This window comes from Variovorax terrae, from assembly GCF_022809125.1.
Classification (GTDB): Bacteria; Pseudomonadota; Gammaproteobacteria; order Burkholderiales; family Burkholderiaceae_C; genus Variovorax_A; species Variovorax_A terrae.
Genome location: NZ_JALGBI010000001.1, coordinates 1962034 through 2075930, shown reverse-complemented (window position 1 = coordinate 2075930; position 113897 = coordinate 1962034). Strand labels below are relative to the sequence as shown.

Here is a 113897-nt window from a genome sequence, read left to right as displayed (position 1 = left end):
AAGCCGCAACCGCTGCAAGGACGGACGCGTGGTCGATGTCGAGGTGACCGTCTTCCTGGCCCGCGACGACAAGCGCGCGCTGAATATCGCCTCGCTCAAGGACATCACCGAGCAGAAGCGGGCCGCCGAGGCCATGGGCCGCCAGCGCGCGACCATGCGCTCGCTCATCAACTCGATCTCCGACCCGATCTTCTACAAGGACCCGCACGGCCGCTACCTGGGCTGCAACGAGGCCTTCGCCACGGCCGTGGGCAAGCCGGTGGGGGAGATCGTCGGCCGCACCGACGCCGAGCTGCTGCCGCCCAGGCTGGCCGAGGCGCTGCGCGAGCGCGACCGGGGCATCCTGAGCTCCCTGCAGACGCGCCGCCAGGAGGAGTGGCTGACCGACCACCACGGCCGGCGCAAGCTGTTCGAAACCGTCAACGGGCCGTTCTGGGACGAGGACGGCCAGCTGCTCGGCATCATGGGCATGGGCCGCGACGTCACCGAGCGCAAGCAGGCGGAAGAAGCCGTGCGCCGCGCCAAGGAGATCGCCGAGGAGGCCACCCGCATGAAGTCGGACTTCCTGGCCAACATGAGCCACGAGATCCGCACGCCGATGAACGCCATCATCGGCATGTCGCACCTGGCGCTGAAGACCGAGCTCACGCAGCGCCAGCGCGACTACATCAGCAAGGTGCAGAGCTCGGGCCAGCACCTGATGGGCATCATCGACGACATCCTCGATTTCTCGAAAGTCGAGGCCGGCAAGCTCGACATCGAGCAGGCCGATTTCGAGCTGGAGAAGCTGCTGGACAACGTGGCCAACCTGCTGACGGAGAAGAGCAATGCCAAGGGCCTGGAGCTGGTGTTCGACATCGCGCCCGATGTCCCGCCGATGCTGGTCGGCGACTCGCTACGGCTGGGCCAGATCCTGATCAATTTCGCCAACAACGCGGTCAAGTTCACCGAGCAGGGCGAGATCGTCGTGTCCGCGCGCGTGAAGGAGCGCAGCGCCGACGGCATCCTGCTGCATTTCGCGGTGCGCGACAGCGGCATCGGCCTGACCGAGGAGCAGGTCGGGCGCCTGTTCCAGAGCTTCCAGCAGGCCGACAGCTCCACCACGCGCCGGTTTGGCGGCACCGGGCTCGGGCTGGCCATCTCCAAGAAGCTGGCCGAGCTGATGGGCGGCGAGGTCGGCGTGAACAGCAGCTTCGGCAAGGGCAGCACCTTCTGGTTCACGGCGCGGCTGGGCGTCAGCCAGCTGCGCAGGCGGGAGCTGTCGCTGAACCCGGACCTGCGCGGCTGCCGCGTGCTGGTGGTCGATGACAACGACAATGCCCGCGCCGTGCTGCACGAGATGCTGGAGACCATGCGGTTTTCCGTGTCCGAGGCCTCGTCGGGCCGGGCCGCCGTCGAACGGGTGCGCAACGCCGCGGCCGGCGGCCACCCGTTCTCCCTGGTCTACCTGGACTGGCGCATGCCCGGCATGGACGGTATCGAGACGGTCCGGCAGATCAAGGCCCTGGGCCTGGAGCGCGAGCCGCGCTTCATCATGGTGACGGCCTACGGGCGCGAGGAAATGCTCAAGGAGACCGAGGCCGTGGGCATCGGCAGCGTGCTGGTCAAGCCCATCAGCGCCTCCATGCTGTTCGACACCACGATGGCGGCGCTCGGCGTCGAGCACTTCGAGCAGCGCGAGGCCGCGCCGCCGGCCGCCGCCGAGGCCACCGGCCGGCTGGCGGCGATCAGCCAGGCGCGCCTGCTGCTGGTGGAGGACAACGACATCAACCAGATGGTGGCCTCCGAAATCCTCAGGGACGCCGGCTTCGTGGTCGACATCGCCGACAACGGCCAGATCGCCCTGGACATGGTGGCGCGCTCGCGCTACGACCTGGTGCTGATGGACATGCAGATGCCGGTGATGGACGGCATCGCTGCGACGCGCGAGATCCGGCGCGATGCCCGGCTGCACGGCCTGCCGATCGTGGCCATGACGGCCAACGCCATGCAGCAGGACCGCGACCGCTGCCGCGAGGCCGGGATGAATGACTTCCTCATGAAGCCGATCAATCCCGAGCAGCTGTGGGACATGCTGCTCAAGTGGATCAAGCCGCGCTCGGATGCAGGTGCCGGGGCTGGTTCCGCCGAGGCCCCGGCCGGCGACCCGCTGGACGGCATTCCCGGCCTCGACACGGCCACCGGGCTGAGCCGCATGATGGGCAAGAAGCCGCTGTATCTGTCGATGCTGCGCCGCTATGTGGCAGGCCAGCCCGGCGTGCCCGACGACATCCGTCAGGCCCTGGCGGCGGACGACTGGGGCACGGCGGAGCGGCTGGCGCATACGGCCAAGGGGGTGTCCGGCACGATTGCGGCCCTGCAGGTCGAGGACCAGGCCGCGCTGCTGGAGGGCCTGCTGCGCCAGCGCGCGCCGCGGCCGCAGATCGACGAGGCGCTGGCGGGCTACGAGCGCGGCCTGCGCAGCCTGATCCTGCACCTGGAAGCCAGGCTGCCCGCGCCCTGAGCGCGGCCCGGCGGCCCCGCCTGGCCGGGCGCCGCCGCGCCGCGAATTCAGCAGTTCCGGTTCTGTAGGACTACCTAGCACCCCTCCTGGGGCGCGGCGCACACTGCCCCTGGAAGCTGTCACAGCGATCAAGGGTCAGGGTTGCAGGGTGTCCGCCTCGCGGGTGCGCTCAGACGGGTGAAGGGCAGCGCTCGCGGGCGGTCGGCGCCACCGTGCTCCATGGCAGGGAAGACAGTGCCGCAGGGGGTGACGATGTTGCGATGGTGCGCGCATGTGGGGCGCCGGGCGATCCGGGGCCTGTCGCGTTGGGTGGCGTTCGCTCCCACCGCGCCGTTGGGCGACCTGCCTGCGGCGGCGGCGGCGGTGCGGGAGCCCCCGCCGTCCGGCGGCGGGCTGGCCTATCGCCTGAAGGCCTGGCCGGAGCTGCCGCCCTCGCTCCAGACCGCCGAGGTCTACCGCGTCCTGTCGTTCATGAGCCTCAGGCCGGTGCGCCTGAGCTGGATGGTCTCAAGCTCCCGCCTGTCGGCCGAGGCCGCCCGCCAGCTGATGGGGGTGCTCGATGCCACGCATTCCGTGGAGGTCATCGATCTTTCACGATTCACCGAAAGCCGATAGGTCGGGCGGCAGGGATTCGCCGGTGAAGTCGGCCGGGTGCTGGGGCCAGGCGATCACCACGGCGCAGCCGCCGCTGGCGGCGCGCGCAAACGACAGGTGGCCATGGATGGCTTTGGCCCGGGCTGCCATCGATTGCAGGCCGAGCCCGGGGTGGTCGTGCCGGACGTCGCTGCGCTCGAATCCCGTGCCGTTGTCCTCGATGCTCATCAGCAGCGACTCGCCTTCCATGTCGAGCTGTACGTCGATGCGTGTCGCGTGGCCGTGCCGCACGGCATTGCTGATGGCTTCCTGCGCGATGCGGTAGAGGTGGACCCCGGTTTCCGGAGGCACATGCTCGAAATCGCCGTTCGCCTCGAACGTGCCCCAGACGCTTTTGGCCAGCGACAGGTCGCTGGTGAGCTGCTCCATGGCGCGCAGGAAGGCGCCGGGATGGCTGCCCACGGGCATCAGGCCGCGGGCCAGCGCCCGGGTGGTTTCGGCGGCGGACTTGACCTGCTCCTGGGTGTGGTCGAGGTGGCGGGACAGCTCGGGATCGCCTGCCGCCAGCCCCCGGGCGCCTCCCAGCATCAGCGAGATGCCCGCCAGCACGGAGCCCAGCGAATCGTGCAGCTCGCGGGCGATGTCGGCCTGCTGCGCCTCCAGCTCGGAGAGCAGGGTCCGCTCGAAGCGGTTCCTGGCCGCATGGATGCGCACGGCGAGCGCCTCGTGCTCGGAGGCCATCGTCGCGGTGGTGATGAAATGGGGCGCGCCTTTCCACAGGGTGAACGACAGGTTGAGCGCAAGCTGGACCAGGCTTCCATCCTTCTTCTTCATCCTGAGCAGGCCCGCGGGAACAGGCCGGCCCGCCAGGGCCTTGCGGCGGCGCTGCTGGGCCAGGGCCCGGTCGTCCGGCGCGATCATGTCATCGACGGCCATGCCCACCACCGGATCATCGGGCGTGTAGCCGAGCATGAGGCGGAAGCTGGTGTTGATGTAGGTGATGAATTGCTCTCCGGCCACCATCACGCCGGTGTCCACGCCCTCGATCATGGTCTGCAGGAACCGGTGCTGCTCGTGCTCCAGCCGGCGGGCGGCCATCTGCGGCGAGATGTCCATCACCACGCCGGCATAGTGCAGCGGCACGCCGTTCTCGTCGCGGGTGATGGTGCGGCCCCGGCTGCGCACCCAGACCCAGTGCCCCGCGGCATGCCGGAGCCTGAACTCGGACTCGCGGTAGGCGGTTTCGTCGTCCAGGTACTTCTGCAACGCCAGCGGGCGCTGCGCCCGGTCGTCGGGGTGCACCAGCTTCTGCCATTCATCCAGCGTGGCGGGCATGGTCTTGCGGCCCAGCAGGGTTTCCCAGCGGCGCATGTGGATGACTTTGCCGGTCGCCGGCGTGTAGGCCCACAGGGCGACCTCGGCGCCATGCAGCGCGAGGTCGAGTTCTTCCGCCGTCTTGCGCTGCAGCTCCAGCATCTCGCGCTGCTCCTGCTCGGCGAGCTTGCGCAGCGTGATGTCGGTGATCGCGCCCGAGAAGCGCAGCGGCCGGCCCGAGGCGTGCCAGGCGCCCCGTCCGCGGGCGTGGAACCAGCGGTAGCTGCCATCGCGGCAGCGCAGCCGAAGCTCCATGTTGAAGGCCGTGCTCCGGTTGGCGAGATGGTTGCGCAGGTTGCCGAGAACGGGCACCGCGTCATCCGGATGCAGGTGGGAGCTCAGCACGTAGGCTTGCTGGAACTCCGCCTCCGAGCGGTAGCCCAGCAGCTCGCGAAAGCGCGGAGAGCAATACATCTCGCGGGTGACGAGGTTCCAGTCCCATATGCCGTCATTGGCCCCGGAGGTGGCCAGCTCGAAGCGCTGGTTGATGATCCGCAGCTCGTGCTCGGCCCGCTGGGTGCGCACCAGGATGCGGTGCGACAGCGCGACCCCGAAGCCCAGCAACAAGACCGACAGCACGGTCATCGCGGTGTAGAGCACCCGGGACAGTTCGCGCGAGGTTTCGTTGATGGCGTCGGAGAACGCATCCTCGATCGGCCACAGGGCTTCGTTCAGCCGGTAGATGTCCTGCGTCAGGGCCTGCAGGCGGGCTGCCGGCGGCCGCAGTGCGGGCGCGGCCCGGAGGAGGGCATGCAGTTCCCCGGCCACCGACTGCAACTGCTCGATCTGCAGATCAGCCTCTGCCCACTGGCGGATCGCCTTGTCGAACAGGGGGTAGTGGCGGAAGTACCTGAACAGCGCGATCATTCCGGGAATGTCGTCGGGGTGGTTCTGGCCCTGCAGAAACCCGGCGGTCGCCAGCGCCAGGTCGGGTGAGGCCTTCTCAAGCTCCAGCCGCGCGATGCGGTCGCCCAGCGGCACCGCCAGGGCCTTCAGGTAGCCCTGGTAGTCGGCTTCCTGCTGCGAGCCGGCATAGCGCACGAGGTGCATCACCGCCTCCTTCTGGGACTTGGACCAGAGGCCTTCGCCGCCCACATAGGCGCGCGCCGCATTGGTGAGCCGCAGGGTCAGGAAGCCGAGCGCCAGCAGCAGCACGATGGCCACCAGCAGCGGCCACAGGACCGCCAGCAGGGCCTGGGGAGAATAGCCCCGGGGCGGGCTGGCAAGGCGTTCTTTCAACGATGGTCGACTCGATGGCATAGGCGAAACAGCGAAGCTCTTCTGCATCCTTGTGCCCCGGGGACTCGCGCCCGGCGGCGGCCGAGGCTTCAGGAACGGCGCCTGATCCGGGCGCGCGGGACGCGGTGACGTGGGCGCCGAAGCGCTGCCCTGATGCGGCAAGGGGGGATGCCGGCCGGGCTGCTGCCCGGGCGAAGCCAGGGCGCACAAGCGCCGGGCTCGCCAGGGCCGCGAGGGCCGGACGGCGCTTCTGTCATTCGATGGATGGAGCTGGGAATGGAGTGGCCAGACATGGGTTGATGCGCACCGATACTATCTGGAAGCACCCGGCAAAAATAACGAATTGAGAATCCATTGGTAAGTACGGGTACCTAGCATTCGGTGGGTGCCGGGCGGGCGGGCCTGTCACCATGGGCTATCCTCCGCGAACGCAGTTCCTTCACGCAACTTCTCGTCCCTTTCAGTGAACTCAGTCCTCGTCCTCGATGACCATGGCATCGTCCGCTATGGGCTGGAGATGCTGATCTCCAGTTGCGCCGAACTGACGCTGGCGGGCTCGGCCGGCAGCCTGGCGGAAGGCCTGCGCTGCATTGCCGAACTGAAGCCGGCGCTGGTGATCAGCGACATGTCGATGGAGGACTCGCGCGGCATCGACACGGTGCGGGCCGTGGTCCAGGCGCAGGGGCCGCGCTCGACCCTGATCATGTCGATGCACGATGAAATGCTTTACGGCGAGCAGGTGCTCGCGCTGGGCGCGCAGGGCTACCTGATGAAGGAGAACGCGCATGCGCTGGTGGTGCCGGCGGCGCTGGCGGTCCTGAACGGGCAGACCTGGGTGAGCCAGAAGCTCAATGCCAAGCTCCTGAACCGCCTGATGAAGCGCAACAGCCACGAGCCGGCGCGGCCCGACGCCGCGCACTCTCCCACGCTGTCGGCGCGGGAGCTGCAGGTGCTCGAACTGCTGGGGGCCGGCAAGACCACCAAGGAAATCGCCTTTGAGCTGGACCTGAGCAACCGGACGGTCGACATCCACAGGGCCAACATCAAGCGGAAGCTGGGGCTCAAGAGCGGGACCGAGCTGCTGGCCTTTGCGCTGTCGAGGATCTGACCCGCGGCCTTGGCCGGTGCGCCTGCGCGACATTCAGGTTGCTATTGAAAATATAGCAAACTTTGACCGCTGCACCTGGACATCCGGCTGATTTGATTCAAAACTAGCCCGAAAAACCGCCTTCATCCAGAAAGCGCTGCTCTTCGGAGGTGGTGGCGCGGCCCAGCACGGCGTTGCGGTGCGGAAACCGGCCGAAGCGCGCAATGATGTCGCGGTGGTGGCGGGCGAACCGGTGCGTGTCGGCGTCCAGCGCCTCGGTCAGCGCCACGGCGCGGTCCTGGTCAGCCAACTGTTCCGAGTGCGTGAAGGGCAGGTAGAAGAAACGGCGCAGCGCGGCGTCGGCCTGTTGGTCCAGCCCGGCCGCCACGGCCTGCGCGGCGAGCCGGCGGGCCTGCGCATCGGTGGCGAACATGCGCGCCGTGCCGCGAAAGGCGTTGCGCGGAAACTGGTCCAGCAGGATCAGCAGGGCGAGCGCCCCTTGCGCGCGCCGGGCGACGGTGCCAGCGTCTTTGCCGGCCCAGCCGTCGAGTTCGCCCCGCGCGGCGGCTTCATGCGCCGGCAAAAAACGCGCGCGGAAGTCGGCATCGAAGGCGTCGTCCTTGCGGAACCAGCGCGCCGGCCCGGCGTCGCGCCAGTAGGCGACGACGGCAGCGGCGTCGGGCAGGGGCACGGCAGAGGGCGGGGCGGCGGTCATGGGCACACTCTACGCGCCGGGGCCGTGCGACGTCAGTAGACGCCCTGCGCGGTCATCGCGTCGGCCACCTTCACGAAGCCGGCGATGTTGGCGCCGTCCACGTAGTTCACGAAGCCGGCGTCGCGCGAGCCATAGCGCACGCAGTTCTCGTGGATGTCGCGCATGATCATGCGCAGGCGGTTGTCCACCTCGTCGCGCTCCCAGGGCAGGCGCTCGGCGTTCTGCGTCATCTCCAGGCCCGAGGTGGCCACGCCGCCGGCGTTGGAGGCCTTGCCGGGCGCATACAGGATGCCGGCGCTGTTGAAGGCGTCCACGGCCTCCAGCGTGGAGGGCATGTTGGCGCCTTCGGCCACGCACTTCACGCCGTTCTTGAGCAGCAGCAGCGCGTCGTCGCGGCTGAGCTCGTTCTGCGTGGCGCAGGGCAGGGCCACGTCCACCGGGATGCTCCAGGGGCGCTGGCCCGGCTCGAAGCGCAGCTTGAGGCGCTCGGCGTAGTCCGAGGCGCGGCCGTAGTGCACGTTCTTCACGTCCATCAGCACGGCGAGCTTCTCGCGTGTGAAGCCTTCCTCGTCGATCACGGTGCCGCTGGAGTCGGACACGGACACCACCTTGGCACCCAGCTCCATGGCCTTCTCCACGGTGTACTGCGCCACATTGCCCGAGCCCGAGACCGAGACGCGCAGGCCGTCCAGCGACATGTTTCGGCGCGCCAGCATGTCCTGCACGAAGTACACCAGGCCGTAGCCCGTGGCTTCGGGGCGGATCAGGCTGCCGCCGAACGACAGGCCCTTGCCGGTGAACACGCAGGCCGCGTTGTTGGAGAGCTTCTTCATCATGCCGGCCATGAAGCCGACTTCGCGGCCGCCCACGCCCATGTCGCCCGCCGGCACGTCGGTGTCGGGGCCGAGGTGGCGGTACAACTCGATCATCAGCGCCTGGCAGAAGCGCATCACCTCGCCGCGGCTCTTGCCCTTGGGGTCGAAGTCGGAGCCGCCCTTGCCGCCGCCCATGGGCAGGGTGGTCAGCGCGTTCTTGAAGGTCTGCTCGAAGGCCAGGAACTTGAGCACCGAGAGGTTCACCGTCGGGTGAAAGCGCATGCCGCCCTTGAACGGGCCGATGGCCGAGCTGTGCTGCACGCGGAAGGCGCGGTTGGTGTGGGTCTCGCCCTTGTCATCGGTCCACGAGACGCGGAACTGGATCACGCGCTCGGGCTCCACCAGGCGCTCCAGCAGGCCGGCCTCGGCGTAGCGCGGATTGGCGGCGATGAACCCCCACAGGCTGCCCATGACTTCGTGCACGGCCTGCAGGAACTCGGGCTGGTTCGGGTCGCGGGCTTCCACATAGGCGAGGAAGTCGGACAGGTTCTTGTACTTCATTGCTTTCTCCAAACGAATAGGGTGATGGCGGCGTGGCTGCGTGGACCCGCCCCTTTCGCGCAGAACGAGGGCAGATGCACTTTTCCTGGGCGTTCCTGCAGCCATGCACCTGAATTGGGCGCACGGCTGCACCAGGCGTTGTGATCCGGTCACATCAGAGGGCGCAAGCGGGGTGTCGGGTTCGCGGGCCACGTCGGCCAGGCCGGCGATTGGCACCAATTTGGCGCATTTATCGACCGGGCGATTATCCGTCATGTTTTGCATATGGTTATGCGGGAGGCGCATAAAGGCGGGCCGGCGGGGATTACGGTTTGATACCGGCGCGGGCCCGCCGCCTGCGGAAAAGCCCCGCTCCGCCGATACGATGGGCGGCATGACCTTGCTTTTTCGCTTCAGGAGACCTTCATGAGAACCGCGTCCTCTTCCTTCCGCGTTCTGGCGGCCGCCGCGATCCTGGCGGTGTCGGGCTGCAGCATGATGCAGCCGCAGCGCGAAGACGATCACCTGGCCGCGTTCAGCACCCGCATGACCGGCATGAACGAGGTGCCGGCCGTGGCCACCACGGCCACCGGCACCGTGGACGCGGTGCTCGACAAGCAGACCAACCTGCTGCGCTGGAAGATGTCGTTCAACAACCTGTCAGGTCCCGCGACCATGGCCCACTTCCACGGGCCGGCCGCGATCGGCGCGAATGCGGGCGTGGTGCTGCCCTTCAAGGCGCCCGTGGCCAGCCCCTATGAAGGCCGCGCCACCCTGACGGCGCAGCAGGCCGCCGACCTGCTGGCCGGCAAGTGGTATGTGAACGTGCACACGGCCAAGAATCCCGCAGGCGAAATCCGCGGGCAGATGATCGAGCGCAAATAAGCGCGGGCTAGGGCTGCCGGGCCCGCGCTTCCATCTGGCGGATGAGGTCGCGCGCCTCGTCGCCTTCGGGGATGGGGCGGCCGCTGTCGCGCCACTGCACGGCGGCCTTGAAGCCGTTCTCCTGCGCATGGCGGCGGAACCACAGGCCCTCGGGGTTGTGGCGCGTGATGCCGTCGAACACCGTGGCCATCATCTGGCTCTGCTCCAGGCCCATGCTCAGCAGCACCTGGTTGACCACCATCTTGTGCATGGCCAGGTGGCCGCGCGGCACGCCGGCGATGCGCGCCGCCAGCCTCATCGTGGCGGCCTCCAGCCCGGCGGCGGGCACCGCCTCGTTGGCCAGGCCCCAGGCGGCCGCGGTGCGGCCGTCGATGGCATCGCCGGTGAACATGAGCTGCTTGGCGCGCGTGGGGCCGAGCCGGTAGGTCCACATGGCGGTGGTGGGGCAGCCCCAGACGCGCGTGGGCATGTAGCCGATGTGGGCGTCCTCGGCCATCACCAGCAGATCGCAGCACAGCGCGATGTCGCTGCCGCCGGCCGCAGCCCAGCCGTGCACCTTGGCGATGGTGGGCTTGCTGCAGCGCCACAGGCTCATGAAGTCCTCGGTGTTGCGCTTCATGGTGGCGTAGTCGACCATCGGGTCCCAGGGCGACTTTTCCTGCTGGCAGGGGTGCTCGATGTGCTCCTGCGCGCTGTCGGCAAGGTCGTAGCCGCCGCAGAAGCCCTTGCCCGCGCCCTCGACCACGATGACGTGCACCTCGTCATCGGCCTGCGCCCACTCCACCGCGGCGCGGATCTCGCGCGGCGTGGCATCGGTGATGGCGTTGAGCCGCTCGGGCCGGTTGAGCAGCAGGCGCGCGATGCGCGGGTGCGTGCTGTCCTTGTCGATGCGCAGCGTGGAATAGCTCGGCATGGTCTGTCTCCTGGGGATGTTCTGCAAAACATCATAGACAGGCCCTGCGGCCCCGGCCTGTCACGCAGGCGGCGCGGCGGCAGCAGGGCGAAGTTGAGGCTGGCCGGGCCGGGCGCACAAACTGTATGTCCGCTCGCAACAGCAGCAGCCCCATCCGAGTCATCGCTTCCGATGACGAAGCGGCAGGAGAGATTGCCTACGCTCACCACCGGACCACGACGCTTGACGCCAGGAGCTGCATATGACGAAGAAACTCAATGCCCAAGACCACCAGCAGCAACGCCGGCCTGTTGCTTCCATCGCGCTGACGACTGGCGGCCTGATTGCCGTCGGGACTCTCGTTGCACTGTGGGTTGTTTCCCGAGATTCAGGTGCGCCCGGCGTTGACGCCGCCGTGGTTGCTGCCATCCCGGCTCAAGCCAGGGCAGTTGCCGAAAGACATTTCATCTTTGAAGGCTTTGATTCCTCTGCGGCGAATCAGGAGAGCGCTGCGCGCGGTGCCGCCTTGTCCGGCATGTCCATTGCCGCTTACGGGCAGTAGCTGGCGGCATCGCCTGTTGGCCGGATCGAGTCGCCACACATGAAGAAGTGCTACGCCACTCAACCACTCTTGCAAAAATGCCTTGACCGGGTGATCGGCACCCCCGGCTCTTGCCATCCGTCCAGATCCGTCTGGCGCACGAGCTGGACGTCGCCATCGGCAGGGACTGCTAACGCGCCGTCGCCCGATAGGGGATTCAAATTCTGGCTGAGTTGCTTGGCAGTGGTGGCTGTGCTGCTGGGACTCGCCTTGGCGGTGGGCTACCCGAAAGAGCTACCGAAGAATCCGCAGGTTTCGGCGTTGGCCGTGATGGCACCCTCACCGCCCAAGACCATGGCGCAGGATGCGATGCCAGATGCGCCCATGCCGGTCGATCTTTACCGCTTTGCACTGAACGCGCTATTGGTGCCCTTGCTGGATGACTCCGAGCCACCCCGGTGGACCGATGCGGTGATCCACTATGGCTGCGACCCGGGTACAAGTGTCATGGTTGACGGCGAACCCATGGTTGCCGGCAAACTGATGCCGGCAAGCGCATTCACCGTGCGTTGGAACATGGACCGCTGTGCACTCATGGGGCTGGAGTCCGTGGATCTATCCGGCAGTGTGGAACTGCTTGTCTTTCATGAGGATGCCGGTCTGGGCGCCATCGTGATGCCGGACCGCTTGCGGGTCGACAGCCACATGGGCCAGACATGGCTGCACGGCCCGTTTACCGCTGCAACTTCGCTGGCGAAATCAGTCACCAGGCCATAGCAGCCCTCTGGAAAACATCGAAGGAACGATCAAGCGGCCCCCAACCGGCACAGGTCAATGGGGTCTGGATGCCCCCAATCCATGCCATGCCTGGTCACGTGCTGTTGAATTTCCTGTCCGCTCGGCGCAGCGGCAGCAGGGCGAGGTTGAGGCTGGCCGGGCCGGGCGCATCCACGTCCACGATGGCCCGGCACAGCGGCGCAAAGGCGGCACGGAAATGGTTCTTGGCTTTCACGCACAGCAGCCGCGTGGCGGCCAGGTCGATGCCATGCAGCGCGAAGAAGGCCGGGTCATTGCCGGGCGCGACATGCTCGCTCACGATGAGCAGGATCGTGCCGGCCCGCAGCACCACCGTGGGCCCGCAGTCCACGCTGGCGCCGCGCTCCATCGGACCGCTGTTGACGAAGCGGCCCGATGTGAAGCGCTCGACCTGAACGGTGAGCGGCACGGGCTCGCCATAGAGCGCGGTGCGCTTGCCGCCCAAGCTCACCTGCAGTGTGGCGCCGATGCCTGCCGCGTGGGCGGTGCGGACCACCTCCAGGTCGGCGAAGCTGGCGAAGACGCAGGGGAACTCGGGACGGGCCTCGACGAGCGCGCGCAGCAGGGCGGGTGTGTCGCCGATGCCGCCCGAGAGCGGGTTGTCGGCCGGATCGGTCACGGCCACGAGGCCGGGTGTTTCGAGGGCCAGCGCAATACCCTGCGCGGGGCCGATCAACGGGATGTCGAATTCGCCGGCGCGGCGCACGAGTTCGGCGTAGACGGTGTCGGCCGCGCGCTGCGCGGCTTCGGCGTCCGCATCGGCCCAGGCCATGACGGACGCGCCGATGTTCGAGGAGTTGGCATAGGCGAAGCCGCCGAACACCGCCACGTCGAGGATGGGGGGCCGGATCAGCGATTGCGCGAGCCGTTGCAGCTCGGCCATCGGTCCCGCTTCGGTGCGCATGTTGGCGCTGGAGAGGTACAAGCCCTCCTGCCGCAGGGCACCCACGGGGCGGAGCTCGCCTTCGGCCGTGCGCCGCAGCAGCTCCAGCGTGCGGGCGGCGGTGTCGCGCATGTCCACGTGCGGGTAGGTGCGGTAGCCGCAGCCCATGTCCAGCAGGCGCACGAGCTCGGGCGCATGGTTGGCATGCAGGTCGAAGCTGGCGGCCATCGGCACCTGCGGCAGCGCCTGGCGCAGGGCGCGCACCAGGTCCAGCTCGGGCGCATCGCGCCCGGCGGTGATGCCCGCGCCGTGCAGGCTCAGGTAGACGGCATCCCAGGGCCCGTTCCGGAAATCCGCCAGCACTTCGGCCAGGAAGGCTTCGAACACTTCGTCGTCGATCGGCCCGGCCGGCAGGGCGGAGGCGCAGCGCGAAGCCACCACCTCCCAGCCCGGCTGGGCCTGCGCGAAGTCGCAGACGGCGGCCAGCTCGGTGGCGGTGCCGCGGGCGGCTTCCAGCGCATCGCGGCCCCGGCGCCATTCGCGCCGCTCGAAGTCCTGGCGGGTGGCCGGCAGCAGGCAGAAGGCGTTGCCCTCATACCAGAGCCGGGCCACGCCGAGCCGCTTGCGGGGACGGATGGAGCCGGCCATGCTCATTCGACGCGGATGTTGGCGCGCTTGACGATGTCGCGGAACTTGGCCTGCTCGGCCTTGATGAGCGCCGCGAACTTCTCGGGCGAGCCACCGTCGGCCGAGGCCCCCATCTTGGCGATGCGCTCCCGGGTGCTGTCCTGCTTCAGGAAGTCGTCGAGCGCGGCGGCGAGCTTGTGGATCACCGGCGCGGGCGTGCCCGCGGGCGCGACCAGGCCGAACCAGGAGCCGACCTCGTAGCCCGGCAGCAATTCGGCGATGGCGGGGACGCCGGGCAGCGTGGCGGTGCGGTTCTTCACGGTGACGCCCAGCGCCACGGCCTTGCCCGATTCGATCATGGGCATGGCCGTGGGCAGGTTGTCGATCAGCAGGTCGATCTGGCCGGCGACCAGGTCGTTCATGGCCGGCGCGATGCCGCGGTAGGGGATGTGCGTGATGCTGACCTTGCCCTGGCTCTTGAGCAGCTCGCCCGCCAGGTGGCTGGTGCTGCCCATGCCCGCGCTGCCGTAGTTGAGCTTGCCGGGCGCGGCCTGGGCGCGCGCGAGCACGGCCGCCACCGTTTTCAGGCCGCTTTGCGGGCTGGCCAGCAGCACGTTGGGCACCATCGCGATGTTGGAGATGGCCGCGAATTGCTTTTCCGCGTCATAGCTGATGCTGGAATAGGTGTACTGGTTGATGGCCAGGGGCCCGGGGGTCGCCAGCAGGAGGGTGTAGCCATTGGGTGCGGCGCGCGCCACCTCGGCCGCGCCGATGTTGCCGCCGGCACCGGCCTTGTTGTCCACCACCACGGGCTGGCCCAGGCGGGTGCGCAGGCCGTCGGCCACCAGGCGGGCCAGCAGGTCGGTGGTGCCGCCGGGCGCGAAGGGCACCACGATGCGGATCGGCTGGCTCGGGTAATCCTGGGCGTCGGCATGGGCGCAGGCCAGGGCCAGGGCGCCGAGGCAGGCGCCCAGCAGGGCGCGGCGCGCTGCGCTGCAAAGAGGGGACAGGTGTTTCATGGCGTGCTTTCTTGCGGTGGGCAGAGGGTTCGTTGGATCGAAGGCATCGAGGGGGCGGGTTCAGGCGGGCAGGCCGGCCAGCGCGGCCTCCACGGATTCGGCAAGGCGCTCGACGAGGGTGTCGAGGTCGCGCTCCTGCACGGTGAAAGGCGGTGCCAGCAGGACATGGTCGCCGTGCCGGCCGTCGATGGTGCCGCCCATGGCGTAGACCATCAGGCCGCGGGCCAGGGCCTCGTCGCGGATGCGGCCGTTGAGCCGCAGCTTCGGGTCGAAGGGCTGCTTGCTGGCGCGATCGGCCACCAGTTCGAGCGCCAGGAACAGCCCACGCCCCCGGATGTCGCCCACATGGGCATGGCCGCCGAGCGCGGCGTCGAGCTTGCGCCGCAGCGCCAGGCCCTGCACGCGCGAAGCCTCGACCAGCTTTTCGCGCTGCAGCACACGCTGTACTTCCAACGCCGCGGCGCAGGCCACCGGGTGGCCGATGTAGGTGTGGCCGTGCATGAACTGGCCGCTGCCGCTGTCGAAGGCGTCGTACACCCTGCCGTGCGCCAGCACCGCGCCGATGGCCTGGTAGCCGCCGCCCAGCCCCTTGGCCACGGCCATGATGTCGGGCACGATGCCCTCCTGTTCCAGCGCATGCAGGGTGCCGGTGCGGCCCATGCCGCACATCACCTCGTCGGCGATCAGCAGCACGCCATAGCGGTCGCACAGCGCGCGGATGCCCTGGAAGTAGCCGGGCACGGGCGGCGCCGCGCCCAGCGTGGCGCCCACCACGGGTTCGGCACAGATGCCGATCACGGTGTCCGGGCCCAGGCGCAGCAGCTCGGCTTCGAGTTCACGCACGAGGCGCTGGCCGTACTGCTCGGGCGTCTCGGTGGGCAGGCGGTCGCGGTATTCGTAGCAGGGCGCCACGTGCGTGACGTCGATCAGCAGCGGCGCGAACTGCGCGCGCCGCCAGGCGTTGCCGCCCACGGCCAGGGCACCCAGGGTGTTGCCGTGGTAGCTCTGGCGCCGTGCGATGAAGTTCGTGCGCCGGGGCTGGCCGAGCTCGACGAAATATTGGCGCGCCATCTTGAGCGCGGCCTCCATGGCCTCCGAGCCGCTGGAGAGCAGGTAGACGTGCGAGATGCCTTCGGGCGCCTGGGCGATCAGCGTGTCGGCCAGTTCCTCGGCCACGCGCGTGGTGAAGAAGCTGGTGTGCGCGTAGTCGAGCCGGGCCATCTGCGCGGCCATGGCGGCGATGACGTCCGGGTGGTTGTGCCCGAGGCAGGAAACGGCTGCGCCGCCGCAGGCGTCGAGGTAGGTCTTGCCGGCGGTGTCGGTGATGTACAGGCCCTTGGCCGATGCGGCCTCGGGCAGGGTCTGGCGCAATTGCCGGTGAAAGAGGTGGGTCATTTCTTCGATCGGGAGGTGGTGGGCGGGTTCCAGTAGGCCTTGCTGGAGGCCAGCCGCGACTCGACCGTGGAGAGGCGGTCGAGCACGGCCTGGCCGCCGCGCGTGGTGAGCCGGGCCAGCAGCCCTTCGACCAGCGCCAGCGAGCCCAGCATGGAGTGGAAATAGGACGGGGAGTCGGCGCGGAACTGCAGCAGGTGGTCCGAGTACGCGGCCGCCGGCGAAAGCGGGCTGTCCGTGAGCGTGAGCACCTTGACGCCGCGCGCATGGCAGGCCTGGAGGGCCTCGATGGTGGGCCGTCCGTAGGGCTGCTGCGTGATGCACACCAGCAGGTCGCGCTCGTCGAGCACGTCCACCTGGTCCGGAAACGCGCCGCCCAGGCCATGCACCAGCAGCCCGTTGCCGGCGATCAGGCTGTAGGCGTAGTGGAAGTGGTAGCTGATGGCGAAACAGGAGCGCACTCCGAGGAACGCCACCTGTCGCGCGCGCAGCATGGCATCCACGGCCCGGTCCAGCGCCGAGGGCTGGTTCAGCGCGCCGGCCGAGCGCACGTTGTCGATCTGCACGCCTTCGAGGTTCGGCTCCAACCTGTCGGCTGGCCTGGCGCTGCCCGCAGCCTGCATCGAGCGGGCGCGCGCACGGTAGTCGGGCACCGGGGTGGCCAGCGCGTCCTGGAACGGGCGGCGAAACGAGGTGTAGTCGTCGAAGCCCAGCGTGCGCGCCATGCGGATCATGCTGGTGGGGGTGGCGCCGGCCTGCTGTGCCTGCTGCCGCATCGACAGCAGGCCGACTTCGCGCGGGTGGTCGGCCACCCAGCGGGCGCAGCGCTGCAGCTCCGGGCCCATCTGGCTGAAGTGCGACTCGATCAGCGCCAGGCAGTCGCTCAGGGAGATGTTCATGGCGTGCATGGATGGATCGTTGTTGGTGAATGTTCCGTTTGTACCATGATGTTCCAATTGAATCAAGCAAGGCTTTTGAAGCCGGTCGGGAAAGCTGCGATATAGTTGTGGGCGCAACTATTTGGGACGTCTCCAGATGAACAAGACAGGCTCGCAGCTTCCGGACGAGGTGCCGGTGCTGATCGCCGGCGGCGGGCCGGTCGGCCTGACGCTGGCCGCGCTGCTGGCGCGCCAGGGCGCGGCCAGCCTCGTGATCGAGGCCGACGAGGGCTACTGCAGTGGCAGCCGAGCGATCTGCGTGTCGCGCCGCTCGCAGGAAATCCTGGGCTGGGCCGGCGCCGACCGGCCCCTGGTGGAGACCGGCCTGTCTTGGGCTGGCGGGCGCAGCTATTGGCGCGACACCGAAGTCCTGCACTTCCAGATGCCCAGCGAGCCCACGCAGCGCTTTGCGCCCATGGTCAACATCCAGCAGTACCACGTGGAGGCGTTTGCGCACCGCGCGGCCGAGGCCTTTGGCGAACTGGCCCGCGTGCACTGGTCCAGCCGCGTGGGCGCCGTGCGGCCGCAGGCCGATGGCGTGCTGGTCGAGGTGCACGGCCCGCAGGGTGTGGCGGCGGTGCGCGCCGGCTGGCTGGTGGCCTGCGACGGCGGGCGCAGCACGGTGCGCGAGCAACTGGGCCTGCAGCTCGAAGGCACGCAATATGAAGGCCGCTACGTGATCGTGGACATCGTGCAGAAGACGAAACGCCCGGTCGAGCGCCTGGCCTGGTTCGACCCGCCGTCCAACCCCGGCTCCACCATCCTCATGCACCGCCAGCCCGGCGATGTGTGGCGCATCGACTACCAGATCCGCGACGACGAGGACCCGGTGGAGGCCGTCAAGCCCGGTAACGTGCTGCCACGCGTGCAGAGCCACCTGGCGATGATCGGCGAGAACGAGCCCTGGGAGCCGCTGTGGATCTCGATTTACAACGCCAAGTGCCTCACGCTGCCCAGCTACCGCCACGGCCGCGTGCTGTTCGCGGGCGACGCCGCGCACCTGGTGCCGATCTTCGGTGTACGCGGCCTCAACTCGGGCCTGGATGACGCGGGCAACTTGGCCTGGAAGCTGGCGCGCGTGATCGACGGCCGTTCGCCCGGGGGCCTGCTCGACTCCTACTCGGTTGAGCGCGTGCACGCCGCGCGCGAGAACATCGCCTACGGCGCCAAGAGCACCGAGTTCATGGCACCGCCCAACTTCGCCTTCCAGCTCATGCGCGAGGCCGCGCTGCGGCTGGCCGTGCACGACGACAAGGTGCGTTCGCTGATCAACCCGCGCCAGTCGGCGCCGATTGCCTACGACGGCTCGCCGCTCAATGTGCCGCAGGCCGGGGACTGGGCCAGTGAGCTCGCCGCGCCCGGCCGGCCGGCGCCCGAGGCCCTGCTGACAGGGCCTGGCGGGCCGCTGCATCTCACGAGCTGCTTCGGTGCCGGTTTCGTCTGCCTGGTGTTCAACGACGGGGCCTTGCCGCATGGGGTGAAAGAGCTCGCTGCGCAGGGTGTGGCCGTGCTCGAGATCGCTCCCGCAGCCGACAGCCTGGGCCAGGCGCGCGAGCGCTATGGCCTGCCCAGCGCCGCCGCCCAGGCCCTGGTGCTGGTGCGTCCGGACGGCTACGTGATGGGCCGCTGGCCCGGCCTGGACCCGGCGCCGCTGCTGGCGGCCCTTGCCACCCATGGAGTTGCTGCATGACCGACCACGATCTCGACCGCTGCTACACCGCGCTGTGCGAAACGCTGGCCCAGGTGGGGCCGGCGCAGGCGCCGCTGTTCCTGTCCATGGCCTGCCTGTCGCTCATGAGCCGCTTCGAGCGGGCCGAGGAGGTGTTGCCGCTGCTGGCGCACGCGCACCGGCAATGCGCCGCCGAAGGAGCCGCCGATGGCCCGCCAGTCCGGTAAGCCGGCGGCGGCGCCGCCGCTGGACCAGTTCCTGACCTACCGGCTGCACCTCGTCAGCAAGCTCACCGACAAGCACAGCAGCGATGCCTACGCCGCCGAGATGGGCCTGCCGGTGGGCGAGGCGCGCTGCCTGGCTGCCATCGGCAGCTTCGCGCCGCTGTCGGTCAACCTGCTGGCGGCCAAGGCCAACCTGGACAAGGGCCAGGCCAGCCGCGCCGCGCAGGCGCTGGTGGAGCGCGGCCTGCTGCGCAAGCAGGCCAGCGAGGTCGATGGGCGCGGCGTGGTGCTCACGCTCACGCGCAGCGGCCAGGCGCTCTGGAGCCGCGTGATGCAATTGATCGCGCGGCGCAACGAGGACATCTTCGGCTGCCTGTCCGCCGCCGAGCGCCAGCAGCTGGGCCGGATGCTGGACTGCTTGATCGAGCACGCCCGGCGCTAGCGCCAGATTTTGAAGCATGATCGGCGCATGACGGCACCCTCATCTCATCCGGCCCCGCTGCGGGCCGCGCTGGTCGGCTATGGCTCGGCGGGGCGCATCTTCCATGCGCCGCTGCTGTCGGGCGTGCCCGGCCTGGCGCTGGCCTGTATCGCCACCAGCAAGCCGGCCCAAGCGCAGGCCGACTGGCCCGGCGTGCGCACCGTGGCTGCGCCGCAGCAGGCCTTCGACGATCCGGCCATCGACCTCGTGGTCATCGCCACCGACAATGCATCCCACCACCCGCTGGCGCGCGCCGCGCTGCTGGCCGGCAAGCATGTGGTGGTGGACAAGCCCTGCACCGTGACGCTGGCCGAAACCGACGACCTGCTGGCGCTGGCCCAGGCACAGGGCCTGGTGCTCACGGTGTTCCAGAACCGGCGCTACGACGCCGACTTCCTCGCGCTGCGCCAGGTGCTGGACGGCGGGCAGCTCGGGCGCATCGTGCATGTGGCGTCGCACTTCGACCGCTACCGCCCCCAGGTGCTGGACCGCTGGCGCGACCGCGACCTGCCGGGCGCGGGCCTGTGGGTGGACCTGGGCTCGCACCTGGTGGACCAGGCCCTGCAGCTGTTCGGCTGCCCCGACGAACTGCTGCTGGACCTCGCGCGCCAGCGCGACGGCGCGCAGACCAACGACTTCTTTCATGCCCAGCTGCGCTACGAGCGCACCCACCCCGGCCTGCGGGTGACCCTGCACGCCAGCGCGCTGGCCCCCGCGCCCGGCCTGCGCTGGCGCGTGCAGGGCACGCAGGGCGCCTTCGTCAAGGAAGGGCTGGACCCGCAGGAAGACGCCCTGCGCGCCGGCCAGCGCCCATGCCTCGACCTCCAGGGGCGCGCGCCGGCCCGGTGGGGGCACGATCCGCGGCCGGGCCAACTGGTGCTGCCGGCCGGCATCCCGGCCGAGCAGCCCGCGCCGGCACCGCCCGGCAACTACCTGCAGTACTATGCGTCGCTGCGCGACCACCTGCGCGACCACCTGCGCGGGGCCGGGCCGCTGGCCGTGACGCCGGTGCAGGTGCGGCAGGTGATGGGGCTGCTCGCGCGCGGCGAGCAGAGTGCGCGCGAGGGCCGCTTCGTGGACACGAGCGACCTGGCCGCCGCCGCTTGAAGCCTCGGCACGCACCGAGCACCCCCGACAAACCCGATTGGATTTTTGAAGAGCGAGATGAATTCGATGTACGACCTGGACTACGAGCCCGATGCCCTCAGCGTGCAGATTTCCGAGCTGCTGGTGGCCACGGCGGACGACGCCGACAGCCTGATCGACGACTGCGTGCCCGAGGTGCTGCGCCTGCTGCGCGACCGCATGGCCATGGACGTGGTGTTCGTCTCGGAATTCACCGGCGGCCAGCGCATGTTCCGGCATGTGGCCACGATGCCCGGCCGGGAGGTGGTGGCTGCGGGCGGCGGCAGCCCGCTGGAGGAGTCGTGGTGCCAGCGTGTGGTGGACGGCCGGCTGCCGCAGTACATCCACGATGCCGCCCGGCTGCCGGCCTCGGCGGCCTTGCTGGTCCAGGTGCCGCACCCGATCGGCACACACATCAGCACGCCCATCGTGCTCAGGAGCGGCGAGGTCTACGGCACCCTGTGCGCCTTCAGTTTCACCGCGCACGGCGAGCCCAATCCGACCGACCTCAAGCGGCTGCAGTACACGGCCCAGCTCGCGGCCCAGAAGCTCGACAGGCAGCGCGAGGCCGAGCGCAACCGCCCACCGCCGCCCGAGCTGACGCTGATGCCCCTGGAGCACCGGCGTTTCTGAGCCAACAACCCCGGGCTGGTCAGGATATGGGCCCCCGACTTAAAATCGGGGCCTTCCCGCCGCCGTTGGCCGATGCCTCCGGGCCGGCCATGCCCCCCGACCCATGAACGCCCCCGTCGACGTCTCCTTCTTTGCGCGCGCCGCCAAGCCGCTGACCAGTTACCGCAAGTACTGGGCGGCCCGCTTCGGCACGGCCCGCTTCCTGCCGATGAGCCGCAAGGAAATGGAGGCGCTGGGCTGGGACAGCTGCGACATCATCGTGGTGACCGGCGACGCCTATGTGGACCACCCGAGCTTCGGCATGGCCGTGATCGGCCGCATGCTGGAGGCGCAGGGCTTTCGCGTGGGCATCATCGCCCAGCCCGACTGGCAGAGCGCCGACCCGTTCAAGGCGCTCGGCAAGCCGAACCTGTTCTTCGGCGTGACCGCCGGCAACATGGATTCGATGATCAACCGCTACACGGCGGACCGCAAGATCCGCAGCGACGACGCCTACACCCCCGGCGACGTGGGCGGCCGGCGGCCGGACCGCGCGGCGCTGGTCTATTCGCAGCGCTGCAAGGAGGCCTACAGCGACGTGCCGATCGTGATGGGCGGCATCGAGGGCTCGCTGCGCCGCATCGCGCATTACGACTACTGGCAGGACAAGGTGCGCCGCTCCATCGTGATGGACTCCAAGTGCGACCTGCTGCTGTATGGCAACGCCGAGCGCGCCATCGTGGAGATCGCCCACCGCCTGGCCGCGCGCGAGCCGGTGGAGCAGATCACCGACGTGCGCGGCACGGCCTTCATCCGCCGCAGCGGCGACGAGTCGGCCCAAGGCTGGTTCGAGATCGATTCCACCAGCGTGGACGAGCCGGGCCGCGTCGAGGCGCACGTCAACCCCTACCTGATGATTTCCGAGCAGGCCCGGGAGCAGGGCGCGAGCTGCGCCAAGGAAGAGGCGGCGCAGGCGGTGGCCGCCCAGGCCGAAGCCGCCGGCTCGCCGGCCGTCAACCCGGCCATCCAGCCGCTGACCTTCGTGCCCAATCCCGCGCTGCAGGGCCGCGGCAGGCTCAAGGTGCCGCCGCGCGACCGTTCGGTGATCCGCCTGCCGAGCTACGAACAGGTGCGCAGCGACCCGGTGCTCTACGCCCACGCCAACCGCGTGCTGCACCTGGAAACCAACCCCGGCAACGCGCGCGCCCTGGTGCAGGCGCATGGCGAGGGCCACACGGCGCGCGACATCTGGATCAACCCGCCGCCGATCCCGCTCACCACGGCCGAGATGGACCATGTGTTCGACCTGCCGTATGCGCGCAGCCCGCACCCGGCCTACGCCGACGAGCAAGGCGGCCACGACGGCGCGACCAAGATCCCTGCGTGGGAGATGATCCGCTTCTCGGTGAACATCATGCGCGGCTGCTTCGGCGGCTGCACCTTCTGCTCGATCACCGAGCACGAGGGCCGCATCATCCAGAGCCGCTCGGAAGACTCGATCATCAAGGAGGTCGAGGCCATCCGCGACAGCGTGAAAGGCTTCACCGGCACCATCTCCGACCTTGGCGGCCCCACGGCCAACATGTACCGCATCGGCTGCAAGTCGCCCGAGATCGAATCGGCCTGTCGCAAGCCCAGCTGCGTCTATCCCGGCATCTGCCCGAACCTCAACACCAACCACGATCCGCTCATCAAGATCTACCGCCGGGCGCGCGCGCTCAAGGGCATCAAGAAGATCCTGATCGGCTCCGGCCTGCGCTACGACCTCGCGGTGAAGTCGCCCGAGTACGTCAAGGAACTGGTGCAGCACCATGTGGGCGGTTACCTGAAGATCGCGCCCGAGCACACCGAGCAGGGCCCGCTCACCAAGATGATGAAGCCCGGCATCGGCAGCTACGACAAGTTCAAGCAGATGTTCGAGAAGTACTCGGCCGAGGCGGGCAAGAAGCAGTACCTCATTCCGTACTTCATCGCCGCGCATCCGGGCACCAGCGACGAGGACATGATGAACCTCGCGATCTGGCTCAAGAAGAACGGCTTTCGCGCCGACCAGGTGCAGACCTTCTATCCGAGCCCGATGGCCACCGCCACGGCGATGTACCACAGCAACAAGAATCCGCTGCGCAAGATCACGCGCGACAGCGAGGCGGTGGACATCGTGCGCGGCGAGAAGCGCCGCCGCCTGCACAAGGCCTTCCTGCGCTACCACGACGCCAACAACTGGCCGCTGCTGCGCGAGGCGCTCAAGGCCATGGGCCGCGCCGACCTGATCGGCAACGGCAAGCACCACCTGATCCCGACCTTCCAGCCGCTCACCGACGGCAGCTACCAGAGCGCGCGGCGCAAGAACTCCACGGGCGTGGCGGACAAGGTGGCGCTGGGCAAGGTGCAGCCCGGGCGCGGCAAGCTGCTCACGCAGCACACCGGTTTGCCGCCGCGCGCCACGGGCGCGGCCAAACCGGCTCCAAAAATCAGCAAAAAAGCCCGATAGTCCGCGTCGGGTGGTTATCGGCTGCTATTGTATTTATAGCAAACCGAAGGGCTCCCCATGCCTGAAGCCGGGCCGGCTACGATGAGCCTCGCATTCCACGAGAGGAGATCACGATGCAACGGTTCACTTGCTGCCTGCTGGCCGGCCTGCTTGGCGGGCTGCCATGCCTGCCTGCGGGCGCCCAGGCCCAGCCGGCGGGGCCCTGGCCGACGCAGCAGTGGGAGAGCAGCGCACCCGAAGAGCAGGGCATGGACTCGCGCGCGCTGGCCGCGCTGGTGGACTTCGGCGCCGCCAACGAGATGGACAGCCTGGTCGTCACCCGCCACGGCAAGCTGGTGGCCGAGGCCTACTACGCGCCGTTTCGGGCCGGCTTGCGGCACCGCATCAATTCCGCCACCAAGGGCGTGGTGGCCGCGCTCACCGGCATCGCCATCGAGCAGGGGCGCCTGAAGGGCACCGACCAGCCGGTGATGGAGCTTTTTGCCGACCGCGCCATCGCCAACCTGGACGAACGCAAGAAGGCCATGACCGTGCAGCACCTGCTGGACATGACCTCGGGCCTGGACTGGACGGAGCCGCTGAGCGATGCGCCGCCGCGGTCGCTGATCGAGCTCGAGCGCAGCGCCAACTGGGTGCAGTACGTGCTGGACCGCCCCATGGCGCAGGCGCCGGGCACCGGCTTCAACTACAACAGCGGCGGCCCGCATCTGCTGACGGCCATTCTGGCCCGGCAGACCGGCATGGACGTGCAGGATTTCGCCGCACGGCATCTGTTCAAGCCGCTGGGGATTTCAGACATCCGCTGGCGGCACGATCCGCAGGGCATTGCCACGGGGGGCCTCGGCCTGTACCTGCAGACCCGCGACATGGCCAAGCTCGGCTACCTGTACCTGCGCGGCGGCGAGTGGGAGGGTGCGCAGGTCGTTCCGCGCCGCTGGGTGGAGCGCGTCTACCAGGCCAGGGTGCCCATGAATCTCTCGGCGGCCGCGGACTGGCGCTACGGCGACCTCTGGTGGACCTTCCCCCTGCGCAAGGCCTACATGGCCGTGGGCTACAACCGGCAGATCATTCTCGTGATGCCGCAGCTCGGCCTGGTGGCGGCCATGACCGGCCGCAAGAACTACCCCTTCGGCGCCTTGTTCGACCTCATGGCCCAGGCGGCGAAGTCGGATCAACCGCTGCCGCCCAACCCCGAGGCCGCGGCGCTGCTGGCGCGCCGCATCGCGGACGTGGCCGATGAAAAACCGTCTGCCGCGGCCGCCGCGCCCGCATTGGCCGAGCGCATTTCCGGCAAGACCTACCGCCTGGCGCCGAACGAGCTGGGCATCAAGGAGCTGACCCTGCACCTCTCGGGCCAGCCCTCCTACGACATCGTCAGCTATGCCGCGCGCGGCAGCAGCGAGACGAAGACAACGACACGGCCGCTGGGCATGGACGGGCGGTTCTCACGCCTCGATCCCGCGGCAGGCGACCTGGTGGTCAGCAAGGCCAGCTGGACCGGCCCCGACACGCTGTCGGTGACCGAGCGCTGGCTCGAAGAAGCCGGCACGGGCAACTATGTGCTGCAGTTCACCGGCAGCAAGGTGGCGATCCGCTACACCGACGGCCTGGGCCGCGGCGGCAGTCTCACCGGCGAAGCCAGCAACTGAAGCGGCGGCCCTGCCGCCGCATTCCACCGTATAGTCATTCGCGCAAGAACGACGGAGACACCATGCAGCACGATGAACAGGTGGCCCTGATCCGGCGCGCGCTGGCGCTGATCGGCACCGCAGGCAGCGAGCGCGGCGAGCCGGCCACCAGCCCCGTCGCGCGCTACCTGGACCCGGTGCGCTACGAGCGCGAGGTGGCGATGATCTTCCGCCAGCACCCACTGGCGCTGTGCCCGTCGGCAGCCCTTGCCAAGGCCGGCGACTCGTTCGCACTCGACGTGGCGGGCCTGCCTCTGCTGCTGGTGCGCGGCGAGGGCGGGCAGGTCAACGGCTTCATCAACGCCTGCCGCCACCGCGGCGCGCGGCTGCAGCCGCCGGGCCGGGCCAGCCAGCGCGCCCTGGTCTGCCCATACCACAGCTGGACCTATGGCCTGGATGGCGCGTTGCGCGGCCGGCCGCATGGCGGCGACTTCCCGCATGCGCCACCGCAGCACTGCACGCTGGCCCGCGTGCCGGCGGGGGAGGCGCTGGGCTTCGTCTGGGCCATTGCGCGCGTCGTGGACCAGGCGCAGGGCGAGAGCGCGCAACTCGATCTCGCCCCCTGGCTGGGCCGCTTCGGCGCGGACCTGCGTTCCTGGGGTTATGACGGCTGGGCGCCGTTCCACCAGCGCGAGTTTGCGAACGCGGCCAACTGGAAGATCCCGTTCGAGGGCAACCTGGAAACCTACCACTTCCAGTACGCGCACCGCAACAGCATCGCGGGGCTGTTCCACGACAACCTGCTCATGGCCGACCACGACGGCCGGCACCAGCGCCTGTTCCTGCCCAAGCGCAGCATCGAAAGCCTGCGCGGCCAGCCCAAGGCCGCCTGGCAGGTGGGCCCGCACTCGAACATCATCTACTACTTCTTCCCGGCCACCTTCATCCTGCACGAAGGCGACCACGCCAATGCGTTCACGGTGCTGCCCGAGGGCGTGGACCACAGCCGCGTGCTGGGCGCGACGCTGGTGCCCGAGATGCCGCAGACGGAAAAATCCATCGGCTACTGGCGCAAGAACGTGGACTCGTTCTGGGGCGCGCTGGACGAGGATTTTGCGCTGGGCGTCTCGGCCCAGTCCACCTTCGCCAGCGGTGCGAACACCGTGCTGCACTTCGGCGCGACGGAGTGCCAGGCGGCGAAGTTCCACGCCGATGTGGGGGCCGCGATCCGGTGAGGTGGCGGCCGGCCTTCACCGCGGGCGATTCCGCCGCTAACATGGCCGGACACTCCGGAGGACTCTTCCATGATTCCATCGACGTTTCCCCGCCCCCTGGCCGAGCAACTCTCCCGCGCGTGGTGGCTGCTGCTCATCCGTGGCCTGTTTGCCATCGCCTTCGGCGTCTTCACGTGGCTCCAGCCGGGCATCTCGCTCGCGGCGCTGGTGCTGGTCTTCGGCATCTTCGTCATGGCCGATGGCCTTCTGGGCGTGATCACGGCCATCCAGGGCCGCAAGGAAAACGACGCCTGGTGGGCGCTGCTGCTCTGGGGGCTGGTGGGCATCGGCGTCGGCCTGATCACCTTCTTCGCGCCCGGCATCACGGCGCTGGTGCTGGTGCTGTACGTGGCCGCCTGGGCGCTGGCCACGGGGCTGCTGCAGATCGTGGCGGCGGTTCGCCTGCGCAAGGAAATCGAAGGCGAATGGCTGCTGGCCCTGGGTGGCCTGGTCTCGGTGGTCTTCGGCGTGCTCGTGATGATCCAGCCCGGCGCGGGCGCCCTGGCCCTGCTGTGGATGCTGGCGGCCTACGCGGTGCTGTTCGGTGTGCTGCTGGTGGTGCTGGCCTTCAAGATGCGCAAGGCCATGCCGAGGGCGGCCTGACGCAGGTGGCCACGGCGTCAGGCCGCATCCGCCTGCGTGGCAACCCAGTCCTCGAACGCCGCCAAGGCCGGCAGCCCCGCCTTGGCTTCGGGGTAGCAGAAGTAGTAGCCCGAGGGCATCGTCAGCGTTGATGCAAAGGGCGCCTCGACCAATCCGTTGTCGATGTCGTCCTTCACCAGGCACAGGGGCACCAGGCCGATGCCCAGGCCGGCCATGACGGCCCGGACGATGGAGGTGACCTGGTCGAGCCGGGGCCCGCCAACCGGGTTGGGATGGTCGACGCCATACGCTTCGCACCAGCGCAGCCAGGCCGTGGGTTCGCTGGGGTGCTGCAGCAGCGCATGTTGGCGGATGTCTCCGCGCTGGCGCAGCTTCTGCGCGGCGGGCAGCCCGGGTGGCGCGATCAGGATGAACTCCCTGCCGGCGATATAGCGGGCCGTCGTGTCCGGCCAGACGCCTTCGCCGTAGCGGAAGGCGCAATCGAGCTGGGGCAGGGCAAAGTCGCGGCCTTGCGAGAAGGGTATGAAGTTCAGGAAAACCTCGGGATGTGCCGACTGGAACGCGGGCAGCCGCGGAATCAGCCACTTGGCCCCGAACGTCGGCGTGGTCGAGAGGTTCAGAACACCGCCACGGCCTTGCTGCGCCATCACGTCCAGCGTGGCCGTCTCCAGTTGCTGCAGGGCCTGCGAGACCGCCGGCAGGTAGCGCTGGCCCGCAGGCGAGAGGACGAGCCGGCCGCGAACGCGCATGAACAGATCCAGGCCCAGCATCGCTTCGAGTTCGATCACCTGCTTGCTGACGGCGCCCTGCGTCAGGTGCAGTTCCCGGGCCGCCCCCGAGATGGTGGACTGGCGCGCGGTGGCCACGAAGGCGCGGAGCAGGTGAACAGGAGGATGCAGGCGGCTCATGTATTCCAGAAAGGAATGGAGGATTGCCGATTATTCGATTTACCCGGCCGCGGCGCAATCACAGAATTCGCCCATTGCCGCCGCTCCAGGCTGCATGACCCGAAGAACCGACAAGGAGACATCCATGCGCCTGCTGCCATTTGCCGCTGTCCTGATCCATGCCCTGGCCTGGACCGCGGCCGGGGCCTCCACCCCGTTCCCGAACAAGCCCGTGACCCTGGTCGTGGGCTATCCCGCGGGCGGGACCACCGACATCGTGGCCCGCCGCTGGGGCGAGGAACTCGCCAGGAAGCTGGGGCAGCCCGTGCTGGTGGAGAACGTGGCGGGCGCGGGCGGCGCCCTGGCCGCGCGGCGTGTGGCCCGGGCGCCGGCCGATGGCTACACCCTGCTGGTGGGGTCGGTCAACGAACTGGTGCTGACCCCGCTGGCGCTCAAGACTCCGAACTACAAGAGCAGCGATTTCCGGGCCGTGATGCTCACCTATGCCTCGCCGGTGGTGCTGCTGTCGAACAACCAGCGGCCCTACAAATCCATCGCCGACATCGTGGGCGCGGGCAGGAAGGGCCAGCAGATCTCCTACGGCACGCCGGGGCGCGGCACCTTCCACAACGTCGTGCTGCACCTGCTGGCGCAGCGCAACGGCATCGAGATGCTGCACATTCCCTACAAGGGCGGGGCGCCCTTCGTCACGGACGCCATCGGCGGGCAGATCGACCTCATCGTCTCGCCGGTGGTGAGCGCGCTGCCCATCATCAACGCGGGGCAACTGCGTCCGATTGCCATCACGTCGGCGGCGCGCTCCGAGGCCTTGCCCCAGGTGCCCACCTTCAGCGAGAGCATGCCGGCGCTGCAGGGGTTCGACTACACGGTCTGGGCCGGCATCTTTGCGCCGGCCGGCACGCCCGCCCCGGTCATCGACAGGCTCAACGGCGCCCTGCGCGAGGCCTACCAGACCGAGGCCCTGCAGGCCTTCGTGCGCACCAGCGGCGCCAGCATCCCGTCGGCGGGGCTCGATCCCTGGAGCGCCCAGCGCTTCGTCGAGGCGGAGGAGCGCAAGTACCGCGCGATCGTGCCGCAGCTCAAGCTCGAAGATTGATCTGCGTGAGCTTCGTCCGTTCGCACGGCACCGCCATCTACTACGAGCGCCACGGCCAGGGGCCTGCTGTGCTGTTCTGCCACGGCGCGGGCTCCAATGCCGCCACCTGGTGGCAGCAGATTCCGCGGTTTGCGCAGCACTTCACCTGCCTGGTGTACGACCACCGCGGCATGGGCCGCTCGGCGGCCGAGCCGGCCTCGTTCGTGCCGCAATGCTTCGTGGACGACGCGCTGGCCATCCTCGACGCCGAGGGCATCGCGCGGGCCGCGCTGGTGTGCCAGTCGCTCGGCGGCGTGACGGGGCTGCGGCTGGCCTGCGGGCACCCGGACCGCGTCTGGGCCTTCGTGCCCTGCGATTCACCGCTCGGGGTGGCCCATGCGCCGCTGCTCGAGAGCCTGCAACGCTTCATGGACGAGGCCGACACCACGCCGGTGGAGGAGCGCGCCTTCGCCCCCGGCTACGCGGCGGCGCAGCCCGAAGCGGCGTTTCTCTATGCGCAGATCAATCGCTTCAACCCGGCCGTGTTCGCGCCCGCGCCGGGCATGGCGGGCTGGCAGGCGCGGCTGCGCGCGCTGCTGGCGCCGCCGCACCTGCTGCCGCTGGCCGCGCTGGCGCAGGTGCACTGCCCCACGCTGTTCGTGACGGGCCGGCACGACCGCCTCGTGACGCCCGCGCTGGCCGCGGCGCTGGCCCGCTGCGTGCCAGGCAGCGCCACGGCAGTGATCGAGGGCGCGGGACACTCGCCCTACTACGAGCAGGCGGCCGCGTTCAATGCGGCGGTGCTGTCTTTCCTCCAGCGAGCCGGGTTGGAGCCTTTTTGCCGGAATTAAGAGCCAAAAGTGGCTGATGTCCAGGTGGCGTGGTCATTGGTTGCTATGAAAACAGGAGCAACTGGCGGCCGGGCCGCCGCAGTGCCACAATGGGCGCGTGAGTCCAGCCAACGGCAGCGGCCGCCGGGGCGGGGCAGGTTCTCCCGCCGGGTTCATGGCGCCGCCGCGTGTTCTCTGCAAGGCTGGTGTGCCATGTGCAAAGGGGTGCCACCATGATGATCGATCGCACCGCCGCCACCCTGTTCGCCGCCGTGCTGGTGCTGCCGGCCGTGGCCTCGGGGCAGGCGGCTTCCTCGTCCGCCGCCTCGTCGTCGGCCTCCTCTTCGTCCTCTTCCTCTGTCTCCACCTCGGGCGGCGCATCGTCGAGCGTCGTGACGGGCGGCCACTGGTCGTCCGAAGGGCGCACGGGCAGCTACCGGGTGGTCGTCGCGCAGGGCGGCGCCGCGCCTGCGGCAGCGCATGTGCGTGTGGAATGGCTGGCCGAGGCGAACCCGCCGGGCCGCGGCGCCGAGGTGGTGGCGGCCGTGGAACCGCGGCTGCCGTTCGGCCAGGAGGGCGCCCGCCTGGGCGTGGAGCTGCAGTCGATGGGGCCGGGGCAGGCCCGCATCACGCTCACGGGACCGGCGCCGGCGGCGCGCGCCGTCTTCATCGCCACCACGCCGGGCCACCTGGCAGCAGCGGACGGCGCGTCCTGAGCGGCGCCCGGCGCGTCCTGAGCGGCGCCCGCCGCGCTCCTTCAGCCGGATGCGCTCAGGCCGCTTCGAGGCCGTTGCGCTGCTTGGCCGGCGCGGCGGCCGGCGAGGCCATGAAGTCCAGCAGCTCGCGCACGGCATCGGCCTGCGTGGAGGTGGCGCACAGGCCGGCCGAGAAGGTGGTGACGATCTGGATCGCCGGCGGCAGCGGGCCCAGCACGTCGATGCCCTGCAGCAGGATCAGCTCGCTCAGTTGCTGGAAGCCCAGTTCCACCTCGCCCTTGGCCACCAGCGAGCCCACGGGCACGCCGGGCGGGGCCTGCACGATGCGGTCCTTGATCTCGTCGGCAATGCCCCATTGCTCGAACAGCTTCACGAGGTGCACGCCGCTCGGGCCGGTGGAGTAGCTCAGGGAGCGCGCCTGGCGCACGGCCTGCTTGACGGCTTCTTCCGAGTCGATGTCCGGCCGCGGCGCGCCGGCGCGCACCGCGACCGAGACGCCCGAGTGCACGAGGTCGCGCCGACTGCCGGCGGCGATGCGCCCCTCGGCAATCAGCTTGTCGATGGCGTTGGCCGCGAGGATGACGATGTCGAAGGCCTCGCCGGCCTGTACGCGCTTGGCAGCGTCCACGCCGCCGACGGACTCCAGCCGCACGCGGATCGGCGAGGTCTGGTGGAATTGTTCGATGAGTTCGGCCAGCACCTGGCGGGTGGCCATCGAGGAGATGATGCTGAGGGTGATGGGAGAGGCCATGCGGCTGCTTTCGGAAAACGGACTCGGTGGAGCGGAAGACGCAAAGGTGGATGAGAAGCCAGCCCGGAATTAGAGCATGCCAGGGCCGGCATGGCGGCGCCGATCAGCAAGCGCCGCTGTCCGCGGGCCGGCGCTCCAGCTTCAGGCGCAAGGGGGCGGCGGGCCGCAGCGTGACGTGCAGGAGCGGCTGCGGAGCGCCAGCGCCCGCCGCAACCTCGAACCTGAAGCGCTGCAGCAGCATGGCGGCGATCACGGCCATCTCGGCGCTTGCGAGGTGCTGCCCCAGGCAGACGCGCGGCCCGGTGCCGAACGGCATCCAGGTGCCGCGCGGCGCGTCGGCGGCGGGCGCCGGCGGCTCGCCCGCGTCGTCGAAACGCCCGGGCCGGAACGCCTCGGGCTCGGGGAACCAGCGCGCATCGCGCTGCATCAGGCCCAGCGGAATCATGAACAGGGTGCGCGCGGGAAGGCGCCAGGGCCCCAGCGCCACCGGCCGGGTGCAGCGCCGGCTGATGAGCACGGGGGCCGCGGGGTACAGGCGCATCGTCTCCTGCAGCGTGAAGCCCAGCCGGCGCAGCCGGGGCAGGTCGCCAGCCGAGGGCGGGCGACCCTGCAGCCGTTCCCGCACTTCGTCGGCGGCCCGCCGCTGCTCCTCGGGATGGGTCGCCATGCACCAGGACCACCAGGTCAGGGTGCTGGCCACGGTTTCGTGCCCGGCCAGGAAGGCCGTCATGCATTCGTCGCGCACCGCCTGCAGGGGCCAGTCCTGCGGCGCCGCCTGGTGCAGCCGCAACAGGCGGCTCAGCAGGTCGTCGGGCCAGTCGGCGGCGGGGCGGGCCCGCCGGCGTTCAACCTGGCGGCCGATGAACTGCCGCAGCCAGGCGAGCGCCCGGCGCTTGCGCCGTTTCCAGGGCATGAAGTCGGGCCAGTGCAGCGGCCAGTAGAACTCCCGGTCGGCCGCGCGGCTCGCCACCCGGACGGCTTGCTCGGCGGCGCCAGCGTCCTCGCCGATCGGACTGGAGAACACCAGGCGCGCGATCGCGTCCATCGTGAGCGAGGTCAGCGCCTGCTCGATCGGCCAGTCGTCGGACCGGCCGGGCCAGTCCCACAGGGCGGCCTGGGTCGCGGCCACGAGCATCGGAACCTGGGCCTGCGCGGACTTCGGGGAGAAGGCCGGCAACAGGGCCTGGCGCTTGCTGCGCCAGGGCTGCCCCTCGCTCACCAGAACGCTCTGGCCATGCAGTTGTGCAAACACCGCGATGCCGTGTTCCCAGCGCGTCAAGGCCTCGTGCTGGGTGACCAGCAATTCCCTCACCAGCGCGGGGTCCGTGACGATGATCTGGTGTTCGGGCCAGGTACGCACATGGACCACGTCGCCGTACTGGCGCTGCCAGTTGGCGACGGTGCCGAGGAGGTCGCGCGACATGCGCCGCAGCAGCCCCCAGCCCGTGAGGCCCGACGGAGGGCCTGGCGGCCAGGCGGGCCCGGAAGCCGGCGCCGCGGGCTGGGCCGAGGCAGGCGAATGGGCGGCGAAAGGGCAGCCCGCGGCGGCTGTGGCGGCATCTGGCGAGCTGGGCGGAGCAGGTGAGTGGGGCAGGGTGTTCATGCGCCAATGATTCGCGATGCGGCGATGCGCGTCTTGAATGAAAACGTCATCCCGGCCCCCCTACACTTCGTCACCATGAATGCCGCCGTGCTGCCTCTGCCATCGCCGCCTCCGTCGCTGCGCTGCCCGGCCTTCCGGGCCCGGGCAGCCCGCTGGGCCGGCTCCGGGCCGGCGCCGCAGTCGCGCCTGTACACCGCGCCGCCCGCGCTCCAGGGCGCGCTGGTGGCCGTGGTGTGCCGCGACACGCGCGGGCGGGCCCTGGACGATGCGCAGCGCCTGTCGCATTTCCCGGCCTCGCCGCTGGTCTGCCTGTCCTGGTACCAGGACCTGGACGCGGGGCTGGTGACCGAGACGCCCGAGGGGGCAAGCCGCTGGCGGCCATTTGCCGCGTCCGTGATGCTCTCGGGCAGCCAGACGGCGCCCACGGCGAGCTGGGCCCCGACGACGGGGCGGGGCGGCATGCTGTGCTTCACGCTCGATGCGGCGCAGCAGCTGTTCGGGGTGGACCTCGTGGAGGCGCAGGATCGTTTCGTTCCGGCACTCGACGTGCTCGGGCGCGCCTGGTCGCCCCTGTGCGATGCCCTGCTTGCCGCCAACGACGATGCGCAGACCATGGTCGCGCTGCAGCGGCACCTGGCGCCGCGCTGGCGCGAGGTCCTGGGCCGCGCCGGCGATTCGCTGCCGTCCCTGAGCGAGTTCGGGCGGCACTGGGTGGGGCGGCTGGGCCTGCAGGCCCGGGAGTGGCAGCGCACACTGGGCACGCGCCAGGTGGAGCGGCGCGTCAAGGCCTTCAGCGGCCGCTCGATCCGGGAGTGGCAGGGCATGGTCCGCACGGAAGGCCTGTTCCACGCGGCGCGGCAGCGCCACGCGCAGGGCCAGCCGCTCGACTGGCCTGCGCTGGCCCTCGACGAAGGCTTTTCGGACCAGGCCCACATGAGCCGGGCGGTGCGCCAGATCACGGGCTTTGCCCCGACCGAATTCGCCCGGCGGTTCGAGGAGGACGAGTCGTTCTGGATGTACCGGTTGTGGGTCTAGGCTTGAGGACGGTTGTGACCCGCTCTCACGCGCCCTTGGCGCAGCGCTTTGGGTTGCATTGCCACTTTTGCTGGCATTCGATCTTCCTGGCGCGCATCGCTCACAGGCTTGTCCGTCACAAGTTGGTCACTGATACCGCACGCACGTTGAGATAGGCCTCCACCGCCTCGGAGCCGCCCTCGGATCCGTAGCCCGAGTCCTTGATGCCGCCAAAAGGCAGCTCGGCCGAAGGGGTGGCCTGCTGGTTTACCCACAGCATGCCTACCTCGACGCGGCGCGCGAGCAGGTCGGCATTCTTGAGCGAGCGGGTGTAGGCATAGCCAGCCAGGCCGTACGGCAGCCGGTTGGCTTCGGCGATCGCGTCTTCGAGCCTGTTGAAGGGGCGGATGGCTGCCATCGGTCCGAAGGGCTCGTCGTTGAAGACCCTCGCTTCCAGCGGCACGTCAGCCAGGATCGTGGGCTGCCAGAAGTTTCCGGCATCGCCGATGCGCCCGCCGCCCGCGATCAGCGTGGCGCCACGTTCGACCGCATCCTTGGTGAACTCGGCCATCGCCGAGACGCGGCGCGGGTTAGCCAGCGGTCCCATCTGCGTGCCGTCGGCGAGGCCGTCTCCTACTTTGAGCGCCTGCGCCTGCTTGGCAAACTCGGCCGTGAACTGCCTGGCCACGCTCTCGTGCACCAGGAAGCGCGTGGGAGAGATGCAGACTTGGCCCGCATTGCGGAATTTGGCCGCGCCTGCGGCCTTGACGGCCAGCTGGATGTCCGCGTCCTCGCAGACGATCACCGGGGCGTGGCCGCCCAGTTCCATGGTCACGCGCTTCATGTGCTGGCCGGCCAGCGCCGCCAACTGCTTGCCTACGGGGGTGGATCCGGTGAAGGTGATCTTGCGGATGATGGCGTGCGGGATCAGGTAGCTGGAGATCTCTGCTGGGTTGCCGTAAACCAGACCCAGCACGCCGCTCGGCAGGCCCGCATCCTGAAAGGCCTTGATGAGCGCCGCGGGCGCGGCCGGGGTTTCCTCGGGCGCCTTCACTAGCATGGAGCAGCCAGCCGCGAGCGCCGCAGCCACTTTGCGCACCACCTGGTTGATCGGGAAATTCCACGGTGTGAAAGCGGCCACCGGGCCGACCGGGTCTCTGAGCACCATCTGGCGAATGTGGACCCCGAGGCGAGAGGGCACGATTCGTCCATAAATGCGGAAGCCCTCCTCGGCGAACCACTCGATGATGTCGGCCGCAGCCATCGCCTCGCCCTTGCCCTCGGCGATGGGCTTACCCTGCTCCTGCGTGATCAGGCGACCGATCTCATCGGCGCGCTCGCGCATGAGGGCCGCGGCCTTGCGCATGATCTTGCTGCGCTCAGCCGGCACCATGTCGCGCCAGATCTCGAAGCCCTTTTGCGACGCGACAAGGGCACGGTCCAGGTCACGGGTGGAGGCATGGGCGACGCGGCCGATCTCCACGCCGGTAGCGGGGTTGAAGACGGCCAGCGAGCGGCCGCCTTCGGCGTCCTGCCACTCGCCGCCGATGAAGAGCTGGGTGTTGGGATAGGTCATCTGAATCAAATCTCGAAACGGTAACTAGTGTGAGACTGTATCTGAGGTGAAACCAGTCTTGCCAACAAACATTCGAGTTAGCGTATCGAGAACTTTTCATCCCGCCATTTGAACGCTGCCTTGAGACCGCTTTCCTGAGCGATGCCAAAAAATTCCCGCTTTTCCGGCGAGTCCAGCAGATGAATGAGTGCAAACATTTCGGCGCCGTAGTCGATGGTCGCCTGGAAGCCGCGCATGTCGTAACCACGATTCAGGGCCTGCTTGTTCATCTGCATCGCTTCGGGGGCAATCATGGAGAGCTTCAATGCCAGCTCCTTCGCCTCACTCAGCAGATCCGCGGCGGGCACGACCTTGGTGACCAAACCCGCGTCGCAGGCTTCGCGCGCGCCGATCCGCTCGCCGGTCAGCATCATGGCCTTGGTCTTCTTCATGCCGAGAACCCAGGGCATGATCATCATCGGTGGTGCCGACTGGAACTGGATCTCAGGTTCACCGAACTGCGCGTCATCCGCCGCCAGCGTGAAGTCGCACGCCATCGACAACTCGCAGCCACCCCCCAGGCAGAAGCCATTGACGGCCGCGATCACCGGCAGCCGCGATCGCCATATCTTCAGGAAGGTGTCGTTGCCCATGCGCGCATGCTCGCGCCAATCCTGGACGGTGGTAAAGGGCTTCTCGCGAGGGCTCAGGTCGAAGCCGGAGCTGAAGGCGCGCCCCGATCCCGCGATCACCAGCGCGCGGATTTCCTGGTCGGCCTCGAGCGCGTCCAGCGCGTGCTGCATCTCCAGAAGGATGTCATCCCCGAGCGCGTTCATCTTCTCCGGCAGCGCGAGCGTGAGAGTAGCTACCCAGCGGTCGATCTCAAGGTGGATGCAGCGGTAGTTCGTTTCGTCTTTGAAAGTCATGTCGTAGTTCCTCGTTCAGTTGTCGGTTTTTCGCGGAATGATCAGTGCGTCCAGTGGGCAGGCACCCTGGCCTACAGGAAGGACCGCCACGGGGTTGAGCTCGATCGTCTCGATGCTGTCGGCATAGGCTTCGGCGATCGCAGAGATCTTCACTAGCAGTTCCTCGAATGCAGGTCGGTCCGCCTCGGGCTCTCCGCGGTAGCCCGCGAGCAGCCGCGCTGCGCGGGTCTGGCCGACAAGATCGGACGCCCGGGCATGGTCAATGGGGGTGAGCGCAAAGGCGCTATCGTTCATCAGCTCCACCAATACACCACCGGCGCCGACGACGACGCCTCTCCCGAAGGGCGGATGCTGAGTCGTCCCGATGATCATCTCGACGCCGCCCCTGACCATCTCCTGGACTACCACGCCGTGGATTCGCGCGCCGGGGTGATGGCGCCGTACGCTCTCGTTGATGTGATCGAACGCGGTGGCCACCTCTTGGGCATTCCGGAGGGATAGAGCGACTCCGCCTGCATCGCTCTTGTGCGGGATGTCGGGAGAGTCGACCTTGAGCACGACGGGATAACCGATCTCATCCGCGGCGCCAACGGCCGCATGCACCGACCCAGCCGTGGCCTCGCGAGCGATGCGAACGCCGTGGTCGTGCAGGAAGCGCTTGGCCTCGGCTTCAGACAGTGCGTCCCCAGCGGCCAGGCGCACTTGCCAGGCCGGGATAGGCTGCACATTCACTGGAGGCAATGTGGAGGTCGCCGTCCAGCCGTGCCACCGCAGGAACGCGCGAACAGCCACCAGGGCCGGGCGAGCCCCTTGCAAGCAAGGGACCGGTGAGCCGCGCAGGGGTTCAACGGTGGCCGCATGCAGCGGACCCGAGACGTTGCTGTAGAAGACGACAGGTTTGCGCGACGTCTTCTCGATCTCGACCGCCGTCTGCGCTAATCGCCCATAGCCGAGCGCCGCAGCGTCGCTCAATCCTGCAGGGCAATCCTGTGAGACCGCGAGCAGGCCCACGCCTGGATCGTCGAGAAGGGCGGTCATGGCCTTCGCATACATCGACGGGTCAGACAGGGCGGCGCTGGTCGCATCGAGCGGATTGGCCACCGTGCCAAAACTGGGCAGGATATTCGAGAGAGAACTCGATGTTTCTTCGGACAGTGACGGCAGACTGAGGCCCAGCTCATGGCCCAGGTCGCAGGTCAGTGCGACTTCACCGCCACTGATGTTGATGACGGCCAAACCGTTTCCCGATGGCGCCTTGCGCACCGCATCGAACAGCGCACAGGTCTCGATCAACTCGTCCAGGTCGTCAAAAACCTCGATTCCCGCCTGCCGGAAAAAGTCACTCGCTGCAGCATGCGAGGCTGCGAGCGAGCCGGTGTGCGCCGCAGACGCCGCCGCACCCTTCGCGGTGCGGCCGACCTTGAGCGCCAGCACCGGCTTGCCTGCGGCACGCATGCGCATCGCGGAGGCCGCGAGCCGGCCGGGATTTCTCACTGCTTCGAGGAACAGGCACGCCACGCGTGTGTTTGGGTCTCCCGCGAAATGCTCGAGGTAGTCTTCGACATCCAGCACCGCGCTGTTGCCCATGGAGACCACATGGCTCAGGCCGAAGCGGCCCGTCCCGCTCAATGCGACGCATGCCGAACCCGAGTGGGCCGCAATCGCCACGCCGCCGCGCGGCGCGTCGTGGGCGAGCGGCGCGCTGTAGAGCGCGAATTGCCGATGCAGGTTGCGCACGCCGAGCACGTTCGGTCCGCAGACCTTCATGCCGCTGCTGCGGCAGAAATCGGCCAGTGACTTCTGCATGCGTTGTCCCTGCTCGCCGACTTCGGAGAACCCGCTCGCGAACACGACGGCCGCCTTGGCGCCGCGGTTCGCGGCTTGTTCCAGGATGGGGAGCACGCGCTCGGCCGCAAGGCCGATCGCGACGCATTCGGGCGCCTCAGGCAACGCGTCCAGCGTGGGAAAGCAGTCCCAGTGCGCCAGGCGCGTCTCGCTGGGGTGGATCGGATAGACCGCCCCCATGAAGCCGGACTTCTGCAGGTTATCCAGTACACGTTGTCCCAGGGCGCCGGCGCGCGACGACGCACCAACGACCGCAACAGACGAAGGATTGAGAAGTGCATTCAGGCTCATCGCAACCTCCCTAGGCGTTGACATCGACGACGGTCCGGCCGCGCACCTCGCCGGCCAGCAGCTTCGGTGCAACAGCAATCGCTTCCTGCAACCCGACCTCGTGCGAGATCACGCGCAGCAGCTCCCGATCGATCTCGTCGGCCAGGTACTGCCATGCGGTACGGCGCACGGCCAATGGAGCGATCACGGAATCGACGCCTGCCAGCGTGACGCTGCGCAGGATGAACGGCGCCACAGTCATCGCCAGGTCCATGCCCTGGGCCAGCCCGCATGCGGCCACGACTCCGCCATAGCGCGTCGAAGCGCAGGCGTTGGCCAGAGTGTTGCTGCCGACGGAGTCGACGACAGCGGCCCATTTCTCCTTCTCAAGCGGCTTGCCGCGCTCGGACAGCTCCTTCCTGTCGATCACCCTGGAGGCACCCAGCTTTTCGAGATAGGGCGCCTCTCCGGTGCGTCCCGTGCTGGCCACCACGCTGAAGCCGCGCCGGGCCAGCAGGGTGGTCGCGATACTCCCCACGCCGCCGGCGGCACCTGTGACGAGAACTTCTCCGTCCGAAGGCTTGACCCCGTGCTTCTCCAGCTTGAGAACACACAGCATCGCCGTATAGCCCGCAGTGCCCAGCGCCATCGCATCACGGGCATCGAGACTTGCTGGCAGCGGGACCAGCCAGTCGGCCTTGGCGCCGGCGTACTGGGCAAGACATCCCCAATGGCGTTCGCCCACCCCCCAACCGTTCAGTACGACGCGCTGGCCTGCCTTCAGGTCGGGATGGCTGCTTTCCTCGACCACGCCGACGCCATCGATGCCTGGCACCATCGGCCACTGGCGGACGATGGGCTCACCCTTGACGATCGCCAGCGCATCCTTGTAGTTCAGTGATGAATACTCAACCCGCAACCGGACTTCAGCGGGGGGAAACTCCTGCGCGGACAACTCGCGAACCTCGGCGCGCGGCGCGCCGTCATGCTTGCTCAGAAGAATGGCCTTGGCCACGATAGATCTCCTCGTTCCTGCGCGGACCATCCGCGACAGAAAGGAATCTAAGTGCGGCCCATCGTGTCCACAAGCATCGATTTGTCGCCGATGCGTTCTGATAGCGAGAACGCAAGCGCCATGTGAGGTGAGTTATCGCGCGGTGCTGCGCGACTCGAGGACTTCGGCGATGCGTCCGATCATCGCTGTACTTGCCACGGAAAGCGCTCTCCCGCGGCGCATGCAACAGGCCAGCTGTTGCGCGGGAATGTCGGTGTCACGCAAGGGAACATAGACGACGGGGGAAGACTTCGAGACTGGCGCGATGACCTGCTGCGTCAGTATTGAGATGCCGATACCCGCCTCGGTCGCCGAGCGCATGACTTCGTAGGAGTTGGTTGTCATCGCGATTTTCGGCGCCACGCCTGCCTGCAGGAACATGCGGTCGAGCGTCGCGCGCAGGGCAAGCGATTCGTCGGGCATCACGAGCTGGTGAAGCGCGCAGTCCCGCAGCTTCAGAGTCCGGCGAGATGCAAGCGGGTGTGTGCGGCGCATCATGACGCAGGCGCCGATCGCTAGCTTTACCGCGATCGTCACCCCATTGTGGGGAGAGGGGTTGAAGGCCAGGGCAAAGTCGATCTCGTCGGCAAGAACCATCTCGACAAGGCGGGGGGAGTTCGCCGCGACCACGTGGTACTGGATGTGGGGATGGCTGCTGCGGAAGTCCGTCAGCAGGCCGGGGAGCACCTCGCGCCACAGCCCCTCATTGACACCAAAATTCACTGTGCCGCGATGCAGACCCAGCAGCGAGTCGATCTCCGTGCCCGCAGCTCCCAACTCTGACATGGCTCGCTTGAGCCGGTAGAGCAGGATTTCCCCGGCGGCCGTCAGCTTCAGGCCCTCGCGCCCGCGCCCGCGTTCGAAGAGCTGCGACCCCATTTCGTCTTCCAGGTATTTGACATGGCGATTGATGGCCGAGGCGGCAATGTGGATCTGGTCCGATGCCTTGCGGAACGAGCCAGCCTTCGCCACCTCGAAGAAATACCTCAGCGACAGTGGGTGCTTCAGAGGGAAAAACGAATCGCGCGACATGCCTGAGACTTTCGTTGGTGTTTTTCGTGCGTTCTCGATTCGAGCACGCAAATGGATGTATTCAATGATTGTCGATGTGCGGCGGGAAGTCTAGATTCCTTCCTCAGCACAATCGCATGGAGCGCAGTATGAAATCACAAATCGCCGTCTCCCACCGCAGGCATTTGCTTGCCGCCATCGCCCTTTCGCCCCTGACAGGGTGGGCGCAACAGAAGAGCGGCTGGCCTGATCGGCCCGTGCGCTTCATTGTCGGCTGGCCTCCCGGTGGAAGCGCTGACAGTACCGCCCGGCTCCTCGCGGAACGGCTCACCCGCCGCATCGGGCAGCCGATCGTCGTCGAAAATCGACCCGGCGCGAGCGGGCGACTTGGCGTTCAGTTGGTCATCAATTCGGAGCCCGATGGCTACACCATCCTGTTCGGGGCGCCTTCCGAGATCACGATCGCCGCGGCTACCGTCCAGGTCCTGCCCTACGACTTCGCCCGTGATTTGCAGCCCATCACCACGGTGGTTTCCGGCGCCATGATGATGGTCGCCGATGCACGCTTTGCGCCGAACAACGTCCCCGAGCTGGTGAGCTACGCGAAGGCGAATCCGAACAAGCTGAACTACGCCTCGTACGGCAACAATACGACCAATCACATCTACGGTGCGCAGTTCTGCTCAGCCGCCAATATCGAGGCAACGCATGTGCCGTACAAGGGCGGCGCGCCCGCCTGGAACGACATGATGGCCGGGCAGGTACAGTTCATGTTCGACAACGCGGCAGTGGTCATGCCGCTCGTGCGATCGGGCAAGCTCAAGGCGTTGGCTGTGCTGGGCACCGAGCGCATCGCGCTGACCCCGGGCACGCCAACGATGGCGGAGTCCGGCTATCCCAACATCGGTTTCAAGCCTTGGCTGGGGCTCTTCGCGCCTGCTCGGGTACCGGTATCCGTCGTGAGCAAACTGCACGACGAGGTTGCCGCCGTACTGTCCAACCCGGAGTTCACCCGGCAGCTCGAAGAACGAGGCACGCCGCCCTGGCGTACGACACCTGCGGAGTTCGGTAACGTTCTTCGCAACGAGACGGCTGAACTCAAGACACTGGTCCGCAAGCTGGGGCTGAAGCTCGAATGATTCCCCTCGAGACCATGGAAGTCACTCTCAAATGAACGGGGCCGAAGCGCTTCTGCGAAGTCTTGTTGGCGCAGGGATAGACACTTGCTTTTCCAATCCGGGAACCAGCGAGATGCATTTTGTATCGGCGCTGGATCGCGTGGCCGGCATGAGGGCCGTCCCGGCGCTGGCTGAGGGTGTCGCAACCGGCGCCGCAGATGGTTATGGCCGCATGACCCGCCGTCCGGCCGCAACGTTGCTGCATTGCGGTCCGGGTCTGGCCAATGGTCTTGCCAACTTGCACAACGCTCGCAGGGCCCGCTCGCCGATCGTCAATCTCATTGGCGATCTCTCCCATGGCCATCGGCCTGCGGATCCACCTCTCGCCATGGACATTGAGGCGCTGGCGCGCACCGTGTCCAGCTGGACGAGAACCGTACTCGATGTGCATGCTGTCGCCCGGGACGGGGTTGCCGCCGTGGCCGCATCGCTGACGGCTGGCAGGGGGATTGCGAGCCTTGTGCTTCCTTCCGATGTGTGCTGGTCCGACGGCGTGCAGTTCGCCATGCCTGGAAAAGCGGCGGCCACAACCTTGGTCGATGCGGCCACCGTCGAAAAGGCGCGGAGCGCGTTGAGCGGTCCTGCCTCCGCGTTGCTTCTGGGTGGCGATGCCTTGACTGGCGATGCACTGCTTCTGGCCGGCGCCATTGCCCGGCGCACGGGCGCACTGCTGTTGACGGAAAGCTCGATCGCCCGAATCGAACGCGGGCAAGGGAGGCCGGTTGTCCAGCGGATTCCCTATGCCCCATCGGCGGCCGTGTCCTTCATGGCGGGCATTCGGAGGCTGGTGCTCGCGGGCGCGAAGCGTCCGGTGTTCTCGTTCTCTGGGCCCGACGGGCGGTCGCATCCCGAAGCCGAGGGCATCGACGTGTCAACGCTGGTGCACGCCGAGGAGGATGTAGCCGATGCGCTCGAACGGCTTGCGCGCGCGCTCGATTGCGCCCCCTGGACGGCCGAAGAGGAGGGCACCGACGCGGCACAGCCAGCATGTGGCCCGATCAATCCAGATGCGCTCGCACAGTCGTTGGCTGTGTTGATGCCGAGGGAATGCATCGTCGTCGATGAGAGCGTCAGTTTCGGAAGAAACATGTTCCTTATGACCCAGCGCGCGGCCGCACACGACTGGCTTCAACTTACAGGGGGTGCCATCGGCATGGGCATGCCTCTTGCCACAGGGGCTGCGGTGGCTTGCCCCGGACGACGCGTGGTCAATCTCGAAGCCGACGGCTCGGCGCTGTACACCTTGCAGGCGCTTTGGACCCAGGCACGCGAGCAGTTGAGCGTGACGACCATCATCATCTCCAACCGTCGCTATGCAATCCTGTTCGACGAAATGAAGCGCGTCGGCGCAAAAACGTCGACCGTATCCGAGGACCTGCTGACGCTGGACAGACCGGACATCGATTGGGTCAAGCTCGCCTCGGGGTTCGGTGTGGAGGCGGAGCGGGCGACTTCGATGGAAGCCTTCAACGCCGCTTTCCAACGGGCCATCGAAGCGCACGGGCCTCGACTCATTGAGCTGGTCGTCTGAGAACCTGTCAAAGTCTTTGAAGTTGCGTGTGCACCAGAGCGCTCCACACCCGACCGCCTTCTACAGATAGCGCAGCTCCTTGTTGATGGCGGCCGCAGTCTTCAGCAGCGGCGGCACCAGCCGCGCCAGCACCGCATCGAGCTGCCAGCGCGGCGTGGGCACGGCGATGTTGATGGCGCCCAGCGGCTGGCCGGCCGGGTCCAGCAGCGGCGCGGCCACCGAGAGGTCGCCGATGAAGGCTTCCTGGTCGTTCAGCGCATAGCCCTCGGCGCGGGCCAGCGCCAGCGCCTGCTGCAGGCCGGCCAGGTCGGTGACGGTGTGGCGCGTCATCGCCGTGCGCCGCGCGGCCTTCAGCCGGGCCACCGCCTCCGCGTCGCTCATTTGCGAAAGGATGGCGCGGCCGGCCGCGGTGCAGAAGGCCGGCAGCCGCGAGCCCACGTGCAGGTCCACGCTGACCGCGTGCAGGCTCGGGTAGCGCGCCACATAGACGATGTCGTGCCCTTCGAGCTCCATGAGGTTGACGGTTTCCGCCGTGCGGCGGTTCAGTGCCTCGAGGTGCGGCTGGGCCCGTTCGCGCAGCTGGTCGGTGGCCAGCACGGTGTGGCCGAACTCCAGCATCCGGCCCGACAGCGTGAAGGAGCGCGTGGCCGGGTCCTGGCGCAAATAGCCGAGCACGCGCAGCGTGTGCGTGATGCGCTGCACTGCGCTGCGGTCGAGCTGTGCCAGGGCGGCCAGCTCGGTCAGGCCCACGGCCCGGCCGGCGGTGTTGAGGGCTTCGAGCACCTGGAAGCATTTGGCCACGGAGCCGAGAAAGAGCGGGCTTTCTTCGTCGGCGGCGGGATGGGCCGCGGCCTTGGCGCGCGAGGGGGTGGCACGGGTCAGCATGGCAGGGCGGCCTAGCGGCCTTCGGCCAGGGATGGGTAGAGGTCGGGGCGGCGGTCGCGCCACCAGGGAAATTTCTTGCGCGCGGCGCTCACCGCGTCGAGGTCGATCTGCGCCGTCAGCAGCTGCGCGGCCTGGGTGCCGGCCTCGGCGGCGATCATGCCGCGCGGGTCCACCACCATGCTGCGGCCCAGGTGGTGGCGCGAGCCTTCGGTGCCGACCCGGTTGCAGGCCAGCACGAACACGCCGTTCTCGTAGGCGCGGGCGCGCAAGGGAATCTCCCAGATCGAGGTGCGTTGCGCCGGGTCGGCGTAGGTGGAGAAGCTGATCGGCATGGCGATCAGCTCGGCGCCCTTGAGCGCCAGGACGCGCGAGGCCTCGGGGTAGAGCCGGTCGTTGCAGATCTGCACGCCGATGCGCGTGCCGGCCACCGCATACACCTCCAGGCCGCCGCCCGGGGCGAAGTAGAACTTCTCGTAGCTGCCGGTGCCGCCCGGGCCCGAGGTGGGAAAGTAGGCGGGGATGTGGGTCTTGCGGTAGCGCCCAACCTGCTGCCCCCGTTCGTCGTAGATGAAGGCGCTGTTGAAGTAGCCGTCCTCGGCCCGCTCGGCGAACGGCAGCACCAGGGCGATGCCGTGCTGGCGGGCCTTGTCGCGCAGGCCTTTCAGCGCGGGATGGTCGGGCGCCATGAAATAGGGGTCGAACGCTTCTTCCAGCCGGTTGGCGAAGAAGGGCGTGAGGAACAATTCGCAGAAGCTCAGCAGCCGCACGCCCTGGCGCGCCGCCTCGTCCAGCAGGGCATGTGCGCTCTCGGTGATGGCGGGCAGGCCGTTATCGGCCACGCTGCCGGTCTGGGCGGCTGCAACGGTGAGAAGGCGGGCCATGGGGTCTCCTATATTATTGCATTCCAATAACTGAATATTGCTAAACAATATTCTAGGCGCTAAAGTGCTTTGCCAGTGCCGCCGGTCGTGCGGCCGTTTGTTCCCCCGCTTTTGGAGAGTCCTGATGCAGCGTCGCCGCTTCCTGCTTTCGTGCTCCGCAGCCGCCGCCTTGCCCGGTGTGGCGCTGGCCCAGGCCCCCGGCTGGCCGGCGCGTCCGCTGCGCCTGGTGATCGGCTACCCGCCCGGGGGCAGCACCGACATCGCCGGCCGGCTGCTGGCCGAGCGGCTGGGGCGCAGCCTGGGCCAGCAGGTGATCGTGGACAACCGCGCCGGTGCCGGCGGCACGGTGGGAGCCATGTCGGTGGTGCGGGCCGAGCCGGACGGCTACACATTGCTGCTGGCCGCTTCGCCCGAGGTGTCGATCGCGCCGATCACCATGAAGGCGCTGGCCTATGACCCGGTCCGGGACCTGCAGCCCATCACCCTGGTGGGCCAGGTGCCGTTCTTCCTGGTGGTCAACCCCCAGTTGCCGGCCCGCACGCTGGAGGAGTTCATCGCCTACGCGCGCGCCAACCCCGGCAAGCTCAACTATTCCTCCTTTGGCAACAACACCTCCAACCACCTGGCGGGCGAGCTGTTCAAGTCGATGGCGCGCATCAACAGCGTGCACGTGCCCTATAAGGGCAGCGGCCCGTCCATCACCGACCTGATCGGCGGCCAGATCCAGTACAGCTTCGACACGCCGACGGCGGTGCTTGAGCAGGTCAAGGCCGGCAAGCTGCGCGCACTGGCCGTGGCCGGCCGGCAGCGCCTGGCCAATGCGCCCGATGTGCCGACCTTCGCCGAGGCGGGCCTGCCCGGCTTCACCGGCGGCACCTGGTTCGGCCTGCTGGCGCCGGCGAAGACGCCGCGCGCGGTGATCGAGCGCGTCAACACCGAGGCGGTGGCCCTGTTGGCCGCGCCCGAGCTGTCCAGGGCCTTCGCCGAGCGCGACATCGTGCCCGCAGGCCAGAGCCCCGAGGAGTTCGGGCGCTTCATCCAGTCCGAAGTGGCCAAATGGAAAGACCTGGCTGCCAAGGTCGGCATCGTCGCCGAGTAAAGCCGGCCTCTTTTCTTGAATCCCATGCGAACCCTGCTCACCCATGCCACGCTGGTCGACTGCGTCCAGCCCCAACCCCAAGCCGACACGGCCGTCCTGATCGAGGACGGGCGGATCAAGGACATCTTCGCGGCCGGCCAGGCCCCCGCCGTCGGCGATGCCGAGGTCATCGACCTGAAGGGCGCCTACCTGATGCCCGGCCTGTGGGACGTGCACATCCACCCCGACTACTTCGCCTCGCTGGCCGACATGCCGCTGCCCGAGCAGGTCACGCTGTTCGGCCACAAGCTGCAGGCGGCGATGCTGGAGTCCGGCATCATGGGCCTGCGCTGCGCCGGTGCGCACCATTACATGGACGTGGCCTGGAAGCGGGCCTTCGACTCGGGCCAGCACCTGGGGCCGCGCCTGTTCGCGGCCGGCCATTTCCTCACCACCACGGGCGGCCATTTCCTGACCTCGGGCCACGCGCTGGAGTGTGACGGTCCCTATGGCTTCGTGCAGGCCATCCGCGAGCAGATCAAGAACGGGGTGGATCACATCAAGCTCAACCTGTCGGGCGGCATCATGGGCCCGGCCTGGGACCTGCACCGCCACTCGTTCCTGCTGCCCGACGAGATCAAGGCCGCGTTCGACATCTGCCGCCTGCGCGAATTCAAGGTGATGGCGCACGCCACCAACCCCGAGGCCGTGAAGGCCGCGATCCGGCTCGGCGCGCACAGCATTGAGCATGGCTACATCCTCGACGACGAGTGCATCGAGCTGTTCCTCGAGCACGACGTCTGGTACGTGCCGACGCTGTCGATCAGCCACCTCACGCCGGGCCAGGCGACCAACGACTGGGAGCAGCGCTGGGTGAAAAACCGCAACCTGGCCCATTCGCTGTGCTGCCGCGCCGACGCAGCCGCCGACGTGCATCAGGCCGGCTTCCTCAAGGCCCTGAAGGCGGGCGTGAAGATGGCGTTGGGCTCCGACATCCGGCCACTCAAGGACGCCGCGCTGCTGGAGTTGGGCCTGTGGGTGCGCGACGGCGCCACGCCCTGGCAGGCGCTGCAGGCGGCCACCCGCCACGGCGCCGCTATCTGCGGTGTGGGCGACGAGCTGGGCACGGTGGAGAAGGGCAAGATCGCCGACCTGATCGTGGTCGGCGGCAACCCGCTGGAGGACATCAACAACGTGCGCCGCCTGCAGCTCGTGCTCAAGGACGGGCGCATCGTGTCGGACAAGCGCCGTTGAACGCGGCGGCAACCTCCATGCAAGCCTCTTCAATGGCCGCGCGGCGGCTCGCCGTGGTGGGCGCCGGCGTGGTCGGCACCAGCATCGCCCTGGCCCTGCGCCGGCGTGGCGCCGACGTCACCCTGATCGACCGCGATGAGCCCGGCCGCGGCTGCAGCTTCGGCAACTCCGGCGCCATCAGCCCCGGCTCGGTGGCGCCGATGGCCTTGCCCGGCGTGCTGGCCTCGGTGCCCAGCATGCTGCTGGACGGCGAAAGCCCGCTGTACCTGCCCTGGCGCTACCTGCCGCGGGCGCTGCCCTGGCTGATGCGTTTTGTGGCCTCGGCCCGGCCTTCCGCCGTGGCCGATGCCGCCGCCCGGCTGGCGTCGCTGCACACCGGCGCGCTCGAGGCCCACGAGGCGATGGCGCGCGAACTGGGCGTGCCCGAGCTGTTCCTGCGCCGCGGCCACCTGCACCTGTACCCCGACGCCGCCGCGCTGGCCAAGGACGCCACCGGCTGGCGCCTGCGCGAAGCCTATGGCTACCGCTTCGAGCGGCTGGACCGCGCCGGCATCCTGGCCCTGGAGCCCGGCGTCTGCGAGCGCTACCGGGTTGGCGTGTACCTGGCCGACCATGCCACCATCCTCAATCCCTTTCGCTACGTGCAGGCCATGGCGCAGGCCTATGTGGACGCCGGCGGCCGCCTGCTGCGCACCGGCGTGCAGGCCCTGGTGCCCGAGGACGGCGCGTGGCGGCTTGACGGCGACGCGGCGGGTGGGAGCTTCGACCAGGTGGTGGTCGCGGCCGGAGCCTGGTCGCGCAGCCTGCTGGACCCGCTGGGCGTGCGGCTGGCGCTGGAAAGCCAGCGCGGCTACCACCTGCAGTTCGAGGGCGCGCGCGATACCGTGTCGCGCACCGTGGTGCTGGCCGACCGCAAGGTCTTCATCACGCCGATGGAAGCGGGCCTGCGCGTCGGCGGCACGGTGGAGATCGGCGGCCTGGCGCAGCCGCCCGATCCGCGCCGCGCGGCCCTGCTTGGACAGATCGCGCGCCAGACCTTTGCCGGCCTGGACGGCGTGCCCACCCGTTCATGGATGGGGCACCGGCCCTGCATGCCTGATTCGGTGCCGGTGGTCGGCCCCGCGCCCGGCCGGCCCGGCCTGTGGCTGGCCGTGGGCCACGGCCATCTGGGGCTGACCGATTCGCTGACGACGGCGCAGCGGATCGCCGACGGCCTGCTTGGAAAAACCTCTTCGCCGGCCACGGCCTGAACCTCTTCATCCACTCGCTGCCAGGAGTCTGCCATGCGCTTCATGTCGTCCACCCGCGCCGTCCTCACGGCCCTCGGCGTCGCCCTTGCCGCGACCAGTTCGCTGGCGCAGGGCTGGCCCACCAAGCCGGTGCGGCTGGTGATTCCGTTCCCGGCAGGCGGCTCGACCGACATCGTCGGGCGGCTGCTGGGCGACAAGCTGTCGCAGAGCCTGGGCCAGGCCTTCGTGATCGACAACCGCGCCGGAGCCGGTGGCACCACCGGCTCCGACCTCGTGGCCAAGGCCGCGCCGGACGGCTACACCCTCCTCATGGGCACCAGCAGCACGCACGCCATTGCGTCCAGCCTGTACAGCAAGCTGCCGTATGACTCGATCAAGGACTTTTCGCCCGTGGCCCTGCTGGGCACGGCCACCATCCTGCTGGTGACGCATCCTTCGGTGCCGGCGAAGTCGGTGGGCGAACTCATCGCCCTGGCCAAGGCCCGGCCCGGGCAGCTGATGTTCGGCTCCACCGGCAACGGCAGCGTGTCGCACCTCACGGCCGAGCACTTCAGGAGCCTGGCCGGCATCGACATCCAGCATGTGCCGTACAAGGGCGATTCGCCGATGACGATGGACCTGGTCAGCGGCCGCATCGCGCTGGCCTTCGGCACCGCCGTGGCGTTCCTGCCCTATGTGCAGGATGGCAAGCTCAATGCGCTGGCCGTCACCGACGCCAAGCCGTCGCCGGTGGCGCCCAGGCTGCCGACCGTGGCTGCCTCGGGCCTGCCGGGCTTCGAGGCCCTGCAATGGTTCGGCATCCTGGCGCCGGCCGGCACGCCCAAGGAGATCGTGGCGCGCCTGAACGGCGAGATCGTGAAGATCCTGCAGATGCCCGATGTGCGCGAGCGGCTGCAGGGGCTGGGCATCCAGATCGTGGGCAGCAGCCCGGACCAGTTCGCGGGCTTCATGCGCACCGAGACCGCCAAGTGGGGCAAGATCGTGCGCGACTCGGGCGCCAAGGTGGACTGAACGGGGCCGGCCGGCCCGCTGGCGTTTGCCGCCGGGATCAAGCGGCCAGCGTGTGCAGCGGGATGTCCTTGTCCGCGGCGAGCCGGTCCAGCGCCCGCCGCGTCTGCGTGAGCAGGAAGGCCGCAATGGCTTGGTGCGTGGCCGGCGCGAACAGGGCGCGCACGTCGGGCGCCGTTACGCCCGCCGCCGCGCACAGCGCCGCCGCGAAGTGCGGCTCCAGCGCCGCCACGGCCACGCGGCCGTCCTTGCAGGGGTAGACGCGGTAGCCCGCGTGGGCGCCGCCGACCGAGCCGCTGGGCTGGGTCAGGCCCCAGGCGCGGGGCAGGGCGAGGTAGCCCGCCGCGCTCGACAGCGCCACTTCGATGAACACGCCCTTGTCCCTGGCCCGCTGCGCCAGCATGGCCTGCAGCACGGCCTCGCTGGCCATCAGCGAGCCGGCCATGTCGGCGTACAGCGTGGCCGGCAGGTCCAGCCCGGTCACGAGGCCGTTGTCGGCGAGATAGGTGAGGTCGTGGCCCGGCTCCTCGGCGCGCGCGCCGGGCGCGCCGACGATGGCCACCTGCGACAGCGCGGGATGGAGCCGGTGCAGCGCCTTCCAGCCCAGGCCCAGCTTGGCGAGCGCCGAGGGGCGGAACGAGGTCAGCAGCACGTCGGTGCGCGCCAGCAACTGGTGCAGCTTCTTCTGCCCGGCCTCGGTCTTGAGGTCTGCCGAGACGATCTTCACGCCTTCGTGCAACTGGGCGTAGGCCGGCGGGTTGTACTGGCCCATGGGGTCGCCTGAACTGCCGGCCGGCGCCCCTTTGGGCGCGGGCGGCTCCAGCTTGGTGCAGGTGGCGCCCATCTGGCGGCAGCGCATCAGCGCGGCCGGGCCGGGCAGGTTGAGGGCGAGGCTGAGAAGGCGCACGCCCTTGAGCGGGCGCAGCGAGGCGGCAGCGGAGATGGTGGTCATTTGCTATGGATTTGATAGCTGAAAATGTCCACCCGACGCGGACATCAGGCCGAATTTATCTCAAAAACGGCGCAAAGGCACCGTTTTCCGGTGTCAGTGCAGCTCGAACGGCAGGCCCACGTAGTTCTCGGCCAGCGAGGTGGACAGCGCCCTGGAGTGCGCGAGGTAGTCGAGCTCGGCCTCCTGCACGCGCTGGCCGAAGCCCGCGCTGTCGGGGAAGCGGTGCATCAGCGACGTCATCCACCACGAGAAACGCTCGGCCTTCCAGATGCGGCGCAGCGCGCGCTGCGAGTAGGTGTCGATGCCGGCGTCGCTCTTCTCGCCATAGTGCTCGACCAAGGCCGTGGACAGGTACTTCACGTCGCTGGCCGCCAGGTTCAGGCCCTTGGCGCCGGTGGGCGGCACGATGTGGGCCGCATCGCCGGCCAGGAACAGCCGCCCGAAGCGCATCGGCTCGCCGACGAAGCTGCGCAGCGGCGCGATGCTCTTCTCGATGCTGGGGCCGGTGATGATGCGGGAGGCCAGGTCGGGGTCGAGGCGGCGCTTGAGTTCGTCCCAGAAGCGCTCGTCGCTCCAGTCTTCCACCTGGTCGTCCAGCGGCACCTGCACGTAGTAGCGGCTGCGCGTCATGCTGCGCATCGAGCACAGCGCGAAGCCGCGCTCGCTGTTGGCGTAGACGATGGCATGCGGTGACACGGGCGGCACGTCCGACAGGATGCCGAGCCAGCCGAACGGATAGACCTTCTCGTACTCGGTGATCGCACCCTTGACGCTGGCGCGGCTGACGCCGTGGAAGCCGTCGCAGCCGGCGATGAAGTCGCATTCGATCTCATGCGTCTGGCCGTCCTTCTCGTAGCGCACGAGCGGGCGCTGGCCATCGAAGTCGTGCAGGCTCACGTTGGCGGCCTGGTAGACGGTGGGCAGGCCTTCGGCTGTGCGCGCTTCCATCAGGTCGCGCGTCATCTCGGTCTGGCCGTAGGCGGTGACGACCTTGCCGCCGGTCAGGCCGTGCACGTCGATCGGATGGCGTTCGCCGGCGAACACCAGCTCGATGCTGTGGTGCACGATGCCCTCGGCCGCCACGCGGTGGCCCACGCCGGCCTCGTGCAGCAGATCGACGGTGCCCTGTTCCAGGATGCCGGCGCGGATGCGGCCGAGCACGTAGTCGGGGGTCTGGCGTTCGAGAATGATGTTGTCGATGCCGGCCTTGTGCAGCAGCTGGCCGAGCAACAGGCCCGACGGGCCGGCGCCGATGATGGCAACCTGGGTACGCATGAAAGTCTCCTGATACAGCCTTCAAGCTTAGGAGGGGCCAGGCCCGCTTTCCAGCCCAGGGGGCACCGAATGTGCGATCATCGTGCGTGCTGCGCGATGATCGCGCAGCTAGTGGAGACAGATACCGCCATGGACATCGCCAAGGCAGATTTCATCGAAGGCATGGCCAAGGGCCTGGCCGTGCTCGAGAGCTTCGACACCGAGCGCCAGCGCCTGAATGCCACGCTGGCCGCGCAGCGCGCCGGCCTCACGCGCGCGGCGGCGCGGCGCCACCTGCTGACGCTGGCGCACCTGGGCTACCTGGAAACCGACGGCAGCTACTTCTGGCTGGCACCCAAGGTGCTGCGCTTCTCGGGCAGCTACCTGGCTTCGGCGCGGCTGCCGCGCGTGGTGCAGCCCACGCTGAACCGGCTGGCCGCCCACACCCAGGAACCGTTCTCGGTGGTGGTGCTCGACGGCGACCAGGGCGTGATCGTGGCGCGCAGCGGCGCCACGCGCATGCTGGCCTACGGCCTGCACCTGGGCGCGCGGCTGCCCGCACATGCCACTTCCACCGGCCGCGTGCTGCTGGCGGCCAAGACGAAGAAGGAATTCGCGCAGTGGATGAAGGGCCGCGAGCTGGTGCGCCTCACGCAGCACACCGTGACCGACGCCAAGGCGTTCCGCGCCTTGATCGAGCAGGTGCGTGCGCAGGACTGGTGCGCCGCGAGCGAGGAGCACGAACTCGGCGTGCACGCCCTGGCCATCCCGCTGCGCAACATGCAGGGCCGCACCGTGGCCGCCCTCAACGTGGTGGCGTCGCCCGCGCGCCTCGACCCTGCGACCCTGCAGCGCGACCTGTTGCCACTGATGCTGGACGCGGCGCGGGACCTGTTGCCGCTGCTGTAGCCAGGCGGCCCAGCAGGGCGCGTACGCAGGCTCGAAGATGGGCGTGCGCGAGGTCGCCCTCCGACCGGGGATGCCAGGCCTGCATCAGTTCGACGCGCGGCAGGGGGCTGGGCAGCTCGAAGCAATGCAAGCCGAGCGTCGATGCCACGGCCTCCGCCAGGCTGCGCGCCACGGTGGCCACCAGGTCCGAGCTGGCCGCGGCGACCAGCGCCGCGTAGGGCGCCGGCGTTCGCAGCACGACCTGCCGCGACAGGCTGTTGCCGCGCAATTGAATGTCCAGCCGAACGTCGTCGGGGTTCGATGCGTCCAGGGCTACATGTTCGGCAGCCCGGTAGCGGGCCGCCGTGACCTTGCGGCCCGCCAAAGAGTGGCCGCGGCGCACGGCACCGGCCCAGGGTTCGTTGGCCAGTACCTCCACCCGTGCTTCCGGGGCCCAGGCCGGAGTCTGGCGGATTTCCAGATCGACCCGCCCCAGGCGCAGCGCGTCGATGTCCGCCTGGGCGTCGGTCTGCAAGGCGAGGCTTGCCAACGGCATGCGCGCGCGCAGTCCAGCCAGCAGGCGCGCGCCGTGGACCACAGCCAGCCCTTCCGGCATGACGACGGTGAATTGGCGACTGGCGCGCTCCCAAGGCTGAGCGCCTTGCGCGCCGGGTGCAAGCAGATCCAGGGCCTGGCCGGTGAGCTGGCGCAGGGGCTCGACCATCGCCAGCGCGCGGGCCGTCGGCACCAGACGCTGCCCCGCGCGGACCAGGAGCGCATCGCCAGTCGTCTCGCGCAGGCGGTTGAGTGCATGGCTCACGGCGGGCGCGCTCAGGAAAAGCCGCTGTGCTGCCTCCTTGACGCTGCCCGTCTCGAGCAGGGCCTGGAGCACGTAGAGCAGGTTCAGGTCTGGTTTGTTCATTTCATGAATTAATTCAATCAGATCAATTCATTTGATTTAACCATGCGGGCTCCGAACAATAGGCCTGTCTCCATTCTTTTGTTCATGCCAACAGGCTTTCTTCATGTTGATCCCTTCACGCAGGAGTTTTCTCGCCATGGCGACTTTTCTGTCCAGCCGATCCGCTTCGACCAGGCCGCAGCCGGCGGCTGCCGGACTGCGGTTGCCGCCAGGCATCGTGCAGCCCTTCGATCTGCGGATACTGAACGACGATCTCCATGTCATGGTCTTCTTTGCCGGCCATCCTGACTACGAGGCCGTCGAGGCCATGGTCAGCCGCACGGAGCAGCAAGGTGGCTGGTCCGTACGCGCCATCCTCACGCGGCACGACCAGACGCAAATCGACCACGTGAACGACCCAGAGGCGGTAGTGGCCCGCGGCGCGGCGCCGTTGGAGCGCGAGGTCTGCCATTCCGAGATGGAGATCGAATCGTCCTTCGTTGAGGGACTGCCGCGCCTCAGCGTGGCCTTCATCTCGCACCGAGGCGAACGGGTCGTGCTGACGGTGCAGGCCGCCTTCGCTCCCAATGCACAACGGGGCGGCGTGAGCGATCCAGGGCGGCATGCGGCGGATTCCAGCCTGCCGCTCATGCTGCGCGGTCGCAGCAGCATCGCCGGGCCGGGAACCGCGGTGACCATCGGTGGCGTGGCCTACCCCGTGTCTCCCTGGCGGTATGGCGCGCCATCTCATCAGACCTGGTTGCACGGCTTCTACACCGAGCGGCATCAGTTGGGCCTGCTGCGCGCAGGAACCCGGACGTTGACGCTGCTGGAACAGCCGAAGGTGTTGGCACCGGGCGAATGCTGGCGCTATCGCCTTGAAGGTGCAGCGGAGCCGGACTGGGTGTACCGCATCGAGCGGCGCCAAGGCGAGCAACTGGACGTGATGCTGGGCGCCACCCGGCGCGTCGAACGCTTCTCGGTCCAACTGGGCGACGCCGGTGCATTGTTCTTGCGCGGTGTCGAATGCGCGCCCGCGCCAGAAGAGGAAGCCTTGCAGTTGAGTTTCCCCATGCCGGGTCGCTTTGCGCTGGGCATCGGCCCGGCCCAGGGCCTGGTGACGGGCCAGGCCGAGTCTGATGGCCGGCAGTTGCGGCTGAAGCCGGAAATTCCCGCTTGGGCGGTGGAGCGAAGCATCGACCTTCGGGCCTCGCGCGATGGCGCGCTTTGGACGCTGCGGTGCTCCATCGGTTCTTCAAGCAGCGTGTGACAGAGAGCCTGCGAGCCTGCAGGCGTTCCCTCATATGGCTTCGTGCTGCTCGGCCAGCAGCCGCCCGAACACCTCCACCGCCGCGCCGATGAACACGCGCAGCTTCGGCGGCACGAAGCGCTGGCCCGGGTAGACCAGGTGCACCGGGTCGGCCTTGGCGCGCCACCGGGGCAACACGCGCACCAGCTTGCCGCTTTGCACCTCGGCGTGGCAGGCATAGGTGGGCAGCAGCGCGACGCCGTGGCCCGAGAGAGCCAGTGCCTTGATCAGGTTCATGTCGTTGGCGAGGCACCGCGCGTCCATGGGCACGGTCACGCTGCTGCGCTCGCTGCCGAGCTCCCAGCTGCTGCGGCCCAGCGGCGTGAACTGCAGGCAGGTGTGGCGGCGCAGGTCCTTGGGGTGGGCGAGGGCGCCGGCTGTCTTGAGGTAGGCGGGGCTGGCGAACGGTACCCAGCAGGCCTGGCCGACCTGGCGCGCCACCAGGCTCGAATCGCGCAGCCGGCCGGCGCGGATGGCCACGTCCACACCCTCGGCCACGAGGTCCACGTAGCGGTCGGTGAACACCATCTCGACCCCCAGCCGCGGGTGCTGCCGCTGCAGCGCCGAGAGCAGTTCGACCAGGCAGAAGTCGCCCATGTCGGCCGGCGCCGTGACGCGCAGCAGGCCTTGCGGCTCCTGCTGCGCGGCCGCCACCTCGGCCTCGGCCTGCAGGATGCCGTCCAGCCCCTGCGCCGCGCGCTGGAAGTAGGCGCTGCCGGCCTCCGTGAGGCTGAGCTTGCGCGTGGTGCGCTGCAGCAAGGTGACGCCCAGCCGCCGCTCCAGCCCGGACACCCGGGCGCTGACCGTGGAGTTGGGCATACCGAGCTGGCGTGCGGCCTGGCTGAAGCTGCCGGCCTGCACCACCTTGACGAAGACCAGGACTTCGTTGAGGTCTGGATTCTGATTATTCAGCATGGGGAACAATGTTTTCTGATTTCACCGCCTAGTAAACAGTCTGTGCGGCCTCTACATTGGTGTCAAGCGCCCCGTGCGCCCATTCAGGAGATCGACCATGAAACAGCTTTCCTTCATTCAACGCGGCAACGGCAGCCACTGGGTTGGCGACGGGTTTCCCGTGCGCAGCGTCTTCAGCTACAACGACATCCATGAGGAGATGTCGCCGTTCCTGCTGCTGGACTACGCGGGCCCGGTGAACTTCCCGCCGACCCAGGCGCGGCGCGGCGTCGGCCAGCACCCGCACCGCGGCTTCGAGACCGTGACCATCGTCTACGACGGCGAAGTCGAGCACCGCGACTCCACGGGCGGCGGCGGCACCATCGGCCCGGGCGACGTGCAGTGGATGACGGCCGCCGGCGGCATCGTGCACGAGGAATACCACGGCCCGAACTTCGCCAGAACCGGCGGCCCGTTCGAGATGATCCAGCTCTGGGTCAACCTGCCGGCGAAAGACAAGATGTCCAAGCCCGGCTACCAGGGCATCACCGACGCGCAGATTCCGCGCGTGGAACTGCCGGGCGGTGCGGGCCAGGTGCGCGTGATCGCGGGCCGCTACCAAGGCGCGGCCGGGCCGGCCCACACCTTCAGCCCGATGAACGTGTGGGACCTGCGCGTGAAGGCCGGCCAGCATGTGAGCTTCGAGCTGCCGGAGGGGCACACGACGGCCCTGTTCGTCCTCAAGGGCGGCGTGCGGCTGCCGGGCGGCGAGGCGGTGCGCGAGGCCGAGCTGGCCGTGATGGAGCGCGCCGGCACGCAGCTGGCCTTCGATGCGCTGGAGGAAGACACGACGCTGCTGCTGCTCGGCGGCGAGCCGACGAACGAGCCCATCGTGGGCTACGGGCCCTTCGTGATGAACAGCGAGGCCGAGATCCGGCAGGCGTTCGCCGACTTCCAGAGCGGCAAGATGGGGCGGATCGCGGCGGCGGCCTGAGGCCGCGGCGCGGCAGGCATCACCGGGACGGTGGTGTCTGCGCCTGCTCGAGCAGCCAGGCCCTGAAGGTCTGCAGCGACTTCATTTCGCTGTGGGCGCTCGGGTACGTCAGGTAGTAGCCCTTGGCCGAGCGCCAGCGCTTGTTCGACAGGGCGCGCAGCCGGCCCGAGGCCTCGGCTTCGGCGGCCATGAAGTCGAACAGGAGCACGACGCCCAGGTCGTTGGCGGCGGCGTTCATGGCCATCCAGCCCACGTCGTAGCGCGGCCCGCCGGGCGCGAGGTTGATGGGGTGCCGGGCGCTCCTGGACCATTCCTCCCAGGCCTCCGGCACGGTGGTGTGGTGGATGAAGGCCGTGGCGGGTGTTGACTCGCCGAGCTTGGCGCCATGCTTGCGGATCCAGCCGGGCGAGGCGTAGGGCCTCAGCTCGAGCGGCAGCACGAAGTCCGAACGCATGCCGGGCCGCTGCCCATCGCCAAACTCCAGCGAGGCTTCGATGGCGGTGGCCGAGAAGTCGGCCGGGCCCACCCGGGTTGCGATGTTCAGCACGATCTCGGGATGGGCGCGCGTGAACGTCGAGAGGCGCGGAATCAGCCAGTAGCTGCCGAGCGACGCGCCGACGGAGAGACTGAGCGTGCCGCCCCGGCCCTGATGCGCCATCAGGTTGGACGTGGCACGCTCCAGCTTGAGCAGCAAGGGCGCGATCTCCGTCAGGTAGGCCGTGCCCGCTTCGGTGAGCGCCAGCGTGAGGGAGCTGCGCTTGCGGTGGAACAGGTTCACGGCCAGGCGCTGCTCCAGGCCGATCACCTGGCGGCTGACCGCGCCCTGCGTGATGTGGAGCTCGCCGGCGGCCTTGGTGAAGGAGCCCAGGCGGGCGCTGGCCTCAAAGCAGAGCAGGGCGGTGGTAGAGGGAAGCGATCTCATGGGTCATGAGTAAATGACATGGTCTCAGGAAAAAGAATCGATTGAAACCGGGGGGTGGCGCGGCATCATTCGATGGAGAGTCCAGCCTGACTCTGGTTGATGAGGAGACTTTAATCCATGAGAAAATTCAATGAAACGAGGCGCGCCATGCTGGGCGCCACCGGCGCCGCGCTGCTCGGCATCCCGTGCATCGCCAGGGCGGCATGGCCCGACAGGCCCATCCGGCTGGTTGTGCCGTCGCAGGCCGGCGGTTCACCGGACATTCTCTGCCGGCTACTGGCCAACGAGCTGGCGCGATCCCTGGGCCAGCCCATCGTGATCGACAACAAGCCCGGTGCGGGCGGCAACATCGGGATGGTCGAGATCGCCCGTTCTGCGCCCGACGGCTACACGCTGGGCTATGGCAATGTCGGAACGCTGGCCATCAACAAGTCGCTGTACGCCAGGCTGCCCTACGATCCCGGGACGCAGTTCGCACCGATCGCCCTGCTGGGGTTCACCCAGAGCGCCCTCGTGGTGCGCAATGAGCTGCCGGCCAGGACGGTCAAGGAGTTGATCGCCCTGGCGAAATCGAAGCCGGGCAAACTGGTGATGGGGTCTGCCGGCAACGGCACCACGGGGCACCTCGGGGGCGAGCTGTTCAAGAGCATGACGGGCACGTTCATCACGCATGTGCCGTACCGGGGAAGCCCGCAGGCGCTGCAGGACCTGATGGGCGCCCAGATCGACCTGATGTTCGACAACCTGTCGACGGTGACGCCGCACATCCAGGCGGGCCGGATACGGGCGCTCGGCGTCACCGGGCGTTCGCGCAGCCCGGTCTTCCCTGATCTGCCCACGATCAGCGAGGCGGGGGTTGCCGGCTTTGAAACCACGGCCTGGGGCGGGATCGTCGCGCCTGCGGGCACGCCGAAGGACATCGTCGTTCGCCTCAATGGCGAGATCAACAAGGTGCTGGGAACGCCCGCGGTGGCCGCGAAGTTCGCGGCCCTGTCCTTCGAGACCATGATCGGGCCGCCCGACCGGCTGACGGACCGTGCGCTGCGCGATACCCGCCTGTGGGCGGAGGTCATCCAGCGCTCCGGCGCCCGGATCGATTGAGCGGCCTGATACCCATGCAGTTTGATCTCATCATCGAGCGCGGCGAACTCATCGATGGCAGCGGCAGCCCCCGCACCCGGGCCGACGTGGGCGTGCGGGACGGACGGATCGCCGCGGTGGGCGATCTGGCGGGCCAGCCCTCGCAGCAGCGCATGGACGCCGGCGGCCTGGTGGTGGCGCCGGGATTCATCGACGTCCACACGCACGACGACCGGCTGCTGCTCGAAGGCGGCGACGCGCTGCGCTGCAAGCTCCTGCAGGGCGTCACGACGGTCGTGACCGGTAACTGCGGCATCAGCCTGGCGCCCCTGCAGGTGGACGAGCCGCCGCCGCCGCTCGATGTGTTCGGCGCCGGCGGCCACCGGTTTGCCAGCTTCGCGAGCTACCTCGATGCGCTCGAGCGCAGCCGGCCCGCGGTGAATGCCGTCAGCCTGATCGGGCATTCGACGCTGCGCGTCAACCACGTGGCCGACCTGAACCGGCCGGCCAGCCGCCGGGAGATCGCGGCGATGCGCGAGGCGTTGTCGGAGGCGCTGCAGGCCGGCGCCTGGGGCTTCTCGACCGGGCTCTACTACCCGACCGCGAGCGCGGCGACCACCGAGGAAGTCATCGACGTCGGCGCGCCGCTGTCCGCCGGGGCCGCCCCGATCGCGATGCACCTGCGCGACGAAGGCGACGGCATCGTCGAGGCCATGCAGGAAGGGCTGCATATCGGGCGGGCGCTGAAGGTGCCGGTGGTCTTTTCGCACCACAAGATCGTCGGCCGGGCCAACCATGGGCGGTCGGCCGAGACGCTGAAGCTGCTGGAGCACGCGGCGCGGGAGCAGAGCGTGTGCATGGACTGCTACCCCTACGACGCCTCTTCCACCATGCTGATGCCGTCCCGGATCCGGCATTCCACCGAGGTGCTGGTGACCTGGTCGCGGCCCGAGCCCGCGGCCGCGGGCCGGTCCCTGTTCGAGCTGGCGCGGGAGCGGCAGGAGACGCCGGAGCAGACCGCCATCGCGCTGGCCCCCGCGGGGGCCGTCTACTTCGCGATGGACGAAGCAGACGTCCAGAACATCCTGAGCCATCCGCTGACCATGATCGGCTCCGATGGCCTGGGGCACGACACGCATCCCCATCCCAGGCTGTGGGGCACCTTCCCGCGCGTGCTGGGGCGCTACGTGCGCGAGGTCAAGCTGCTGCCGCTCGAGGCGGCCGTGCACAAGATGACGGGCCTGAGCGCGCTGCGCTTCGGCCTGGCGGGGCGCGGGCAGGTTGCCGAGGGGTTCCGGGCGGATCTGGTGCTGTTCAACCCCGACGAGGTACAGGACCGCGCCAGCTACCGCGAGCCCCATCTGGCGCCCGCGGGCATCGAGGCGGTGTTCGTGAACGGCGTTCTGGCCTGCCGCCAGGGCGTTGTCACGAACCAGCGCGCGGGCCAGGTGCTGCGAAGAGGCCGGCCCGCTGCGTGAGCCGGAGCCGGGCGGGAGCTTGCTAGACGCCCAGGTGCTGCGCCAGCACCTCGGGCCGCGCGTGCAGCTCGGCCGAGCTGCCCTCGAACACGACCTGGCCCTTGACCAGGATCAGGTTGCGGTCGGTGACCTGGGTGACGTGCTTCCAGTTCTTGTCCACGATCACGCTGCTGATGCCGCTCTCGCGGATCAGGCCGCAGATGCGCCAGATCTCGCGCGCGATCAGCGGGGCCAGGCCCTCGGTGGCTTCGTCGAGGATCAGCACGTCGGGATTGGTCATGAGCGCGCGGCCGATGGTCAGCATCTGCTGCTCGCCGCCCGAGAGCTGCTGGCCGCCATGGGAGAGACGCTCCTGCAGGCGCGGAAAGGTTTCCAGCACGCGCTCGTAGGTCCAGTCGCGCTGGCCGCGCGTGCCGGGCCGCGCGGCCATCCTGAGGTTCTCGACCACGCTCAGGTTGCCGAAGATGCCGCGCCCCTCGGGCACGTAGGCGATGCCGGCCTGCGCGATCTCGTAGGGCGCGCGGCCCGTCATGTCGCGGCCGGCCACATGCACCGTGCCGCCGCGCGGCCGCACGAGCCCCATCAGGCTCTTGAGCAGGGTGCTCTTGCCCATGCCGTTGCGGCCCATCAGGCCGATGGTCTCGCCGCGCGCGACGCGAAAATCCACGCCGCGCAGGATGTGGCTGGCGCCGTAGTAGGTCTGGAGGCCCTTAGCCTCGATCAGCAGGTCAGCCATGCGCGTCTTCCTCGCCGAGGTAAGCGGATTGCACGTTCGCGTCGGCGCGCACGTCGGCGGGCGTGCCGCTGGCGATCACCTGGCCGTTGACCATCACCGTCAGGTGGTCGGCCAGGGCGAACACGGCGTCCATGTCGTGCTCCACCAGCATCATTGCGTGGTCCTTCTTGAGCTTGAGCAGCAGCTCGACCATGCGCTCGGCCTCGGCCACGCCCATGCCGGCCAGCGGCTCGTCCAGCAGCAGCACCTGCGGCCCGGTGGCCAGCGTCATCGCGATCTCGAGCTGGCGCTGCTCGCCGTGGCTGATGGCGCCGGCGATCGCGTTTTTCCGGTTTTCGAGGCCGCATAGCTCGATGGTCCGCATCGCACGGTCATTGTTTGCTATGAAATTGGTAGCTTTTTCGAGCCAGCGCGCGGCATGCGGAGCGCGCGACTGGGCCGCCAGCCGCACGTTCTCCCAGACGCTGAAGGGCGCGAAGATGTTGGTCTTCTGGTAGCTGCGGCCCAGGCCCTGGCGCGAGATCTTCTCGGGCGGCCAGCCCGTGACGTCGATGTTGCCGAGGGTGATGCGGCCCTGCGTGGGAGGCAGGTCGCCCGACAGCAGGTTGGTCAGTGTGGACTTGCCGGCGCCGTTGGGGCCGATCACCGCATGGATGCGGTCGCGCCAGAGCTCGACCGACACGTTGTTGACCGCCGCCAGGCCGCCGAAGCGCTTGGTGAGCCCTTCGGCCTTGAGCAGGACTTCAGGCATCGTGCGCCTCCTTGCGGGCCAGCAGCCGCTGCGCCAGACCGAGCAGGCCGCGCGGCGCGAACACGACGACCAGCACGATGAACAGGCCCATCCAGAGCTGCCAGTGCTTGCCGATGTTGAAGCCGCCGACGGCGGGCAGGTCCTTGAACAGATGCAGCAGGTACTCGAAGGCGAAGGCCCCGGCGACGGCGCCCGCGAAGTTGCCCATGCCGCCCAGGATCACCATCATGATGGCGTGGGCGCTCATGTGAAAGCCCATCAGCTCGGGGTTCATGAAGCCGCTCTGCGCGCCCCAGAGGTAGCCGGCCAGCCCGGCCAGCGCGCCGGCCAGCGTGAAGGCCGCAAGCTTGTAGCCGAAGGTGCCGAAGCCCATGGCGCGCATGCGGTGCTCGTTGACGCGGATGCCGGCCAGCGCCCGCCCGAACGGGCTCCACAGCAGCCGGCGCAGGAAGGCGTAGACCGCCAGCAGGCAGGCCAGGGTGAAGTAGTAGAAGACCTGCTTGTTCTCCAGGTCGAACAGCTTGGCCTCGGGCTTGAAGTTGATGTACAGGCCGTCGGAGCCGCCCAGCAGCTTGTTGTCGAAGAACAGGTAGAACACCATCTGGGCGAACGCCATCGTGACCATGATGAAGTAGATGCCCTGGGTACGCACCACGAAGAAGCCGATCACGAGCGCCGCCAGGGCCGAGGCCAGCACCGCCACGGGCAGCGTCCACCACAGGCTGACCGGCTCGCCCTGCGGCGTGAGGAAGGCCAGCGCATAGCCGGCGATGCCGAAGTAGGCCGCATGGCCCAGCGACACCAGGCCGGTGACGCCCAGCAGCAGGTCCAGGCTCATCGCGAAGATGCCCATGATCATCATGCGCGCGACCATCTGGGTGTAGAAATCGCTGCCGACGAAGGGAAAGGCCGCGAGCGCGAGCACGCCGAGCGCGAGGCAGACCTGCACGCTGCGCGGCAGGGTTTCGAGGTTGGCTTTGGGGGTACTCATGCCTTGAACAAGCCCTGCGGTTTCCACAGCAGCACGGCCGCCATCAGCATGTACACGAGCATGCTCGCCACCGAGGGCAGCAGCACCTTGCCGAAGGTGTCGACCAGCCCCACCAGCAGCGCCGAGATGAGGGCGCCGCGCACCGAGCCGATGCCGCCGATCACCACCACCACGAAGCACATGATCAGCACCTGCGAGCCCATGTTGGGATAGACGCTGGAGACCGGCGCGGCGATCATGCCGGCCACGGCGGCCAGCCCCACGCCGAGCGCGAACACCACGGCATGGATCAGCTTGATGTTGATGCCCAGGGCGCCCGCCATGTCGCGGTTGAAGGCGCCGGCGCGGATCTTCATGCCCAGGCGGGTCCTGGAGATCAGCAGGTACAGCCCGAGCGCCAGCACCAGGCAGACGGCCGACATGAACAGCCGGTAGGCCGGGTAGGACAGCGTGTCGGTCAGCGGGATCGACCAGTCCAGCGCCTTCGGCACGGCCACGCTGTGCACGTCGTCGCCCCACAGGATGGAGCGCAGCTCCTCGAACACGTAGATCAGGCCGAAGGTCAGCAGCACCTGGTCGAGGTGGTCACGATGGTAGAAGTGGCGAAACAGCAGCCACTCGAGCGCCAGGCCGAACAGCACGGCCAGCGCCGCGCCGCCCAGCACTGCCGCGGTGAGGCTGCCGAACAGGCCGCTGAGCGAATAGGCGAGGTAGGCGCCCAGCATGTAGAAGCTGCCGTGGGCCAGGTTGACCACGCCCATGATGCCGAAGATCAGCGTGAGGCCGGCGGCGAGCATGAACAGCAGCAGGCCGTACTGCACGCTGTTGAGCAACTGGATCAGGAAATTGGCAAGGTCCATCGGGGCGAGGCATGAAAAACGGCGGAGGTCTTCCGCCGTTCAGGGGCAAAACACACGCACGAAGTGTGCCGGAAAAATCAGGCCATCTTGCAGCCGGCGCCCGAGTCGGACAGCGCCTTGGCCGCGACGCCGATCACCTTGTTCTCGCCCTTCTCGACGCGGCGCAGGTAGATGTCCTGCACCGGGTTGTGGGCACGGCTCATGGTCCACTTGCCACGCGGGCTGTCGATCACGGCGCCTTCCATGGCGGCGTACAGCGCCTTCTTGTTGCCAAGGTCGCCCTTCACGGCGTTGGCGCCCTGGATCAGCAGCAGGCCGGAGTCATAGCCCTGCACGCCGTACACGTCGGGCTGCAGGCGGAAGGTCTTGGCGTAGTTCAGGCGGAACTGCTTGTTGCGCGGCGTGTCCAGCGAGTCGCTGTAGTGCATGGTGCTCATGATGCCTTCGCCGGCCGGGCCGACGGCGTCGAGCACGCCCTCGGTCAGGAAGCCCGAGCCCCACAGCGGGATCTTGTCCTTGAGGCCGGCTGCCGCGTAGTCCTTGATGAACTTGACCGCGCCGCCGCCGGCGAAGAAGCAGGCCACGGCATCGGGCTTGAGCGCGGCGATCTCGGTCAGCAGCGCCTGGAACTCCACGTTGGGGAAGGGCAGGCCGAGTTCCTTGACCACGGTGCCGCCGGCTTTGGTGTAGCCGTCGCGGAAGCCCTCGAAGGCCTCGTCGCCGGCCGCGTACTTCCAGGTGATCCAGACCGTCTTCTTGAGGCCGCGCTCCATCATCGGCTTGCCCAGGGCGAGCGTGGGCTGCGAGTTGGTGAAGCTGGTGCGGAACACGTTGGGCGCGCACAGCGCGCGGGTGGCGGCATGCACGCCGGCATTGGGGATGATGCTGAGCACGCCGCTGTCGCGCGCGACCTTCTGGATGCCCATCTGCACGCCCGAGTGCACGGTGCCGACCAGCACGTCCACCTTGTCGCGCTGCACCAGCTTGGATGCGTTCTCGATGCCCTTGGACGGCTCGGACTCGTCGTCCACCTTGAACCACTCGATCTCGCGCCCGCCGAGCTTGCCGCCCTGCTCGTCGATGGCCATGCGAAAGCCGTTCTCGATCGCCACGCCCAGCGGCGCGAAGGTGCCGGTGTAGGGCAGCATGAAGCCCACGCGCACCTTGCTGGACTGGGCGCGCACGATGCTGGGCAGCAGCAGGCCGGTGGATGCGGCGCCGATGACGGCGGCACTGCGGGTGAGAACGAGGCGGCGAGAGGTCATGGAGGTCTCCTTTTGTTTAGGCTTAAAGTAAATTTACCGCAGGTGAATGGGGCCGCGCCCCATGATTTACCCGTAGAAGCAGGCGCTCATTGTGAAGCACGCAGCCGGAACCGCTGGATCTTGCCGGTGGCCGTCTTGGGCAGCTCGGGCACGAACTCGATCCAGCGCGGGTACTTGTAGGGCGCGAGCTGCGCCTTCACGTGGGCCTTCAGCTCGTCCAGCGTGGCGGCCTGGCCGGACTTGAGCACCACATAGGCCTTGGGCTTGATCAGCCCGTCGGTGTCGGCCACGCCGATGATCGCGGCCTCCAGCACGGCGGGGTGCGTCATCAGCGAAGCCTCGACCTCGAACGGGCTCACGTAGATGCCGCCGACCTTGAGCATGTCGTCGCTGCGCCCGCCGTAGGTGTAGTAGCCGTCGGCATCGCGGGTGTACTTGTCGCCGCTCTTGGTCCACTCGCCGGCGAAGGTGGCCTTGGTCTTGGCGCGGTTGTTCCAGTACATCAGGGCCGAGGACGGGCCCTTGATCTGCAGCTCGCCGATCTCGCCGGCGCCGCATTCGCGGCCGTCGTCGGCCACGATGCGCAGTTCGTAGCCCGGCACGGCCTGGCCCGTGGTGCCGTAGCGCACCTGGCCCGGACGGTTGGAGAGGAAGATGTGCAGCATCTCGGTGGAGCCGATGCCGTCGAGGATCTCGCAGCCGTACTCGGCCGTCCACTTGCGGCCGATCTCGGCCGGCAGCGCCTCGCCCGCGCTGGTGCACACGCGCAGCGCCAGCTCGGACCGCTTGGGCCGGGCCGCATCGGCCAGCAGGCCGGCGTAGAGCGTGGGTACGCCGTAGAAGATCGTGGGCTGGTACTGGCGCAGGATACCGAACACGTCGGCCGGCGTGGGCCGCGCAGGCAGCAGCACCGTGGTGGCGCCCACGCTCATCGGGAAGGTGAGGGCGTTGCCCAGGCCGTAGGCGAAGAACAGCTTGGCGGCGGAGAACACCACGTCGGACTCGCGGATGCCGAGCACGGCGCGGCCATAGAGCTCGGCCGTCTGGACCAGGTGGCTGTGCAGGTGCACCGTGCCCTTGGGCGTACCGGTGGAGCCGCTCGAATAGAGCCAGAAGCAGGCGTCGTCGCTGCAGGTGTCGGCAACAAGGGGTGTGGCCGGGGCCTCGCGCAGCATCGCGGCCACCGTGGGGTGCGGCCCGGCGTCGTCGGCCCCGGCGACGATCACCGTCCTGAGCGTGCCGACCTGGCCGAGCCAGGGCTCGAAGCCGGCCAGCAGCGGCTGCGACACCAGCAGGCCCTGGGCGCGCGAGTCGCGCAGCATGAACTCGAAGTCCTTGGCCGTCAGCAGCGTGTTGGCCGCGATCGGCACGACGCCGGCCAGGATGCAGCCGAGGAACACCACCGGCCATTCGGGCGTGTCCAGCATCGCGAGCATCACGCGGCTCTCGGGCGCGAAGCCCCGGGCGCGCAGCGCATTGGCGAAGCGGTGGGCCTGCTCGGCCAGCTCGCCGTAGCTCAGGCGCGCGCCGCTGGTGGCGTCGATGAAGGCGGTCTTGCCGGCGCGCTGCGCATTGCGCGCCAGCAGGTCATGCGCGGCGTTGTAGTCGCGCGGGATCTCCACGCGCGGCGGGTGGGCCGAATGGTCGGCGCGGCTCAAATTCATGACGTCTCCGGGATGCTATTGTTTTTGTAGCTACGCAGGACCGCGGGGCCTGGACATGCGAGCTTTTTTATCTCAAATCAGGCGGCGGGGGCCTGGGCCAGCGCCTCGGCCAGCCACTCGCGGCACCAGGCCGTGCCCTCGGTCTCGGCCAGGGTGCCGCTGCTCGCGTCGTGGCACCAGACCTCGCCGATGCGCTGCGCGCCCAGGCCCTGCAGCCGCTCGTCGAACTTCTTGCCGCCGAAGCAGAAGGTCTGCAGGTAGGTGCGGTCGCCCAGGGCGATCACGCCGTAGCGCACATGGCCCAGGTACTTCGGGCTGGTGTCCAGCGAGTCGTACAGCATGCGGGCGTTGTCAGGCACGTCGCCGGAGCCGTAGGTGGAGGAGCAGATGAGATAAAGTGCATCTTCATCGAAGGCGCTGATGTCCAGGCCGTCCATCAGGCACACCTCGATCTCGTCGACCAGATCGGCGCAATCCATCTGGATCGCCTGTGCCACATAGTCTGCGGTGCTGGTCATGGTGCCCACCAGAATCTTGAGCTTCATGGGTCGATCTCCAAAAATGCAATAAACTGCTTGACACTAGATTGATAGGAAGTATACTGCAATCTTGATCCACGTCAAATCTTTTTTCAACACGGGCCGCCACCATGCCAACCATGACTGAATCCGAACAGGGCGCCAGGACCACGCTGGTCGAGTTGGGCGCCCGCGTGCGGGCCTGGCGCGCGCGTCGCGGCATGACGCGCAAGGCGCTGGCCGCCGACTCGGGCCTGAGCGAGCGCTTTCTGGCCGATGTGGAGGGCGGCAAGGGCAATGTGTCCATCTACTCGCTGGAGGCCGCGGCCCGCGCGCTGAACATCTCGATCCTCGAACTGCTGCAGGACGCGCCGCGGCCTGCGCTGGTGCGCGTGCAGGGCCTGCTGGGGCGGCTGGACGACGGCCAGCTCGACCAGGCCTATATGCTGCTGGGCAGCACCTTCGGCCTGGGCGATTCGCTGGGGCGCGAGCAGCGCATCGCGCTGATCGGCCTGCGCGGCGCCGGCAAGACCACGCTGGGCGCCCAGCTGGCCGCCCAGCGCGGCCTGGCCTTCGTCGAGCTCGACCGCGAGATCGAGCGCGAGGCCGGCACCAGCATGAACGAGATCCTGCTGCTGCATGGCCAGGCCGGCTACCGCCGCTACGAGCGCCGCGCGTTGCTGCGCATCGCCGAGGACCATGCCGACGGCGTGGTGATGACCACCGGCGGCTCCATCGTGAGCGAGCGCGAGACCTTCGACTTGCTGCAAAGCCGCTTCTACTGCGTCTGGCTCAAGGCCAGCCCCGAGGAGCACATGAGCCGCGTCGTGGCCCAGGGCGACATGCGCCCCTTTCATACGACCCGCGGCGAAGATGGCGAAATCGCGCAGGGCGCGATGGGCGAGGCGCTGGACGACCTGCGCCGCATCCTGGCCAGCCGCGAAGCCCTGTACGCGCGTGCCGACGCGGTGGTGGACACCGCCGCGCGCACCGCGCGCCAATCCCTCAAAGACCTGGAACGCGCCGTTCCCGCCCCGACGACCCCGAACTGAAGGAGATAGTCCCCATGAATGCAATGACCGAACCGCTGCTGTTCAAGCAGGGCGACCGCGAGCTGGTGAGCTTCGCCACCCATCCCAGCCGCTACCAGCACTGGACGCTGAGCGTGGAGGGCGACGTGGCCCGCCTCAAGCTCGACATCAACGAGGACGGCGGCATCAAGCCCGGCTACAAGCTCAAGCTCAACAGCTACGACCTGGGCGTGGACATCGAGCTGCACGACGCCATCAACCGCATCCGCTTCGAGCACCCGGCCGTCAAGGTGGTGGTGTTCGAGAGTGGCAAGGAAAAGATCTGGTGCTCGGGCGCCAACATCTACATGCTGGGCCTGTCGACCCATGCCTGGAAGGTCAACTTCTGCAAGTTCACCAACGAGACCCGCAACGGCCTGGAAGACTCCTCGCGCCACGACGGCCTGAAGGCGATCGCTGCCGTGACCGGCGCCTGCGCCGGCGGCGGCTACGAGCTGGCCCTGGCCTGCGACCGCATCGTCATGGTGGACGACCGCAGCTCTACCGTGAGCCTGCCCGAGGTGCCGCTGCTGGGCGTGCTGCCCGGCACTGGTGGCCTGACGCGCGTGACCGACAAGCGCAAGGTGCGCCGCGACCTGGCCGACATCTTCTGCACCACCAGCGAAGGCGTGCGCGCCGACCGCGCCAAGGACTGGAAGCTGATCGACGCGCATGCCAAGCCGCAGCAGTTCGGCCAACTGCTTGCTACAGAAATCGAAGCACTCCGAGTCCAGTCCACGCGGACCTCCGGCCAGAAAGGCATTGAGCTCACGCCCTTGAAGCCGCTGATCGACGAAGCCGGCTACCACTACGCCACGGTGGACGCGCAGGTGGACCGCACGGCCCGCATCGCGACCATCACGGTGAGCGCGCCGGCCACCGCCATCGAATCCACGCCCGCCGCCATCGAGGCCGCCGGCGCCAACTGGTGGCCGCTCAAGCTGCAGCGCGAGCTGGACGACGCGATCCTGAACCTGCGCACCAACGAGCTGGAAGTCGGCACCTGGGTCTTCAAGACGCGCGGCGACACCAACCTCGTGATGCAGGCCGACGCCGTGCTGGCGCAGCACAAGAGCCACTGGCTGGTGAAGGAAACCATCGGCGCGCTGCGCCGCACGCTGGCCCGCATCGACGTGACCAGCCGCTCGCTGATCGCGCTGGTGGACGAGGGCTCCTGCTTCGCCGGCACGCTGTACGAGCTGGCGCTGGCCTGCGACCGCATCTACATGTTGGACCTGCCCGACGCGCCGGACGCCGCGCCCGCGCTGCGCCTGAACGCCGCCAACTTCGGCCGCTACCCCGCGGTCAACGGCCTGACGCGGCTGCAGACCCGCTTCAACGAAGACACCCAGACCATTGCGCAACTGCAAGGCTTGGACGACAGCCCGCTGCGCGCCGACCAGGCGCTGGCGCTGGGCCTGGTGACGCTGACGCCCGACGACATCGACTGGGCCGACGAGATCCGCATCATGCTGGAGGAGCGCGCCTCGCTCTCGCCCGACGCGATGACCGGGATGGAAGCCTCCCTGCGCTTCCCGGGCAAGGAAACCATGGAGACCCGCGTGTTCGGCCGCCTCTCGGCCTGGCAGAACTGGATCTTCATCCGGCCGAATGCGGTGGGCGAGGAGGGGGCCTTGAAGCTCTTCGGCACGGGCAAGAAGGCCAAGTTCGATTGGAAACGGGTGTGAGCCTGCTGCACTTTCTCCGGCTGCGGCGTCGAGCCTGCGGCACGGGCCCGACGACCCTGCTGCGCAGGCCCTTCGGGCTGCCCTGCGGTGCTCGAAGCCGGCGGGCAGCGCAGAAACTCGCCCTGCGGGCTCAGACATCTGCGCTGCTGTTTCCGCCGCCTTCTCTGCTCCTCGGCTGCGCAGAAGGGATCGCCGATCCCGCACCGCAGACCCGGCGCGTGTGCAGCGGAAAGGTTGGGCGCCTGCAATCTCACGCTGGCCTGAAGCGCTGCGTGGCCGGGGCGGATGGGCGAAGGGTGCCCGTCTGCGCGGCCGAGGAGCGCAGTGACAGGCGGATCAAGGATTGCGCTTGTTTGAGCGAAGCGAGTTTGCGCAATCCCCGCCTGTCGCGAGCACCACAGGGCAGTCGCGCAGCGACCCGCGCCGTCGGGAAGAGCCCGTCCGCCCCGGCCGCGCAGCGCCCCCCCCATCAAAGAAAAGATTTTTGAACGAATATGGAGCAACCATCATGAGCACCATCGACCTGCAAGCCCTGATCCCCAACAACGTCAACCTCGGCGACAACCGCCAGCTCCAGCGCGCGCTGGAGCACTGGCAGCCGGCCTTCCTCAACTGGTGGGACGAAATGGGCCCGAGCGACTTCAAGGCCAAGGAGGTGTACCTGCGCACCGCCGTCGGCGTGGACGCGCAAGGTTGGGCCAGCTACGGCTACACCCCCATGCCCGACTACCGCTGGGGCATCTTCCTGGCCGACAAGGAAGAGAACCGCAAGATCGGTTTTGGCGACCACATGGGCGAAGACGTCTGGCAGGACGTGCCCGGCGAATACCGCAGCACCTTCCGCCGCCTGATCGTCACGCAGGGCGACACCGAGCCGGCCTCGGTCGAGCAGCAGCGCCTGCTGGGCCACACCGCGCCCAGCCTGTACGACCTGCGCAACCTGTTCCAGGTGAACGTGGAGGAGGGCCGCCACCTGTGGGCCATGGTCTACCTGCTGCACGCGCACTTCGGCCGCGACGGCCGCGAAGAGGCCGAGGAACTGCTGATGCGCCACAGCGGCGATGCCGACAAGCCGCGCATCCTGGGCACCTTCAACGAGCCCATGGACAACTGGCTGTCGTTCTTCATGTTCACCTACTTCACCGACCGCGACGGCAAGTTCCAGCTCAAGAGCTTTGCCGAGAGCGCGTTCGACCCGCTGGCGCGCACCACGCGCTTCATGCTGACCGAGGAAGCGCATCACATGTTCGTGGGCGAAACCGGCGTGGGCCGCGTCATCAAGCGCACGCTGGAAGTGATGAAGGAGCTCGACACCGACGATGCGGCCACGCTGCGCCAGGCCGGTGTGATCGACCTGCCGACGATCCAGAAATTCATGAACTTCTGGTTCACGAGTTCGCTCGACCTGTTCGGCTCCGAGGCCTCGAGCAACGCCGCCAACTACTTCAGCAACGGCATCAAGGGCCGGCCGGACGAAGCGAAGTTTGCCGACCACGTGGAAGCCGAAACCGAAATGACCATCCAGGTGCCGGACGGCAAGGGTGGCCTGAAGAACGAAACCATCTCCACGCGCAACGGCATGAACGAGATCACGCGCCTGGAGTACGTGAAGGACTGCAACGTGGGCGTGACGCGCTGGAACATGGCGATCAAGCGTGCCGGTGTGGACTTCGAGCTCAAGCTGCCGTCCACGCGCTTTCGCCGCGAGGTGGGCGCCTGGGCTGGCGTGCCGACCGATCCGCTGGGCACCCCCGTGACGGCCGCCGAGTTCGAGGCGAAGAAGGATCAGTGGCTGCCCACCGCGGCCGACATCGGCTTCGTCAAGAGCCTGATGCAGCGCGTGACCGATCCCGGCAAGATGGCCGCCTGGATCGCGCCGCCGGACCGTGGCATCAACGCCAATCCGGTGGAATACGAGTACGTGAAGCTGTAGGCCGCGCCCGGCCTCTCAGCTCAGCAGCAGCGCGCCGAGCGTCAGCGCGGCTGGCAGCGCCTGCACGAACAGGATCTTGCGCGAGGCGGTGGCGCCGCCGTAGAGGCCGGCCACCAGCACGCACAGCGCAAAGAACACCTTGGTGCCGAAGCCGGCCGGGCCCAGCACCAGACCCCAGAGCAGCCCGGCTGCCAGGAAGCCGTTGTACAGCCCCTGGTTGGCCGCCAGCACCTTGGTCTGCGCCGCCGATTCCGCCGTCTGCCCGAAAGCCTTGAGCCCCAGCGGCTTGTCCCACAGGAACATCTCGAGCACGAGGATGTAGATGTGCAGCAGGGCGAGCAGGGCGACGAGGAGGTTGGCAACGAGGGTCATGGGCATGTCCTTGGTGATGAAGCAGGGGGCCTGGCGGCTCACGCTGGCCTATTAGGGCTTGCCGGCGCCGTTTTGGCAAGCGCGCAGGGGACAGGGGCCTCGCCTCCATGTCCATCACGCCCGCTCGATCCGTGCAGATGTTTTTTGCCGACAGCGCCAACCCAGCGTTTGTAACTCAGTGTAAACAAAAAATCCATTCTCTCTTGGGGCGGCGGGTGGCCGGCTGCTGGCGCCGGAGTGCCGTCTCACCGGTTTCGGTGATTTCAGGGCGCCGGCAGGCGTGCCAAAGTCCGCGTGGCTTCATTCGCACGATGCCGGGGCAACCTGCTCACGGCCGGCTGGTCCCAGAGGAGATCCATGCAGTACAGACCTTCCCGCTTTGGCGCCGAGCGCGCATGGCCGTCGCGCAGGGCGTGGGCTGTCGGCGTCGGAGCCGTGCTCGCCGCATCGGCGGCACAGGCGCAGGTGTCGCCCATCGACGAAGCCCGGCGGCAGAGCCAGATCATCGAGCGCCAGCAGCAGGAGCGCCTGCGCGAGGCCCAGGAGCGCGCCTTGCCGCCGCCTGCCGCGCCCCAGGGGGCCGACCTCAAGGACATGCAGCCCCAGATCGGCCTGCCCGACGTCGGGCCGGGCTGCCACAACATCACCGAGCTGCGCATCGAGGGTGCCCAACTGCTCGGCACCGCCACCCGCGCGGCCCTGGGGCGCGATGTCGCGGGGCGCTGCCTGGCCGCCTCCGACATCCAGGCCCTGCTGGCGCTGCTGACCAAGGACTACATCGACCGCGGCTACATCACCACCCGCGTCTATCTGCCGGCGCAGGACTTGGGCTCCGGCGTGCTGACCCTCCAGGTGGTCGAGGGCACGATCGAGCGCTACCGGGTCGAGCAGGACGGGCGCGACGCCGGCAGCCTCTCGGTGCGCAGCGCCTTTCCCGGTCGGCCGGGCGAGCCGCTGAACCTGCGCGACCTGGAGCAGGGCCTGGAGCAGATCAACAACCTGCGCTCCAACACGGCCCGGCTCGACCTGGAGCCCGGCAGCCAACCCGGCCAGAGCGTGGTGGTGGTGCGCAACCATGCCGAGCGGCCGGTTCACCTGCAACTGACCTACGACAACCTGGGCTCGCCCAGCACGGGCCGCGACAACGTGGCCGCCACCATGAGCTTCGACAGCCTGCTGGGCCTGAACGAGCTGATCATGCTGACGCGCAACCAGACGGTGCCCGACCACGGCGCGCACAAGGCCAACGGCACGGCGCTGCGCGTCGCGCTACCCTGGGGCTACAACACCTTCAGCCTCGACGCGAGCGAGAGCAACTACACCAACGGCCTGGCGCTGCCCAGCGGTGCGCCGGTGGAGGCCACCGGCCGCACCACCAGCTATGGCCTGGGGCTGTCGCGCGTGGTGCTGCGCAACCAGGCCAGCCGCGTCTCGCTGACGGGCCGCCTGGCCACTTCCGACAGCCGCAACTACCTGAGCGGGCAGTTGCTCACGGTCAGCAGCCGCAAGCTCGCCACGCTGAACCTGGGCGTGAACGGCTTCACGCAACTGGCCGGCGGCGCGTTCAGCGGCGGCCTGGGCTACGTGCGCGGCCTCGGTGCCCTTGGCGCCCTGCGGGACCTGCCGGGCACGCCGGATGACTACCCTCATGCCCAGTTCGACAAGTTCACGCTCGACCTGGGCTACCAGCGCCGCCTGCAGGCCGGGCCCCTGCCGCTGCAGTGGACCAGCCAGTTCAGCGGCCAGTACAGCCGCCAGACGCTGTACGGCTCGCAGCAGTTCCTGATCGGCAGCCCGGCCACGGTGCGCGGCTCGCTCCTCAACGCGCTCAGCGGCGACCACGGCATGCTGCTGCGCAACGACATCGCCTGGCCCTGGCGGGCGAAGGCCGGCGACAGCAATAGCGTCAGCGGCGTGGTCTACGTCGGCTGGGACATCGGGCGCGTCAACAACCATGCCGGCGGCGACCGCCTGGGCTCCATGACCGGCGCCACGCTGGGCGTGGCCGGGCAGTGGAAGCGCTTCAACTTCGAGGTGTTCGCCTCGCGTGCCGTGCACCTGCCGGCCTTCTTGACTCACGAGGGGACGCTGTACGGCGTCCGCCTCTCCTACTCGATGTAGCGCCGCGAAGGGAAGAATCGCCATGAACCATATCTATCGCCTGGTCTGGAACGGCACCACGCAGACCTGGGCTGCCGTGGCCGAGACCGCCACCGGCCGCGGCCGCCATGGAACCGTGGGCCCGCGCCTGCGCCGCGCGCTGGCGCGGGCGGCCCGCACGGCGCTGCAGGCGCTGCCCGTGGCGGGCATCGGTCTGTCCGCCCTGGCCCAGACCGTGACGCTGGCGCCCGGCCAGCAGGGCCGGGCCTTCGTGTCGCCCAACGGCACCACGGTGGTGGACATCGCCACCGCCAACGCCGCGGGCGTTTCGCACAACAAGTTCATGCAGTACAACGTGGGCGCCCAGGGGCTGGTGCTCAACAACACCACGAGCAACGGCGCCCTGTCCAATGCCTCGCAGCTGGCCGGCTCGGTGCTCGCCAACATGAGCTCGACCCGGGCCGCCAATGTCATCGTCAACGAGGTGGTGTCGGCCAACCGCAGCGTGCTGGCCGGCTTCACCGAGGTGGCGGGCCAGCGTGCCGACGTGATCGTGGCCAATCCCTACGGCATCACCTGTTCCGGCTGCGGCTTCATCAACACCGACCGCGTCACCCTCAGCACCGGCACGCCGCGCTGGGCCGCCAGCGGCGCGCTCGATGGCTTCGACGTCAGGCAGGGCGACATCCTGGTCAACGGCGCCGGCTTGAACGCCACGGCGCAGCAGATCCTCGATCTGGTCACGCGCTCGGTCAAGCTCGACGGCGCGGTCAACGCGCAGGACCTGGGCGTCTTTGCCGGCACCGGCGCGTGGAACTACGCCAGCCGCTCGGCCGGTGCCGCCGGCGCGGGCACGGGAGCCGCGCCTGCCTATGCAATCGACGCCAGCGCCCTGGGCGCGATGTACGCCAACCAGATCAAGCTGGTGGCCAACGAGGCCGGCGTGGGCGTGCGCCTGCTGGGCGACGTGGCGGCGCAAGTGAAGGACGTGACGATCTCCGCCGCCGGCCAGGTCGAGCTGCGCAATCACCTGTCGGCCCGCGGCAGCGTGCAGGTGGCCAGTGCCGGCAGCCTGATCGCCAGCGGCGCCACGATCGGCGCCGGGCAGACGTTGAGCCTGAGCGGTCGGAGCGTCACGCTCAGCGATGGCGCCTACGTCGAAAGCGCCGGCCCGCTGCAGGTGACCAGTTCTGGCAGCCTGAACATCAACAACGCCGGGCTGCGCTCGGGCCAGGGCCTGAGCCTGAGCGGCGCGGATCTGAGCCTGAGCAACGGCGCCTACCTCGATGTGGGCGGCAGGCTGCAGGCCACGGCGTCCAGCGGTGCGCTGACGCTGAGCAACAGCGGCGTCAAGGCCAAGGGCGACATCACGCTGGCGGCGACGCAAGGCAATCTGTCGCTGACCACGGGCAGCGGCCAGGGCGTGCAGAGCACGGCCGGGACCCTGTCGCTGCAGGCCGGCGGTAATCTGGCGCTGGCCGGCACGCTGTCGGCCGACGTGGGCAACGTCAAGCTGCAGTCGGGCGCGGCCCTGAGCAACAGCGGCACGGTCCAGGCCGGCGGCACGCTGGACGCACAGGCTGCCACCACGCTCGGCAACCAGGGCACGTTGCTGGCCAAGGGCGCGCTGACGGCCAAGGCGGGCACCGCGTTCACCAACAGCGGCACGGTGCAGGGCGCTACGCTGGGCGCGCAGGCCGCGACGCTGAGCAACAGCGGCACGCTGATGTCCACCCAGGGCGTGGCCACGCTGGGCGTGACCACCCAGTTCACCAACACCGGCCTGGCGCAGGCCCAGACCGACCTGACGGTGACCACCGGCACCAGCGGCAGCGTGACCAACCAGGGCAAGCTGCTGTCGGGCGGGGCGCTCAAGCTCACGGCAGGCACGCTGGACAACCAGTCCGCCGGTGTCGTTCTGGCCAAGGGCGCACTCCAGCTCACCACGCAAGCCCTGCTGGGCAATGCCGGCACGGCGCAGGGCACCACGCTGGCCGTGCAGGCGGGCGCCGTGGACAACAGCGGCAAGCTGCTGTCGACCCAGGGCGGCGCCGCGCTCACCGTGACGGGGCAATTGGGCAACAGCGGCAAGCTGCAGGGCGCCACCAGCCTGGACCTGTCGGCGCAGACGCTGGACAACGCGGCTGACATCCTGTCCGCCAACGGCACCAGCACAGTGACCGTGACGGGCGCGCTCACCAACCGGGCGGGCGCCAACCTCGCCGCCAACGGCGCCATGACGCTGCAGGCCGGCACGCTGGACAACGCGGGCCTGCTGGGCGCCACGGGCAACCTGAATGCGCAGAGCAGCGGCGCGCTCACCAACGAAGCTACCGGCACCCTCCAGGCCCAGGGCAACCTGACCCTCGGCGCCGGCGCGGCGTTCGACAATCAGGGCAGCGTGCAGGCCGGCGGCAGCGGCCAGGTCACGGCCACGGGGCTCTCCAACGCGGTGAACGCCGAGCTGCGCGCGGCCAGCGGCCTGACCGTGGCCCTGGGCGCTGGCGGCCTGGACAACAGCGGCCTGCTCAAGGCCGGGCTGGGCACGCCGGGCGACACCACGCGGCTCACGCTCACCAGCCAGGGCGGCGACCTGGTCAACCAGACGACGGGGCGCCTCGAAGCGGGCAGCCTGGCCCTGACCGCCGACAACCTGAACAACCTTGGCAGCCTGACGGCCGGCGCCGGGGGCAGCACGCTCCAGCTCGGCGGCGGCTTCGACAACGCCAGCGGCGCCACGGCCACCCTGGGCGCCAGCGGCAGCAGCAGCCAGGTGACGGCCGGGCGCGTCGGCAACCTGGGCACGCTGGCAACGGCGGGCGACTTGCTGTTCAATCTGGCCGGCGACATGACCAACGGCAGCGCGGCCAACAGCACGGCCAGCGTGGCCACGGGCGGGGCCTTGACCTTCCGGGGCCGCTACGAGGGCCTGGGCTACAGCGTCACCAACTACGGCAAGATCGACGCGCAGGGCGCGCTGGCGTTCGGCGGCTTCGCGCCGCGCCTGTCCGGCGACCCGATCTACATTCCCGGCGTCTCGCCCTGCACGGAGTCCTACTGCCCCTCGGGCCGGCTCGGCTCGCTGAACGTGTACGGCAGCCTCCATGGCGGCACCGTGGACCTGGCCACGCGCGCGCTCACGATGGGCGCGGCCGCCGAGATCGTGTCGCAGCGCGGCATGACGATCACCACCGACACGCTGTCCATGGCCCAGGCGCCGGACCCGCTCTACCCCGGGCAGGTCATCACCAGCCGCATCATGGGCGCGATGGCCGCCACGGGCCTGCCGGCCGACGCCGGGCAGTACCAGGTCAAGGTGGCATCGCTGGACCGGCTGGGCGTGGTCGGGCTGCTGTACTCGCGGGACGATCTCGACGTGCAGGCGCCGGACATCCTGGTGAGCGGCACGGGGGCCATCGCCGCGCTGAACAACCTCCACCTCGCGGCCACGCGCGGCACGCTGGACCTGTCGACGCCCATGTCCGGCAGCACCGGCACGCCCCCCATCGGGCCCAGCACCACGCCCGGCTTCCTGACCAACTTCGGCACGCTCTACGCGGGCAACACGCTGTCGGCGCGCGTGAACGGCACGCTCACCAACGCGGTGCAGATCACCACGGACGGCAGCGGCATGCGCACCCTGGGCGCGCGCGGCAGCATCGCGGCCGGCCAGAACATCAGCCTCGTGGCCAACACCTTCATCAACAACAGCGACGTCAACAGCGAGGGCGATCTGCAAGTCGTCGCCACCTCGCTGCGCAACGAGGTGCAGGGGGGCGACAAGCGGGTGTACAGCTACACCTTCGACCCGAACTGGATCAATCAGGCGCCGCCGCACGTCAAGCGCGGCGATCTTCCCAACCAGTTCGGCAACTGGACCAGATCAGGTTCCGACTGGGACGATAACGACAAGGGCGGCAACCTGGACGTTGCGACCAACTACATCGCGCGCTACACCGAAACCCTCAAGTTCGCCGCGGGAACGGAGCCCCTCTATTACCCCACGCTCACCGCCGCGCACAACGCCAAGCTGTACTTCAACAACGGCAAGAACCTCGGCGGCCTCGTCCAGGGCGTCGATTCGGTGCTGATGCAGGGCTTTGCCGCCCGCAGCAGCGGCACGGCCGTGCTGCCGGGGGTGACGGACGATGCGGGGCGCGTGCTGGTAGCCCCGCAGGCCGGTGATTCGGATATGGCCGTCTTCACCAACGATTCGCTGGCCCAGGTGACGGTTCAGAAGCATGTGAGCCAGACCATGACCATGAAGTACACCGCTGTCGGTCCCGACATCGACACCTACTGGAACTGGTGCCATTTTGGCTCCGACGCCGTCTGCACCCAGGACGGCCGCGGCACCGTTGTGCCGACCCACGTCGTCGACAGCGTCCAGGCGGTGCTGCCCACGGGCTACAGCGGCGCGCGCATCTACACGGCCAACCTGTCGGGCAGCGGCTTCACGCTCTACAACGAGGGCAGTTCCACCTCGGCCACCTACGAACGAGGCGATTCGACCATTGCACCGTCGAGCACGCCGCCGGACATGACGTCCAGGAGCGGCCGCAACCTGTCGCTCATTTCCAGCACGACGCTGCTGACCCCCGGCAGCAAGCCCGTGCCCGTCCCCGGCCCCGCCCAATCCTCCGTGCTGCCAGGCGACGGCACGCAAACCGGCTGGACGCCCGTGAGCCTGACGATCCAGCCCACCAGCGCCAACGGCAGCAGCCTGCAGACCGGGCTGACGTTCGGCGGCATCCAGGTCAACCTGCCGGCCAGCCCCAACGGCCTGTTCGTGCTGGCGCGCAACCCGGCGGCCGGCTACCTGATCGAGAGCAACCCGCTGTACCGCGTGGGCAGCACGGCCGTGGGCTCCGACTACCTGCGCGACCGCCTGGGCTTCAGCACCGACGAAGCCGTGCTGCGCCTGGGCGACGGCAGCTACGAGTCCTGGCTGGTGCAGCAGCAGCTCATCAGCCAGACCGGCAGCATGCTGCTCAAGGGCTACGGCAGCCTGGACGAGCTGATGCGCGGCCTGATGGACAACGCCGGCGGGCAGGCCAAGGCGCTGGGCCTGGTCTGGGGCCAGGCGCTGACGCCGGAGCAGATCGCCGGCCTCAAGAGCGACATCGTCTGGATGGTCAAGACCACGCTCAACGGCCAGGAGGTGCTGGTGCCCGTGGTCTACCTGAGCCAGAGCACCAAGGACAGCATCAAGAAGGGCGCGATCATCGAGGCCGACTCGGGCACGCTGGACGTGAACGGCAAGGCCAACTCGGGCACGATCTCGGGCGTCACGGTCAACAACCTGGGCGGCGGCAAGGCCCCTGACAGCCTGTTCGGCTTTGGCAGCGGCGGCAGCTCGGCGCAGAACTTCAACGACCAGAGCTTCGAGATCGTCAAGTCCTACCTGATGAGCGCCGGCGGCGCTGCGGTCGGCGTCTCGGACGTGAAGGGCTGGCTCGAGAAGAACAAGTCCAACCCCGACGAGATCGGCAAGGTGCTGCCGTTTGCCTATTCGCGCTACATGGCGCTGTCCACCGGCGGCGGGCTGGTGTCGGCCAACGACAAGGCCTTCGTCGAGTACGTGGGCAACTACGCCAAGCAGCAGCGGCTCGACGCCATCGACAAGGCGATCGCCGACTACGAGGCCTTCAAGAAGAGCAACAACACCAGCGGCAAGAGCGGAACGCTGAACAGCCTGTTCGCCCTGCCGCCCCCGCCGCCGCAGTGGATCATCGACGAGGCCACGCAGGGCGTGATCCTGAGCGATGCCGAGAAGCAGCGGGTGGGCAGCATGCTGATCAGCTCCGGTGTCAATCCAATCGCTATCGGCAGTGGCGCCACTGCGGCCGCGGCGGTGGCTGGCGGGACGGCGGCAGGTGTTGCCGCAACGCAGCTCGGCACCACGATCGCCCCGTTTGCCATCACATCGGGCGTGCGTGCGGGCTTGACGGTCGCGGAGGCCTCGTCGTCGGTCTTCGGCGCCTCGTTTGCCGCCGGCCCCATCGGCATCGTCGCTGCGGCATTGATGATTGCCGGTGAAGCGATGGCCCAGCTGATCCAGGCCGAAACCTTCATCCCGGACTTGAAGCGGGAGCGGGCCAAGATCGAGGCTGCCTCGGGCTCGGACGTGGCCTTCTGGCTCAACCAGAAGGGCGGCGCCGAGCAGCTGTTCCTCAGCATGGCGAAAATGATGGGCACCTGATGATGAAGAAAAGGCGCCCTTGTCCAACAACACGATCACCAGCCTCCTGATCGTCGATGACGAAGAGGCCGTGCGCGCGCGCCTGCTGCGCGTGGCGCGGCGCGTGCTGCCGCAGGCGCTGTGCGCCGAGGCGGCCAGCCTGGCCGAGGCCCGCTCACAGCTCGGGCAGGTGCGGTTCTCGCTGGTGCTGCTGGATGTGAACCTGCCCGACGGCTCGGGCCTGGCGCTGCTGCCCTGGCTGCGCGCGCATGCGCCGCGCACCGAGGCGGTGGTGGTGTCCAGCCTGGGCGACGACGCCACCGTGCTGCAGGCCCTGCGCGGCGGCGCCGTGGGCTACCTGCTGAAGATCGGTAGCGACGACGAGATGGCGTTCTCGCTGGCCAGCCTGGCGCGCGGCGGTGCGCCGATCGACCCGCTGATCGCGCGGCGCATCCTCGACTTCATGAGCGCGGCCCCGGTGGCGCCGGCGGCCGCACCGGCGGCCGATGTTGCCGGCGAGAGCACGCTGACCGAGCGCGAGAAGGTGGTGCTCCAGTGGGTGGCGCGGGGCCATAGCAACCGCGAAATCGCGCGGGAGCTGAACCTGTCGGTCAACACCATCGAGTGCCACGCCAAGGCCATCTACCGCAAGCTGTCGGTGCGCTCGCGTGCGGCCGCCGTCTTCAATGCGAGGGCGCAGGGCCTGCTGCCGTGACGCGAGGCCACACCGGTGGCTGGCGCCGCGGGAGAGGGCGGCTTCCCATCGCCCGCTGAAGGCGCCAAACCGCCCGATGACTGGGTTTTCGTGCCAAATCGGCCCGATGTCCTTGTCGGGCGGTCATTTGTTGCTATCAAAAATGGAGCGACCGGACCTCAGCCCAGCGCCGCTCCGCGCTCCGCCAGCAGTTCCCGCAGCAGCGAGCGATGGCAACGCGCCTCGTCTTCGCAGTAGCAGCCCATCGAGAAATGGGCGCTGTGCGACAGTGCGGCCAGCAGGTCCAGGCTGCGGCTCGCATCGGGCTCGCCCATCTCGGCGCGGAACTTCCTGCGAAAGCCGGCCCAGGCCTGCGCGTCTCCACTGGCCTGGGCGGCCTGCGCGAGCTTCATGGTTTCCACGCTCGGTGCGAGGTTGGGGTACCACACGTCGTACCAGTCCTGCGACGCGAACTCGCTCTTGGGCACGCCGCGCGGCGGCCGCCGCACGGTGCCGATGCGCAGGCCTTCGCCGGCGCTGCGCGGCGTGCCGAGGCGGACGATCTTGAGGGTCATGCCGGTCTCCTTGTGCTGTGCGGACGATTGTGCACCGTCCCCTGCACGGCGCGCTGCGCCTACTTCTTGCTGCCGGCATCGTCCGCGCCGTCGGCCGGCGGGCTGGCCATTTCTTCCATCTGCCGCACGATGTCCTGCTCCGACATCGGCGCTGCCTGGCCGGCGGCCGGCAGCGGGGCGTCGAGCTGATGGACCAGGCGCGGCGCAGCGAACACGAGCGCCACCAGCGCCAGCTGCACCCCCACGAACGGCAGCAGCGCGCGCAGCAGCCGGCGCATCGGCACCTGGGGCAGGCCCGAGCGCGCACGCGCCATCAGCACCGCATAGCCCATCGGCGGAATCAGGAAGCTGAGCTGCAGCACCAGCAGCAGCAGGACCGCGGCCTGCTGCGCATCGCCCAGCCGCGCGATCAGCGGCGGCGCGATGATGGGGATGATGACGAAGATCATCTCGAAGGCATCGAGCACCCAGGCACACAGCGCCACGCCCAGCAGCACCAGCGCGGCCGTGGCCTGCGGCGACAGCGGCGAGCCCAGCACCAGCTCGGTCAGCCAGCGGTCGGTGCCGAACACGCGGAACACCAGGCTGAAGGTGGTGGCGCCCACCAGCAGCGCGAACAGCGCGCCGCTCAGCGCCAGCGTGTCGGCCAGCACCGCGCGCCAGGCAGGCCAGCTCAGGGCGCGGCTGGCCAGCGTGGCCGCCATCAGCAGCACGCCGCCGGTGGCAGCGGCCTCCACCGCCAGCAGCCGGCCGCTGAAGACCCCGCCCAGCAGGCCGAGAATCACCGCACCTGCTATCAAAGCGATAGCATGCTGCGACCGGGGTACCTGGACCTCCGGCACTTTTGGTTCTGAACCGCGGCTTTGCCACCAGGCCACCAGCGCCCACAGCGCCAGCACGCAGGCGGCCGGCAGCAGGGCAGCGTGCAGCACGTCCTGGGTGTTGATGATGCGCTGGCTGCCGAGCACGAAGCCGGGCAGGTTGCTGGCCTCGGTGTGGGCGCGCAGCATGGCGTCGCCCAGCAGGATCAGCACCAGCGAGGGCGGCACCACCACGCCGATGGTGGCCGCCACGCTGATGAGCGCGGTGGCGCGGCCCGGCTCCACCGAGCCCAGGCGCGGCGCCACCAGCCGCGAGAGCAGGGCGGAGCTGGAGGCGACCGAGCCGTTCATCGGCGCGATCAGCGCGCCCACGCCCAAAGCGGCCAGCGGCTGGCCGGCGCCAAGCGGCCGCAGCAGCCGCGCCAGCGAGGCGAACAGCGCGTCGGCCACGGTCAGGCGCTGCAGCAGCACGCCGATGAACACGTACAGCGGCAGGGCCTGCAGCAGGTCGTGCTCCAGCAGGCCCACGATGCGCCCGGGCAGCGCCGCGAGAATGCCCGCATCGAAGGCGCCCAGGCCCAGCCCGAGCACGGCGAAGGCGCTGGCCACGCCGATCAGCAGCGCCCACACCGGCAGGCCGGTGGCGACGATCAGCACGCCCAGCGCCAGCAGCATCCACAGGCCGAGACTGTTCATGCGCCGTCGTCCGCGCCGCCGCGCAGCGAGGCCAGCGCGTCCACCAGCACCAGCAGCGCCATCAGCCAGAGCGCGAGCTTGATCAGGAAGTAGCCCGGCGTCAGGGTCTCGGCGAAGCGCTCCATCTGGCGCAGCGAGTCCCAGACCATCGGCGTGGACACCCAGAGCAGGTAGAGCGACCACGGCGCCAGGCAGGCCAGCAGCGCCCAGCGCCGCCAGCGCGCCGGGGCCGCCCCCGGCGCGACGGGCTTGAGCGCCGACAGGTGGAGGCGGGCCCGCGAGGCGGCGGTCACGGCCACCGCCACATACAGCGCGAACAGGATCTGCGCCGCGTCATTGGCCAGGCGCGAGCCAGCCTGCACGCCGTCGCGCAGCGGCCACTGCGCGAACAGCAGCAGCGCCAGCGGCAGCACCAGCAGGCTGGCGGCGAGGCACAGGCGGCGCATCATGTGCCCACCAGGCCGCCGTCGCGCCGGCGCACCACCACGGTGGCCGAGCGCGGGCGCGCGCTGCCGGGCGTGGTGCCATCGGGCCAGGCGCTGTTGTGCGCGCCGCCGCCGTCGTCGCTGGCCTCGCCCGGGTGCTGGATGTTGACGAACAGGGTCCGGCGGTCGGGCGTGACCACGCAGCCCGTGATCTCGCAGCCGCTCGGGCCGCTGAGGAAGCGCTTGATGCGGCCGGTGGCCGGGTCGGCGCACAGCATGGCGTTGTTGCCCAGCTGCGCATAGGAGCCCTTGCCGATGGCCTGGCCGCTCATGTCGGTCTGGATCCAGAGCAGGCCGCCGCGATCGAAATGCAGGCCGTCGGGGCAGCCGAAGGCGTCGGCCTGCGGCGAGGGGTACTGCGTGGCCGCGCCGGGCCGGGCCGGATCGCCGGCCAGCACGAAATGGCGCCAGCCGAAGGCGCTGGCGGCGGCGTCGCCACCGGCTTCGCGCCAGCGGATGATGTGGCCGCCGACGTTGCGTTCGCGCGGGTTGGCCGCATCGGGGCCGGGGCGGCCGGGCTCGCCGCGCTGGCTGTTGTTGGTGAGCGTGACGAACACCTCGCCAGTGTGCGGGTGCACCGTGATCCATTCGGGGCGGTCCATCTTCGTGCCACCCACCGCGTCGGCCGCGAGCCGGGCCTTGACCACCACGTCGGCCTGGGTGGCGAAGCCCTGTTCGCGGCCCAGCCCCGGGCGGCCCTGCGTGAGTTCGAGCCAGGCGCCGCGGCCATCGGCATCGAAGCGCGCCACGTAGAGCGTGCCGTGATCGAGCAGCTCGCGGTTGGCGGCATAGCCGCCGGGCTGCACCTTGTCGCGGCTCACGAACTTGTAGATGTACTCGAAGCGCGTGTCGTCGCCCATGTAGACGGCCACGCGGCCGTCCTGCGTGAGCGTGCAGGTGGCGCTTTCCTGGCGCTTGCGGCCCAGCGCGGTGCGCTTGACGGGCGTGGAGGTGGGGTCCATCGGATCGATTTCCACCACCCAGCCGAAGCGGTTCGCTTCGTTGGGGTGCTTCGTGAGGTCGAAGCGCTCGTCGAAGCGGTACCAGTCCACCCACTGGCCGCCGGCCGTCGTGCCATAGCGCCTCTGGGCGGCGTCGGGCTGGAAGTCCGCGTCCTTGGCGCCACCGAAGTAGCCGTGGAAGTTTTCCTCGCAGGTCAGGTAGGTGCCCCAGGGCGTGACGCCCATGGCGCAGTTGGCGAAGGTGCCCAGCACCTCGTCGCCTGCGGGGTTGAGAGCGGTCTGCAGCATCGACGAGCCGGCTGCCGGCCCGCCCAGGCGCATGGGGGTGTTGCCGTGGATGCGGCGCGCATGGCGCGAGGGCAGCACCTGGCGCCAGCCCTGCGCGCCAAGGGCGATCTCGATCACCGACACGCCCATTGCATGCTGCGACTTGCGCACCTTCTCGGCGGTCCATGGCGTTGCGCCGTCGGTGTGCAGCAGGCGCTCGTCGGTGTATTCGTGGTTCATCACCAGCAGGGCGCGGCTGCCGTCGGCATTCAGGGGAAAGAAGTGCATGCCGTCGTGGTGCATGCCGGCCTGCACCGCCTGCTCCTGCGCATTGTTGGAGGCATCGGGCCGGTAGGCGGGCAGGGCGCCCACCACGCCGGTGGGGTCGCCCCATTTGTAGAGCAGGCTGTATTCGTACTCCGGCGGAATCGTCAGCGCATCGCGGGCCGAGGCGGCCACGCCGGTGAAACCCAGCACCGGCGCGGTGCCGGCGGCCGAAGCGGGAAAGCCCGGCCCGAGCAGGGCGACCAGGCCGGTAGCCCCCGCTTTCAGGACGAAACGACGTTGGGTTTGCATGCTGGCCTGCCCGGAGGGACTCGAACCCCCGACCTACAGCTTAGAAGGCTGTTGCTCTATCCAGTTGAGCTACGGGCAGATTCAAAGAGGAAGGTGAATGGTCGGAGCGATAGGATTCGAACCTACGACCCTCTGGTCCCAAACCAGATGCGCTACCAGACTGCGCTACGCTCCGACTTCGGCATTCTAACGTCCCTCCCTTGTGCGGCCAGTGCCTTGCAGGCCAAGCCCCCGCTTACCGCACCTCGCAATCGAGGACGTTGCTGGCACTGCTCTGCGGATTGTTCTGGCTGATCGACTGCGGCATGCGCACCTGCACCGCCAGAGGGGGGGGGACCAGGATCAGCGGCGGCTGCACGCCGTTCTGCGGCGGCGGCAGGTAGCCGAACTGGCCGGCGTTCAGGATCACGACTGGTGCCGGGGCTCCAGCGCCCGGCATCGGCGCCGCCGCCGGGGACGGTGTGCCCGGAAGGCTCGGCAAGCCGAGATTTGCGCCAGGGAGTGCCGACTGCAGGTTGGGCGTCACCACCACGGCACCGGAGGCCACGTCCACGTGCAGGCCGTTGTCAGGCGTCTTTCCGGTGGGCGTGGGCACGTTGCCGCAGTCGTTCTGGCAGAACAGCGCACCCAGGTGCGTGCCCCTGACACCGATGGTGCCTTCAGGGGTGTTGAACACCACGGCTTCGTGGTTGCGCTTGCCCAGCTCGCCGGTGACGGCGCGGAAGCCCCCGCGTTGCAGATCGATGACCTGGCGGTCCAGTTCGGGCCGGTTCGGGTCGTAGCGGTATTCGGTGATGCGGATTTCGCTTTTGGGCGAAACCACCATTTCGGCGTGGTCGGTGAAGCGCATGCGCAGGTAGGCTGATGCTTCGGTGACCAGTGTGTCGCCCTGGCGGATCTCCGAGCCCGGCGACAGCAGGCGGATCGCGCCCGACGGCGTGCGCGCGATGGCGACCCCGGCCACGTGGGTGGCCGTACCGACGGCCTGGGCCAGCACGGCAGGCGCGGCGAGCAGCAGGGCGCAGGCCAGTGCGGCGGCGCGGGACCGAAGGCGCAGGGGGAAAGCATGTTGCGGGTTCATGGCACGGCCTTTCAATTGCAGTACATCTTCTTCGGCGCGTCTTTTGCCACGCTGCTGTCCTTCACCTCCGCCATGACATCCTTGGAGGAGGGCTTCTTGCTGTCCCCATTGGCCGAGTTGGACGTGTCCGTGGAGTCCGCGGCGGCGGCCGTGCTGCCGCCGAAGCTGCCGGGACTGCCGCCGGTGGTTTGCGACGCGTAGGTTTGCGCGAGGATGGACACCGTGGTGTTGGCGGCGATGGCCACGGACGTTGAATCGCCGGGCGCGAGAGGGGGGCTGCTCTGCGCTTCGGCCTGTCTGGCGGCATCCTGGGCGGCCTGCCGGGCCGCCTGCTCGGCGTCAGCCCTTGCCGCAGCGTCTGCCGCCACCGCCTTGGCTGCAGCGTCGGCAGCGGCTTTGGCTGCCGCATCGGCGGCTGCCTTCTGGGCCGCCTGGGCGGCTGCCGCGTCAGCAGCGGCCTTGGCCGCAGCATCGTCGGCGGCCTTCCGGGCCGCGGCATCGCTGGCCGCCTTGGCCGCGGCGTCGGCGGCTGCTTTCTGGGCCGCGGCGTCTGCGGCTGCCTTGGCGGCTGCCTCCTCTGCCGCTTTTCTGGCGGCGGCTTCCGCTGCCGCCTGGGCTGCTGCCTCAACCGCGTCGTTCGGCGTGATGCTGGGCCTCGCGCCGGAGAAGACGCTGAGCGGCGCATTGACCCAGGCGCCTGGGCCCTGCGACGTGAGGTCGATGGAGCCGCTGCCCGAGTTGACGGACGCCCCGGCGTTGACGTTCAGCAAGCCATTCCGGGCCAGCATCGAGATCGCGCCGCCGCCGGACGACACGCCCACGCCCGCGCGGATGTCGAGCGACGTGCCCGCCGTGAGCGCCACGGTGCCGTTGCCGGTGCGGATGGCGCCGCTGCTGCTGAAGCCCGACTCGGTCGCCGGATTCACCGCCGTGCCGGGCAGCGCCGCAATGAACGCCATCGAAGGTGCGGTGCCCAGGACGTCCAGGGAGCCGTCCACGGCGACGGTGATGTTGCCGCTGTCCGTGGTCACGCCATACAGGCTCGTTGGAACCCTGCTGGCCAGGGCCACGCCGCCGCTGCCGCGGTTGTTGGCGGCGATCTGGCTGAGCTCGTTGGTGGTGCTGCCCAGCGCGATGCCGGTCGCGGCCGAGGCGACCAGCTGACCCGTGACGCCGAGCGAGGTGCCCGTGGTCTGGCGGACCGCGCCGGATTGCGATCGCAGCAGCAGGTTCTGGGCCGTGAGGCTGCCCACCACCAGATCGCCGGCCGATTGGTTCAATGCGGCGTTTGCCAACTGGACCGTGCCGCCGGCCTGGCTGTAGGCGTCGGTCACATTGAGCCCGCCCGTGGCCTGCAGCGTGCCGCCGCTGACCTCCAGTCGGCCCATCGCCGCCGATCCTGTGAGTGTGACACCACCGCCAGCGACCGACAGGCCGCCGCCACCGGTCCAGGTGGCGCCGGCGTCGTGCTGCAGGGTTCCCGCGACGGCCAGCGTGCCGTTGGACAGCAGCGACAGGCTGCTGCCGGATGCGTTGTTCAGCGCCGTGCCGGCGCCGACGTCCAGCCGAGCCGGTGTCGAACCGCCGCCGATGGTGAGGGCGCCCTCGTTGTGCCAGGCGGTGCTATCGGCCAGGGTGACCTGACCGTCCGTCACGCTGACGGCATTGCGGGTGGTCAGCACGTTGTCGGCACTGCCACCGTGGATGACGGTGTTGGCAGCCAGCGTCAGCGCGGGCGCCGTGGCCGCCAGCGTGAGCGGCCCGGTGAGGCTGACGTGGTCGGACCAGCGCAGGCTGCCTGCGCCCGTGAACGACGAATCGGCACTCAGCACGGCATTGCCCACGTTGAGCGTGGTGCCCGCCGCCGTCTCCATGGATCCAAACAGGTTGCCTGACACGCCGAGCGTGCCGCCGCTGACCAGCAGCTGGCTGCCCGCGCTGTTCGAGATGCCGGCATAGTGCTGCTGGCCGGTGCTTGTCTTCTCCAGCGTGCCTTCGTTGCTGAAGGTATTGCCGCCCGCGCCCTGCAGCACGGTGTCAACCGTGCCGCTGGTCACGACCTTGGCACCTGCCGCATTGCTGAACTGGGCAGACTCGCTGACCACACTGATCTTGCCGTCGCCCTCCACCGTGACCGCGCCGGTGTTCTGCCAGTGCGACTGGCCCGTCAGCGACACCGCACCCGCAACGATGGCATTGCCGGAGGTGACGAGTGCGTTCTGTGGCGCGCCGCTCAGACTGACGTTGTTCAGCGTGAGCGTGGGTTGGTCGACACCGAAGGTGAGAGGCGCGTCCAGGTAGAGCGTGCCGGCGAAGGACATATTGCCGTCCCCGCCGCGAAAGACCGAGCCTGCGAACACGCTGGAATTGCCCGACACCGCCAGCGTTGCACCAGGGCTGATTTCGACCGTGCCGCGCAGGCCGAGACCGCCGGCGACCGCCAGCGTGCCTGAATCGACCTTGAGCGTGCCTCCGATCAGGCCCAACTGCTCGGTCAGGTCGAGGGTGCCGCCCTTGGACGAGATGGAGCCGCCGTCGACCACATTGATATAGCGCGCCCACACGGTCCCGCCGTTGAGGTTGATGCTGCCGCCGTTGTAGACGACCGCCGCCCCGCGACTCGCGGAGGAGCCTTCGGTGATGGTCAGATTGCCGCCGTTCAGGTCGATCGGCGCATAGACACTGGTTATGCCATAGGCGCCCTCCATGGTGTTGTTGAGCGTGAGGTTGAGCTTGCCGCTGGAACTGGTGATCGGCGCCTGGATGTAGGTGTTGTTGTACGCGTTGAGCCGCAACGTGGCATCACCGCCCGCGGTCTTGGTGATGGCGTCGTAGATGAAGATGTCGCCCAGGCCCGGCGTGGCGCCGCCCGTGGTGAGCGTGACGTTCACGCCCGCATCGAGCTGGCTGGAGATGGTGCTGGCGCGCACCCTTGCGCCGTTCTCGCTGGAGGTGATGACGGGGGTGCCTGCGCCGCTGACACCCTCGTCGGCGTCGCCCATGACCAGCAGGGTGATCGGGTCGATCAGCCACTCGCCGCCTTTGCCCACTTGCGGTGCGCGCACCACGTCGAGCGACTGCCGGCCGGAGGTATCGACGAAGCCGCCCGGGCCCGCGCTGCCCGTGGCGGACACGTCGCCGTCGATGCGGGCCGCACGTTCGGCGTACAGCTCCACGCGGCCGCCGGTCGTGCCGTCGGCCGCGATGCGCGACGTGGCCGAGGTGGTCACGTCCTGCGTCGCACGCAGGAAGATGCGGCCACCCTCGCGCACCAGGCTGCTGGCGTCCAGCGTTCCTTCATTGCGCACCAATGCACCGGCCAGCCCGATGCGCCCGGCCTCGGCCGTGATGCGGCCCAGGTTGGCGGCCGTGCCGCTGCCACCGGTGACCTGGACGCTGACGCCGGGCGTGGCCGTGTCCATGATCTGTACCGTCTTGCCGGCGGCCAGTGCCACGCTGCCGCCGGGTGCCGTGATCGTGCCGGCGTTCTCGACGTCGGCCCCGACCAGGTAGACGCTGCCGCCCGAGGCGGCGCGGATATCACCGAGGTTGCGCACAGCACCGGTGGCCGCGCTGCCATCGCCGAAGGTCAGCCGGCCGGCGAGGAAGTCGCCGTCGTTGACCTTGAGCGTGGTGGCGACGAACTGGCCCACGTCGATGCGCGCATTCGGTCCGACCAGGATGCCGGCCGGGTTGACCAGCCAGACGGCGCCGTTGGCCTGCAACTGCCCCTGGATCTGCGACGGATTGGCCGACAGGGTGCGCGCCAGCAGCGCCGAGGCCGCGTTGGGCTGGGACACGTTCACTTTGGCCGATGCGCCGATGTCGAAGGTGTTGAAGTTGATGATGGCGCGTTGCGTGGCCTGGTCGATGCGCAGCACGCTGCCCTGCGTGGTGAACGTGGCCTGGCCGGCGGAAACGGTGCCGCCGGTGGGCAAGGCATTCGGTGCGAGCTGCGCGCCGGCCGGCTGGCAGGCGGCGAACACGGCCGCAGCGAGCAGGTGATGGCGCCAGGAGGGTGTTGTTTTCATGAAAGGACTCCTAGAAGCCGACGACGACCGCCAGATGCGCGCGCCAGTCACCGCTGCGTTCGGTGAGGGAGGGGCCGGCGTTGCCCACGCGGGCCAGGTCCAGTCGCAGGCTGACGTCGCGCCCGTAGGCATAGCGCAGGCCCATGCCTGCGCTGGTGAGCGTGGCGCGGGCAGGCACGGCCGATGCGCCCACATTGCGGTTGGTGCCGTGCGCGGCATCGACGAAGGCCGCAACACGCAGGGTGCCGGGTACGCCGGTGCTCGGTGCCAGATCCGGCGTCTGCAACTCGGTATTGAGCACCATGCCGCTGTCGGTGGACACGGCACGCTCGATGAAGCCGCGCACCGCGCTGGCGCCGGCCAGGCCGATCTGCTCGCCCGAGGGAAGCGGGTCGCGCGCGTACTGGAACGTGCCGGTCAGGCGCAGCTCCCATGTCCGCGGCAGCACCTGGAGCACCGACGCGCCGCCGCGCAGCGCCATGAAGCCGTCGCGCGTGGAGCGGTTGCCTGCCGTGAGATACGAGTAGCGGTCCACGCGGCCGTCCAGGTTGGTGTAGCGCGTGCCGGTGGCGATGTTGCGCATCAGGCCCGCGTTCCAGCCGAACACCGTCGCGCCGGAGAGTGTCTGGGCCGAATAGGTCACTGACAGCGGCTGCAGCGTGTAGGGCACGCAGGTGGCGATTGGCGGCGTGGGCGGCGAGATGTCTACCGGCGCGCCGCCGAGGTCGCAGCGCGAGCCAATTTCCTTGCGGTCCAGCCCGACAACGACGCGGCTGGTGGTTTCGCCGCGGCGCGCGAAGATGTGGTTCCAGCGCAGGGCATAGATGTTGCCCTTGCCCGTCAGGCCCAGCAGCCCGCCCAGCGTGGGCAGGGATGCGGGGGTGTTGACGTCGGACTTGCCGTAGATCAGGTCCAGGCTGTCGCCGACCGCATAGAGCGGCACGCGCAAGCCCAGCGAATACAGGTTGACGGTGACGCCCGAAGGCTTGTCCGGCGAGGTGGTGTAGGCCGCCGTGGCCACGATGTCGCGGTCCAGCAGGTTGCCGTGCTGCACCGCCACGCCGGTGCGCCAGCGGCCGGTTCCTGGGGTGCCGCTGTTGTCCAGCGTCAGGATCATCTTGAGCGGCGCCTGGTCGGCGACGTCGACCCGGGCGTCCAGCGTGCCCGGCGCATCGCCGTCGGCCAGCACCACGGTCACCTGCTTGGCCGGGTTGTCGTTGGCGAGTTGCACCGATTCGGAGATGCGGCGCAGGTTCGGAGCTTCGCCCGGCTGCAGCGCGGGCAGGCTGGCGCGGATGTTGGCCTCGCTGAAATACGTGTTGCCGCTGACGTTCACGCGGGCGATGCGGTTCTGCTGCACGCGCAGCGTCACGACGCCGGCGGTGAGCTCCTGCTCGGGCACGATGACGTCGATGCCGCCATACCCTGCGTCACGAAAGGCGCCCTGCAGCGCCTGCACCGCGGCATTCAGATCGGCCAGGCCGCGTTGAGGCCCCACCAGCGGTGCCACCAGCTCCTGCAGCCTTGTGCGTGGAAGAGGTGTGTCGCCCTCGATCCGGAACTCACGGATGGGGAACGTGTCTTGCGCAAACGCTGACCATGCGGCCAGCAACAGGACTGCGCATGCGAGGTGCGCGGATCTTTTTTTTCTTCTCATGGCTCCGCCCATAGGATGAGCGGAAATGCTAATTTCAAATAGTTACAAAATCAACAATTAGACAAAATACTGGTGCATTTTTGCAACTTTAGGCTGTATCCGAACGTGTGGTGCTTGCGTGGCTGCGGGCTCTGGCCCTGGGGTTGCCGCGCCTGGCACGCCGGGCTTGGCGCACGATGTTGGTTCCCCTCAGCGGCACCAGGCGGCCTTCCCGCGGCTCGGCAGGATAGGAGGCTTAGAACCTGGATTTGCCTGAGGGGGATGGCTTGGCCGCCGCGGCGAAGAATTTCGCGGTGGTCATCGCCCAGTTGAGTGCGTCCATTTCCTTCTTCAGGCCGAAGATCCGTGCATGGCATTCGCTGCACTGGTAGAGGCGCCGGGACGGGAACAACCGCATCCACGCGCTGCGCGTGATCCGGGCGTATTCGGCTCCTGCGCAGGAGCATCTATTGAGGGACAAGCTCACGGCGGACTCTTCCTTGAGACGGGGAAATCGTATCTCGCACCATTTTGTTTCAAATTGAAACTACCTAAATGTAATAGGTTTGAGTCAATTTTGTCTTCGCAATATGTCGGGACAAGGGTGATCGCCCACCGCGCGGCGTTGCGAATTGCGCAAAGCGCGGCTGGGCGGTGCGGTACCACCCCAATTTCCTAGAGTAAATCCGCAGCCCGGCCAGATTGCCTGATCCTTGCTGCGAGTCGGGGCGCGAGGCGCCTGCCGCCGCCAAGGAAAGCCGCAGAAAGCGGGGCCTTTCGGCCCAAGAAGCCGGGGCGGCTTCAGCCCGCGACGTCGTGCTGCGCCATCAGCTCCAGCGCCTTCACCAGGGCGGAATGGTCGAGCTGGTCCCAGCCCTGGGCCGCGCAGGCCTGCATCAGTTGGGCCGCGCCCGCCGTCTGTGGCAGCGAGACATTCATGGCCTTGGCGCCCTGCAGCGCGAGATTCAAGTCCTTCTGGTGCAAGCCGATGCGGAATCCTGGCGCGAAGCTGCGCTGGATCATGCGTTCGCCATGCACTTCGAGCACGCGGCTGGCCGCAAACCCACCCATCAGCGCCTGGCGTACCTTGGCGGGATCGGCGCCGGCCTTGCTGGCGAACAGCAGCGCCTCGCTCACCGCGGCGATGTTCAGTGCCACGATGATCTGGTTGGCCACCTTGGTGGCCTGGCCGTCGCCGTTGCCGCCGACATGCGTGATGTTCTTGCCCATCAGCGCGAACAGTGGCCGGACGCGGTCGAAGGCGGCTTCCGGTCCGCCGACCATGATGGTGAGCGACGCGGCCCTGGCCCCGACCTCGCCGCCGGAGACAGGCGCATCCAGGTAGTCGCAGCCCAGGGCGCCGATCCTGCCGGCGAAGGCCCGGGTCTCGATCGGCGAGATCGAACTCATGTCCACCACCGTCTTGCCCGGCGCCAGGGCCGCCGCCACCCCGCCGTCGCCGAACAGCACGGCGGCGACGTCGGGCGTGTCAGGCAGCATCAGGAAGACGGTGTCGGCCTGGCGCGCCACCTCGGCGCCGCTGGCGCAGGCGACGGCGCCGGCTTCCAGCAGGGCCGCCGGCACCTGGCGGCGCGTGTGGACGAAGAGTTCATGTCCTGCGGCGCACAGATGCTGGGCCATGGGCGTGCCCATGATGCCGAGGCCGATGAAGCCGAGTCGTTGTGGGGTCACGATATTCCTTCTTTTTCCTGAAAGGGCTGGCCGTCATTCGGGCTTGATGCCGGCGTCCTTGATCACCTTGGTGTAGCGCACCACCTCGCCGCGCAGGTAGGTCCCGAACTCTTCCGGCGTGTTCGCCACGATGTCGACGCCCAGCTCGGCAAAGCGGCTGCGCACCTCCGGCAGGCCCAGCACCCGCGCCACGTCGCGCTGGATGCGCGCGACCTGCTCCGCCGGCATGCCGGCCGGACCGAGCAGGCCGAACCAGGTGGCGATGGCAAAGTCCTTGAGGCCGGATTCCGCGATCGTCGGCACCTCGGGCAGCAGCGGCGAGCGCGCGCTGCCGGTGTTGGCGATCGCCCGCAGCTTGCCGGCCTTGATCTGGTTCACCACCGCCGACACGTTGCCATACATGATGGGAACCTGCCCGCCGATCGTGTCGATGAGCGCCGGGTTCTCGCCCTTGTACGGCACGTGGGTCTGGCGGATGCCCAGTTGCGCGCTCAGCAGTTCGCCGGCCATGTGCGGCGACGAGCCCACGCCGCCGGAGCCATAGCTCACCGGCGTCTGGCTGCGTCGCGCGAAGTCGACGAACTCGGCGAAGGTCTTCACCGGAAAGGCCGGGTTGACGACCATGATGGTCGGCGTCGAGCCCATCAGCGTGATGGGGCTGAAATCGCGCATCGTGTCATAGGTGGCCTTGCCGTAGAGCGCCGGGGCGACCGCGAGGCTGGTCTGCGGCGAAACCAGCAGCGTGTAGCCATCGGGCGCGGCCTTGGCCACCGCTTCGGCCGCGATCATGCCGCTGGCGCCGGTGCGGTTTTCCACCACCACCGTCTGGCCCCAGGCTTCGCCGAGCCGCTGTGCCACCAGGCGCCCGACCAGGTCGGTGGTGCCGCCGGCGGCGAAGCCGATGATGATGCGGACCGGCTTGACCGGGAACGGTGGGGTGGCCGCCGAGCCCAGCGTCGCGACGAGGGCCAGCGAGGCGGCGGCCATTTTCAACAGGAATGCACGGCGCATGAGTTTGTCTCCTACTTTTTGAAATGAAAGCGCGGACCGGTGCGCTGCCGTTATTTGTCGGTCCAGGGAATCTCTTTCCACAGTTGCCGGAACTGGGCTTCGGCCTCGCGCATGTCGGCTTCGAGCCGCGCGGGCGGCATGTAGCGCAGCGGCGCGAAATACGAGGCGGCCTGGGCCTGGAACTTGGGATCGGCAGCAGCCTTCTCCACCGCCACGGCCAGCTTCTCGCGGACGGCGGGCGGCAGCCCCTTGGGGGCGGCGATGCTGCGCAGCGAGGCCAGCACGATGTCCAGGCCCTGCTCGCGGAAGGTGGGCACGTCGGGCGCCAGGGCGGTCCGGTTCACGCTCATCTGGCCCAGGTGGCGCAGCGGCGTTCCACCCTTGACGGCCTGCAGCACTTCGCCCACGTTGATCGCGCCCACCGCGATCTGCTTGCCGGCCAGCGCCGCCAATACCTCGGCACCGCCCTTGAAGGGGATGTGGTTCATCTTGACCCCCGCGGCGCGCTCGAACGACAGCAGCGCGAGATGGTCGTCGGAGCCCACGCCGGTGGTGCCGACGGTCACCGTGCCGGGATGGGCCTTGGCATGGGCGATCAGGTCCTTCAGGGTCTTGACCGGGCTGTCGGCCGGCACGGCGAAATCGCCGGGATCGTCCACGATGCTGCCCAGCAGGTCGAAGCTCTGCCAGCTGAAAGCGGTCTTGCGCTCGATCGGAAGCGTGAGCAGGTTGGGCGTGTTGACGAAGCCGATGGTGTAGCCGTCGGCGGGTGCTGCCGCGAGCGCGCTGAACCCGATGGCGCCGCCGGCGCCGGGGCGGTTCAGGACCGTGATCCGTGCGCCGTCGCCCAGGTATTTCTCCAGATACGGGACGATGACGCGCGCGATGATGTCCGTGCCGCCGCCGGGCCCGTAGGCCACGATCATGTTGATGGGCTGTTCCGGGTAGGCCGCCCGGGCGGCGAGCGGCAGCAGGGCGAGGGCGGCGCTGCCCAGGACCAGCAGCCGGCGCAGGTTCAGGCCGATGTTCTTGTCTCTTGTCATGTTGTTGTTCATCTCGTGGCTCAAGGGGATGGAAAGATCAGGCTGCGCCGCGCGGCCCAGCCAGGGGGAACAGGTGGGAGGGTTCGAGATCGGCCAGGCTGTTGAGGCCCAGCAGCCCCATGTCGCGGTCGATTTCCTCGGACAGGATGCCGATGGCATGCCGCACACCGGCCTGGCCGGCCAGCGCCGCGGCGAACACGAAGGGCCGGCCGACGAACACGAATTTCGCGCCCAGCGCGAGGGCCTTGAGCACGTCGGTGCCGCGGCGGATGCCGCCGTCGATCATGATGGGCAGTTCCGGGCAGGCGGCCACGATGCCCGGCAGCACGCGCAGCGGCGCCACCGCGCCATCGAGCTGGCGCCCGCCGTGGTTGGAGACGATGATGCCGTCGGCGCCGTGGTCGCGGGCCTGCCGGGCGTCCTCCTGCGACAGGATGCCCTTGACGATGAGGTTGCCCTTCCACAGGCGGCGTACCTGGTCGAAATGCGCCCAGTGCAGATGGCCGCGCTCGGAGTAGGAGCGCAGCACGTTCGGCGACAGGATGGGCACGCCGCGCGTCGCATAGTTGTTCTCGAAATGCGGCATGCCATGGCGCAGCAGCGTCTGCAGGAAGGTGCCGGCCAGCCAGCGCGGGTGCGACAGGCCGTCCCAGGCCAATCGCAGGCTGGGCCGCAGCGGAATGCTGAAGCCCGCGCGCACGTTGTTCTCGCGGTTGGCGGCCACCGGCGTGTCGAGCGTGATCACCAGGTTGCGAAAGCCGGCCCGCGCCACGCGCTCGACCAGGGCCTGGGTGCGGGCCTCGTCGCCCGGCAGGTAGGCCTGGAACCAGGCGCCGGTGCCCTCGGCGGCAACATCCTCCATGCGGATCAGGGAGGAGCCGCTGAGCACCATGGGAATGCGGGCCGCGCCCGCTGCGCGGGCCAGGACCAGGTCGCCGCGGTAGGCCGACAGCGCAGACAGTCCCAGCGGCGCGATGCCGAAGGGAGCGTCATGGGTCTGGCCGAACAGGGTGGTTTTCTGCGAGCGCAGGGAGACATCGCGCAGCACCCGCGTGACGAAGCCGAATTCGGCGTAGGCCGCGCGGTTGCCGCGCATCGAATGCTCATCCTCGGCACCGCTGGCGACAAAGGAATAGACGGGGCGCGGCAGGTGGCTGCGGGCCGCGCGCTCGAAATCATCAAGGCTGAGAATGCGGCGCAGGCGCTGGGGCGGCTGGTACGCGGCGGGCGTGCCGGCTTCGCGCGCCGCGCCCGCCGCCAGGGTGCTGTCAACGGTCATCGGTTTTCTGTCTCCTGTTTTTATTGTCATCACTTAATATATAATTGTCAACAATATGGAAAACATTGTAAGAATTGACGAGGCGAAGCACGGCCAACTGGGTGAGGCCGTGCGGCACCGGATCGAGCAGATGGTGTTGACCGGCGCCATCCCCGCCGGGGAGCGCATCAACGAGCTGCAGCTCGCCACCCAGCTCCATATCAGCCGGGGCCCGTTGCGCGAGGCCCTGCGCACGCTCGAGCATGCGGGCCTGCTGGTGGCCGTGCCGAATCGCGGCGTGTTCGTGAAGAAGGTCGAGCTCGCGGACGCGCTGCACCTGTACGACGTGCGTGCAGGGCTGGCGCGGGTGACGGGCCGGCTGGTGGCCCAGCATGCCTCGCGCGAGCAGCTCGATCAGCTGCGCGCCATCTACCAGCAGATGGAGGAGGCCGTGGCGTCCGACGACATCGCCGGCTTCTATGCGGGCAATCTGTCCTTCCATTCCCAGTTGATCGCGTATGCGGGCAACCCGCGCCTCACGGCCATGAGCGAGTCGGTGCGCAACGAGCTGCAGCTCTACCTGCGCGATGCCGTGGTCGGCCCGGCGCGCCTGCGCAAATCGCAGGCCGAGCATCGCCAGATCCTGGAGGCCATCGTGGACGGCGACGTCGAGCGCGCCGCAGCCGCCTTCGAGTTCCACATCCTGGCCGGCAAGCAACGCATGCTTGAGTACCTGGGCGGCCGCGGCGAGGCGGTATCGCCGCTGCGGCTCGCTCCCTGACCCCACTTGTCCCTTCATTTCAAACAAAGGAATTCCATGACCCAGATCAACCGCACCAAGGCACGTCTCCAGGAAGGCGGCCTCGCCCTCGGCATGGGCCTGCGCCAGGCCCGCACCGTGGACATCGCCACCATCGCCGGCACCAGCGGGTTCGACTGGCTGTTCATCGACATGGAGCACAACTCGATGAGCATCGACACGGCCTGCCAGATCGCCATGGCCGCCGTGGCCACGGGCGTGACGCCGCTGGTTCGAGTGCCGGGCCATCAGCACTACCACTGCGCCCGCGCCCTGGACAACGGCGCGCTGGGGGTGGTGGTGCCGCACGTGGACACGGCCGAAGAGGCGCGCGCCATCGTCGATGCCTGCCGCTACCCGCCGATGGGCCACCGTTCGATCGCCGGCAACATGCCCGGCCTGGGTTTTGCCAGCCTCCCGGTGGGCGAGGCCACGCAGCGCATGAACGACGAAACCCTGGTGGTGGTGATGCTCGAAACCCCCAAGGCCATCGAGAACGCGGACGAGATCGCCGCCGTGGAAGGCATCGACGTGCTGCTGGTCGGCACCAACGACCTGTGCGCCGAAATGGGCATCCACGGGGATTTCGCCAACCCGCGCGTTCCGGAGGCTTACCGCAAGGTGCTGGCGGCCTGCGCGCGCCACGGCAAGCATCCGGGCATGGGCGGCGTCTACGACCCCAAGCTCATGGCGGAGTACATCGGCCTGGGCATGCGCTTCATCCTCTCGGGCAACGACCTGGCTTTCCTGATGGCCGGCGCGCGCGAGCGCTCTTCCATGCTGCGCGCCATTGCGCTGTGAAGGCGCGGCGCTTCCCTCCGGCATAGCAACAGACCTTTTCATGACTGATATCAGCAAGCAACACGTGATCGGCTTCGTCGGCCTCGGCGTCATGGGCAAATCCATGGCGCGCAACCTCCTGCAGGCGGGATTCACCGTCGTGGTCTACAACCGCAGCGGCACCGCTGCCGACGAACTGGTGGCGCTGGGCGGCCGGCGCGCCGATTCCCTTGCGGCGCTGGCCGCGCAGTGCGACGTGGTGGGCCTCTGCCTGCCCGACACGCCCGACGTCGAGCAGGTGCTGTTCGGCGCGCACGGGATGGCCCCGGCGCTGCGGCGCGGCAGCGTGGTGATCGACTTCAGCACCATCGCCGCACCGGCCACGGTGGACTTCGCCGCGCGCCTGCGGCAGGCCGGCGTGGAACTGCTCGACTCCCCGGTCTCGGGCGGCCCCAAGGGCGCGAGCGAGGGAACCTTGAGCTGCATGATCGGCGGCGACGCCGAGGTGCTGGCGCGCTGCATGCCCGTGTTCCGGGCCATCGGCAAGACCTTCACCCACATCGGCCCCAGCGGCGCGGGCCAGTTGTGCAAGTCGTGCAACCAGCTCGCGGTGTTCGGCACGGTCATGGCTGTGTTCGAGGCGCTGACGCTGGCGCGCAAGTCGGGCATCGATCCCGACAAGGTGCGCGATGCGCTGCTGGGCGGCTCGGCCCAGAGCTTCGTGCTGCAAAACCATGCCCGCCGCTTTCTCGACGGGCAGTACGCACCCGGCTTTCGCGTGACGCTGATGCAGAAGGACCTGCGGCTTGCGCATGCTGCCGCGCAGGATGCGGCCAGCTTCGCGCCGGTCGCAGCCCTGGCCGAGCAACTGCTGGCGGCCCTGCGCAACACCGGCCGCGCCGACCTCGACAGCACCGCGCTCGGGCTGCTGTACGAAGACCTGTCCGGCATCGTCCGCTGACCCTGTTCCTTTCTGACACGCCACCATGCCCGTTCCGAACCCTCTCGATCTCGACGCCCTGGCGCGGGAATTCCTCGCCGCCAGGCAAGCCCGCCAGCCGCTGCCGCCGCTGTTGGCCCGGCATCCCGGCTGGTCGGCCGACCAGGCCTACGCGCTGGCCGAAACCATCGCCGCCCATCGCCGCCAAGGCGGCGAGCGCTGCGTCGGGCGCAAGATCGGCCTGACCAACCCCGCGGGCTGGGCCGCCATGAAGACGGCGGCGCCGATCTGGGGCTATGTCTACGACTCCAGCCTGGTCATGGCGCAGGCGGGCCGGGCCCGGGTCGATCTGGGCCAGGCCATGGCGCCGCGCATCGAGCCCGAGATCGGCTTTTGCCTGCGCCGGGCCATCGACCCCGCGGCCACCAGCTTCGAGGCGCTGCTGTCGTGCATCGAGTGGGTGGCGCCTTGCTTCGAGATCATCGATTGCCATTTCCCCGAATGGTCCTTCCAGGCCTCGGAAGCCATTGCGGATTTCGGCGTGCACTACCGGCTGGTGGTGGGGGAGCCGTACCGGCTGGCCGCCGCGCCGCACGAGGCGCTGGCCGCCGCACTGGGCGATTGCGCGGTCACCCTGAGCCTGAACGGCGATGTGGCCGAGCGCGGCGGCGGCGCCAACACGCTGGGCCATCCGCTGCAGGCGCTCAGGGCGCTGGTCGGCCTGCTGGCCTCGCAGCCGTTGTCGACACCGCTGCAGCCAGGCGACATCATCACCACCGGCACGCTGACCACGCCGCGGGACATTGGCGCCGGACAGCGCTGGCGAATGCAGGTCGAGGGCCTGGAGCTGGCGCCGCTGGAACTGGAGCTGGCCGGGGCCTGAGGCGCACGCGCCCGCGGCTTGTTGGCTCAGCGCTGCTGGTACTGCGTCTTGCCGAACAGGACGTCGCGCGCCTTGTCGTCGGTGATGGGCCGGCGCAGGTCGGCCAGCACCTTGACGCCGCGCTGCACCGCGGGGCGTTCGGCGATCTCTGCAAACCACTTTTCCAGATGCGGGTAGTCCGCCAGGACAATGCCCTGGTTGGCCCAACTGCGCAGCCAGGGGAAGATCGCGATATCGGCGATCGAATACTGCTTGCCGGCGATATAGCGGTTCCTTGACAACTGCCTGTCGATCACGCCGTACAGGCGCTTGGCTTCGTTGCTGTAGCGCTCGATGGCATAGGGAATCTTTTCCGGCGCATACATCCTGAAATGGTGCGCCTGGCCGAGCATCGGGCCGACGCCGCCCATCTGGAACATCAGCCACTGCAGCACCTCGTAGCGGCCCCGGTCGGTCCGCGGCAGGAGCTTGCCCGTCTTGCCCGCGAGGTAGAGCAGGATGGCGCCGGACTCGAACAGCGAGATGGGCTGGCCGTCCGGGCCCTGCGGGTCGATGAGGGCCGGGATCTTGTTGTTGGGGCTGATGGCCAGGAAGTCGGGCTTGAACTGGTCGCCGCTGCCGATGTTGACCGGAATGGCCTTGTAGGGCAGGCCGCATTCCTCCAGCATGATGTGAACCTTGTGGCCGTTGGGCGTGGGCCAGGAAAAAACCTCGATCATGGGCTACCTCTTTGGGGCGTTTGATTCAATAATGCACAACTTTAGGGGAAATCAAGCTTCCATGTTCGAGCGCTTCAAAAAGGTTTTTGCCAAGGATGCCAAGGAGGCGTTCGCTCCCAGTTCCCAATTGGCCAGCAGCCAGGTGTCCGAATGGGCCGGAACCCGGGGCTTTGCCTTTTCCGAGCGCAGCGAAGGCAAGGGCTTTTCCCTGGAAGGCACCGTCGGCAACAAGCCCTGGCGCATGGAGCGGGGGCGGCCTTCCCGCAACTTCATCCGCGGTGAGGAGCTGCGCGCGCGCGCCGAACTGGGCATCAACGAGGACGTGGCCGTTCTCGTCATGAACCGCCGGCTGAAGGATGCGCTCGAGAAAAAGGCCTACCAGCTCTACACCGACACGCTGCAGACCACCGCCGACCCCAACCTGCCCGAGGAAATGCGCTGGCTCGCCATGTACCAGGAAGTGGGCTGGGACAGCATTCCCAAGCCCTTCTGGGAGCGCTATGCCGTGCTGGCCGACGAGCGTGACCATGCGCTGGCCTGGCTGGATGCGGGCCTGGCGGGGCTGCTGATGGACTGGCCCGAACCCGGGCCCACGGCCGAGGTCCCGTTCATGCTCATGCTGCTGCGCGGCAAGGCCTACCTGCGCATGGAGTGCACGCCGTCGGACATGCCGACGCTGGAGCACGCGGCCACCATCTTCACCAGCGCCTGCGAAGCGGCGCTCGGCGGCCTGTCCACCGACATTTCTCTCTGATTTCAAACAAAAAAGACCGCAGGTCCAGGTCCTGCGGTCTTTTCCTGCTATGAAAACAGGAGCGGCTGCGAATCAGCCGCCGCGCGTGACCGGCGCCTCGGCATCGCGGCCGTAGCTGCCGTACTTGCCCAGCTCCCACTTGGCGATGGCGTTGCGGTGCACTTCGTCCGGGCCGTCGGCAAAGCGCAGGGTGCGCGCACCGGCATAGGCGTAGGCCAGCGGGAAGTCGTCGCACATGCCGCCGCCGCCGTGGGCCTGCATGGCCCAGTCGATCACCTGGCAGGCCATGGTGGGCGCCACCACCTTGATCATCGCGATCTCGGTCTTGGCCACCTTGTTGCCGGCCACGTCCATCAGCCAGGCGGCCTTGAGCGTGAGCAGGCGCGCCATGTCGATCTTGCAGCGGGCCTCGGCGATGCGCTCCTGCGTCACCGTCTGCGCGGCCACCGGCTTGCCGAAGGCCACGCGCGAGGAGGCGCGCTTGCACATCAGCTCCAGCGCGCGCTCGGCCAGGCCGATCAGGCGCATGCAGTGGTGGATGCGGCCCGGGCCGAGGCGGCCCTGGGCGATCTCGAAGCCGCGGCCTTCGCCGAGCAGGATATTGGACACCGGCACGCGCACGTTCTCGAAGTACATCTCGACGTGGCCGTGCGGCGCGTCGTCGTAGCCGAACACGTTGAGCGGGCGCACGATGCGGATGCCTTTGGCATCGGCCGGCACCAGCACCATGCTCTGCTGCGAGTGGCGCGGCGCCTCGGGGTCGGTCTTGCCCATGGTGATGAAGACCGCGCAGCGCGGGTCGGCCGCGCCGGAGATCCACCACTTGTGGCCGTTGATGACGTACTCGTCGCCCTGGCGCTCGATGCGGGTGCAGATGTTGGTGGCGTCGCTGGAGGCGACCTCGGGCTCGGTCATGGCGAAGGCCGAGCGGATTTTGCCTTCGAGCAGGGGCTTGAGCCAGCGTGCCTTGTTGGCCTCGTCGCCGTAGCGCGCGATGGTCTCCATGTTGCCGGTGTCGGGCGCCGAGCAGTTGAAGACCTCGGGCGCCCAGGGCACGCGGCCCATGATCTCGGCCAGCGGTGCGTACTCCTGGTTGGTCAGGCCCGCGCCCTCATAGCCGGAGGCGGCCGCGCTGTCCACCGGCAGGAACAGGTTCCACAGGCCCGCGGCCTGGGCCTTGGGCTTGAGTTCCTCGATGGTCTTCAGGGCGGTCCAGCGCTTGCCCGCCGCCGTGTTGGCCGCCAGCTCCGCGGCGTACCGGGCTTCGGCCGGGTAGATGTGGTCGTCCATGAACTTCAGCACCTTGGCCTGAAGTTCCTTGGTCTTGGGGGAGTAGTCAAAATCCATCTGGGGCTCCGTTGGGTATCTGGGTAAATCGGGGGGGTTGGCTTCTTACGCCTGCTGGGCGAACTTCCAGGCCATCTGGGCCAGCGGCCGGGCGCCGGCGGCGGAGCTCACGGCCTGCGCGCTCGAGGCGGTGCCGGCTTCCACGCGCTTGGCGATGCCCTGCAGGATGGCAGCGAGGCGGAACAGGTTGTAGGCCATGTAGAAATTCCAGTCGGCCTTCAGCGCCTCGGGCGTGGTGATGCCGGTGCGCTCGCAGTAGCGCCGGATGTAGGCTTCCTCGGTGGGAATGCCCAGCGAGGCCACGTCCAGCCCGCCGATGCCGCGGAACGAGCCCGGCGGGATGTGCCAGGCCATGCAGTGGTAGCTGAAGTCGGCCAGCGGGTGGCCGAGCGTGGACAGCTCCCAGTCGAGCACGGCCAGCACGCGCGGCTCGGTCGGGTGGAACATCAAATTGTCCAGGCGGTAGTCGCCGTGCACGATCGAGACCTTGGCCTCGTCGCGCGCGCTGGCCGGGATGTGGGCCGGCAGCCACTCGATGAGCTTGTCCATCTCGGGAATGGGCTGCGTGATCGAGGCCACGTACTGCTTGCTCCAGCGCCCGATCTGGCGCTCGAAGTAGTTGCCGGGCTTGCCATAGCTGCTCAAACCGCGCTCGGCGAACTTCACGGTGTGCAGCGCAGAGATGACGCGGTTCATCTCGTCGTAGATGGCGGCGCGTTCGGCTGGGTCCATGCCGGGCAGGGCCTGGTCCCACAGCACGCGGCCCTGCACGAACTCCATCACGTAGAAGGCGCGGCCGATGATCGATTCGTCCTCGCACAGGCAGTACATCTTGGCCACCGGCACGTCGGTGCCGTGCAGGCCCTTCATGACCGCGAACTCGCGCTCCACGGCGTGGGCCGAGGGGAGCAGCTTGGCCACCGGGCCGGGCTTGGCGCGCATCACATAGCTCTGCGATGGCGTGATGAGCTTGTAGGTGGGATTGGACTGGCCGCCCTTGAACATCTCCACGCTCAAGGGACCGGCGAAGCCTTCGAGGTTCTGGCCGAGCCAGGTGCTCAGGGCCGCCACGTCGAAGGCGTGCTTGTCGGAGACGGCACGGGTGCCGACGAAATGATCGAAGTCGCTCATGTTCTTGTGGTCAGTTGTCCGATTCGGCGATGCGCAGCAGCGCCTCGCGGTTGCGCACCAGCAGGCCGCCCGGCTCGATGCGGATGGCTTCCTCGCGCTCCATGGCCTTGAGCTCCTGGTTGACGCGCTGGCGCGAGGCGCCCAGCAGCTGCGCCAGTTCTTCCTGGGCCAGCTGCAGGCCGATGCGCATCTCGCGGCTGTCCGACAGGCTGGGCACGCCGTAGCTGCGCACCAGGTGCAGCAGCTGCTTGGCCAGGCGCGCGCGCAGGGGCAGGGTGTTGAGGTCTTCCACCAGGCCGTAGAGCTGGCGGATGCGGCGCGCATGCAGGCGCAGCATGGCTTCGTACAGCTCGACGTGGGTGGCGAGGATCTTGCGGAAATCGGCCTTGGCCACGCACAGGATGGTGCTGTCGCCATGCGCATAGGCATCGTGAGTGCGCCGGTCGCCGTCGAAGATCGACACGTCGCCGAACCAGATGCCGGGCTCCACGTAGGTCAGCGTGATCTGCTTGCCCGAGATCGAGGTGGAGCTCACCCGCACCGCCCCCTTGGCGCAGGCGATCCATTCCTCGGGCGGATCGCCGCGGGCGGCGATCAGCTCGCCGTCCTTGTAGCGTTTGACGTAGGCGCATCGGAGAATGTCGTGCCGCAGCGAGGGTGAGAGGGATGAGAACCAGCGACCAGCATTGATCGCTTCACGTTCTTCAATGTTAAGAATCGGGTCGTCCATGGCCTGTCTTTTCGGTGACTGATGACAGGCTCATTGTCGCGTGCGGGACGAGTCCCCACCCCCAGGGTTGTCACCTGAGTGTCTGCGGGGCCTGTGGAGGGGGCCGCACCGCGCGCGGCGGCGCTTCAGCCGTAGCGCGGCGTCTGCTTGTCGAGGAAGGCGGCAATGCCGATGCCGGCATTGGCGTGGTGCAGGTTCTTGACGAAATGCTGGCGCTCGGCGGCGAGCTGGCGGTTGAACGTGGTGTCCGCCGCGTCGCCGACCAGTTCCTTGATGCTGGCCAGGACATTGGGCGCGCGGGCATTGAGCCGCTCCGCCAGGGCCAGGGCCTCGGTGAGCGCGCTCGCGGGCTCCGCCAGCAGGTTGACCAGGCCGAGCTGGTGCAGCCGCTGCGCGCCGATGCGCTCGCCGCACATCAGCAGCTCGGTCACGAGCTGGCGCGGCAGGGCGTGCGACAGGCTCCAGCTCGCGCCGCCGTCGGGCGAGAGCGCGATGTTGCTATAGGCCATCACGAACACGGCGTTGTGCGCCGCCACGATGAAGTCGCAGGCCAGCGCCAGCGAGAAGCCGGCACCGGCGGCCGCACCCTCGACCGCCGCGATCACCGGTTTCGGAAAGGTGCGGATCGACTCGATCCAGTTGTGCAGGCCTTCGATGCTCTGGGCCTGCACCTCGGGCGGCTGCTGCCGGTTGCCGAGCAGGCGCTGCAGGTTGCCGCCTGCGCTGAACAGCGAACCCTGGCCCACGATGACCACCGAGCGGACCTCCGGGCTGCTTTCGGCCACGTTGAGCGCTTCCACGCCGGCGGCGTACATCTCGGGCCCCAGCGCGTTGCGGTGCTCGGGGTTGCTGAGCGTGAGCACCATGGTCTGGCCATGGCTGGTGCTTTTGATTTCGGCGGGCATGGTGGGTGGGTTGTGATCAATCTTCTTCGTGCAGCAGGCTCAGCCCGATCGCGCCGCGCCGGCGCAGCCAGGGGCTGGGGCGATAGCGCGGATCGCCATAGACGGTCTGCATGTTGAACAGCACTTCGAGCACGTTGGTCGGGCCGCAGCGGTCGCCCAGGGCCAGCGGGCCCAGCGGGTAGCCCAGGCCCAGCGTGACGGCGGTTTCGAGATCGCGCGGGCTGCAGATGCGCTGCTGGCAGATGTCGGCCGCGATGTTGACGATGGTGGCCAACACGCGCTGGGTGACGAAGCCGCCGCTGTCGCGGATCACGCTGACCGGCTTGCCGTCGCGCGCGAACAGCGCATGGGCCGCGTCGCGCATGTCGGCGCGGGTGGCCGGGTTGGTGGCCAGCACGCGGCGCTTCGTGGCGCTGTCCTCGATCAGCAGGTCGATGCCCAGCGTGCGCGCCGGGTCGAGCCGCTCGACCACGGCGACCGTGGTCACGTCGAAGCCCAGCGGCGCGACCAGCGTGAGCGCGGCGGGCGAGGGCGACTGGCCGGTTTCGATGCGCGCGCCCAGGTCCTTGAGCAGCTGGTACAGCTCGGCGCGCCGCGTGGCGCGGCTCGATACCCACACCGGCGGCAGCTCGGCCATCTGCGGCACGGCGGGCTCAGCCGGCAGCTCGGCCTTGCCATCGGCGTAGCGGTAGAAGCCTTCACCGGCCTTGCGGCCCACCATGCCGCCGGCCAGGCGCTGCGCGGTGATGGTGCTGGGGCGGTAGCGCGGCTCGTCGTAGTACTGGCGGTAGATCGACTCCATGACCGGATGCGAGACATCGAGCGCCGTCAGGTCCATGAGCTCGAACGGGCCGAGCTTGAAGCCGGCCTGGTCTTTCAGGATGCGGTCGATGGTGGCGAAATCGGCCACGCCCTCGCTCACGATGCGCAGGGCCTCGGTGCCGTAGCCGCGCCCGGCGTGGTTGACGATGAAGCCCGGCGTGTCCTGGGCCTGCACCGGCGTGTGGCCCATCTGGCGGGCATAGTCGGCCAGGTTGGCGCAGACGGCCGGCGCGGTCTTCAGGCCGGCGATGACCTCGACCACCTTCATCAGCGGCACCGGATTGAAGAAGTGGTAGCCCGCGAACTGCTGCGGCCGCTTCAGGCCGGCGGCAATCGCGGTGACCGAGAGCGACGAGGTGTTGGTTGCCAGCACCGCTAAGGGCGAGACGAGGCCCTCCAGCTCGGCAAACAGGCTTTTCTTGACGTCGAGCCGCTCCACCACGGCCTCCACCACGAGGTCGCAATCGGCTAGCGATGCCAGCGTGTCGGCGGTCAGCAAGCGGGCCTTGCAGGCCTCGGCCTGGGCGGCATCCAGCTTGCCTTTGTCCCGCAGCCTGTCCCATTGTGCGAAGATTGCCTCGCGCGCCCGGGCGATGGCGGCGGTCTGGGTGTCGAACAGGCGGACGGTGCTGCCGGCCTGGGCTGCGATCTGGGCGATGCCCTGGCCCATGGCGCCGGCGCCCACGACGCCGACCGTGGTGTAAACAACTTTCATGCCGCGCATTATCACGTAGCGGATGAACCGGGGCCTGTGTCAAAATTCAATGTAACCATATGAAAAGCTCGCTGTGAAGTTGCGCCGTACCGCTGTCGGAGGAATTCTGTTGCTTGCTGCGTGCAGCAGCATGGCCCTGTCTCTTGGGCGCGCGCGCGGTGCCACGCTGATCGGGCGCCCGCTCGATCTGACCGTGCCGGTCCGGCTGGAATCCGGCGAAGACCCGTCGACCCTGTGCTTTGACGCCGACGTTTTCCATGCCGACACCCGGATCGATGGCGGCAAGGTCCGCACCGTGGTCGAGCCGGGCGCCAGCCCGCAGGACGTCCTGGTCCGCATCCGTTCCTCGGCCATCGTCGATGAGCCTGTGGTCACGGTCTACCTGCGGGCCGGCTGCACCCAGAAGACCACCCGCCGCTATGTGCTGCTGGCCGACCTGTCCAGCGACGCGCCGGCATCCGCTGCGCCGGTGGTCATTGCTCCTCCCGTGACTGTGCCCATGCCGCAGCCGTCATTGGCCGCCTCGGCGGTGCCGTCCGTTCCCGCTGCGAATCCCGTGGCGCGGGCGCCCGTGGGCGAGGAGGCGGTTCCCAAGGCCGCAGCCAAGGCACGGCGCAAGGCCCGGGCCGCTGCGAGCACCAACACCGCAGCCGCGGCCAGCCCGGCGCCGCAGGGGCCTGCTGCTGCGCCGCCCAAGCGGCCGCGCGAGGCGGCGGGCGGCAAACCCCGCCTCAAGCTCGAGGGGGCCGACCTGCTGGTCGAGCGCGACCCGACCCTGCGGTCCTCCACCGAGATGCTGTCGGCCCCGGCGGCCAACGAACAGCAGCGCGCCGAGGCGGCCGCCCTGTGGCGCGCGCTCAACGCCCAGCCGCAGGACCTGCTGCGCGATGCGCAGCGCCTGCAGGGGCTGGAGACGGACGTCAAATCGCTTCGCGACCTGACGGTGAAGAACCAGGCCAGCCTCGGCGAATTGCGCACCAAGCTGCAGAAGGCCGAGGACGAACGCTATTCCAATGGGCTGGTGTACGGCCTCATCGCGCTGCTGCTGGCAGCCATCGCAGCTGCCGGCTATGCGTGGCGCCAGAAGCGCAGCGGCGAAACCGTGGGGCAGAACTGGTGGCATGGCCGCGACCGCGTCGAGGCGCCCGACGACGAGTTGAACCTGGCGGCCCACCTGCCCGAGGCAGCGCATTCGGGTTTTTCGCGTCCGCTGACCGAAGTGGATGTGGATCTGGGCGTGGACGAGTCCATGTTCGAAAGCCTCAAGTCGCGGACGATCGCGCCGGCGGCTGGCCCGGTGTCGGTGCTGCCGTCGGTGATCGGCTCCGATTTCGTGAGCAGCACGGGCGGCAGCGGGCGCGCCGTCAAGGCCGAGGAACTGTTCGACATCCAGCAGCAGGCCGACTTCTTCGTGTCCCTCGGGCAGTACGACCAGGCCATCGAGGTGCTGAAGAACCACATCAGCGACAACGTGGAAACCAGCGCGCTGGCCTACCTGGACCTGTTCAAGATCTACCACTCGCTCGAGCGCCGGGCCGAATACGACCACCTGCGCGAGGATTTCAACCGCGTGTTCAACGCGCAGGTGCCGCCGTTCGAGGCCTTCAGCGCCGACAGCCGGGGCCTGGAGGCCTACGAGGCCGCGCTCTCGCGTATCGAGGCGCTGTGGCCGTCGGCGCGGGTGCTGGACGTGATCGAGGAGTCGATTTTCCGCAAGCCCGGCAGCGGCGACGGCGACGCCTTCGACCTGGAGGCCTACCGCGAGCTGCTGCTGCTCTACACGATCGCCAAGGACGTGGTGGACCGCCGCGGCGAGCCGGTCGACAGCGATCTGTCGGACTCCCTCAATTCGAACCCGCCCGGCAACGGCGCGCTGCCGGGGCGGCCGACCTTCTCGGCCACGGCGATCCAGCCCCTGTCCACCGCACCGCCGGCGGAAAGGAGCGCGGCGGACACCTGGCCCGGCCTGGTGCCGCTGCCCAAGCCTTCGCCTCGCCTGGGCCTGGACATCGACCTCAGCGAAGAGCTGAGTGAAGAGCTCCCACCATCGGCCTTCATCGAGCCGGGCGAGGATTTCTCCACCACCACTTCCGCGCCCAGCCATGGCTCCGAGCTGCGCACGACCCAGCCCACACCCACGGTCCCGGACGACAACCTGATCGATTTCGACCTGTTCGACTCTTCCACCGAAGAGGAAATCGCCCCGAAGCCGCGCAAGCGCTAGAGGCGCAAGGGGCAGGGCCTTCAGGCCTGCCGCAGGGGCGGCGACGCCAGCGAAGCCCGCCAGCTCAGCAGCATGGCCAGCAGCACACCGCCCAGCCCGGCCCAGTGCAGCACGTGCATCTGGCCATGGGCGATCAGCCAGCCGCCGCTGGCCGCACCCAGTGCCTGGCCTGCGTACATGGCCGAGGTGTTGAGCGCGATCGACCCGGCGGCCAGCATGGGCGCCAGCCCGACCAGGCGCGCCTGCTGGGCCGAGTTGGACGAGAAGCAGCCCAGCGCCCAGGGCACCATCACCAGTGCAGCCAGCAGGAGGCTGGTGCCGAGCGGCCACAGCAGCAGGCTCAGCGCAATGCCGGCGATGCTGATCATCACGGCGCGCGCGGTGCCGAGCCGGTCGATGTTGCGCGACATCCAGACATTGCCGATGAAGCCGAAAACGCCGAACCAGGCGAACAGCAGGCTCAGCTGGAGCGGCGACAGATCGAGGCGGGCCTTGTAGTAGGGCGCGAAATAGGAGAACAGCACGAACTGCCCGGCCGAGTACAGCACGGTGACCGCCACGCACAGCATCAGCGCGCGCGACCGCAGCGTCTCGCGCCAGGCTGCCGCCGACAGGGCGGGTGGGCGGATGCCGTCGGGCATGGCGCGCCAGACCCAGGCCATGCTGGCAAAACTCATCAGCCCGACCAGCGCGAAGGCGCTGCGCCAGCCCAGGCTGCCGCCGATCCAGGCGGCCAGCGGCAAGCCCAGCACCGAGGCCACTGACCAGCCGAGGAAGACGAAGGTGATGGCCCGCCCGCGCTGCGCCGGCGGCACCAGCAGGCCGACGCAGGCCGCGGCCTGTGGCGTGAAGATGGCCGGCGAGATGACGGCCAGCACGCGCACCGGAAACAGGGTGCCGAAGCTCGGCATGGCCGCGCACAGCAGATGCAGCACGCCGTACCAGAGCAGCGACAGCGTCAGCAGGCGGCGGCGGTCCCAGCCCGCCACCACGGCGGCCAGCAGCGGCGCGCCCAGGCACATGACCAGCGCGCCGGCCGAGATCAGCTGGCCGGCCGTGGCCACGGGGACGTTCAGCGAGCTGCTGAGTTCATTGAGGGTGCCGGGCACGACCATCACGCCCGTGCCGATGACGAAGTTGCCGAGCAGCAGCGCCCAGAGCACGCCGGGCAGCGGCGGTTGTCGGGCAGTCGTGCCTGTGGTGTCCATCGGATCTCCGGTTGCTGGCATGAGAAATACAGCAACCGAACTGGCTGCGCTCAACGACGAACCTGCAAGGCCCCAGGATTGACGATGTTGGTTGGCGTTCCCTTGATGAAGTTGACCACATTATCGAAAGCCGCGCTGAAATACAGCTCGTAGCTGTCCTGCTCCACATAGCCGATGTGCGGCGTGCAGATGCAGTTCTCCAGCCGCAGCAGGGCGTGGCCTTGCAGGATCGGTTCGCTCTCGAACACGTCGATGGCGGCCAGGCCCGGGCGGCCGCGGTTGAGGCCCGCGATCAGGGCGTCGGTCTCGATCAGTTCGGCGCGCGAGGTGTTCACGAACAGCGCCGTGGGCTTCATGCGCGACAGGTCTTCCAGCGTGACGATGCCGCGCGTCTCGTCGTTGAGCCGAAGGTGCACGGACAGCACGTCGCACTCCTCGAAGAAGGCCGCGCGGCTGCTGGCGGCCTGGTAGCCGTCGCCGGCGGCTTTCTCGCGCGAGGCCTCGCGGCCCCAGACCCGCACATGCATGCCGAAGGCGCGGCCGTAGGACGCCACCAGCTGGCCGATCTTGCCGTAGCCCCAGATGCCCAGCGTCTTGCCGCGCAACACGGTGCCGAGGCCGAAGTTCGGCGGCATCGAGGCGGCCTTGAGGCCCGATTGCTGCCAGGCGCCATGCTTGAGGTGCGCGATGTACTGGGGCAGGCGGCGCACGGACGCCATGATCAGGGCCCAGGTCAGCTCAGCCGGCGCCACCGGCGAGCCCACGCCCTCGGCCACCGCGATGCCGCGCTCGCTGCAGGCCGCCACGTCGACATGGGGGCCGACCTTGCCGGTCTGCGCGATCAGCTTGAGCCGGGGCAGTTTTTCGATCAGCGCGCGCGTGATGTGCGTGCGTTCGCGGATCAGGACGATCACGTCGGCGTCCTTCAGCCGCACCGAGAGCTGGCCGATCCCCTTGACCGTGTTGGTGTAGACCTTGGCCGGGAAGGCGTCGAGCCGGGCGGCGCAGTCGAGTTTGCGCACCGCATCCTGGTAGTCGTCGAGGATCACAATGTTCATGCCATCATTGTGCCTTGGCACATGCAGTTTTTTCGGCGCATGGCCCGCCCCCGCGGTTTCAATCCGTACAGAATTCACACCGGAGTTTCAGATGTCCATTTCCATGTCGTCGGCCAGCCTGCCGATTTTCAAATCCATGCTCGGCAACCTTAGCCATTTCCTGGACAAGGCGCAGGCCCATGCCGAGGCGAAGAAGTTCGATGCTGCCGTGCTGCTGCAGTGCCGCCTGGCGCCCGACATGCTGCCGTTCACGCGCCAGGTGCTGATCGCCTGCGACGGCCCCAAGCTCGGCGTGGCGCGGCTGTCGGGCGTGGAGGCGCCGAAGTTCGAGGACAACGAGGCCACCTTGCCCGAACTGAAGGCGCGCATCGAGAAAACCCTGGCCTACCTGGAGAGCGTGCCCGCCGAGCGGCTCGATGGCACGGAGGACAAGGAGATCACCTTCCCGGTCGGCCGTGAGAAGACGCGCACCATGAAGGGCGAGGCCTACCTCAAGCATTGGGTCCTGCCCAATTTCTTCTTCCATGTGACCACGGCCTATGCCATCCTGAGGCACAACGGCGTGGCGCTGGGCAAGACCGACTACCTGCTGGGCAGCCAGGCCTGAGCGTACCGCGTCAGTGCCGCGTGGCTTCGAGCGCGGCAAGCCGGTCCAGCTCGGCGCAGACATCGGCCATGCTGCCCGAGATCACCATGCGGCCCGCATCCGCCGGCGGGCGGCCGGCTTCGAGCACGCGCACCACGCGCAGCGGCCGGTGAATCCGAAGATTGGATGCTTTGGGGGCGGAGGTCCAGGTGCAGCGGTCATTGTCTGCTATGGGTTTGATAGCAGACGGGCTGGCGCGCCGGCCGGGCCGGCGTCCCGCGCGGGCCGGATGCGCCACGCCCGGCATGAGCCAGTGGGCCAGGGCCTGCAGTGGAGAGAAGAGGCCGCTGACGGCAAACAATGCGATTCCCATGTGAAACCTTTCCAGTCGGTGCGGGGCAGGGCCTTGCCAAGGGCGGGCGCTGTCTCGCGGATTGTCAAAAACAGAGGTTGAACACAGGCAGGATTGCTGAACCAGCCGCTGCGCCAGGGTGATGGCCTGTGACTGCCATACGCCCGCCACCTGGCGCTGCGGAAATTTTCTTGTCTAGAGATCCCTGTACAAGCTCTTTCTTTGCGCCGTGTAGTGCCACCAGGGCGCGGGCGCTGCACCGTTCATGAAGTCGACCGCAGCCATGAAGGTGTCGAGCACGCACGGATCTTGGCGCTGGTGCGTGGCGCGGTTGAGCGACCGGTACAGCGCCAGCGCATCCCGGCCTTGCAACTGCTGCGGCTGGTGGATGCCGATCAACCGCAGATCGCTGGCGATCGCGCGGCCGATGTTGGGGATGTCCTCCAGGGCCTGGGCCTGCTGCGCCGTTGCCGCCTTCATGGGAATGCCTCGCTCGCCTACATCAGCATGGTGTTGCGGATCAGGCCGACGGCCAGGCCTTCGATCTCGAAGGGCTCGCCGGGCTCGACGATGATGGTCTGGTAGTCGGGGTTCTCGGCGTGCAGCTCGATCAGGTGCTTGTTGCGCTTGAAGCGCTTGACCGTGACTTCGTCGCCCAGGCGCGCCACCACGATCTGGCCGTTCTTGGCGTCCTTGCCGGCCTGCACGGCGAGCAGGTCGCCATC

At 68.7% G+C, this 113897-nt stretch carries 97 protein-coding genes and 2 tRNA genes (2 of these 99 only partly in view); 43 read left to right on the top strand and 56 right to left on the bottom strand.

Annotation, left to right across the window (positions count from 1 at the left end; genetic code table 11):
- Nucleotides 1-2503 carry the 3' portion of a response regulator gene (locus MMF98_RS09750; protein WP_243306083.1) on the top strand. The gene continues 707 nt to the left of window position 1, outside the view, so only the last 2503 of its 3210 coding nucleotides appear in the window; its start codon lies beyond the left edge, outside the window; the stop codon is at nt 2501-2503.
- A 219-nt stretch (nt 2504-2722) separates the two neighbouring features.
- A complete protein-coding gene (locus tag MMF98_RS09745) occupies nt 2723-3118 on the top strand; it encodes a hypothetical protein (protein WP_243306082.1) in 396 nt (131 codons plus the stop codon).
- On the opposite strand, the gene MMF98_RS09740 is transcribed toward MMF98_RS09745, so the two are convergent.
- Nucleotides 3095-5710 (bottom strand): PAS domain-containing protein, encoded by a 2616-nt coding sequence (locus tag MMF98_RS09740; protein ID WP_243306081.1) that lies wholly within the window; start codon nt 5708-5710, stop codon nt 3095-3097. The two genes, MMF98_RS09745 and MMF98_RS09740, sit on opposite strands and share 24 nt — an antisense overlap.
- A gap of 463 nt (nt 5711-6173) precedes the next feature.
- On the opposite strand from MMF98_RS09740, the gene MMF98_RS23725 reads away from it, so the two are divergent.
- Nucleotides 6174-6818, top strand: a complete 645-nt coding sequence (locus MMF98_RS23725; RefSeq protein WP_243306080.1) for a LuxR C-terminal-related transcriptional regulator — start codon at nt 6174-6176, stop codon at nt 6816-6818.
- A gap of 103 nt (nt 6819-6921) precedes the next feature.
- Here MMF98_RS23725 and MMF98_RS09730 read toward each other — a convergent pair whose 3' ends face one another.
- Nucleotides 6922-7512, bottom strand: a complete 591-nt coding sequence (locus tag MMF98_RS09730; protein ID WP_243306079.1) for a DUF924 family protein — start codon at nt 7510-7512, stop codon at nt 6922-6924.
- A gap of 32 nt (nt 7513-7544) precedes the next feature.
- Complete coding sequence (gene gdhA, locus MMF98_RS09725) at nt 7545-8888, bottom strand: NADP-specific glutamate dehydrogenase (protein ID WP_243306078.1); 1344 nt, start codon at nt 8886-8888, stop codon at nt 7545-7547.
- A 405-nt stretch (nt 8889-9293) separates the two neighbouring features.
- On the opposite strand from gdhA, the gene MMF98_RS09720 reads away from it, so the two are divergent.
- Entirely contained in the window at nt 9294-9752 is a 459-nt protein-coding gene (locus MMF98_RS09720) for a CHRD domain-containing protein (RefSeq protein WP_243306077.1), read from the top strand.
- Nucleotides 9753-9759: 7 nt separating this feature from the next.
- On the opposite strand, the gene MMF98_RS09715 is transcribed toward MMF98_RS09720, so the two are convergent.
- Entirely contained in the window at nt 9760-10665 is a 906-nt protein-coding gene (locus MMF98_RS09715; protein ID WP_243306076.1) for a crotonase/enoyl-CoA hydratase family protein, read from the bottom strand.
- A 241-nt stretch (nt 10666-10906) separates the two neighbouring features.
- On the opposite strand from MMF98_RS09715, the gene MMF98_RS09710 reads away from it, so the two are divergent.
- Together MMF98_RS09710 and MMF98_RS09705 are read left to right on the top strand one after the other, a co-directional pair.
- Nucleotides 10907-11206: a hypothetical protein gene (locus MMF98_RS09710; protein ID WP_243306075.1), complete on the top strand. Its 300-nt coding sequence runs from the start codon at nt 10907-10909 to the stop codon at nt 11204-11206.
- Between the two features lie 39 nt (nt 11207-11245).
- Entirely contained in the window at nt 11246-11962 is a 717-nt protein-coding gene (locus tag MMF98_RS09705; RefSeq protein WP_243306074.1) for a hypothetical protein, read from the top strand.
- Nucleotides 11963-12056: 94 nt separating this feature from the next.
- Here MMF98_RS09705 and MMF98_RS09700 read toward each other — a convergent pair whose 3' ends face one another.
- Genes MMF98_RS09700 through MMF98_RS09685 form a run of 4 tightly spaced genes read right to left on the bottom strand, consistent with a single transcriptional unit; the run spans nt 12057 to nt 16821 of the window.
- Nucleotides 12057-13532: a M81 family metallopeptidase gene (locus tag MMF98_RS09700; protein WP_243306073.1), complete on the bottom strand. Its 1476-nt coding sequence runs from the start codon at nt 13530-13532 to the stop codon at nt 12057-12059.
- Between the two features lie 2 nt (nt 13533-13534).
- Nucleotides 13535-14530: a Bug family tripartite tricarboxylate transporter substrate binding protein gene (locus MMF98_RS09695; protein ID WP_243306072.1), complete on the bottom strand. Its 996-nt coding sequence runs from the start codon at nt 14528-14530 to the stop codon at nt 13535-13537.
- A 60-nt stretch (nt 14531-14590) separates the two neighbouring features.
- Entirely contained in the window at nt 14591-15925 is a 1335-nt protein-coding gene (locus MMF98_RS09690) for an aspartate aminotransferase family protein (protein WP_243306071.1), read from the bottom strand.
- A complete protein-coding gene (locus MMF98_RS09685; protein WP_243306070.1) occupies nt 15922-16821 on the bottom strand; it encodes a MurR/RpiR family transcriptional regulator in 900 nt (299 codons plus the stop codon). Before MMF98_RS09685 ends, MMF98_RS09690 begins: the two co-directional genes overlap by 4 nt.
- Before the next feature lie 136 nt (nt 16822-16957).
- Here MMF98_RS09685 and MMF98_RS09680 point away from each other — a divergent pair, with 136 nt between their 5' ends.
- The 9 genes from MMF98_RS09680 (at nt 16958) to MMF98_RS09640 (ending at nt 26967) form a co-directional block, all read left to right on the top strand.
- The gene (locus MMF98_RS09680) at nt 16958-18550 is read left to right on the top strand and encodes an FAD-dependent oxidoreductase (protein ID WP_243306069.1); all 1593 of its coding nucleotides are present in this window, start codon (nt 16958-16960) and stop codon (nt 18548-18550) included.
- Nucleotides 18547-18756, top strand: a complete 210-nt coding sequence (locus tag MMF98_RS09675; RefSeq protein ID WP_243306068.1) for a hypothetical protein — start codon at nt 18547-18549, stop codon at nt 18754-18756. Before MMF98_RS09680 ends, MMF98_RS09675 begins: the two co-directional genes overlap by 4 nt.
- Nucleotides 18737-19195, top strand: coding sequence for a MarR family winged helix-turn-helix transcriptional regulator (locus tag MMF98_RS09670; RefSeq protein ID WP_243306067.1), 459 nt, complete (start codon nt 18737-18739; stop codon nt 19193-19195). The genes MMF98_RS09675 and MMF98_RS09670 overlap by 20 nt, the downstream gene beginning before the upstream one ends.
- Nucleotides 19196-19222: 27 nt before the next feature.
- On the top strand, nt 19223-20341 hold the full coding sequence (locus MMF98_RS09665; protein WP_243306066.1) for an oxidoreductase: 1119 nt from the start codon (nt 19223-19225) through the stop codon (nt 20339-20341).
- A 57-nt stretch (nt 20342-20398) separates the two neighbouring features.
- A complete protein-coding gene (locus MMF98_RS09660) occupies nt 20399-20992 on the top strand; it encodes a GAF domain-containing protein (protein ID WP_243306065.1) in 594 nt (197 codons plus the stop codon).
- Between the two features lie 103 nt (nt 20993-21095).
- On the top strand, nt 21096-23462 hold the full coding sequence (locus MMF98_RS09655; RefSeq protein ID WP_243306064.1) for a YgiQ family radical SAM protein: 2367 nt from the start codon (nt 21096-21098) through the stop codon (nt 23460-23462).
- Nucleotides 23463-23575: 113 nt separating this feature from the next.
- Complete coding sequence (locus MMF98_RS09650) at nt 23576-25111, top strand: serine hydrolase domain-containing protein (protein WP_243306063.1); 1536 nt, start codon at nt 23576-23578, stop codon at nt 25109-25111.
- 62 nt (nt 25112-25173) lie between these two features.
- Nucleotides 25174-26325, top strand: coding sequence for an aromatic ring-hydroxylating oxygenase subunit alpha (locus tag MMF98_RS09645; protein WP_243306062.1), 1152 nt, complete (start codon nt 25174-25176; stop codon nt 26323-26325).
- 69 nt (nt 26326-26394) lie between these two features.
- The gene (locus MMF98_RS09640; protein WP_243306061.1) at nt 26395-26967 is read left to right on the top strand and encodes an HdeD family acid-resistance protein; all 573 of its coding nucleotides are present in this window, start codon (nt 26395-26397) and stop codon (nt 26965-26967) included.
- 17 nt (nt 26968-26984) lie between these two features.
- On the opposite strand, the gene MMF98_RS09635 is transcribed toward MMF98_RS09640, so the two are convergent.
- On the bottom strand, nt 26985-27875 hold the full coding sequence (locus tag MMF98_RS09635; RefSeq protein ID WP_243306060.1) for a LysR substrate-binding domain-containing protein: 891 nt from the start codon (nt 27873-27875) through the stop codon (nt 26985-26987).
- 124 nt (nt 27876-27999) lie between these two features.
- On the opposite strand from MMF98_RS09635, the gene MMF98_RS09630 reads away from it, so the two are divergent.
- The 3 genes from MMF98_RS09630 to MMF98_RS09620 all read left to right on the top strand — a co-directional run bounded on the left by MMF98_RS09630 (nt 28000) and on the right by MMF98_RS09620 (nt 30496).
- The gene (locus MMF98_RS09630; protein ID WP_243306059.1) at nt 28000-28971 is read left to right on the top strand and encodes a Bug family tripartite tricarboxylate transporter substrate binding protein; all 972 of its coding nucleotides are present in this window, start codon (nt 28000-28002) and stop codon (nt 28969-28971) included.
- Between the two features lie 5 nt (nt 28972-28976).
- A complete protein-coding gene (locus tag MMF98_RS09625; RefSeq protein ID WP_243306058.1) occupies nt 28977-29801 on the top strand; it encodes an alpha/beta fold hydrolase in 825 nt (274 codons plus the stop codon).
- A gap of 212 nt (nt 29802-30013) precedes the next feature.
- Nucleotides 30014-30496 (top strand): hypothetical protein, encoded by a 483-nt coding sequence (locus MMF98_RS09620; protein WP_243306057.1) that lies wholly within the window; start codon nt 30014-30016, stop codon nt 30494-30496.
- A gap of 55 nt (nt 30497-30551) precedes the next feature.
- On the opposite strand, the gene MMF98_RS09615 is transcribed toward MMF98_RS09620, so the two are convergent.
- Together MMF98_RS09615 and MMF98_RS09610 are read right to left on the bottom strand one after the other, a co-directional pair.
- The gene (locus MMF98_RS09615) at nt 30552-31247 is read right to left on the bottom strand and encodes a substrate-binding domain-containing protein (RefSeq protein ID WP_243306056.1); all 696 of its coding nucleotides are present in this window, start codon (nt 31245-31247) and stop codon (nt 30552-30554) included.
- 103 nt (nt 31248-31350) lie between these two features.
- Entirely contained in the window at nt 31351-32850 is a 1500-nt protein-coding gene (locus tag MMF98_RS09610) for a cytochrome P450 (RefSeq protein ID WP_279343553.1), read from the bottom strand.
- 75 nt (nt 32851-32925) lie between these two features.
- Between MMF98_RS09610 and MMF98_RS09605 the strand changes: the two genes are divergently transcribed.
- Nucleotides 32926-33885: a helix-turn-helix domain-containing protein gene (locus MMF98_RS09605; RefSeq protein WP_243306055.1), complete on the top strand. Its 960-nt coding sequence runs from the start codon at nt 32926-32928 to the stop codon at nt 33883-33885.
- A gap of 115 nt (nt 33886-34000) precedes the next feature.
- Here the strand turns inward: MMF98_RS09605 and MMF98_RS09600 are convergent, their stop codons facing one another.
- The 5 genes from MMF98_RS09600 to MMF98_RS09580 all read right to left on the bottom strand — a co-directional run bounded on the left by MMF98_RS09600 (nt 34001) and on the right by MMF98_RS09580 (nt 40597).
- Entirely contained in the window at nt 34001-35440 is a 1440-nt protein-coding gene (locus tag MMF98_RS09600) for an NAD-dependent succinate-semialdehyde dehydrogenase (RefSeq protein WP_243306054.1), read from the bottom strand.
- Between the two features lie 77 nt (nt 35441-35517).
- A complete protein-coding gene (locus MMF98_RS09595; protein WP_243306053.1) occupies nt 35518-36345 on the bottom strand; it encodes an enoyl-CoA hydratase/isomerase family protein in 828 nt (275 codons plus the stop codon).
- A 15-nt stretch (nt 36346-36360) separates the two neighbouring features.
- Nucleotides 36361-38481, bottom strand: coding sequence for an acetate--CoA ligase family protein (locus MMF98_RS09590; protein WP_243306052.1), 2121 nt, complete (start codon nt 38479-38481; stop codon nt 36361-36363).
- 10 nt (nt 38482-38491) lie between these two features.
- Nucleotides 38492-39505: an acrylyl-CoA reductase (NADPH) gene (gene acuI / locus MMF98_RS09585; protein WP_279343552.1), complete on the bottom strand. Its 1014-nt coding sequence runs from the start codon at nt 39503-39505 to the stop codon at nt 38492-38494.
- A 102-nt stretch (nt 39506-39607) separates the two neighbouring features.
- On the bottom strand, nt 39608-40597 hold the full coding sequence (locus tag MMF98_RS09580) for a LysR family transcriptional regulator (RefSeq protein ID WP_243306050.1): 990 nt from the start codon (nt 40595-40597) through the stop codon (nt 39608-39610).
- Between the two features lie 77 nt (nt 40598-40674).
- Between MMF98_RS09580 and MMF98_RS09575 the strand changes: the two genes are divergently transcribed.
- Together MMF98_RS09575 and MMF98_RS09570 are read left to right on the top strand one after the other, a co-directional pair.
- On the top strand, nt 40675-41664 hold the full coding sequence (locus MMF98_RS09575; protein WP_243306049.1) for a Bug family tripartite tricarboxylate transporter substrate binding protein: 990 nt from the start codon (nt 40675-40677) through the stop codon (nt 41662-41664).
- 31 nt (nt 41665-41695) lie between these two features.
- Nucleotides 41696-43234 (top strand): acetolactate synthase large subunit, encoded by a 1539-nt coding sequence (locus tag MMF98_RS09570; RefSeq protein ID WP_243306048.1) that lies wholly within the window; start codon nt 41696-41698, stop codon nt 43232-43234.
- 60 nt (nt 43235-43294) lie between these two features.
- Here the strand turns inward: MMF98_RS09570 and MMF98_RS09565 are convergent, their stop codons facing one another.
- Together MMF98_RS09565 and MMF98_RS09560 are read right to left on the bottom strand one after the other, a co-directional pair.
- On the bottom strand, nt 43295-44119 hold the full coding sequence (locus MMF98_RS09565; protein WP_243306047.1) for an IclR family transcriptional regulator: 825 nt from the start codon (nt 44117-44119) through the stop codon (nt 43295-43297).
- An 11-nt stretch (nt 44120-44130) separates the two neighbouring features.
- The gene (locus tag MMF98_RS09560; RefSeq protein ID WP_243306046.1) at nt 44131-45000 is read right to left on the bottom strand and encodes a carbon-nitrogen hydrolase family protein; all 870 of its coding nucleotides are present in this window, start codon (nt 44998-45000) and stop codon (nt 44131-44133) included.
- Nucleotides 45001-45124: 124 nt separating this feature from the next.
- Here MMF98_RS09560 and MMF98_RS09555 point away from each other — a divergent pair, with 124 nt between their 5' ends.
- From MMF98_RS09555 to MMF98_RS09540, 4 genes are read left to right on the top strand one after another with little or no spacing between them, the layout of a single operon-like run.
- Nucleotides 45125-46099 (top strand): Bug family tripartite tricarboxylate transporter substrate binding protein, encoded by a 975-nt coding sequence (locus MMF98_RS09555; RefSeq protein WP_243306045.1) that lies wholly within the window; start codon nt 45125-45127, stop codon nt 46097-46099.
- 24 nt (nt 46100-46123) lie between these two features.
- A complete protein-coding gene (locus tag MMF98_RS09550) occupies nt 46124-47332 on the top strand; it encodes an amidohydrolase family protein (RefSeq protein ID WP_243306044.1) in 1209 nt (402 codons plus the stop codon).
- A 17-nt stretch (nt 47333-47349) separates the two neighbouring features.
- On the top strand, nt 47350-48582 hold the full coding sequence (locus MMF98_RS09545) for an NAD(P)/FAD-dependent oxidoreductase (protein ID WP_243306043.1): 1233 nt from the start codon (nt 47350-47352) through the stop codon (nt 48580-48582).
- Nucleotides 48583-48615: 33 nt separating this feature from the next.
- Nucleotides 48616-49593 carry a Bug family tripartite tricarboxylate transporter substrate binding protein gene (locus tag MMF98_RS09540; RefSeq protein ID WP_243306042.1) on the top strand — a complete coding sequence of 326 codons (978 nt, stop codon included), beginning with the start codon at nt 48616-48618 and terminating at the stop codon, nt 49591-49593.
- A 37-nt stretch (nt 49594-49630) separates the two neighbouring features.
- Here the strand turns inward: MMF98_RS09540 and MMF98_RS09535 are convergent, their stop codons facing one another.
- Together MMF98_RS09535 and pobA are read right to left on the bottom strand one after the other, a co-directional pair.
- The gene (locus MMF98_RS09535) at nt 49631-50542 is read right to left on the bottom strand and encodes a CoA transferase (RefSeq protein ID WP_243306041.1); all 912 of its coding nucleotides are present in this window, start codon (nt 50540-50542) and stop codon (nt 49631-49633) included.
- Between the two features lie 93 nt (nt 50543-50635).
- Nucleotides 50636-51817 carry a 4-hydroxybenzoate 3-monooxygenase gene (gene pobA / locus MMF98_RS09530; RefSeq protein ID WP_243306040.1) on the bottom strand — a complete coding sequence of 394 codons (1182 nt, stop codon included), beginning with the start codon at nt 51815-51817 and terminating at the stop codon, nt 50636-50638.
- A gap of 129 nt (nt 51818-51946) precedes the next feature.
- Between pobA and MMF98_RS09525 the strand changes: the two genes are divergently transcribed.
- On the top strand, nt 51947-52705 hold the full coding sequence (locus MMF98_RS09525) for an IclR family transcriptional regulator domain-containing protein (RefSeq protein ID WP_243306039.1): 759 nt from the start codon (nt 51947-51949) through the stop codon (nt 52703-52705).
- On the opposite strand, the gene MMF98_RS09520 is transcribed toward MMF98_RS09525, so the two are convergent.
- Nucleotides 52602-53606, bottom strand: coding sequence for a LysR family transcriptional regulator (locus tag MMF98_RS09520; RefSeq protein ID WP_243306038.1), 1005 nt, complete (start codon nt 53604-53606; stop codon nt 52602-52604). The two genes, MMF98_RS09525 and MMF98_RS09520, sit on opposite strands and share 104 nt — an antisense overlap.
- A gap of 136 nt (nt 53607-53742) precedes the next feature.
- On the opposite strand from MMF98_RS09520, the gene MMF98_RS09515 reads away from it, so the two are divergent.
- Nucleotides 53743-54855, top strand: a complete 1113-nt coding sequence (locus MMF98_RS09515) for a hypothetical protein (protein WP_243306037.1) — start codon at nt 53743-53745, stop codon at nt 54853-54855.
- A 30-nt stretch (nt 54856-54885) separates the two neighbouring features.
- Here MMF98_RS09515 and MMF98_RS09510 read toward each other — a convergent pair whose 3' ends face one another.
- Nucleotides 54886-55809 (bottom strand): LysR family transcriptional regulator, encoded by a 924-nt coding sequence (locus MMF98_RS09510; protein ID WP_243306036.1) that lies wholly within the window; start codon nt 55807-55809, stop codon nt 54886-54888.
- A gap of 97 nt (nt 55810-55906) precedes the next feature.
- Here MMF98_RS09510 and MMF98_RS09505 point away from each other — a divergent pair, with 97 nt between their 5' ends.
- Entirely contained in the window at nt 55907-56782 is an 876-nt protein-coding gene (locus tag MMF98_RS09505; RefSeq protein WP_243306035.1) for a pirin family protein, read from the top strand.
- A 19-nt stretch (nt 56783-56801) separates the two neighbouring features.
- Here the strand turns inward: MMF98_RS09505 and MMF98_RS09500 are convergent, their stop codons facing one another.
- Complete coding sequence (locus MMF98_RS09500) at nt 56802-57704, bottom strand: LysR substrate-binding domain-containing protein (protein ID WP_243306034.1); 903 nt, start codon at nt 57702-57704, stop codon at nt 56802-56804.
- Between the two features lie 147 nt (nt 57705-57851).
- Here MMF98_RS09500 and MMF98_RS09495 point away from each other — a divergent pair, with 147 nt between their 5' ends.
- Together MMF98_RS09495 and MMF98_RS09490 are read left to right on the top strand one after the other, a co-directional pair.
- Entirely contained in the window at nt 57852-58805 is a 954-nt protein-coding gene (locus MMF98_RS09495; RefSeq protein ID WP_243306033.1) for a Bug family tripartite tricarboxylate transporter substrate binding protein, read from the top strand.
- A gap of 14 nt (nt 58806-58819) precedes the next feature.
- A complete protein-coding gene (locus MMF98_RS09490) occupies nt 58820-60262 on the top strand; it encodes an N-acyl-D-amino-acid deacylase family protein (protein WP_243306032.1) in 1443 nt (480 codons plus the stop codon).
- Nucleotides 60263-60284: 22 nt separating this feature from the next.
- On the opposite strand, the gene MMF98_RS09485 is transcribed toward MMF98_RS09490, so the two are convergent.
- From MMF98_RS09485 to MMF98_RS09455, 7 genes are all read right to left on the bottom strand, one after another.
- The gene (locus MMF98_RS09485) at nt 60285-60998 is read right to left on the bottom strand and encodes an ABC transporter ATP-binding protein (protein WP_243306031.1); all 714 of its coding nucleotides are present in this window, start codon (nt 60996-60998) and stop codon (nt 60285-60287) included.
- A complete protein-coding gene (locus MMF98_RS09480; protein ID WP_243306030.1) occupies nt 60991-61749 on the bottom strand; it encodes an ABC transporter ATP-binding protein in 759 nt (252 codons plus the stop codon). The genes MMF98_RS09485 and MMF98_RS09480 overlap by 8 nt, the downstream gene beginning before the upstream one ends.
- Entirely contained in the window at nt 61742-62740 is a 999-nt protein-coding gene (locus MMF98_RS09475) for a branched-chain amino acid ABC transporter permease (RefSeq protein ID WP_243306029.1), read from the bottom strand. Before MMF98_RS09475 ends, MMF98_RS09480 begins: the two co-directional genes overlap by 8 nt.
- Nucleotides 62737-63600 (bottom strand): branched-chain amino acid ABC transporter permease, encoded by an 864-nt coding sequence (locus tag MMF98_RS09470; RefSeq protein ID WP_243306028.1) that lies wholly within the window; start codon nt 63598-63600, stop codon nt 62737-62739. The genes MMF98_RS09475 and MMF98_RS09470 overlap by 4 nt, the downstream gene beginning before the upstream one ends.
- Before the next feature lie 77 nt (nt 63601-63677).
- Nucleotides 63678-64865, bottom strand: a complete 1188-nt coding sequence (locus tag MMF98_RS09465; protein ID WP_243306027.1) for an ABC transporter substrate-binding protein — start codon at nt 64863-64865, stop codon at nt 63678-63680.
- Between the two features lie 86 nt (nt 64866-64951).
- The gene (locus MMF98_RS09460) at nt 64952-66529 is read right to left on the bottom strand and encodes a benzoate-CoA ligase family protein (RefSeq protein WP_243306026.1); all 1578 of its coding nucleotides are present in this window, start codon (nt 66527-66529) and stop codon (nt 64952-64954) included.
- 77 nt (nt 66530-66606) lie between these two features.
- Nucleotides 66607-67074: a flavodoxin domain-containing protein gene (locus MMF98_RS09455; protein ID WP_243306025.1), complete on the bottom strand. Its 468-nt coding sequence runs from the start codon at nt 67072-67074 to the stop codon at nt 66607-66609.
- 104 nt (nt 67075-67178) lie between these two features.
- On the opposite strand from MMF98_RS09455, the gene MMF98_RS09450 reads away from it, so the two are divergent.
- The 3 genes from MMF98_RS09450 (at nt 67179) to boxB (ending at nt 71738) form a co-directional block, all read left to right on the top strand.
- Nucleotides 67179-68099, top strand: coding sequence for a helix-turn-helix transcriptional regulator (locus MMF98_RS09450; protein WP_279343551.1), 921 nt, complete (start codon nt 67179-67181; stop codon nt 68097-68099).
- Between the two features lie 14 nt (nt 68100-68113).
- Nucleotides 68114-69805 (top strand): 2,3-epoxybenzoyl-CoA dihydrolase, encoded by a 1692-nt coding sequence (boxC, locus tag MMF98_RS09445; protein ID WP_243306023.1) that lies wholly within the window; start codon nt 68114-68116, stop codon nt 69803-69805.
- A gap of 508 nt (nt 69806-70313) precedes the next feature.
- On the top strand, nt 70314-71738 hold the full coding sequence (gene boxB / locus MMF98_RS09440; RefSeq protein ID WP_243306022.1) for a benzoyl-CoA 2,3-epoxidase subunit BoxB: 1425 nt from the start codon (nt 70314-70316) through the stop codon (nt 71736-71738).
- A 15-nt stretch (nt 71739-71753) separates the two neighbouring features.
- On the opposite strand, the gene MMF98_RS09435 is transcribed toward boxB, so the two are convergent.
- Nucleotides 71754-72110 (bottom strand): DUF1304 domain-containing protein, encoded by a 357-nt coding sequence (locus MMF98_RS09435; protein WP_243306021.1) that lies wholly within the window; start codon nt 72108-72110, stop codon nt 71754-71756.
- A 357-nt stretch (nt 72111-72467) separates the two neighbouring features.
- On the opposite strand from MMF98_RS09435, the gene MMF98_RS09430 reads away from it, so the two are divergent.
- Genes MMF98_RS09430 through MMF98_RS09420 form a run of 3 tightly spaced genes read left to right on the top strand, consistent with a single transcriptional unit; the run spans nt 72468 to nt 81106 of the window.
- Nucleotides 72468-74231: a ShlB/FhaC/HecB family hemolysin secretion/activation protein gene (locus tag MMF98_RS09430; RefSeq protein ID WP_243306020.1), complete on the top strand. Its 1764-nt coding sequence runs from the start codon at nt 72468-72470 to the stop codon at nt 74229-74231.
- A gap of 22 nt (nt 74232-74253) precedes the next feature.
- The gene (locus MMF98_RS09425; RefSeq protein WP_243306019.1) at nt 74254-80412 is read left to right on the top strand and encodes a two-partner secretion domain-containing protein; all 6159 of its coding nucleotides are present in this window, start codon (nt 74254-74256) and stop codon (nt 80410-80412) included.
- A 19-nt stretch (nt 80413-80431) separates the two neighbouring features.
- Nucleotides 80432-81106, top strand: a complete 675-nt coding sequence (locus tag MMF98_RS09420) for a LuxR C-terminal-related transcriptional regulator (protein WP_243306018.1) — start codon at nt 80432-80434, stop codon at nt 81104-81106.
- 158 nt (nt 81107-81264) lie between these two features.
- Here the strand turns inward: MMF98_RS09420 and MMF98_RS09415 are convergent, their stop codons facing one another.
- The 14 genes from MMF98_RS09415 to MMF98_RS09350 form a co-directional block, all read right to left on the bottom strand.
- Nucleotides 81265-81660, bottom strand: a complete 396-nt coding sequence (locus MMF98_RS09415) for a DUF488 domain-containing protein (protein WP_243306017.1) — start codon at nt 81658-81660, stop codon at nt 81265-81267.
- Between the two features lie 59 nt (nt 81661-81719).
- A complete protein-coding gene (locus tag MMF98_RS09410) occupies nt 81720-83177 on the bottom strand; it encodes a TRAP transporter large permease subunit (protein WP_243306016.1) in 1458 nt (485 codons plus the stop codon).
- A complete protein-coding gene (locus MMF98_RS09405) occupies nt 83174-83626 on the bottom strand; it encodes a C4-dicarboxylate ABC transporter substrate-binding protein (protein WP_243306015.1) in 453 nt (150 codons plus the stop codon). Before MMF98_RS09405 ends, MMF98_RS09410 begins: the two co-directional genes overlap by 4 nt.
- Entirely contained in the window at nt 83623-85467 is a 1845-nt protein-coding gene (locus MMF98_RS09400) for a PhoX family protein (protein ID WP_243306014.1), read from the bottom strand. Before MMF98_RS09400 ends, MMF98_RS09405 begins: the two co-directional genes overlap by 4 nt.
- 2 nt (nt 85468-85469) lie before the next feature.
- Nucleotides 85470-85546 (bottom strand) — tRNA-Arg (locus MMF98_RS09395).
- Nucleotides 85547-85565: 19 nt separating this feature from the next.
- Nucleotides 85566-85642: transfer RNA gene (locus tag MMF98_RS09390), tRNA-Pro, on the bottom strand.
- Nucleotides 85643-85702: 60 nt separating this feature from the next.
- Nucleotides 85703-86548: a FecR family protein gene (locus MMF98_RS09385; protein ID WP_243306013.1), complete on the bottom strand. Its 846-nt coding sequence runs from the start codon at nt 86546-86548 to the stop codon at nt 85703-85705.
- Between the two features lie 11 nt (nt 86549-86559).
- On the bottom strand, nt 86560-90579 hold the full coding sequence (locus MMF98_RS09380; protein ID WP_243306012.1) for a beta strand repeat-containing protein: 4020 nt from the start codon (nt 90577-90579) through the stop codon (nt 86560-86562).
- 10 nt (nt 90580-90589) lie between these two features.
- Complete coding sequence (locus MMF98_RS09375) at nt 90590-92236, bottom strand: ShlB/FhaC/HecB family hemolysin secretion/activation protein (RefSeq protein WP_243306011.1); 1647 nt, start codon at nt 92234-92236, stop codon at nt 90590-90592.
- A 235-nt stretch (nt 92237-92471) separates the two neighbouring features.
- On the bottom strand, nt 92472-92702 hold the full coding sequence (locus MMF98_RS09370) for a hypothetical protein (RefSeq protein WP_243306010.1): 231 nt from the start codon (nt 92700-92702) through the stop codon (nt 92472-92474).
- Nucleotides 92703-93016: 314 nt separating this feature from the next.
- Nucleotides 93017-93907: a 2-hydroxy-3-oxopropionate reductase gene (locus tag MMF98_RS09365; RefSeq protein ID WP_341481294.1), complete on the bottom strand. Its 891-nt coding sequence runs from the start codon at nt 93905-93907 to the stop codon at nt 93017-93019.
- A 33-nt stretch (nt 93908-93940) separates the two neighbouring features.
- Nucleotides 93941-94918: a Bug family tripartite tricarboxylate transporter substrate binding protein gene (locus MMF98_RS09360; protein WP_243306009.1), complete on the bottom strand. Its 978-nt coding sequence runs from the start codon at nt 94916-94918 to the stop codon at nt 93941-93943.
- Between the two features lie 50 nt (nt 94919-94968).
- On the bottom strand, nt 94969-95973 hold the full coding sequence (locus tag MMF98_RS09355) for a tripartite tricarboxylate transporter substrate binding protein (RefSeq protein WP_243306008.1): 1005 nt from the start codon (nt 95971-95973) through the stop codon (nt 94969-94971).
- Nucleotides 95974-95998: 25 nt separating this feature from the next.
- The gene (locus tag MMF98_RS09350; RefSeq protein WP_243306007.1) at nt 95999-97240 is read right to left on the bottom strand and encodes an alpha-hydroxy acid oxidase; all 1242 of its coding nucleotides are present in this window, start codon (nt 97238-97240) and stop codon (nt 95999-96001) included.
- Nucleotides 97241-97295: 55 nt separating this feature from the next.
- Between MMF98_RS09350 and MMF98_RS09345 the strand changes: the two genes are divergently transcribed.
- Genes MMF98_RS09345 through MMF98_RS09330 form a run of 4 tightly spaced genes read left to right on the top strand, consistent with a single transcriptional unit; the run spans nt 97296 to nt 100621 of the window.
- Complete coding sequence (locus MMF98_RS09345; protein ID WP_243306006.1) at nt 97296-98000, top strand: GntR family transcriptional regulator; 705 nt, start codon at nt 97296-97298, stop codon at nt 97998-98000.
- A 36-nt stretch (nt 98001-98036) separates the two neighbouring features.
- Nucleotides 98037-98819, top strand: coding sequence for an HpcH/HpaI aldolase family protein (locus MMF98_RS09340; RefSeq protein WP_243306005.1), 783 nt, complete (start codon nt 98037-98039; stop codon nt 98817-98819).
- A gap of 40 nt (nt 98820-98859) precedes the next feature.
- Entirely contained in the window at nt 98860-99759 is a 900-nt protein-coding gene (locus MMF98_RS09335; RefSeq protein WP_243306004.1) for an NAD(P)-dependent oxidoreductase, read from the top strand.
- 25 nt (nt 99760-99784) lie between these two features.
- Nucleotides 99785-100621, top strand: a complete 837-nt coding sequence (locus tag MMF98_RS09330; protein ID WP_243306003.1) for a 2-keto-4-pentenoate hydratase — start codon at nt 99785-99787, stop codon at nt 100619-100621.
- Nucleotides 100622-100647: 26 nt separating this feature from the next.
- Here the strand turns inward: MMF98_RS09330 and MMF98_RS09325 are convergent, their stop codons facing one another.
- Nucleotides 100648-101340 carry a glutathione binding-like protein gene (locus MMF98_RS09325; protein WP_243306002.1) on the bottom strand — a complete coding sequence of 231 codons (693 nt, stop codon included), beginning with the start codon at nt 101338-101340 and terminating at the stop codon, nt 100648-100650.
- Nucleotides 101341-101401: 61 nt separating this feature from the next.
- Here MMF98_RS09325 and MMF98_RS09320 point away from each other — a divergent pair, with 61 nt between their 5' ends.
- Nucleotides 101402-102094: a hypothetical protein gene (locus MMF98_RS09320; RefSeq protein ID WP_243306001.1), complete on the top strand. Its 693-nt coding sequence runs from the start codon at nt 101402-101404 to the stop codon at nt 102092-102094.
- 72 nt (nt 102095-102166) lie between these two features.
- Here the strand turns inward: MMF98_RS09320 and MMF98_RS09315 are convergent, their stop codons facing one another.
- The 5 genes from MMF98_RS09315 to MMF98_RS09295 all read right to left on the bottom strand — a co-directional run bounded on the left by MMF98_RS09315 (nt 102167) and on the right by MMF98_RS09295 (nt 107744).
- The gene (locus MMF98_RS09315; RefSeq protein WP_243306000.1) at nt 102167-103441 is read right to left on the bottom strand and encodes an acyl-CoA dehydrogenase family protein; all 1275 of its coding nucleotides are present in this window, start codon (nt 103439-103441) and stop codon (nt 102167-102169) included.
- A gap of 45 nt (nt 103442-103486) precedes the next feature.
- Nucleotides 103487-104572 (bottom strand): phosphotransferase, encoded by a 1086-nt coding sequence (locus MMF98_RS09310; protein ID WP_243305999.1) that lies wholly within the window; start codon nt 104570-104572, stop codon nt 103487-103489.
- Between the two features lie 10 nt (nt 104573-104582).
- Nucleotides 104583-105302, bottom strand: a complete 720-nt coding sequence (locus MMF98_RS09305) for a Crp/Fnr family transcriptional regulator (protein ID WP_243305998.1) — start codon at nt 105300-105302, stop codon at nt 104583-104585.
- A gap of 125 nt (nt 105303-105427) precedes the next feature.
- A complete protein-coding gene (locus tag MMF98_RS09300; protein WP_243305997.1) occupies nt 105428-106207 on the bottom strand; it encodes an oxepin-CoA hydrolase, alternative type in 780 nt (259 codons plus the stop codon).
- A gap of 16 nt (nt 106208-106223) precedes the next feature.
- Nucleotides 106224-107744 carry a 3-hydroxyacyl-CoA dehydrogenase gene (locus MMF98_RS09295; protein ID WP_243305996.1) on the bottom strand — a complete coding sequence of 507 codons (1521 nt, stop codon included), beginning with the start codon at nt 107742-107744 and terminating at the stop codon, nt 106224-106226.
- Between the two features lie 130 nt (nt 107745-107874).
- On the opposite strand from MMF98_RS09295, the gene MMF98_RS09290 reads away from it, so the two are divergent.
- Nucleotides 107875-109968 (top strand): type IV pilus assembly protein FimV, encoded by a 2094-nt coding sequence (locus MMF98_RS09290; RefSeq protein WP_243305995.1) that lies wholly within the window; start codon nt 107875-107877, stop codon nt 109966-109968.
- A gap of 20 nt (nt 109969-109988) precedes the next feature.
- Here the strand turns inward: MMF98_RS09290 and MMF98_RS09285 are convergent, their stop codons facing one another.
- Nucleotides 109989-111176 carry an MFS transporter gene (locus MMF98_RS09285; protein ID WP_243305994.1) on the bottom strand — a complete coding sequence of 396 codons (1188 nt, stop codon included), beginning with the start codon at nt 111174-111176 and terminating at the stop codon, nt 109989-109991.
- A gap of 50 nt (nt 111177-111226) precedes the next feature.
- The gene (locus tag MMF98_RS09280) at nt 111227-112234 is read right to left on the bottom strand and encodes a D-2-hydroxyacid dehydrogenase family protein (RefSeq protein ID WP_243305993.1); all 1008 of its coding nucleotides are present in this window, start codon (nt 112232-112234) and stop codon (nt 111227-111229) included.
- A gap of 91 nt (nt 112235-112325) precedes the next feature.
- Between MMF98_RS09280 and MMF98_RS09275 the strand changes: the two genes are divergently transcribed.
- A complete protein-coding gene (locus MMF98_RS09275) occupies nt 112326-112841 on the top strand; it encodes a DUF1993 domain-containing protein (RefSeq protein WP_243305992.1) in 516 nt (171 codons plus the stop codon).
- Nucleotides 112842-112851: 10 nt separating this feature from the next.
- Here MMF98_RS09275 and MMF98_RS09270 read toward each other — a convergent pair whose 3' ends face one another.
- From MMF98_RS09270 to lexA, 3 genes are all read right to left on the bottom strand, one after another.
- Nucleotides 112852-113193, bottom strand: coding sequence for a hypothetical protein (locus MMF98_RS09270; RefSeq protein WP_243305991.1), 342 nt, complete (start codon nt 113191-113193; stop codon nt 112852-112854).
- Nucleotides 113194-113367: 174 nt separating this feature from the next.
- Nucleotides 113368-113652 carry a helix-hairpin-helix domain-containing protein gene (locus MMF98_RS09265; protein ID WP_243305990.1) on the bottom strand — a complete coding sequence of 95 codons (285 nt, stop codon included), beginning with the start codon at nt 113650-113652 and terminating at the stop codon, nt 113368-113370.
- Between the two features lie 17 nt (nt 113653-113669).
- Nucleotides 113670-113897 carry the 3' end of a transcriptional repressor LexA gene (lexA, locus tag MMF98_RS09260; RefSeq protein WP_243305989.1) on the bottom strand. It continues 459 nt past the right edge of the window, so the window shows 228 of its 687 coding nt (coding positions 460-687); its start codon lies off the right edge, out of view; the stop codon is at nt 113670-113672.

Coding starts and splice junctions, on each gene's coding strand:
- MMF98_RS09745 (WP_243306082.1), top strand. CDS start 2,723: ATGGCAGGGAAGACAGTGCCGCAGGGGGTGACGATGTTGCGATGGTGC.
- MMF98_RS09730 (WP_243306079.1), bottom strand. CDS start 7,512: ATGACCGCCGCCCCGCCCTCTGCCGTGCCCCTGCCCGACGCCGCTGCC.
- gdhA (WP_243306078.1), bottom strand. CDS start 8,888: ATGAAGTACAAGAACCTGTCCGACTTCCTCGCCTATGTGGAAGCCCGC.
- MMF98_RS09720 (WP_243306077.1), top strand. CDS start 9,294: ATGAGAACCGCGTCCTCTTCCTTCCGCGTTCTGGCGGCCGCCGCGATC.
- MMF98_RS09715 (WP_243306076.1), bottom strand. CDS start 10,665: ATGCCGAGCTATTCCACGCTGCGCATCGACAAGGACAGCACGCACCCG.
- MMF98_RS09710 (WP_243306075.1), top strand. CDS start 10,907: ATGACGAAGAAACTCAATGCCCAAGACCACCAGCAGCAACGCCGGCCT.
- MMF98_RS09705 (WP_243306074.1), top strand. CDS start 11,246: ATGAAGAAGTGCTACGCCACTCAACCACTCTTGCAAAAATGCCTTGAC.
- MMF98_RS09700 (WP_243306073.1), bottom strand. CDS start 13,532: ATGGCCGGCTCCATCCGTCCCCGCAAGCGGCTCGGCGTGGCCCGGCTC.
- MMF98_RS09695 (WP_243306072.1), bottom strand. CDS start 14,530: ATGAAACACCTGTCCCCTCTTTGCAGCGCAGCGCGCCGCGCCCTGCTG.
- MMF98_RS09690 (WP_243306071.1), bottom strand. CDS start 15,925: ATGACCCACCTCTTTCACCGGCAATTGCGCCAGACCCTGCCCGAGGCC.
- MMF98_RS09685 (WP_243306070.1), bottom strand. CDS start 16,821: ATGAACATCTCCCTGAGCGACTGCCTGGCGCTGATCGAGTCGCACTTC.
- MMF98_RS09680 (WP_243306069.1), top strand. CDS start 16,958: ATGAACAAGACAGGCTCGCAGCTTCCGGACGAGGTGCCGGTGCTGATC.
- MMF98_RS09675 (WP_243306068.1), top strand. CDS start 18,547: ATGACCGACCACGATCTCGACCGCTGCTACACCGCGCTGTGCGAAACG.
- MMF98_RS09670 (WP_243306067.1), top strand. CDS start 18,737: ATGGCCCGCCAGTCCGGTAAGCCGGCGGCGGCGCCGCCGCTGGACCAG.
- MMF98_RS09665 (WP_243306066.1), top strand. CDS start 19,223: ATGACGGCACCCTCATCTCATCCGGCCCCGCTGCGGGCCGCGCTGGTC.
- MMF98_RS09660 (WP_243306065.1), top strand. CDS start 20,399: ATGAATTCGATGTACGACCTGGACTACGAGCCCGATGCCCTCAGCGTG.
- MMF98_RS09655 (WP_243306064.1), top strand. CDS start 21,096: ATGAACGCCCCCGTCGACGTCTCCTTCTTTGCGCGCGCCGCCAAGCCG.
- MMF98_RS09650 (WP_243306063.1), top strand. CDS start 23,576: ATGCAACGGTTCACTTGCTGCCTGCTGGCCGGCCTGCTTGGCGGGCTG.
- MMF98_RS09645 (WP_243306062.1), top strand. CDS start 25,174: ATGCAGCACGATGAACAGGTGGCCCTGATCCGGCGCGCGCTGGCGCTG.
- MMF98_RS09640 (WP_243306061.1), top strand. CDS start 26,395: ATGATTCCATCGACGTTTCCCCGCCCCCTGGCCGAGCAACTCTCCCGC.
- MMF98_RS09635 (WP_243306060.1), bottom strand. CDS start 27,875: ATGAGCCGCCTGCATCCTCCTGTTCACCTGCTCCGCGCCTTCGTGGCC.
- MMF98_RS09630 (WP_243306059.1), top strand. CDS start 28,000: ATGCGCCTGCTGCCATTTGCCGCTGTCCTGATCCATGCCCTGGCCTGG.
- MMF98_RS09620 (WP_243306057.1), top strand. CDS start 30,014: ATGATGATCGATCGCACCGCCGCCACCCTGTTCGCCGCCGTGCTGGTG.
- MMF98_RS09615 (WP_243306056.1), bottom strand. CDS start 31,247: ATGGCCTCTCCCATCACCCTCAGCATCATCTCCTCGATGGCCACCCGC.
- MMF98_RS09610 (WP_279343553.1), bottom strand. CDS start 32,850: ATGAACACCCTGCCCCACTCACCTGCTCCGCCCAGCTCGCCAGATGCC.
- MMF98_RS09605 (WP_243306055.1), top strand. CDS start 32,926: ATGAATGCCGCCGTGCTGCCTCTGCCATCGCCGCCTCCGTCGCTGCGC.
- MMF98_RS09600 (WP_243306054.1), bottom strand. CDS start 35,440: ATGACCTATCCCAACACCCAGCTCTTCATCGGCGGCGAGTGGCAGGAC.
- MMF98_RS09595 (WP_243306053.1), bottom strand. CDS start 36,345: ATGACTTTCAAAGACGAAACGAACTACCGCTGCATCCACCTTGAGATC.
- MMF98_RS09590 (WP_243306052.1), bottom strand. CDS start 38,481: ATGAGCCTGAATGCACTTCTCAATCCTTCGTCTGTTGCGGTCGTTGGT.
- acuI (WP_279343552.1), bottom strand. CDS start 39,505: ATGGTCCGCGCAGGAACGAGGAGATCTATCGTGGCCAAGGCCATTCTT.
- MMF98_RS09575 (WP_243306049.1), top strand. CDS start 40,675: ATGAAATCACAAATCGCCGTCTCCCACCGCAGGCATTTGCTTGCCGCC.
- MMF98_RS09570 (WP_243306048.1), top strand. CDS start 41,696: ATGAACGGGGCCGAAGCGCTTCTGCGAAGTCTTGTTGGCGCAGGGATA.
- MMF98_RS09565 (WP_243306047.1), bottom strand. CDS start 44,119: ATGCTGACCCGTGCCACCCCCTCGCGCGCCAAGGCCGCGGCCCATCCC.
- MMF98_RS09560 (WP_243306046.1), bottom strand. CDS start 45,000: ATGGCCCGCCTTCTCACCGTTGCAGCCGCCCAGACCGGCAGCGTGGCC.
- MMF98_RS09555 (WP_243306045.1), top strand. CDS start 45,125: ATGCAGCGTCGCCGCTTCCTGCTTTCGTGCTCCGCAGCCGCCGCCTTG.
- MMF98_RS09550 (WP_243306044.1), top strand. CDS start 46,124: ATGCGAACCCTGCTCACCCATGCCACGCTGGTCGACTGCGTCCAGCCC.
- MMF98_RS09545 (WP_243306043.1), top strand. CDS start 47,350: ATGCAAGCCTCTTCAATGGCCGCGCGGCGGCTCGCCGTGGTGGGCGCC.
- MMF98_RS09540 (WP_243306042.1), top strand. CDS start 48,616: ATGCGCTTCATGTCGTCCACCCGCGCCGTCCTCACGGCCCTCGGCGTC.
- MMF98_RS09535 (WP_243306041.1), bottom strand. CDS start 50,542: ATGACCACCATCTCCGCTGCCGCCTCGCTGCGCCCGCTCAAGGGCGTG.
- pobA (WP_243306040.1), bottom strand. CDS start 51,817: ATGCGTACCCAGGTTGCCATCATCGGCGCCGGCCCGTCGGGCCTGTTG.
- MMF98_RS09525 (WP_243306039.1), top strand. CDS start 51,947: ATGGACATCGCCAAGGCAGATTTCATCGAAGGCATGGCCAAGGGCCTG.
- MMF98_RS09520 (WP_243306038.1), bottom strand. CDS start 53,606: ATGAACAAACCAGACCTGAACCTGCTCTACGTGCTCCAGGCCCTGCTC.
- MMF98_RS09515 (WP_243306037.1), top strand. CDS start 53,743: ATGGCGACTTTTCTGTCCAGCCGATCCGCTTCGACCAGGCCGCAGCCG.
- MMF98_RS09510 (WP_243306036.1), bottom strand. CDS start 55,809: ATGCTGAATAATCAGAATCCAGACCTCAACGAAGTCCTGGTCTTCGTC.
- MMF98_RS09505 (WP_243306035.1), top strand. CDS start 55,907: ATGAAACAGCTTTCCTTCATTCAACGCGGCAACGGCAGCCACTGGGTT.
- MMF98_RS09500 (WP_243306034.1), bottom strand. CDS start 57,704: ATGAGATCGCTTCCCTCTACCACCGCCCTGCTCTGCTTTGAGGCCAGC.
- MMF98_RS09495 (WP_243306033.1), top strand. CDS start 57,852: ATGCTGGGCGCCACCGGCGCCGCGCTGCTCGGCATCCCGTGCATCGCC.
- MMF98_RS09490 (WP_243306032.1), top strand. CDS start 58,820: ATGCAGTTTGATCTCATCATCGAGCGCGGCGAACTCATCGATGGCAGC.
- MMF98_RS09485 (WP_243306031.1), bottom strand. CDS start 60,998: ATGGCTGACCTGCTGATCGAGGCTAAGGGCCTCCAGACCTACTACGGC.
- MMF98_RS09480 (WP_243306030.1), bottom strand. CDS start 61,749: ATGCCTGAAGTCCTGCTCAAGGCCGAAGGGCTCACCAAGCGCTTCGGC.
- MMF98_RS09475 (WP_243306029.1), bottom strand. CDS start 62,740: ATGAGTACCCCCAAAGCCAACCTCGAAACCCTGCCGCGCAGCGTGCAG.
- MMF98_RS09470 (WP_243306028.1), bottom strand. CDS start 63,600: ATGGACCTTGCCAATTTCCTGATCCAGTTGCTCAACAGCGTGCAGTAC.
- MMF98_RS09465 (WP_243306027.1), bottom strand. CDS start 64,865: ATGACCTCTCGCCGCCTCGTTCTCACCCGCAGTGCCGCCGTCATCGGC.
- MMF98_RS09460 (WP_243306026.1), bottom strand. CDS start 66,529: ATGAATTTGAGCCGCGCCGACCATTCGGCCCACCCGCCGCGCGTGGAG.
- MMF98_RS09455 (WP_243306025.1), bottom strand. CDS start 67,074: ATGAAGCTCAAGATTCTGGTGGGCACCATGACCAGCACCGCAGACTAT.
- MMF98_RS09450 (WP_279343551.1), top strand. CDS start 67,179: ATGCCAACCATGACTGAATCCGAACAGGGCGCCAGGACCACGCTGGTC.
- boxC (WP_243306023.1), top strand. CDS start 68,114: ATGAATGCAATGACCGAACCGCTGCTGTTCAAGCAGGGCGACCGCGAG.
- boxB (WP_243306022.1), top strand. CDS start 70,314: ATGAGCACCATCGACCTGCAAGCCCTGATCCCCAACAACGTCAACCTC.
- MMF98_RS09435 (WP_243306021.1), bottom strand. CDS start 72,110: ATGACCCTCGTTGCCAACCTCCTCGTCGCCCTGCTCGCCCTGCTGCAC.
- MMF98_RS09430 (WP_243306020.1), top strand. CDS start 72,468: ATGCAGTACAGACCTTCCCGCTTTGGCGCCGAGCGCGCATGGCCGTCG.
- MMF98_RS09425 (WP_243306019.1), top strand. CDS start 74,254: ATGAACCATATCTATCGCCTGGTCTGGAACGGCACCACGCAGACCTGG.
- MMF98_RS09415 (WP_243306017.1), bottom strand. CDS start 81,660: ATGACCCTCAAGATCGTCCGCCTCGGCACGCCGCGCAGCGCCGGCGAA.
- MMF98_RS09410 (WP_243306016.1), bottom strand. CDS start 83,177: ATGAACAGTCTCGGCCTGTGGATGCTGCTGGCGCTGGGCGTGCTGATC.
- MMF98_RS09405 (WP_243306015.1), bottom strand. CDS start 83,626: ATGATGCGCCGCCTGTGCCTCGCCGCCAGCCTGCTGGTGCTGCCGCTG.
- MMF98_RS09400 (WP_243306014.1), bottom strand. CDS start 85,467: ATGCAAACCCAACGTCGTTTCGTCCTGAAAGCGGGGGCTACCGGCCTG.
- MMF98_RS09385 (WP_243306013.1), bottom strand. CDS start 86,548: ATGAACCCGCAACATGCTTTCCCCCTGCGCCTTCGGTCCCGCGCCGCC.
- MMF98_RS09380 (WP_243306012.1), bottom strand. CDS start 90,579: ATGAAAACAACACCCTCCTGGCGCCATCACCTGCTCGCTGCGGCCGTG.
- MMF98_RS09375 (WP_243306011.1), bottom strand. CDS start 92,236: ATGAGAAGAAAAAAAAGATCCGCGCACCTCGCATGCGCAGTCCTGTTG.
- MMF98_RS09360 (WP_243306009.1), bottom strand. CDS start 94,918: ATGCGCCGTGCATTCCTGTTGAAAATGGCCGCCGCCTCGCTGGCCCTC.
- MMF98_RS09355 (WP_243306008.1), bottom strand. CDS start 95,973: ATGAACAACAACATGACAAGAGACAAGAACATCGGCCTGAACCTGCGC.
- MMF98_RS09350 (WP_243306007.1), bottom strand. CDS start 97,240: ATGACCGTTGACAGCACCCTGGCGGCGGGCGCGGCGCGCGAAGCCGGC.
- MMF98_RS09345 (WP_243306006.1), top strand. CDS start 97,296: ATGGAAAACATTGTAAGAATTGACGAGGCGAAGCACGGCCAACTGGGT.
- MMF98_RS09340 (WP_243306005.1), top strand. CDS start 98,037: ATGACCCAGATCAACCGCACCAAGGCACGTCTCCAGGAAGGCGGCCTC.
- MMF98_RS09335 (WP_243306004.1), top strand. CDS start 98,860: ATGACTGATATCAGCAAGCAACACGTGATCGGCTTCGTCGGCCTCGGC.
- MMF98_RS09330 (WP_243306003.1), top strand. CDS start 99,785: ATGCCCGTTCCGAACCCTCTCGATCTCGACGCCCTGGCGCGGGAATTC.
- MMF98_RS09325 (WP_243306002.1), bottom strand. CDS start 101,340: ATGATCGAGGTTTTTTCCTGGCCCACGCCCAACGGCCACAAGGTTCAC.
- MMF98_RS09320 (WP_243306001.1), top strand. CDS start 101,402: ATGTTCGAGCGCTTCAAAAAGGTTTTTGCCAAGGATGCCAAGGAGGCG.
- MMF98_RS09315 (WP_243306000.1), bottom strand. CDS start 103,441: ATGGATTTTGACTACTCCCCCAAGACCAAGGAACTTCAGGCCAAGGTG.
- MMF98_RS09310 (WP_243305999.1), bottom strand. CDS start 104,572: ATGAGCGACTTCGATCATTTCGTCGGCACCCGTGCCGTCTCCGACAAG.
- MMF98_RS09305 (WP_243305998.1), bottom strand. CDS start 105,302: ATGGACGACCCGATTCTTAACATTGAAGAACGTGAAGCGATCAATGCT.
- MMF98_RS09300 (WP_243305997.1), bottom strand. CDS start 106,207: ATGCCCGCCGAAATCAAAAGCACCAGCCATGGCCAGACCATGGTGCTC.
- MMF98_RS09295 (WP_243305996.1), bottom strand. CDS start 107,744: ATGAAAGTTGTTTACACCACGGTCGGCGTCGTGGGCGCCGGCGCCATG.
- MMF98_RS09290 (WP_243305995.1), top strand. CDS start 107,875: ATGGCCCTGTCTCTTGGGCGCGCGCGCGGTGCCACGCTGATCGGGCGC.
- MMF98_RS09285 (WP_243305994.1), bottom strand. CDS start 111,176: ATGGACACCACAGGCACGACTGCCCGACAACCGCCGCTGCCCGGCGTG.
- MMF98_RS09280 (WP_243305993.1), bottom strand. CDS start 112,234: ATGAACATTGTGATCCTCGACGACTACCAGGATGCGGTGCGCAAACTC.
- MMF98_RS09275 (WP_243305992.1), top strand. CDS start 112,326: ATGTCCATTTCCATGTCGTCGGCCAGCCTGCCGATTTTCAAATCCATG.
- MMF98_RS09270 (WP_243305991.1), bottom strand. CDS start 113,193: ATGGGAATCGCATTGTTTGCCGTCAGCGGCCTCTTCTCTCCACTGCAG.
- MMF98_RS09265 (WP_243305990.1), bottom strand. CDS start 113,652: ATGAAGGCGGCAACGGCGCAGCAGGCCCAGGCCCTGGAGGACATCCCC.